Source organism: Ruegeria sp., assembly GCF_965199275.1.
GTDB lineage: Bacteria > Pseudomonadota > Alphaproteobacteria > Rhodobacterales > Rhodobacteraceae > Ruegeria.
This window is the reverse complement of sequence record NZ_CBDAQX010000013.1, coordinates 54321-168888: the sequence shown is the minus strand read 5'-3', so window position 1 is coordinate 168888 and position 114568 is coordinate 54321. Positions and strand designations below refer to the sequence as shown.

At 59.6% G+C, this 114568-nt stretch carries 99 protein-coding genes and 8 pseudogenes (1 of these 107 running past the window's edge); 59 read left to right on the top strand and 48 right to left on the bottom strand.

Annotation, left to right across the window (positions count from 1 at the left end; translation table 11 throughout):
- Positions 1 to 291, bottom strand: partial view of a LysR family transcriptional regulator gene (locus tag ACOERD_RS08935; RefSeq protein ID WP_419738778.1) — the 5' end (the start) only. It extends 678 nt beyond the left edge of the window; the window shows 291 of its 969 coding nt (coding positions 1–291); the start codon lies at positions 289 to 291; its stop codon lies beyond the left edge, outside the window.
- Between the two features lie 35 nt (positions 292 to 326).
- On the opposite strand from ACOERD_RS08935, the gene ACOERD_RS08930 reads away from it, so the two are divergent.
- The 7 genes from ACOERD_RS08930 to ACOERD_RS08900 all read left to right on the top strand — a co-directional run bounded on the left by ACOERD_RS08930 (position 327) and on the right by ACOERD_RS08900 (position 9151).
- The gene (locus ACOERD_RS08930; RefSeq protein ID WP_419738777.1) at positions 327 to 1775 is read left to right on the top strand and encodes an aldehyde dehydrogenase family protein; all 1449 of its coding nucleotides are present in this window, start codon (positions 327 to 329) and stop codon (positions 1773 to 1775) included.
- Positions 1775 to 2749 (top strand): membrane dipeptidase, encoded by a 975-nt coding sequence (locus tag ACOERD_RS08925; protein WP_419738776.1) that lies wholly within the window; start codon positions 1775 to 1777, stop codon positions 2747 to 2749. Before ACOERD_RS08930 ends, ACOERD_RS08925 begins: the two co-directional genes overlap by 1 nt.
- A gap of 75 nt (positions 2750 to 2824) precedes the next feature.
- Positions 2825 to 4372 (top strand): BCCT family transporter, encoded by a 1548-nt coding sequence (locus ACOERD_RS08920; protein WP_419738775.1) that lies wholly within the window; start codon positions 2825 to 2827, stop codon positions 4370 to 4372.
- 325 nt (positions 4373 to 4697) lie between these two features.
- On the top strand, positions 4698 to 5729 hold the full coding sequence (locus ACOERD_RS08915) for an IS110 family transposase (RefSeq protein WP_419737613.1): 1032 nt from the start codon (positions 4698 to 4700) through the stop codon (positions 5727 to 5729).
- Positions 5730 to 5754: 25 nt separating this feature from the next.
- A complete protein-coding gene (locus ACOERD_RS08910) occupies positions 5755 to 7446 on the top strand; it encodes a hypothetical protein (RefSeq protein ID WP_419738774.1) in 1692 nt (563 codons plus the stop codon).
- Positions 7443 to 8093 (top strand): DUF3726 domain-containing protein, encoded by a 651-nt coding sequence (locus tag ACOERD_RS08905; protein ID WP_419738773.1) that lies wholly within the window; start codon positions 7443 to 7445, stop codon positions 8091 to 8093. Before ACOERD_RS08910 ends, ACOERD_RS08905 begins: the two co-directional genes overlap by 4 nt.
- Positions 8094 to 8143: 50 nt before the next feature.
- Positions 8144 to 9151, top strand: coding sequence for an Ldh family oxidoreductase (locus tag ACOERD_RS08900; RefSeq protein WP_419738772.1), 1008 nt, complete (start codon positions 8144 to 8146; stop codon positions 9149 to 9151).
- 151 nt (positions 9152 to 9302) lie between these two features.
- On the opposite strand, the gene ACOERD_RS08895 is transcribed toward ACOERD_RS08900, so the two are convergent.
- Positions 9303 to 11045 (bottom strand): IS1634 family transposase, encoded by a 1743-nt coding sequence (locus ACOERD_RS08895; RefSeq protein ID WP_419737624.1) that lies wholly within the window; start codon positions 11043 to 11045, stop codon positions 9303 to 9305.
- On the opposite strand from ACOERD_RS08895, the gene ACOERD_RS08890 reads away from it, so the two are divergent.
- The gene (locus ACOERD_RS08890) at positions 11038 to 11211 is read left to right on the top strand and encodes a hypothetical protein (RefSeq protein ID WP_419738771.1); all 174 of its coding nucleotides are present in this window, start codon (positions 11038 to 11040) and stop codon (positions 11209 to 11211) included. The genes ACOERD_RS08895 and ACOERD_RS08890 overlap by 8 nt on opposite strands.
- Positions 11201 to 11392 (top strand): hypothetical protein, encoded by a 192-nt coding sequence (locus ACOERD_RS08885; protein WP_419738902.1) that lies wholly within the window; start codon positions 11201 to 11203, stop codon positions 11390 to 11392. Before ACOERD_RS08890 ends, ACOERD_RS08885 begins: the two co-directional genes overlap by 11 nt.
- 152 nt (positions 11393 to 11544) lie before the next feature.
- Here ACOERD_RS08885 and ACOERD_RS08880 read toward each other — a convergent pair whose 3' ends face one another.
- The 8 genes from ACOERD_RS08880 to ACOERD_RS08845 form a co-directional block, all read right to left on the bottom strand.
- Positions 11545 to 13587, bottom strand: coding sequence for an FAD-dependent oxidoreductase (locus tag ACOERD_RS08880; protein WP_419738770.1), 2043 nt, complete (start codon positions 13585 to 13587; stop codon positions 11545 to 11547).
- Between the two features lie 88 nt (positions 13588 to 13675).
- Positions 13676 to 14515 (bottom strand): NAD-dependent epimerase/dehydratase family protein, encoded by an 840-nt coding sequence (locus ACOERD_RS08875; RefSeq protein ID WP_419738769.1) that lies wholly within the window; start codon positions 14513 to 14515, stop codon positions 13676 to 13678.
- Complete coding sequence (locus ACOERD_RS08870; protein WP_419738768.1) at positions 14512 to 15726, bottom strand: pyridoxal phosphate-dependent aminotransferase; 1215 nt, start codon at positions 15724 to 15726, stop codon at positions 14512 to 14514. Before ACOERD_RS08870 ends, ACOERD_RS08875 begins: the two co-directional genes overlap by 4 nt.
- Positions 15723 to 16496 carry an HpcH/HpaI aldolase family protein gene (locus tag ACOERD_RS08865; RefSeq protein ID WP_419738767.1) on the bottom strand — a complete coding sequence of 258 codons (774 nt, stop codon included), beginning with the start codon at positions 16494 to 16496 and terminating at the stop codon, positions 15723 to 15725. The genes ACOERD_RS08870 and ACOERD_RS08865 overlap by 4 nt, the downstream gene beginning before the upstream one ends.
- Positions 16496 to 17707 (bottom strand): NAD(P)/FAD-dependent oxidoreductase, encoded by a 1212-nt coding sequence (locus tag ACOERD_RS08860; protein ID WP_419738766.1) that lies wholly within the window; start codon positions 17705 to 17707, stop codon positions 16496 to 16498. The genes ACOERD_RS08865 and ACOERD_RS08860 overlap by 1 nt, the downstream gene beginning before the upstream one ends.
- Positions 17704 to 19413: a hydantoinase B/oxoprolinase family protein gene (locus tag ACOERD_RS08855; protein WP_419738765.1), complete on the bottom strand. Its 1710-nt coding sequence runs from the start codon at positions 19411 to 19413 to the stop codon at positions 17704 to 17706. Before ACOERD_RS08855 ends, ACOERD_RS08860 begins: the two co-directional genes overlap by 4 nt.
- The gene (locus ACOERD_RS08850) at positions 19413 to 21497 is read right to left on the bottom strand and encodes a hydantoinase/oxoprolinase family protein (protein ID WP_419738764.1); all 2085 of its coding nucleotides are present in this window, start codon (positions 21495 to 21497) and stop codon (positions 19413 to 19415) included. Before ACOERD_RS08850 ends, ACOERD_RS08855 begins: the two co-directional genes overlap by 1 nt.
- A 99-nt stretch (positions 21498 to 21596) precedes the next feature.
- Positions 21597 to 22499: a LysR family transcriptional regulator gene (locus tag ACOERD_RS08845; RefSeq protein WP_419738763.1), complete on the bottom strand. Its 903-nt coding sequence runs from the start codon at positions 22497 to 22499 to the stop codon at positions 21597 to 21599.
- A 165-nt stretch (positions 22500 to 22664) separates the two neighbouring features.
- On the opposite strand from ACOERD_RS08845, the gene ACOERD_RS08840 reads away from it, so the two are divergent.
- The 12 genes and pseudogenes from ACOERD_RS08840 (at position 22665) to glnT (ending at position 35346) form a co-directional block, all read left to right on the top strand.
- On the top strand, positions 22665 to 23423 hold the full coding sequence (locus tag ACOERD_RS08840) for an NAD(P)-binding domain-containing protein (protein ID WP_419738762.1): 759 nt from the start codon (positions 22665 to 22667) through the stop codon (positions 23421 to 23423).
- Positions 23424 to 23605: 182 nt separating this feature from the next.
- A pseudogene (locus ACOERD_RS08835) lies at positions 23606 to 24640 on the top strand (hydroxymethylglutaryl-CoA reductase).
- On the top strand, positions 24637 to 25707 hold the full coding sequence (gene fni / locus ACOERD_RS08830; protein ID WP_419738761.1) for a type 2 isopentenyl-diphosphate Delta-isomerase: 1071 nt from the start codon (positions 24637 to 24639) through the stop codon (positions 25705 to 25707). Before ACOERD_RS08835 ends, fni begins: the two are co-directional and overlap by 4 nt.
- The gene (locus ACOERD_RS08825; RefSeq protein WP_419738760.1) at positions 25701 to 26867 is read left to right on the top strand and encodes a hydroxymethylglutaryl-CoA synthase; all 1167 of its coding nucleotides are present in this window, start codon (positions 25701 to 25703) and stop codon (positions 26865 to 26867) included. The genes fni and ACOERD_RS08825 overlap by 7 nt, the downstream gene beginning before the upstream one ends.
- Positions 26851 to 27981 (top strand): mevalonate kinase, encoded by a 1131-nt coding sequence (locus tag ACOERD_RS08820; protein ID WP_419738759.1) that lies wholly within the window; start codon positions 26851 to 26853, stop codon positions 27979 to 27981. Before ACOERD_RS08825 ends, ACOERD_RS08820 begins: the two co-directional genes overlap by 17 nt.
- The gene (locus ACOERD_RS08815; protein ID WP_419738758.1) at positions 27978 to 28880 is read left to right on the top strand and encodes a mevalonate kinase; all 903 of its coding nucleotides are present in this window, start codon (positions 27978 to 27980) and stop codon (positions 28878 to 28880) included. The genes ACOERD_RS08820 and ACOERD_RS08815 overlap by 4 nt, the downstream gene beginning before the upstream one ends.
- A complete protein-coding gene (gene mvaD, locus ACOERD_RS08810) occupies positions 28873 to 29877 on the top strand; it encodes a diphosphomevalonate decarboxylase (protein WP_419738757.1) in 1005 nt (334 codons plus the stop codon). Before ACOERD_RS08815 ends, mvaD begins: the two co-directional genes overlap by 8 nt.
- A gap of 238 nt (positions 29878 to 30115) precedes the next feature.
- Positions 30116 to 30772 carry a helix-turn-helix domain-containing protein gene (locus ACOERD_RS08805; RefSeq protein ID WP_419738756.1) on the top strand — a complete coding sequence of 219 codons (657 nt, stop codon included), beginning with the start codon at positions 30116 to 30118 and terminating at the stop codon, positions 30770 to 30772.
- A gap of 206 nt (positions 30773 to 30978) precedes the next feature.
- Positions 30979 to 31902 carry a class II glutamine amidotransferase gene (locus ACOERD_RS08800; RefSeq protein ID WP_419738755.1) on the top strand — a complete coding sequence of 308 codons (924 nt, stop codon included), beginning with the start codon at positions 30979 to 30981 and terminating at the stop codon, positions 31900 to 31902.
- 1 nt (position 31903) lies between these two features.
- On the top strand, positions 31904 to 32587 hold the full coding sequence (locus tag ACOERD_RS08795) for a protein GlxC (RefSeq protein WP_419738754.1): 684 nt from the start codon (positions 31904 to 31906) through the stop codon (positions 32585 to 32587).
- A 20-nt stretch (positions 32588 to 32607) separates the two neighbouring features.
- The gene (locus tag ACOERD_RS08790; protein WP_170639835.1) at positions 32608 to 33936 is read left to right on the top strand and encodes an FMN-binding glutamate synthase family protein; all 1329 of its coding nucleotides are present in this window, start codon (positions 32608 to 32610) and stop codon (positions 33934 to 33936) included.
- A gap of 81 nt (positions 33937 to 34017) precedes the next feature.
- Positions 34018 to 35346: a type III glutamate--ammonia ligase gene (gene glnT / locus ACOERD_RS08785; protein WP_419738753.1), complete on the top strand. Its 1329-nt coding sequence runs from the start codon at positions 34018 to 34020 to the stop codon at positions 35344 to 35346.
- 138 nt (positions 35347 to 35484) lie between these two features.
- Here glnT and ACOERD_RS08780 read toward each other — a convergent pair whose 3' ends face one another.
- The gene (locus ACOERD_RS08780) at positions 35485 to 35832 is read right to left on the bottom strand and encodes a (2Fe-2S)-binding protein (protein ID WP_419738752.1); all 348 of its coding nucleotides are present in this window, start codon (positions 35830 to 35832) and stop codon (positions 35485 to 35487) included.
- Between ACOERD_RS08780 and ACOERD_RS08775 the strand changes: the two genes are divergently transcribed.
- The gene (locus tag ACOERD_RS08775; protein WP_419737624.1) at positions 35825 to 37567 is read left to right on the top strand and encodes an IS1634 family transposase; all 1743 of its coding nucleotides are present in this window, start codon (positions 35825 to 35827) and stop codon (positions 37565 to 37567) included. The two genes, ACOERD_RS08780 and ACOERD_RS08775, sit on opposite strands and share 8 nt — an antisense overlap.
- A gap of 6 nt (positions 37568 to 37573) precedes the next feature.
- On the opposite strand, the gene ACOERD_RS08770 is transcribed toward ACOERD_RS08775, so the two are convergent.
- The 18 genes and pseudogenes from ACOERD_RS08770 to ACOERD_RS08685 form a co-directional block, all read right to left on the bottom strand.
- Positions 37574 to 40147, bottom strand: a complete 2574-nt coding sequence (locus tag ACOERD_RS08770) for a molybdopterin oxidoreductase family protein (RefSeq protein WP_419738751.1) — start codon at positions 40145 to 40147, stop codon at positions 37574 to 37576.
- The gene (gene nirD / locus ACOERD_RS08765) at positions 40147 to 40479 is read right to left on the bottom strand and encodes a nitrite reductase small subunit NirD (RefSeq protein WP_170549239.1); all 333 of its coding nucleotides are present in this window, start codon (positions 40477 to 40479) and stop codon (positions 40147 to 40149) included. The genes ACOERD_RS08770 and nirD overlap by 1 nt, the downstream gene beginning before the upstream one ends.
- A complete protein-coding gene (gene nirB / locus ACOERD_RS08760) occupies positions 40476 to 42911 on the bottom strand; it encodes a nitrite reductase large subunit NirB (protein WP_419738750.1) in 2436 nt (811 codons plus the stop codon). The genes nirD and nirB overlap by 4 nt, the downstream gene beginning before the upstream one ends.
- A 4-nt stretch (positions 42912 to 42915) precedes the next feature.
- The gene (locus ACOERD_RS08755) at positions 42916 to 44595 is read right to left on the bottom strand and encodes an ABC transporter ATP-binding protein (protein ID WP_419738749.1); all 1680 of its coding nucleotides are present in this window, start codon (positions 44593 to 44595) and stop codon (positions 42916 to 42918) included.
- A gap of 5 nt (positions 44596 to 44600) precedes the next feature.
- Positions 44601 to 45593: pseudogene (locus tag ACOERD_RS08750) on the bottom strand (ABC transporter permease); the annotation flags it as partial.
- Positions 45594 to 45707: 114 nt separating this feature from the next.
- Positions 45708 to 47450, bottom strand: coding sequence for an IS1634 family transposase (locus ACOERD_RS08745; RefSeq protein ID WP_419737624.1), 1743 nt, complete (start codon positions 47448 to 47450; stop codon positions 45708 to 45710).
- 138 nt (positions 47451 to 47588) lie between these two features.
- Positions 47589 to 47816: pseudogene (locus ACOERD_RS08740) on the bottom strand (ABC transporter permease); the annotation flags it as partial.
- 72 nt (positions 47817 to 47888) lie between these two features.
- Positions 47889 to 48156 (bottom strand): annotated as a pseudogene (locus ACOERD_RS08735) (nitrate ABC transporter substrate-binding protein); the annotation flags it as partial.
- Between the two features lie 58 nt (positions 48157 to 48214).
- Positions 48215 to 48436: pseudogene (locus tag ACOERD_RS08730) on the bottom strand (ABC transporter permease); the annotation flags it as partial.
- Positions 48437 to 48508: 72 nt separating this feature from the next.
- Positions 48509 to 49873 (bottom strand): CmpA/NrtA family ABC transporter substrate-binding protein, encoded by a 1365-nt coding sequence (locus tag ACOERD_RS08725; RefSeq protein ID WP_419738748.1) that lies wholly within the window; start codon positions 49871 to 49873, stop codon positions 48509 to 48511.
- A gap of 270 nt (positions 49874 to 50143) precedes the next feature.
- Positions 50144 to 51313, bottom strand: coding sequence for an ABC transporter substrate-binding protein (locus tag ACOERD_RS08720; protein ID WP_419738747.1), 1170 nt, complete (start codon positions 51311 to 51313; stop codon positions 50144 to 50146).
- Positions 51310 to 51894, bottom strand: a complete 585-nt coding sequence (locus tag ACOERD_RS08715) for an ANTAR domain-containing protein (RefSeq protein ID WP_170467312.1) — start codon at positions 51892 to 51894, stop codon at positions 51310 to 51312. The genes ACOERD_RS08720 and ACOERD_RS08715 overlap by 4 nt, the downstream gene beginning before the upstream one ends.
- A 148-nt stretch (positions 51895 to 52042) precedes the next feature.
- Positions 52043 to 52975: a hypothetical protein gene (locus ACOERD_RS08710; RefSeq protein WP_419738746.1), complete on the bottom strand. Its 933-nt coding sequence runs from the start codon at positions 52973 to 52975 to the stop codon at positions 52043 to 52045.
- 6 nt (positions 52976 to 52981) lie between these two features.
- Complete coding sequence (locus ACOERD_RS08705; RefSeq protein ID WP_419738745.1) at positions 52982 to 54295, bottom strand: TRAP transporter large permease; 1314 nt, start codon at positions 54293 to 54295, stop codon at positions 52982 to 52984.
- A gap of 4 nt (positions 54296 to 54299) precedes the next feature.
- Positions 54300 to 54824: a TRAP transporter small permease gene (locus ACOERD_RS08700; RefSeq protein ID WP_419738744.1), complete on the bottom strand. Its 525-nt coding sequence runs from the start codon at positions 54822 to 54824 to the stop codon at positions 54300 to 54302.
- Positions 54825 to 54903: 79 nt separating this feature from the next.
- On the bottom strand, positions 54904 to 55884 hold the full coding sequence (locus ACOERD_RS08695) for a TRAP transporter substrate-binding protein (protein ID WP_170378565.1): 981 nt from the start codon (positions 55882 to 55884) through the stop codon (positions 54904 to 54906).
- Between the two features lie 50 nt (positions 55885 to 55934).
- Positions 55935 to 57185 carry an NAD(P)/FAD-dependent oxidoreductase gene (locus ACOERD_RS08690; RefSeq protein WP_419738743.1) on the bottom strand — a complete coding sequence of 417 codons (1251 nt, stop codon included), beginning with the start codon at positions 57183 to 57185 and terminating at the stop codon, positions 55935 to 55937.
- Positions 57182 to 58315: an enolase C-terminal domain-like protein gene (locus ACOERD_RS08685; RefSeq protein WP_419738742.1), complete on the bottom strand. Its 1134-nt coding sequence runs from the start codon at positions 58313 to 58315 to the stop codon at positions 57182 to 57184. Before ACOERD_RS08685 ends, ACOERD_RS08690 begins: the two co-directional genes overlap by 4 nt.
- A gap of 91 nt (positions 58316 to 58406) precedes the next feature.
- Between ACOERD_RS08685 and ACOERD_RS08680 the strand changes: the two genes are divergently transcribed.
- Positions 58407 to 59333 (top strand): LysR family transcriptional regulator, encoded by a 927-nt coding sequence (locus tag ACOERD_RS08680; protein ID WP_419738741.1) that lies wholly within the window; start codon positions 58407 to 58409, stop codon positions 59331 to 59333.
- 74 nt (positions 59334 to 59407) lie between these two features.
- On the top strand, positions 59408 to 60118 hold the full coding sequence (locus ACOERD_RS08675; RefSeq protein WP_419738740.1) for an aspartate/glutamate racemase family protein: 711 nt from the start codon (positions 59408 to 59410) through the stop codon (positions 60116 to 60118).
- 80 nt (positions 60119 to 60198) lie between these two features.
- Here ACOERD_RS08675 and ACOERD_RS08670 read toward each other — a convergent pair whose 3' ends face one another.
- On the bottom strand, positions 60199 to 60423 hold the full coding sequence (locus ACOERD_RS08670; RefSeq protein WP_419738739.1) for a hypothetical protein: 225 nt from the start codon (positions 60421 to 60423) through the stop codon (positions 60199 to 60201).
- Here ACOERD_RS08670 and ACOERD_RS08665 point away from each other — a divergent pair.
- The 5 genes from ACOERD_RS08665 (at position 60416) to ACOERD_RS08645 (ending at position 67468) form a co-directional block, all read left to right on the top strand.
- A complete protein-coding gene (locus tag ACOERD_RS08665; protein WP_419737624.1) occupies positions 60416 to 62158 on the top strand; it encodes an IS1634 family transposase in 1743 nt (580 codons plus the stop codon). The genes ACOERD_RS08670 and ACOERD_RS08665 overlap by 8 nt on opposite strands.
- A gap of 547 nt (positions 62159 to 62705) precedes the next feature.
- Positions 62706 to 64445, top strand: a complete 1740-nt coding sequence (locus ACOERD_RS08660) for an ABC transporter substrate-binding protein (RefSeq protein ID WP_170378557.1) — start codon at positions 62706 to 62708, stop codon at positions 64443 to 64445.
- An 86-nt stretch (positions 64446 to 64531) separates the two neighbouring features.
- Positions 64532 to 65581 carry an ABC transporter ATP-binding protein gene (locus tag ACOERD_RS08655; RefSeq protein WP_419738738.1) on the top strand — a complete coding sequence of 350 codons (1050 nt, stop codon included), beginning with the start codon at positions 64532 to 64534 and terminating at the stop codon, positions 65579 to 65581.
- A 1-nt stretch (position 65582) separates the two neighbouring features.
- Positions 65583 to 66656, top strand: coding sequence for an ABC transporter ATP-binding protein (locus ACOERD_RS08650; protein ID WP_419738737.1), 1074 nt, complete (start codon positions 65583 to 65585; stop codon positions 66654 to 66656).
- Positions 66656 to 67468, top strand: coding sequence for a carbohydrate ABC transporter permease (locus ACOERD_RS08645; protein ID WP_419738736.1), 813 nt, complete (start codon positions 66656 to 66658; stop codon positions 67466 to 67468). Before ACOERD_RS08650 ends, ACOERD_RS08645 begins: the two co-directional genes overlap by 1 nt.
- On the opposite strand, the gene ACOERD_RS08640 is transcribed toward ACOERD_RS08645, so the two are convergent.
- Entirely contained in the window at positions 67450 to 67608 is a 159-nt protein-coding gene (locus tag ACOERD_RS08640) for a hypothetical protein (protein WP_419738735.1), read from the bottom strand. The genes ACOERD_RS08645 and ACOERD_RS08640 overlap by 19 nt on opposite strands.
- Between ACOERD_RS08640 and ACOERD_RS08635 the strand changes: the two genes are divergently transcribed.
- Positions 67601 to 68353 (top strand): hypothetical protein, encoded by a 753-nt coding sequence (locus ACOERD_RS08635; protein ID WP_419738734.1) that lies wholly within the window; start codon positions 67601 to 67603, stop codon positions 68351 to 68353. The two genes, ACOERD_RS08640 and ACOERD_RS08635, sit on opposite strands and share 8 nt — an antisense overlap.
- Here ACOERD_RS08635 and ACOERD_RS08630 read toward each other — a convergent pair.
- The gene (locus tag ACOERD_RS08630) at positions 68310 to 68474 is read right to left on the bottom strand and encodes a hypothetical protein (RefSeq protein WP_419738733.1); all 165 of its coding nucleotides are present in this window, start codon (positions 68472 to 68474) and stop codon (positions 68310 to 68312) included. The two genes, ACOERD_RS08635 and ACOERD_RS08630, sit on opposite strands and share 44 nt — an antisense overlap.
- Here ACOERD_RS08630 and ACOERD_RS08625 point away from each other — a divergent pair.
- The 7 genes and pseudogenes from ACOERD_RS08625 (at position 68467) to ACOERD_RS08595 (ending at position 75084) form a co-directional block, all read left to right on the top strand.
- Entirely contained in the window at positions 68467 to 70209 is a 1743-nt protein-coding gene (locus tag ACOERD_RS08625) for an IS1634 family transposase (RefSeq protein WP_419737624.1), read from the top strand. The two genes, ACOERD_RS08630 and ACOERD_RS08625, sit on opposite strands and share 8 nt — an antisense overlap.
- Before the next feature lie 97 nt (positions 70210 to 70306).
- Positions 70307 to 71863, top strand: a complete 1557-nt coding sequence (locus ACOERD_RS08620; protein ID WP_419738732.1) for an IS1634 family transposase — start codon at positions 70307 to 70309, stop codon at positions 71861 to 71863.
- A 112-nt stretch (positions 71864 to 71975) separates the two neighbouring features.
- Positions 71976 to 72419, top strand: a pseudogene (locus ACOERD_RS08615) (carbohydrate ABC transporter permease); the annotation flags it as partial.
- A complete protein-coding gene (locus ACOERD_RS08610; protein ID WP_170378551.1) occupies positions 72416 to 73213 on the top strand; it encodes a carbohydrate ABC transporter permease in 798 nt (265 codons plus the stop codon). The pseudogene ACOERD_RS08615 and the gene ACOERD_RS08610, both read left to right, overlap by 4 nt.
- An 8-nt stretch (positions 73214 to 73221) precedes the next feature.
- A complete protein-coding gene (locus ACOERD_RS08605; RefSeq protein ID WP_170378549.1) occupies positions 73222 to 73623 on the top strand; it encodes a DUF2160 domain-containing protein in 402 nt (133 codons plus the stop codon).
- A 65-nt stretch (positions 73624 to 73688) separates the two neighbouring features.
- Complete coding sequence (locus tag ACOERD_RS08600) at positions 73689 to 74084, top strand: BlaI/MecI/CopY family transcriptional regulator (protein WP_170378547.1); 396 nt, start codon at positions 73689 to 73691, stop codon at positions 74082 to 74084.
- Positions 74071 to 75084 carry a M56 family metallopeptidase gene (locus ACOERD_RS08595; protein ID WP_419738731.1) on the top strand — a complete coding sequence of 338 codons (1014 nt, stop codon included), beginning with the start codon at positions 74071 to 74073 and terminating at the stop codon, positions 75082 to 75084. Before ACOERD_RS08600 ends, ACOERD_RS08595 begins: the two co-directional genes overlap by 14 nt.
- 79 nt (positions 75085 to 75163) lie before the next feature.
- Here the strand turns inward: ACOERD_RS08595 and ACOERD_RS08590 are convergent, their stop codons facing one another.
- A complete protein-coding gene (locus ACOERD_RS08590) occupies positions 75164 to 76345 on the bottom strand; it encodes an ISNCY family transposase (RefSeq protein WP_419737631.1) in 1182 nt (393 codons plus the stop codon).
- 41 nt (positions 76346 to 76386) lie between these two features.
- Between ACOERD_RS08590 and ACOERD_RS08585 the strand changes: the two genes are divergently transcribed.
- Complete coding sequence (locus tag ACOERD_RS08585; RefSeq protein WP_419738730.1) at positions 76387 to 76584, top strand: hypothetical protein; 198 nt, start codon at positions 76387 to 76389, stop codon at positions 76582 to 76584.
- Between the two features lie 15 nt (positions 76585 to 76599).
- On the opposite strand, the gene urtE is transcribed toward ACOERD_RS08585, so the two are convergent.
- From urtE to urtA, 5 genes and pseudogenes are all read right to left on the bottom strand, one after another.
- Complete coding sequence (gene urtE / locus ACOERD_RS08580; protein ID WP_419738729.1) at positions 76600 to 77295, bottom strand: urea ABC transporter ATP-binding subunit UrtE; 696 nt, start codon at positions 77293 to 77295, stop codon at positions 76600 to 76602.
- 3 nt (positions 77296 to 77298) lie between these two features.
- The gene (gene urtD / locus ACOERD_RS08575; RefSeq protein WP_419738728.1) at positions 77299 to 78039 is read right to left on the bottom strand and encodes an urea ABC transporter ATP-binding protein UrtD; all 741 of its coding nucleotides are present in this window, start codon (positions 78037 to 78039) and stop codon (positions 77299 to 77301) included.
- A pseudogene (gene urtC / locus ACOERD_RS08570) lies at positions 78036 to 79264 on the bottom strand (urea ABC transporter permease subunit UrtC). The gene urtD and the pseudogene urtC overlap by 4 nt, the downstream one beginning before the upstream one ends.
- A 3-nt stretch (positions 79265 to 79267) precedes the next feature.
- A complete protein-coding gene (gene urtB / locus ACOERD_RS08565; protein WP_419738727.1) occupies positions 79268 to 81220 on the bottom strand; it encodes an urea ABC transporter permease subunit UrtB in 1953 nt (650 codons plus the stop codon).
- A gap of 61 nt (positions 81221 to 81281) precedes the next feature.
- The gene (urtA, locus tag ACOERD_RS08560; RefSeq protein ID WP_170549293.1) at positions 81282 to 82562 is read right to left on the bottom strand and encodes an urea ABC transporter substrate-binding protein; all 1281 of its coding nucleotides are present in this window, start codon (positions 82560 to 82562) and stop codon (positions 81282 to 81284) included.
- A gap of 560 nt (positions 82563 to 83122) precedes the next feature.
- On the opposite strand from urtA, the gene ACOERD_RS08555 reads away from it, so the two are divergent.
- From ACOERD_RS08555 to ureC, 5 genes are read left to right on the top strand one after another with little or no spacing between them, the layout of a single operon-like run.
- Positions 83123 to 83779, top strand: a complete 657-nt coding sequence (locus tag ACOERD_RS08555; RefSeq protein WP_419738726.1) for an urease accessory protein UreD — start codon at positions 83123 to 83125, stop codon at positions 83777 to 83779.
- 1 nt (position 83780) lies between these two features.
- Positions 83781 to 84083, top strand: a complete 303-nt coding sequence (locus ACOERD_RS08550; RefSeq protein ID WP_170378531.1) for an urease subunit gamma — start codon at positions 83781 to 83783, stop codon at positions 84081 to 84083.
- Between the two features lie 15 nt (positions 84084 to 84098).
- Positions 84099 to 84260 (top strand): hypothetical protein, encoded by a 162-nt coding sequence (locus ACOERD_RS08545; RefSeq protein WP_419738725.1) that lies wholly within the window; start codon positions 84099 to 84101, stop codon positions 84258 to 84260.
- The gene (locus tag ACOERD_RS08540; RefSeq protein ID WP_170643278.1) at positions 84257 to 84562 is read left to right on the top strand and encodes an urease subunit beta; all 306 of its coding nucleotides are present in this window, start codon (positions 84257 to 84259) and stop codon (positions 84560 to 84562) included. The genes ACOERD_RS08545 and ACOERD_RS08540 overlap by 4 nt, the downstream gene beginning before the upstream one ends.
- The gene (ureC, locus tag ACOERD_RS08535; RefSeq protein WP_419738724.1) at positions 84562 to 86322 is read left to right on the top strand and encodes an urease subunit alpha; all 1761 of its coding nucleotides are present in this window, start codon (positions 84562 to 84564) and stop codon (positions 86320 to 86322) included. Before ACOERD_RS08540 ends, ureC begins: the two co-directional genes overlap by 1 nt.
- A 139-nt stretch (positions 86323 to 86461) precedes the next feature.
- On the opposite strand, the gene ACOERD_RS08530 is transcribed toward ureC, so the two are convergent.
- Positions 86462 to 88204, bottom strand: a complete 1743-nt coding sequence (locus tag ACOERD_RS08530; RefSeq protein WP_419737624.1) for an IS1634 family transposase — start codon at positions 88202 to 88204, stop codon at positions 86462 to 86464.
- Between ACOERD_RS08530 and ACOERD_RS08525 the strand changes: the two genes are divergently transcribed.
- Positions 88197 to 88370 carry a hypothetical protein gene (locus ACOERD_RS08525; protein WP_419738723.1) on the top strand — a complete coding sequence of 58 codons (174 nt, stop codon included), beginning with the start codon at positions 88197 to 88199 and terminating at the stop codon, positions 88368 to 88370. The genes ACOERD_RS08530 and ACOERD_RS08525 overlap by 8 nt on opposite strands.
- A gap of 107 nt (positions 88371 to 88477) precedes the next feature.
- Here the strand turns inward: ACOERD_RS08525 and ACOERD_RS08520 are convergent, their stop codons facing one another.
- Positions 88478 to 90220: an IS1634 family transposase gene (locus tag ACOERD_RS08520; protein ID WP_419737624.1), complete on the bottom strand. Its 1743-nt coding sequence runs from the start codon at positions 90218 to 90220 to the stop codon at positions 88478 to 88480.
- Between ACOERD_RS08520 and ACOERD_RS08515 the strand changes: the two genes are divergently transcribed.
- From ACOERD_RS08515 to ureG, 5 genes and pseudogenes are all read left to right on the top strand, one after another.
- Positions 90213 to 90401 carry a hypothetical protein gene (locus ACOERD_RS08515; RefSeq protein ID WP_419738722.1) on the top strand — a complete coding sequence of 63 codons (189 nt, stop codon included), beginning with the start codon at positions 90213 to 90215 and terminating at the stop codon, positions 90399 to 90401. The two genes, ACOERD_RS08520 and ACOERD_RS08515, sit on opposite strands and share 8 nt — an antisense overlap.
- Positions 90358 to 90918 (top strand): annotated as a pseudogene (locus ACOERD_RS08510) (amidohydrolase family protein); the annotation flags it as partial. The gene ACOERD_RS08515 and the pseudogene ACOERD_RS08510, both read left to right, overlap by 44 nt.
- An 18-nt stretch (positions 90919 to 90936) precedes the next feature.
- Positions 90937 to 91389 (top strand): urease accessory protein UreE, encoded by a 453-nt coding sequence (gene ureE / locus ACOERD_RS08505; protein ID WP_419738721.1) that lies wholly within the window; start codon positions 90937 to 90939, stop codon positions 91387 to 91389.
- The gene (locus tag ACOERD_RS08500) at positions 91361 to 92026 is read left to right on the top strand and encodes an urease accessory protein UreF (protein WP_419738901.1); all 666 of its coding nucleotides are present in this window, start codon (positions 91361 to 91363) and stop codon (positions 92024 to 92026) included. The genes ureE and ACOERD_RS08500 overlap by 29 nt, the downstream gene beginning before the upstream one ends.
- Positions 92023 to 92643, top strand: coding sequence for an urease accessory protein UreG (gene ureG / locus ACOERD_RS08495; RefSeq protein ID WP_170675879.1), 621 nt, complete (start codon positions 92023 to 92025; stop codon positions 92641 to 92643). Before ACOERD_RS08500 ends, ureG begins: the two co-directional genes overlap by 4 nt.
- 83 nt (positions 92644 to 92726) lie before the next feature.
- On the opposite strand, the gene ACOERD_RS08490 is transcribed toward ureG, so the two are convergent.
- The gene (locus tag ACOERD_RS08490; protein WP_419738720.1) at positions 92727 to 93761 is read right to left on the bottom strand and encodes an NADP-dependent oxidoreductase; all 1035 of its coding nucleotides are present in this window, start codon (positions 93759 to 93761) and stop codon (positions 92727 to 92729) included.
- A gap of 472 nt (positions 93762 to 94233) precedes the next feature.
- Between ACOERD_RS08490 and ACOERD_RS08485 the strand changes: the two genes are divergently transcribed.
- The gene (locus tag ACOERD_RS08485) at positions 94234 to 95283 is read left to right on the top strand and encodes a TauD/TfdA family dioxygenase (RefSeq protein ID WP_419738900.1); all 1050 of its coding nucleotides are present in this window, start codon (positions 94234 to 94236) and stop codon (positions 95281 to 95283) included.
- Positions 95284 to 95328: 45 nt separating this feature from the next.
- On the opposite strand, the gene ACOERD_RS08480 is transcribed toward ACOERD_RS08485, so the two are convergent.
- Positions 95329 to 96246 (bottom strand): GlxA family transcriptional regulator, encoded by a 918-nt coding sequence (locus ACOERD_RS08480; protein WP_419738719.1) that lies wholly within the window; start codon positions 96244 to 96246, stop codon positions 95329 to 95331.
- Positions 96247 to 96345: 99 nt separating this feature from the next.
- Between ACOERD_RS08480 and ACOERD_RS08475 the strand changes: the two genes are divergently transcribed.
- From ACOERD_RS08475 to ACOERD_RS08440, 8 genes are all read left to right on the top strand, one after another.
- A complete protein-coding gene (locus ACOERD_RS08475; protein ID WP_419738718.1) occupies positions 96346 to 97506 on the top strand; it encodes an acyl-CoA dehydrogenase family protein in 1161 nt (386 codons plus the stop codon).
- Between the two features lie 2 nt (positions 97507 to 97508).
- Positions 97509 to 99524 (top strand): acetate--CoA ligase family protein, encoded by a 2016-nt coding sequence (locus ACOERD_RS08470; protein ID WP_419738717.1) that lies wholly within the window; start codon positions 97509 to 97511, stop codon positions 99522 to 99524.
- A gap of 3 nt (positions 99525 to 99527) precedes the next feature.
- Positions 99528 to 100307: a carnitinyl-CoA dehydratase gene (locus ACOERD_RS08465; RefSeq protein ID WP_170378506.1), complete on the top strand. Its 780-nt coding sequence runs from the start codon at positions 99528 to 99530 to the stop codon at positions 100305 to 100307.
- Positions 100308 to 100647: 340 nt separating this feature from the next.
- Positions 100648 to 101574 (top strand): choline ABC transporter substrate-binding protein, encoded by a 927-nt coding sequence (gene choX / locus ACOERD_RS08460; protein WP_170675872.1) that lies wholly within the window; start codon positions 100648 to 100650, stop codon positions 101572 to 101574.
- An 86-nt stretch (positions 101575 to 101660) separates the two neighbouring features.
- Complete coding sequence (choW, locus tag ACOERD_RS08455) at positions 101661 to 102494, top strand: choline ABC transporter permease subunit (RefSeq protein ID WP_419738716.1); 834 nt, start codon at positions 101661 to 101663, stop codon at positions 102492 to 102494.
- A 233-nt stretch (positions 102495 to 102727) separates the two neighbouring features.
- Positions 102728 to 103759 carry an IS110 family transposase gene (locus ACOERD_RS08450; protein ID WP_419737763.1) on the top strand — a complete coding sequence of 344 codons (1032 nt, stop codon included), beginning with the start codon at positions 102728 to 102730 and terminating at the stop codon, positions 103757 to 103759.
- Between the two features lie 24 nt (positions 103760 to 103783).
- The gene (choV, locus tag ACOERD_RS08445) at positions 103784 to 104809 is read left to right on the top strand and encodes a choline ABC transporter ATP-binding protein (protein WP_170639741.1); all 1026 of its coding nucleotides are present in this window, start codon (positions 103784 to 103786) and stop codon (positions 104807 to 104809) included.
- 127 nt (positions 104810 to 104936) lie between these two features.
- Positions 104937 to 106292: an MmgE/PrpD family protein gene (locus tag ACOERD_RS08440; RefSeq protein WP_419738715.1), complete on the top strand. Its 1356-nt coding sequence runs from the start codon at positions 104937 to 104939 to the stop codon at positions 106290 to 106292.
- A 117-nt stretch (positions 106293 to 106409) separates the two neighbouring features.
- Here the strand turns inward: ACOERD_RS08440 and ACOERD_RS08435 are convergent, their stop codons facing one another.
- Entirely contained in the window at positions 106410 to 108152 is a 1743-nt protein-coding gene (locus tag ACOERD_RS08435) for an IS1634 family transposase (protein WP_419737624.1), read from the bottom strand.
- On the opposite strand from ACOERD_RS08435, the gene ACOERD_RS08430 reads away from it, so the two are divergent.
- The gene (locus ACOERD_RS08430; RefSeq protein WP_419738714.1) at positions 108145 to 108396 is read left to right on the top strand and encodes a hypothetical protein; all 252 of its coding nucleotides are present in this window, start codon (positions 108145 to 108147) and stop codon (positions 108394 to 108396) included. The two genes, ACOERD_RS08435 and ACOERD_RS08430, sit on opposite strands and share 8 nt — an antisense overlap.
- A gap of 4 nt (positions 108397 to 108400) precedes the next feature.
- On the opposite strand, the gene ACOERD_RS08425 is transcribed toward ACOERD_RS08430, so the two are convergent.
- From ACOERD_RS08425 to ACOERD_RS08405, 5 genes are all read right to left on the bottom strand, one after another.
- Entirely contained in the window at positions 108401 to 109138 is a 738-nt protein-coding gene (locus ACOERD_RS08425; protein WP_419738713.1) for an Asp/Glu racemase, read from the bottom strand.
- Entirely contained in the window at positions 109135 to 110202 is a 1068-nt protein-coding gene (locus ACOERD_RS08420) for a pyridoxal phosphate-dependent aminotransferase (RefSeq protein ID WP_419738712.1), read from the bottom strand. The genes ACOERD_RS08425 and ACOERD_RS08420 overlap by 4 nt, the downstream gene beginning before the upstream one ends.
- Positions 110199 to 111839 carry a hydantoinase B/oxoprolinase family protein gene (locus tag ACOERD_RS08415; protein WP_419738711.1) on the bottom strand — a complete coding sequence of 547 codons (1641 nt, stop codon included), beginning with the start codon at positions 111837 to 111839 and terminating at the stop codon, positions 110199 to 110201. The genes ACOERD_RS08420 and ACOERD_RS08415 overlap by 4 nt, the downstream gene beginning before the upstream one ends.
- Entirely contained in the window at positions 111836 to 113932 is a 2097-nt protein-coding gene (locus ACOERD_RS08410) for a hydantoinase/oxoprolinase family protein (protein WP_419738710.1), read from the bottom strand. The genes ACOERD_RS08415 and ACOERD_RS08410 overlap by 4 nt, the downstream gene beginning before the upstream one ends.
- 221 nt (positions 113933 to 114153) lie before the next feature.
- Positions 114154 to 114558: a hypothetical protein gene (locus tag ACOERD_RS08405; RefSeq protein ID WP_170467387.1), complete on the bottom strand. Its 405-nt coding sequence runs from the start codon at positions 114556 to 114558 to the stop codon at positions 114154 to 114156.
- Positions 114559 to 114568 lie beyond the last annotated feature (10 nt).

Here is a 114568-nt window from a genome sequence, read left to right as displayed (position 1 = left end):
TAGTTCCAGCTGCGATTGCTCGAACACGAACTCACCCAACGCTGTCAGCTTGTTCTTGCGGTCCGTCTCAAACAGCGGTTCGCCCAGATGTGTCTCAAACTGCTTGAGCATCATCGACACCGCGGAAGGGGTGCGTTTCAGGACAACGGCCGCGTCCGTCAGGTTGCCGGTGCGGGCGACCGCGACAAAGCCGCGAAGCATTTCGATCTTGAGTGTCATGTTGGAGGCTTCAATCTTGCTGAAGTAAACTTCAATAATTTTAGTTTGATTGATTGTCGAAAAAGAGTCCATACCCGCTCAGCAAATTCTATATGGGGCAAACGGCTATGGCTGACATTCAAAAGAACCTGATCGCTGGTGAGTGGGTCACCGGCGAAGGTGAGATCGAAAACCGCAACCCGTCGGACCTGAGCGACCTGGTTGGCATGTTTGCACAGGCCAGCGCCGATCAACTTGAGGCGACGCTTGATCAGGCGCGTGCCGCTCAGCGTGAGTGGGCCGCCTATGGGCTGGAGCGCAAGCAGGCTGTTCTTAACGCTATCGGCAACGAGCTGATGGCCCGCGCCGAGGAAATGGGCACGCTGCTGAGCCGCGAAGAAGGCAAGCCCCTCGCCGAAGGCAAAGGCGAAGTGTTCCGTGCCGGTCAGTTCTTCACCTACTACGCCGCTGAATGCCTGCGTCAGATCGGTGAGAACGCGGATTCCGTACGCCCCAATATTGAGGTCGATGTCCGCCGTGAGGCCGTTGGCGTTGTGGCCATCATCAGTCCGTGGAACTTCCCCACTGCGACCGCATCGTGGAAGATTGCTCCGGCGCTGTGCTATGGCAACGCGGTTGTCTGGAAACCCGCCAACATCACCCCGGCCTCGGCTGTGGCGCTGACCGAGATCATCAACCGTCAGGACATCCCCAAAGGTCTGTTTAGCCTGGTCATGGGTTCGGGCCGGTCCATCGGTCAACGTCTGGTGGAAAGCCCCAAGGTCAACGCGATTTCCTTCACCGGGTCGGTTCCGGTGGGTAAGGGTATCGCAGCTGCCGCCATCCAGAACCTGACCAAGGTTCAGATGGAAATGGGATCGAAGAACGCTCTGGCCGTCATGGACGATGCCGATCTGGATCTGGCGGTCACGCTGGCTCTGGGCGGAGCGTTCGGTGGCACCGGTCAGAAATGCACGGCCTCCTCCCGGCTCGTGGTCCACTCTGCCATTCATGACGCCTTTGTCGAAAAGCTCGTTGCGGGTGCGCAGGCGATGAAAGTGGGCCACGCGCTGGAAGCGGGCGTTCAGATGGGTCCCGTCGTCAGTCAGCAGCAGCTGAGCGAAAACCTGGCCTATGTCGATCTGGGCAAATCCGAGGGCGCAGAACTGGCCTGTGGCGGTGCGCGTCTCGAGATGCCGCATGACGGGTACTACATGTCGCCCGGCGTGTTCCTGAACACCACCAACGACATGGCGATAAACCGCGAGGAAATGTTCGCGCCGCTGACCAGCGTCATCAAGGTTGGCAGCTATGACGAAGCGCTGAGCGTGGTCAACGACACCAACTTTGGCCTGACTTCGGGCATCGTGACCAAGTCGCTGGCCCGCGCCACCCATTTCCGCCGCAATGCACGCACCGGCGTTGTCACCGTGAACCTGCCCACTGCAGGCACCGACTATCACGTGCCCTTCGGTGGTCGTGGTGACAGCTCCTACGGTCCACGTGAGCAGGGCAAGGCAGCGGCCGAATTCTACACCACGGTCAAAACCGCATATATCAGCGCAGGTCCCGTCTGATGCTGATCGATTGCCTGCAATATGTGAACTGGTCGGAAAAGGTCTTCCGCCAGTTGCGCGAGGGGGGCGTGGACGCGATCCACGTCACCATCGCCTATCATGAGAACTTTCGCGAAACGGTGCTGAATTTCGAACAGTGGAACCGCTGGTTCGAACAATACCCGGACCTGATCATGAAAGGGCAGTGGGCCAGCGACATCGACGCGGCGCGGGAAACCGGCCGGACAGCAGTGTTCTTCGGGTTCCAAAACCCAAGCCCGATGGAAGATGATATCGGCCTGATCGAGATCCTGCACACGCTGGGTGCGCGGTTCATGCAGCTGACCTATAACAACCAGTCGCTGCTGGCGACCGGCTGCTATGAGGCCGAGGATTCCGGCATCACCCGCATGGGCAAACAGGTCATCAAAGAGATGAACCGCGTGGGTCTTGTTGTCGACATGAGCCACTCGGCCGACCGCTCGACCATCGAAGCGGCCGAGATCTCGGAACGTCCCATCGCCATCACCCATGCGAACCCCTATGACTGGTCGCCCGCCCTGCGCAACAAGCGCGACGCGGTGATCCGTGCAGTGACGGAAAACGGCGGTATGCTGGGTTTCTCGGTTTACCCGCACCACCTGAAAGACAAGTCCGAGTGCACGCTGGAAAGCTTTTGCGAGATGATCGCGCGCACGGCCGAAAAATACGGTGCGCAGCATTTGGGGATCGGCACCGACCTGTGTCAGGACCAGCCCGACAGCATCGTGGAATGGATGCGCGTAGGTCGTTGGACAAAGGAAATCGACTATGGCGAAGGCTCTGCCTCGGCCCCCGGTTTCCCACCCATGCCGGGTTGGTTCAATGACAACCGTGACTTCGGCAACATCCGGGCAGGGCTGCGTGCCACCGGCATGAACGACGCTGAGGTCGACGGCATCATGGGAGGCAACTGGTACCGTTTCTTTGACGAGAACTTCAAACCGCTCGCCTGATACAGGTCAGCCAAACAACGAAGCTTTGGCCGCATTCCAGATAGAAACGGCCTGATTAATATTAACGGAGGAGAGATGTCTGAGGCATCTTTGAACACTGCCCCCACGCAGGAAAGCCGGGTCAACAAACCGCTGTTCCTGATCTCAGGCGGTTTTATCGCGCTGTTCTGCATCGCGGCGCTGGTCAATCTGGACGCGCTTTCGGGCGCTGTGGATTGGGGTTTCAATGTCGCGGCCACCTATTTTGGCCTGTACTGGCAGGCGCTGCTGCTCGCTACCTTCCTGATCGGCCTGCTGCTGTGCGTACTGCCCGGTGGGCGCGCCATCATGGGCGGCCTGGCCGCGCCCGAGTTCACCACCTTCCAGTGGGGCTCGATGGTCATGTGCACGCTGCTGGCCGGTGGCGGCGTGTTCTGGGCGGCGGGTGAGCCGATTGCCCACTTCCTGTACCCCGCGCCGCTTTATGGTGTCGAAGGTGTAACGGCCGAGGCCGTGAACCCGGCCATCGCCCAGAGCTTCATGCACTGGGGTTTCCTCGCATGGGCCATTCTGGGGTCGCTGACCACGGTCATGCTGATGCACTACCACTATGAAAAGGGCCTGCCGCTGGCACCGCGCACGCTGCTCTACCCGGTGTTCGGCGACAAGGCGATCAACGGGCCGATTGGCCTGATCGCGGATGCGTCCTCGATCATCGCTGTGGTGGCGGGCACGGTTGGTCCGATCGGCTTCCTGGGTCTGCAGGTGAGCTATGGTCTGGCCGATCTGTTCGGGTTTTCGGATACGTTTGCCCTGCAGGCGACCGTGATTGCCGGTCTTGCTGCGATCTACACGATCTCGGCCATGACAGGTCTGTCGCGTGGCATTCAGGTTCTGTCCAAGGTCAACGTGATCCTGGCGGCCTTCCTTCTGCTGTTCGTTCTGGTTGCAGGCCCGACCGGGTTCATCTTTGGCTCGTTCTTCTCGGGCTTTGGCACTTACGTTGGCAACTTCTTCCAGATGGCGTTGTACCGTGGTGAGGCCGGTCTGTTCGGCGAACCCGGCTGGTTGGGCTGGTGGACCGTGTTCTTCTGGGGCTGGTTCATGGGCTACGGCCCGCTGATGGCTATGTTCATCGCACGGGTGTCGCGTGGTCGTTCGATCCGCTCGATCATCATCATGCTGTCGGTCATCGCGCCGATCGTGACCAACTTCTGGTTCACCATCATCGGTGGCACCGGCATCTCGATGGAGCTTGAGAACCCCGGCACAATCGCCACCGCGTTCGAAGGCTTCAACCTGCCTGCCGCCCTGCTGGCAATTACCAACAACCTGCCGATGGGCTTCGTGATCTCGATCCTGTTCCTGATCCTGACCACGATTTTTGTGGCTACCACTGGCGACTCGATGAGCTACGTCATCTCTGCGACCATGAGCAACGAGAACAACCCACCCGCAGCACTGCGCGTGTTCTGGGGCATCGCGATGGGCCTTATGGCCATCATCCTGATCTCGGTCGGATCGGGCGGTGTGTCCAAACTGCAGAGCTTTATTGTGGTGACCGCTGTTCCGGTGTCTCTGATCTTGCTACCGTCGCTTTGGGATGCGCTGCGCATCACGCTGGTGAAGGGCAAAGAGAGCTAAACGATCCAAGCCGGGCCGGACCATCCGGCCCGCCAAAACGCCTGAAGGTTTCAAGAGAAGACCAGATATTAGCACCTGAGGAGGGGGTATGAATGATTTGTGATCGGCCAAACGCCCTGAATCTGTTAGAGGATTCGGGGAGGCGGATAGGTCTCAGGCTGAATTGTGTCTTAGGGCATTGTGACCCTGTTGAGGAGCTTAGCTTTCGCCTGTTTCCGAACAGCCCCCATAGGGCCCGGTTTTGGCCGGTGATCCTGCATAGGAGCTTGGTTTGGCCGTTCACGCCCCATTGGGGGCTCCGCCTCCTTGAGCAGGGAGTATAGCCATGGCTTACATAGGTGTCGATCTTCATACGAATTCCTTCACGATCTGTCGGCGTGAGACGGACGGATCGGAAACATTCCAAACCTTTCATCTGTCCGCGCAGGCGCTTGAGCGGTTCTGTCAGAGCCTTGATGCGGATGACGAACTGGCGGTCGAGGCCACCGGCAACACGGCCTGGTTCTGCGGTGAGGTGGAACCCTGTGTCGGCCGGATCGTTGTGGTCAACCCGCGCCAGTTTAAAGTGATCCGCACATCGGTGAAAAAGACCGACAAGAACGATGCGCGCGCTTTGGCCTTCTTCCTGTCGAAGGACATGCTGCCGGAAACCCGGCTCAAGTCCACTCAGGAAAGCGAACTGGCCTCGCTGACCCGGACGCGTGACATGCTGGTCAAACAGCGCACCATGCTGCTGAACGGCATCCACGCGATGTTTGTCCGTCACGGCATGAAGCTGAAGAAGGAAGGGTTGTCCAGCAAGAAGCGCCTGCGCGACCTGGATCTCAGCCGCTTCACACCGCTTGAGCAGGTCGAACTGGCGGCATTGCGGGACCAGGCGCTCGGCCTGACCGAGACCCTGAACCGTATCGACAAGGCCATCGAGGAGGCCGCCTCGGCCATGAAAGGCTTTGAGGGGCTCACCAGCATCAAGGGGATCGGTGCGCGATCTGCCGCGGTCCTGCTGGCGGGGATCGGCAGGGTTGAAGACTTCTCCGACGCGGACAAGCTGGCCGCCTATGTCGGCATCGTGCCCAAGGTGAGTAACTCGAACGAAACCGAACATCACGGGCGGATCACGAAGCGCGGCAACAAGCTCATGCGCACCACGCTGGTGCAATGTACGCTCATCGCGATCCGCTATTCGGGATATCTCAACAGTTATTATCGGCGCATCAAGGAACGCCGTGGCGCGGGCAAGGCGATCATAGCCACGGCCCGCAAGCTGCTCAAGATCATCTATGACACGCTCAAGAACGGCTGGGTCTTCGACGATTTTGCCGAATTTAAAATCAAACAAAATCAATGCCCTGCTTGACAATCATCATAGGAGGCACAACCGAATGACTGACGTTCCCCGTCGTGATCCGAACATGGTGATGCGCCTTGCCCGTCTTGGCTCCATGCATCAGTCGCGCCTTTCGTTCATGCGTATCCTGACGCGACGACTGGCTCGGGAAAACTGGCGGTTTGAAAAAACGGCGTTCGAAATTGACGGCACAGGAGTTGGCCATGCAGTCTATACCGCCCACGGGCCCGAGCGGTCCTATTCCCTGATCGCCTATGCCCATGATCTGCCGCCCGAGAAACGCTCGGACCGGGTGATCGCCGAGGCCTGGGATGCCACCTTTACTCTGTTTGACGGTGTGCCCTCCGACGCCGATATCGAGCGTCTTTCGCACAATATTCCCGTTCAGGAAGCCGGGCGCGTGACCGGGTCTGAACTGTCGGTGTCCCGCGCCAACCGCTCGGTGCGTTTGTGGGAGCATGTGGTGAGCGAATTGGCCGAGGGTCGCCAGCCCTCGACCGACAAGATTGACGCGGTGGGTTACCTTATGCGAACCACTGCGGTTTACGGGTCCGGCAAGCTGGGCGCTGCGGATCGCGAAATGATCGCCGACCGTCCTGAATTCCGTGCGCCGTTCCAGGTTGAGATGCTGTCGGTCTACCTGACCCGCTGGTTCGTGACTGATCTGGTGCAATACATGGCCGATACCCGCGCTGCGGCCAACGGCGCGCAGGCCGCGAAGCTGGATGCTGGGATCGCGCGTTCGATGGGGATAGGAAACTCAACCGGCCTGGGGATGGCGCCGTTTTTGCTGAACCATCCGGTGCTGTTCAACAACTGGATGGCCGCACGCGAAGGCGCAATTCAGGTCGTGCGTGGTGTTGAAAAGGCCAGCGATGCGGAAATCGCGGTGTTCCGTGATGTGCTGCTGCGCAATATGCAGATCGTCGAGACTTGGCAGTCCGAACATCCGATCCAGATCGAGAAACTCGCCGCTCTGCGGGACGATATTGCCAAGCTGCAGGACTATCTCTCAAGTGCGGATCTTGGCGCGGATCACCCATGGGACGCGCTTTATTCCTGGGCCGAGCAGTCGCTGACCCTTGAGGGTCAAGAATGGATCGCCTCGCTGATGCTGGAACCCTATGGGGCATTGGTTGATGCCTTTGCAGAAGGCATGGCGGCAGACAACACCGCCACGTTCCGCATCGCCGGAGCGATGAAGATTGGCGATCTGCGGGCGCTGCTCAAGGATATCTACGGCTGGGCTATTGAGACCGATTGGGCCACCCCCGCCAGCAAGGCGCGCGCCTGGTATGTCTCGGAAGAAAAGCTGGAGCCGCGTCTGGGTGAACGGTTCGAGGAACCGATTGAGGAATACGAGCAACCCTTGGCCCCCGGCCGGGATGCAGCGCAGTTGTTTCAGGCGCTGGCCCATTGGTCGGATGATGCTCAGGTCGCCGATTTCCTGTTGCGCCATCCCGAACACCGCCACGTGCTGCGCCGCGTTCAGATCGTAGGGCGCGCGCCCTATGCCGAGATCCGAGATAACACGATCTCGGACCGGGTGCTGCCTATCGACATGCTGCGCTGCAAGCTGTCCTTCTTCGGGGCGACCAAGTTCGATCCCCGCTCGGATCGCTGGGTGCGCATCTGCATGTATGGCAACGCGCCCTTGCCGCATGAGCTGACATCTGAAAACGCCGATTTCTGGGTCTTTCCGGAACTTGAAGGGGCCGCTGCATGAGCCACTCTTTGAACGAAATCGAGGCCATGAGCAAACGCGCCGCGCGCGGCGCGGGCCTGTCCTGGGGTCTGGCCGAAGAGGCTGCCAAGGGAACGCGCTGGCTGGCTGCGTTTGGGTTTTCGGGCGCCGAATTGCTGGCGGACCTGTTGGAGATGAACGATCGTATCCCGTCGATCGACGTCTCGCCCGTCTCGCTGAGCGCTGAGATCTGGCATGCGCCCACGCGCCGGATGAGCCCGCTGATCGCCGGGGCCTCGCTCAGCGACTGCGCAGTGCGTTTGATGGATCGCGGCTCGATCACCATGGAGAATGTCAGCCTACCCTTGCTGGCCGTGCCCTTCATGGGCGGTGCTGCGCTGCGGTTGGGTGTACCGGTTGCGGCCGAATGGCAGGGTGCGCGTCTGGCAACTGACGGGCGGCAGATCTGTGTGCAAGCCACGCCCGAGGCGCTTGAGACCCGCCACGCAGACAAGATGGTCTTCAGCGCGCCGGCCGAGATGACAGGCCGCCGCGAGCCGGTCCTGCGCGCCGAGGTGTCCGACGCAGATTGGAACAGGCTCAGCGCTTTTGCTCACCGCACATTCGCACCCGCGACCGAAGAAAGCCGCCTGCGCGGTGCTGGCGCGGGCCTCAGCGACAACGATTGAAACTTCGCCCCTTGCGACAAGGGGCACATACTTACGAACGGAAAAGAAGAATGACCGCCACCGAAACCCTGTCTCTGGCCGAGATCGAAGATCTGGCCTTCCGCGCCCTTGTCAAAGTCGGAACATCCGAGGAAAACGCCCGTCCTCTGGCCGTCGCGACCGCAATGACCGAAGCGGATGGCGTGGCCTCGCACGGGTTGGCCTATATCCCGATCTATGCCCAGCATGTGGAATGCGGCAAGGTTGACGGGGCCGCCAAGCCCGTAGTTGCCCAGCCACGTCCGGCAGTTGTCACCGTGGATGCGGCCACAGGGTTTGCCCACAGCGCGATTGATCTGGGGTTCGAAAAGCTGATCCCGCTGGCGTGCGAGCAGGGTGTTGCGGTTCTGGCCATTAACAACTCGTATAACTGCGGCGTTCTGGGTGTGCATACCCAGCGTCTGGCGCAGGCAGGCCTGATGGGGATCGGGTTCACCAACGCGCCGGCCTCGATCGCGCCGTCGGGTGGGGCAAAGCCGGTTGTCGGCACCAACCCGTTCTCGATCTCGGCCCCCGATGCGGATGGAAACGCGGCGCTTCTGATCGACCAGTCCGCCAGCACCATCGCCAAAAGCGAAGTCATGAAACATGCCCGCGAAGGTAAGCCTGTGCCTGAAGGCTGGGTTTTGGACGCGGACGGCCAGCCCACCACGGATCCCGAGGCGGGTCTCAAGGGATCCATGGTGCCGTCCGGCGGCTACAAAGGCGTAGGTATTGCCTTGACGGTCGAGCTTATGGCCGCTGCGATGACTGGCGCAACGCTGGGTTCTGTCGCCAGCCCGTTCTCGGGCACCGCGGGTGGCCCGCCGAAAACCGGTCAGTTCTTCATCGCGATTGATCCGCAGGCGACATCGGGCGGTGCTTTCCAAGAGAAGCTGGGTGAGCTGATTGCCTCGTTCCGCGACCAAGATGGCGCGCGCCTGCCGGGCGACGGCCGCCGCACCTGCCGCGAGCGGGCAGCAACCGAAGGTGTTGCCGTAAACGCGGCACTGCTGGAAAAAGTGCGCGCACTTCTCTGATGTTAAATCGCCGCTGAACAAGACTTGAGAGGGCAATCCCCTGACTTCCGACATTTTTTCGTATAAGTCATTGATATTATTATGCCTTGGTTGCCAAAAGGCACTACACGGACTTTTTTCGCCAGCGATTGTTTCGGAGTGTTGAGGGAGCTCAGGCTTTGGTCTGGCCAGTTTTTCGGGTGCGCCCGGGGGGTATCTTGAAAGGGGCTTCGTTCCAGGTCAGGCCGACGCAGGTGAGGATGCGTCTGGCATCGACCGTGGCATGGCTTGGCATGCCGTAGCGGTCAGGGGTGCCTTTGTGGCGCAGGATCGAGAGCTGCAATGCGTTCAACTCGTTGCGGATACGAGCCGGGCTCATCGGGTGTCCGAGCAGGTCCAGATGCTTGCGCAGGTGCTGCAGGCAGCAGAAGGCCATGTAGCAGATGGCGATATGGGCCCGGACCCGACGCGGCGACCAGTGATAGATGGGCCGGATTTTCAGATCGTGCTTGTTGGTGCGGAAGCAGGCTTCGATCTCCCACAACTGGTGATAGCGGGCAATGACGTCCTGTGCCTCCAGTTCGTCCGCACCATGAACAACAATGGCATGCAGCCCGTCCCATTGTGCCGCTGCCTTGATCTTTGCATCATCCAGCGTGACGTCCCCGCTGTCGGGGAAGGCCAGGAAGCGGCCATATCCCCGGCTGCTGAAGCTGCCGGGTTTGCGAGAGCGCTTGAGCTTCTTGTGCAGCTTTTCGATTGCCTTGTCGCGCTTGTGGGCATCATTGCGTGCCCGGGTGGGTGACCAGGTCACAATGACCCGCGCTCCCTCCTGGTCGATCACCTTGTACCAGCCCTTCTCGGTTGCCTCTTCAGAACCGTGTCCAGCCCAAGGCTGGCGTCCCTCCGGGCTCAAAATGTTCGCCTTCACGGCGGCCGGGGCGGACTTCATGCGATAGCCGAGGATGTAGGGCAGACCCTTGTTCTGCAACATCTGCTGGTTGTCCTTGCTGAGCATGGCGGCATCGGCCACGAACGTGACCCTGGCCACGTCGAAGCGTCCCTCCAACGCCTTCAGCGCAGCTTCCAGCGTATGACCTTCCCAGGTGTTTCCCGGGAAGAGTTCATAGCCCACAGGCAGCCCATCGGAGGTGACGATCAGCGCCAGCATGACCTGAGCGCGGTGATGCTTGCCATCCTTGCTGAAGCCCTTGGCCAGAAGATGATCCTGCTCGACCCCGTCCGCATCCTCGGCCGGGTCCTCGCGCTCGGTGTCAAAGGCCAGGGTCGTGCAATCGTAGAACAGCACGGTCACTGGCCCGCCCAGCAACTTCTCTGCCGCCGCGTGAGAGGTTTTGCAAATCCCGTCTATCACCGGCGTATTGATGTAATCCATGCTCCGATAGACCACGTCCAGATTGAGCGTGATGCCTGCCTGGTTCTCCAACGCCTCCACGGTCGCGCGCTTGCTCTCGGGCTGTGCGATCCGCGCCATAACCAGCTCTTTCACAATGCGATTGGCACTTTTACGCGCCGCCCCCAGAAGGGCCCCCCAACCCAGTTGGTCATACATCGTCCCCATGACATCCCGCAGACCCAGAGAGACCCGCGCCTCCTCACGGCACTCGGCAAGATCAACGCCAAGCTTGTCCGGCCGCGGAGCGCGGCGCACCAGCGCCTGCAGATCGGCATATTCCGTGGGCGTGAACAGTTCCATTTGCGGCGAGCGATCAATGCGTAATTGCTCCATCAAGCGGCCCGCCAGACGCTTGATATCCTCAATCTCGCTGTCGTTATGGGCCACACCCACATGGCGCAGGATCTTCTGGCGTACCTTGGAGCCGGTGCGGACGGATTCAACGATCTGGATCCGTGTGCGGTTGAGCTTTGCGTCATGTTTGGTGCGGATGAACATGGGCGAAGAGGTTAGCCATCTGAAGGCCCATGTCAATACTTTTTATAATAATGGGGCACTACAACGCGCCTCTGAGCAACCACACCTGAAAACAAACCAAAAACCCAGTCAGATCAACAAAAAGGTCGGAAGTCAGGAAAACCGGTCAGTTCTTCATCGCGATTGATCCGCAGGCGACATCGGGCGGTGCTTTCCAAGAGAAGCTGGGTGAGCTGATTGCCTCGTTCCGCGACCAAGATGGCGCGCGCCTGCCGGGCGACGGCCGCCGCACCTGCCGCGAGCGGGCAGCAACCGAAGGTGTTGCCGTAAACGCGGCACTGCTGGAAAAAGTGCGCGCACTTCTCTGATGTTAAATCGCCGCTGAACAAGACTTGAGAGGGCAATCCCAAGGGGACTGGACACCTATACCGCCCGCCGCAAAACGGAGATCCGCCCGAGCGCGATGTCAACAGCGCGCCCAAAGGTCAAAATTCGCGCTGTTTGGCTCAAATGCCCCGCGTCAGAGGTCTTTTAACAGGCGCAGGGCATCGTAGATCGCTGCGTGCGTGTTGCGCGCGGCGACGGCGTCTCCGATACGGAACAACTGGAAACGGCCATCTGGGTTCGCAACAAGGTTTTGCGGTAGACCGTTGCTCAACGCGTCATGATCGACCTGTCCCAGATTTGACGAGAGGGGCTTGAGGTCGAAATACAGGTCAGCATTTGGCAATGTGCCATAGTTGAGAATAATCTGGTCATAGGGCCGGTCCTGCAATTTCGTGCTGTAATCTGATCCTATCTCGGCGATCAGGCGGTTTTCGTCCCGCCGCACGCCTTTAAGGCGGCGCGCCACGGTCAGGGTCACGTCCTTGTCTTGCAGGTTGGTCAGATACGGCGTGAGGTTCAGCCCCATCACATCGGGGGCAAAGCTGCGGTCGGGGGTCATGATTTCGACCTGCGCGGTGTCAGCGGCAATTTCGGCGGCCTGCAGCCCAGCGTGATCGCCAGCCTCGTCAAAGATCAACACATCGCCCGAGGCTTTCACATCCCCCGACAGAATGTCCCACGATGTGATGACATGGGGCAGATCCTCCATCTGCTCATACAGTCGCATCTGAGGTAGCCCGCCGGTCGCCACGACGACCAGATCCGGGTTCAGGGCGGTGACGTCTTCGGCCTCGGCCCAGGTGTTGAAATGAAAACTCACGTCCTGTGCGGCACATTGGGCCATGCGCCAGTCGATGATCCCGATCATCTCGCGCCGCCTTTGGGATTGCGCGGTCAGGCGTATCTGTCCACCGGGGTCCGAGGCGGCCTCGAACACCGTCACGTCATGACCGCGGGCGGCAGCAATCCGCGCGGCCTCCAGCCCGCCGGGGCCAGTGCCGATGACCACAACCTTGCGCGGGGTCTCGGCCACCGGGATCAGATGCGGCATCGTCAGCTCGCGCCCGGTTGCGGCATTGTGGATGCACAGCGCCTCGCCACCTTCGTAAATACGATCGAGGCAGTAGGTGGCACCGACGCAGGGCCGGATATCATCCTCGCGCCCTTCAATGATCTTTTGCACCAGATGCGGGTCGGCCATATGGGCGCGCGTCATGCCCACCATGTCCAGACGTCCTTCGGCCACGGCGTGGCGGGCGGTGGCAACATCCGGAATGCGGGCGGCGTGGAAGGTGGGCAGGCCGATCTCGGCCCGCATCCGGCCCGCGAAATCCAGGTGCGGCGCAGAGGGCGACCCTTGCAGCGGGATCACTTTTGACAGTGCGGCATCACTGTCAATCCGACCGCGCGTCACGTTGAGGAAATCGACCAGCCCTTCATCCCTGAGAAGACGCGCGATGCGGAAACCTTCTTCCTCACTCACGCCGCCAGGGGTGGTTTCGTCCATCGAGAACCGAACGCCCAGAAGGAACTCATCACCCACCTTTTCGCGCATGCGGGCCAGAACCTCTCGCGCGAAACGCGTGCGGCTTTCCAGCGTTTGCGGACCAAATGGCCCCTCAAGTTCGTTCGTCAGCGGTGACCAGAACTGGTCGGGCAGGTGGCCGTAGCACTCGATTTCCAGCCCGTCCATGCCGCCCGCTTTCATGCGCTCAGCCGCATCGGCATAGTCCTGAATGACCCGCGCGATGTCCCAATCCTCCATGAGTTTGGGATTGTAGCGATGTGCGGTTTCGTGATGATGCGTCGGCGCAACCGAGGGCAGCCAGTCGCCCTTGCTCCACCCGGTACGGCGGCCCAGATGGGTCAGTTGGATCATCACTGCGCAGCCGTGATCGTGCAGCTCATCCGCGAGGTTTTTGATCCAAGGCACCACCTCGTCACGATAAGCCAAAACGTTGTTGAACGCCGGAGGGCTGTCTTTGGAAACACAGGCCGACCCGGCCGTCATCGCCAGCGCAACACCGGCCTTGGCACGTTCCGCATGATAGGCGCGGTAGCGGTCCTTGGGCATACCGTCTTCGGGATAGGCGGGTTCATGACTTGTGGTCATGATCCGGTTGCGCAGGGTGAGGTGCTTCAACTGGTATGGCTGCAGAAGTGGATCGTTGCTCATTGCGATGCTCCCACGGCAACTGGTGTATTCAGAGAAAAAGGACCGGTTCGATTAGGACAGAAAGAGACTTGGAAGACGGCACTAATGGTTACTCCTTCGCCGTATCGTCTGCGTTCAGGTTCAGATGCGCCATACCACTGCTGCCCAGATCAACGGCTGCAAATGGGCCACCGTGGTGGATGTTGGCGGGATCAAGGGGGTCAAGCGGGCCGTCCTTGGTAAAGATCTCATCGGCGAATTGCTCGGCATTGTCCTTGGGCCGGAAACCCAGATGCCGCGCCTTGGAGTTGTCGACGGGCGCGCGGTCATTGTCGGAGACGCCATAGACGATGCTGAATCCGGTGACCGGGGTTTTGATCGCCTGTTCCACCATATGGACAAGGTCATCATAGCTGAGCCACGTCCCAACCGCGCGACTGTTCGTGACCTGCGCGCAGGACAGGATGCGTAGGCAGACGGCCTCGAGCCCGCGCTTGTCCCAGTAAAGCGAGGCGAGGTCTTCGGCGAAGCATTTGGCAAGCCCATAGAACGTGTCTGGTCTGTGTGGCGCGTCGATGCCGATGAAATCGGTCTTTTTGTGCATGCCAACCGCATGGATCGACGAGGCATAGACCACCCGCCGCAGATTGTTGCGATGGGCGGCCTCCCACACGGTATAGGCGCCGTAGAAGTTCGGACCCCACAGCACATCCATCGGGGCCTCATCCGCGATGGCGCCGAAATGAACCACCATATCCGCGCCTTCCAGCAGCTCTGTCATGGCTTCAAGATCGGCAAGATCGGCCTTCACATAGCTTTCGTTCGGCGCGAGGTTGGGCACGCTGTCTGCGATGTCCGAAGAGACCAACTCGTCGCACAGTTTCGACAGCGGCCCGCGCAAGTATGATCCAAGCCGCCCCGCTGCGCCGGTGAGGACAAGTTTCTTCATGGGCGAACTCCTTTCAGATTGGCAACGGCATCAGAGATGCGGTTCAAGGCCGTGTTCAGAACGTCTTCGGACGCGGCGGTCGAAATGCGGAAAAAGGGCGACAGCTCATAGGCGCTGCCGGGAACAGCCGCCACACCGGCCGCGCTGAGCAGATAGGCGGTTACATCTGCGTCTGAGGTCAGGGTTGCACCGTCGGGCGTCGTGGCCCCGATCAGGCCAGCGCAGCCAATCAGACCGTAGAACGCCCCGCCCGGCGGGTCGAGCGTCAGGCCGGGAATGTCGCGGATGCGTTCGACCACAAGGTCGCGGCGGGCCTCGAACGCGGTACAGAAGCGGCGCACCTCATCCTGCGGGCCGTTCAACGCCGCCGCCGCTGCGGCCTGCGCGATCGAACAAGCGCCCGAGGAAATCTGGCTCTGTACCTTGGTCATCGCGGCGATCAGCTCTTTCGGGCCTGCGCCATAGCCGATGCGCCACCCGGTCATCGCATAGGCCTTGGAGACCCCGTTCACCGTCAGCGTCCGATCTTTCAGCGTCGGGCACAGGGCTGCGAAAGACCGGAAGACGCGATTGTCGAACAGGATGTGTTCGTAGATCTCATCAGACAGGATCAGGATGCGGTCCTGTTGTTCCAGAACCGCGCCGAGGGCCGCAATCTCAGCGTCCGAATAGACCGCGCCCGAGGGGTTCGACGGTTGGTTCAGCAGCAGCCAGCGTGTCTTGGATGTGATCGCGGCAGCCAGCCTGTCGGGGGTCAGGCGGAAACCCTCTTCAGCCGGGCATTCGATGGTGACGGGCGTACCGCCAAGGATCAGCACGATGTCCTTGTACTGCCCAAAGTAAGGCGCGCAGAGGAGAACTTCGTCGCCCGGCTCCAGCGTGGCCATGAAGGCGTTGAACAGCACCTGCTTGGCACCGTTCGACACGATGACTTCATCCGGTGCATAGGTCAGATCGTTCTCGCGCTGCAGCTTGTCGACAACGGCCTGCCGCATGGTGAGGGTGCCGTTGGTGGGCGGGTATTTGGTCTCACCCGCCAGAGCGGCCTGATGTGCGGCGTCCTTGATGTGGTCGGGCGTGTCGAAATCGGGCTCTCCGAGGCCCAGATCAATGACATCCTCACCCCGCGCGCGGGCCTCTTTGGCGGCCTGGCTGACCCAAGCCGAGGCCGAGGGTTTCACGGATGCAAGGCGCGAGGCGGCAAAGCTCATTTCAGGAGATCTTTCGTCTGGGCCAGAGCCGTATCCGCTGCACGCGCCAGAAGGCCGGTATCAATGGTATTGGCAACGAAGGTGAACCCTTCGTTTAAAAGCTCGGCCGCAAAGGCTGGGTCGGTGACCAGGGTGCCGACGGGCACCCCGCGAACGATCAGTTTCTGCGCGGCCTTTCTGATCTCGGACCAGACCTCGGGATGCATGGGGTCGCCGACATGACCAAGATCGGCTGCAATATCCGCCGGGCCGAAGAAGATGCCGCTGACACCATCGACAGTGCCGATAGCCTCGGCCTGTTCCAACGCAGCGCGGGATTCCACTTGTAGCAGAACTGTCAGCTCGTCTTCGCAGCGCGTTACATAGTCCTTGATCCGCCCAAAACCCGTTGCGCGGCTTGCGCCCGCCATCCCGCGAACCCCGCGCTGCGGGTAGCGCGTGGCCGCGACCGTGCGTTCGGCTTCTTCCACCGATTGGATCATCGGAAACAGAAGCCCCGGCGCGCCGAGATCAAGCAGGCGTTTGACCACAACCGCATCATTCCATTCGACACGGACAAGGGCTGTGGTCTGATATGCCGCAAAGACCTGCAGCTGAGACGACACGCTGTGATAGTCGTTCGCGCTGTGCTCCATGTCGATCAGCGCCCAGTCATAACCTGCGGTGGCTATGACTTCGGCTGCAGTGTTACTGCACAGGCTGACCCACACACCAACTTGTTTGTCGCCATTTGCGATCGCATGGGTGAAGCGGTTGGGTATTAGCTCCATCAGATCACCGCCTTTTCGATGATGGGGTGTCCGGCCGGGATACGCTCAAAGTTGAAGGGCGTCATGTCGAGCGCTCGGTATTCGCCATAGGTCAGCCACTCGGCCGTACCGCGCCCCATTGCCGGAGATTGCTGCAGACCGTGGCCCGAAAAGCCGTTCAGGAAGATGAAGTTCGACAGCTCGGTATGCGGGCCCATGATTGCGTTGTGATCGAAGGTGTTCATCGCATAGTGCCCGGCCCATTCGCTTTGCAGCTTGATCGCTTCGAATTGTGGGATACGGGTGGCGAGGACGGGCCAGATGTGGTTTTCCCAGAAGGCGTGGTCCATGTTGAAATCATCGAAATCCACCGCCGGGTCGATGTCGGTATGCCCGCCGCATTGATACGTTCCGCCTCCGACCTCGCGCACGTGAACGCCCGAGGGATCAATGGTCAACGGCAGGTCGCGGTCCAACGGCTGTTCGGCCTTGAAAATCCAGGAATAGCGTTTGCGCGGTTCAACCGGCACGTCAATCCCAGCCATCTGCGCTGTTCTGGCGGCCCGAGGGCCGGACGCATTGACCACCTGTCCGCACGCAATGACTTCACCCGAGGCGAGCGTGACGCTTTCGACCGTGGTACCTGCGGCGTTTCGGGTGATCTCGACGACTTCGTTCTGGATCCATTCGACGCCACGCTCGCGGCTTTGCCGCCGCCACCAGTGATCGAGGGCCGCGCCGTCGAAATAGCCTTCGTCAACCAGATTGATCGAGCCCAGAACGATGTCGTCGACATTGTAGAACGGGTAGGCTGCATTGATCTCATCCGCGGTCATCAGCTGCGTTGCCGCACCTGCCGCCAACTGCACCTTCTGGTTCTCGCGCAGCACGTTGGCAAAGCCTTCGTTGTCCGCCAGATACATGTAGCCAAAGGAATGGATCGAAAGCTCGGGCACCCGGTCGTCTCCATCCATATAGCCGCGCAGGTTCTTGACGAAATCGGCGGCAAATTGACTGATCCGCACGTTCAGCTCGGCCGAGAATTGCTGCCGGATACAGGAGTTCGTATGCCCAGTTGAACATGAGGCGAAGGTCATGTCGCGTTCGATCACCAGAACCGAGCCATTGAAATCGGCATTGTCCGACAGGAACCAAGCAGTCGAGGCGCCCATGATCGCGCCGCCTATGATCACCACGTTATAACTTTGCCGGGCCGGGCTTTGGTTGCTCATTCGTATTCTCCTTTTGCAACGGCACGGTGGATCTCGGAGATCTCGGATGCCGTCAAGCCATAGTCGCGCGATGCTGTTTCGTCTGAAATATAGCCGAGCGCCAGATCACGCTTCACCATCTGTTTTGACCGTTCCGACGGGTCACCGTAGCCAGCACCGCCGGGGAACGCCATCACGACTTTGCGCCCGTGTGGTACAAACTGTTTACCTTTGACCCGCATGTCGGACCCGTCGTCCTGGGCAATGGTGGTGGGCGCGCCATTTCCCCCGCCACGGCGACCGCGCGCGGGGTATTGGCCGCGGTCGAACATGGCCTGAATGTCGAACTCGTACCCCTCTTGCGCGCCGACCTCCATATACTGACCCAGCCCGCCGCGCGTTTTCCCTGCGCCTCCGCTATCGGGGCGTAGTTCTTTGCGCCAGATGATGACGGGGCCTGCGTGTTCGGTGGCCTCGATCGGCATGGTCATGACGCCCGATGGGAAGGCGGTGGCGTTCATCCCGTCGTGTTCCGGCCGCGCGCCAGAACCGCCCGAGTTGAAGGTCAGCACTTCGGACCGGCGGGCGCCTTTAGGTGCCGGAGCATCGGTGCGGGGGCGCAGGCTAACCTGAAAGTTGCACAAACATCCCGCGCCTTCGGCGGGGACAAGGCCGGGAACGATCTTGTCGAACGCGTCATAGACCGCATCGGGCACGAAATGGCCCACGATATGGCGCAGCGCGACCGGAGCCGGGTGCAGTGCATTCACGATGGTGTTCTCAGGTGCGGTGACCTCAAACGGGGCCAATGATGCCGCGTTATTAGGGATCTCGGGCGCAATCGCGACCTTGAGCGCGTAGCAGGCATAGGCTTTGGTATAGACCAGCGGGCAATTGATCCCCTTCTTGTCCACCCCCGAAGTGCCGGAGAAATCGGTCACGATCCTGTCGCCTTCAACGCTGATTCTGACCTTCAACGTGATCGGAGTATCAATCCCGTCCATCGTCATTTCACCCTCAGCGGTTTTCTGAGGTAGGGCAGCGATACGCTCCAGCGTCGCTCGGCGGGAGTTGTCGAGGATGAACGCGGCGATCCCATCGAGGGTTTCGAGGTCGAACTCCTCCATCATGTCGATCAGGCGGCGATGGCCGATCTCGTTACAGGTGGTCAGAGCGTAAATGTCTCCGATCAGCTGATCTGGCTCGCGCACATTGCCGCGGATGAGGCGTACCAGCGTTTCATCCACAATGCCGCGATCGACGAACTTCATGATAGAGATATACAGCCCCTCCTCATAAACGCTTTGCGCATCCGCCCCGAAGCCACGCCCGCCGATGTCCACGATATGCGCGGTGCAGGCAAAGAACCCGACCAGCGCGCCCTTGTGAAAAGACGGGGTGACCATGGTGATGTCATGCAGGTGGCCTGTGCCCTCCCACGGGTCATTGGTGATGTAGACGTCGCCTTCATGCATGTTCTGCCGGCCAATTCGGCGAATGAAATGCGCGACCGCATCTGCCATCGCGTTCACGTGACCCGGCGTACCGGTCACAGCCTGCGCCAGCATGTTCCCGTACGTGTCATAGACCCCCGCCGACAGGTCCCCGGCCTCGCGGACCGAGGTTGAGAACGCCGTCCGAACCAACGCCTGCGCCTGTTCTTCAACAACCGAGATCAGACGGTTCCACATGACCTGATAGGTGACTTTGGACTGCTCGTTGCTCATCACGCCGCTCCTTTTGTCACTACGTCTATGCAGCCATCGGGCTGGCAGATGGCGTCCCGGCTGGCGGGGACAACGATGGTTGTTTCATCCTCGGTTACGATTGCAGGTCCCTGCGCGCGCTGCCCGCTCTGCATGCTAGCGCGGTCGACAGTATCAGCGTCCAGATAGCGAACGGATGCAGCGTCAAAGACCTGTCGCGTGCCTTCGGATATGGCCGGGCCTATTGTGTCGGTGACGGCAATCGGCGTGACCTCTTCGGGCGGGGTGCTGGCGTTGACGGACCAGACGGTGATCTCGATATCCATGCCCGCGACCGGGCGGCCAAAAAGCTTCGTATAGCCTTCCTCGAACCGCGCCTGATAGGCGGCGGCGTTGGGGTTCATCGCCTGTTCTTCGGTCAGTTCGATCGGGATTTCCCAGCCCTGACCGGAATAGCGCATATAGGCTTTGAAATCGGTCCGGATCGGACTGGTTGCATCGCAGGTTCGCACAAAGCCCGTTGTTTCGTCCTTAAGATCGGACAATAGCTGCCTGATCCGTCCCGCATCAAAATCGCTGAGTTTCATATAGACTGAGCGGTTGGCCTCAAAACTGAAAGGCGCGCGCAGGAAGCCGATGGCCGAGCCAACCCCAGCCCCTGGCGGGACCAGCAGGCGTTCGACCCCGAGCTTTTCACATAGACGCCCGGCGTGCAGAGGGGCCGCGCCTCCAAAGGCGATCATGGTGTATTCGCTCAGGTCCTCGCCATTCTCGACGGCGTGAACGCGAGCGGCATTGGCCATGTTTTCGTCCACCACCTCGGCCACGCCAAAGGCGGCCTCAATCGGGTCCATGTCCAGCGTACTGCCAATGTGGTTGGCCAGCGCAGATTTGGAGTTGTCAGGGTGCAAAACGATCGAGCCACCGGCGAAGTTGTTCGGGTCCAGCTTACCGAGAACCAGATCAGCGTCCGTCACACCGGGGCGCGTGCCACCGCGCCCGTAGCAGGCCGGGCCTGGCTCGGATCCGGCGCTTTCCGGACCCACGCGGATCTGGCGCATCCCGTCCACATGAGCCAGGCTGCCGCCGCCCGCGCCGATCTCTACCATGTCGATCACCGGGATCGAAATCGGCATGCCCGAGCCTTTCTTGAACCGATAGGTCCGCGCGACCTCAAACACGCGGCTGGTTTTGGGCGTCTGGTTCTTGATCAGGCAGATCTTGGCAGTGGTGCCGCCCATGTCAAAGCTCAGCACTTTGTCCAAACCGTAGCGCGCCGCGATATGGGCCGCGAAAACCGCGCCCCCAGCGGGGCCGCTTTCGACCAGCCGCACCGGGAACTCCGCGGCATTCTGGATTGAGATAATGCCGCCACCCGAATGCATCAGGAAGATCCGGCATTTGACGCCTTGGGCACGCAATTGATCCTCGAGCCGACCCAGGTATGAGGCCATCAGTGGCTTGATATAGGCGTTGGCGACGACCGTGTTGAACCGCTCATATTCGCGCATCTGAGGCGAAACCTCGGACGAGATCGAAACCGAAACGTCAGGCAGTTTCTCGGCCAGAACCTCGCGCACCAAATGCTCATGCGTTGGGTTGAGGTAGGAGTGGATCAAACCTACCGCCACCGATTCAAACCCGGCTTGCGCAATCCGATCCACAACGGCTTCGACATCGGCGCGGGTCAGATCAACCAGAACTTCGCCACGGGCATCGACGCGGCCGGGAACGGTAAAGCGCATGTGGCGTGGCAGCAGCGGGTCAGGCAGTTTGAGGTTCAGATCATACTGCTCGAACCGGCTTTCGGTGCGCATTTCGATCACGTCGCGGAACCTTTCCGTCGTAATCAGCGCCGATTTCGCCCCACGGCGTTCGATCAGCGCGTTGGTCGCCAGCGTGGTGCCGTGGATGATCTGGTCAATCTGGCCCGGAGTGACCCCGGCCTTGGCACAGACCTGCTGCATCCCGTCGATGATCGCGTCTTCCGGCGCGGCATAGGTTGTCAGCACTTTTGTTGAAAATGTCTGTCCATCCTTTTCCAGAACGACATCGGTAAAGGTGCCGCCGATATCAACGCCCAGTCGGATAGAGTGTGAAGCCATGCCCGTGCCCGCTTGAAAGAGTACCTGTCAAACGCGACTAAAACCCAGCTCGGGACGAAAAATCAAATTGCTTTAATTTCTACTCCTGATCAGTTTTCTTTATCCTGCTTGCGGCCTGAGCTGTGCTGCGATTTCCGCCGCATGTTCCACAAAACGGGCGGCCCGTGTTGGATCGTAGCGGGCGAAAAACCGCAGCGGCTCGGCCGTCCAATCTGATTGAAGTTCCAACAGGGCGCCAGCGTCGATCTCGCGCTGGACCAGAGGGCGCGGCAGCAACGCGATCCCGAGACCCTCTGAGACCATCGGAACGCAGGCTGACAAAGCGTTCGAATGCACGATTTTCTGCGCGTCTAGCCCGCGTTCCTGCGCCATGGCGTGCAGGCTGTGCCCTGCAATTGTGTGGCGAGCATGGGTCAGAACGGAGAATGCGAAAAACCGGTCGACGCTGCGCCCGTCGGGTAAGCCTGAGGCGAGTGTCGTGTTGGCCACCCACACATAGTCTTCACCGGTCAGTTCCCTTGTCCCGTCCAGTTCCGTTTTGAATGGCCCGTTCTGCACCGCAAGATCTAGCTGCCCCTCCAGCAGCTTTTCATCAATCGTTCTGGACAGGTCTACCACAAGCTCAACGCTCAGATTGGGATAGTGTTGCTTGAGGCTCCGCAGAAAGTCCTGCAGCCATGTGCAGGCGACCAGTTCGGTGACGCCAAGACGCAACCGCTCCTGAATCAGATCCTGTCGGTCGGCTTCCTCCAACAGGGCTTCGGTCGCGCGGAGAACCGTTCTGGTTTTCTCCAATAGCGCCTCTCCTTTCGCTGTCAGACGCACAGAGCCTGCATCGCGATACAGCAGCTTTGTGCCCAACGCCTTTTCCAGCATGGCGATGCGTGACGAGATATTGGGCTGCGTCGTCGCAAGCGCGTTTGCCGCGGCGCGGAAGGTTCCCATGTCGACCACGAAGGTAAAGGCTTCGAGCTGTTTGAGCGTGACTTGGTTCTTTATCATTCCAACTTTTGAGCATCAGAGAAACTGATCGTCAATCGTTCAGGGCAAGAGCCCGTCCGTTCCGTCCGTATGATGTCTGGTCGGTGGAGAATTGGTTTGCGTGCGGTGGCGAATAGAGCGATCAACGGGGCGACTCGACCACTTGCCGGAAAACAGGAGGCAAACATGAGGCTTGGCTATCTTGGGTTTGGAACCTTTGCGCGGGCCTGCGCCGAAGGTTTGGTCAGCGATGGGCATGACATTGTTGTCAGCGAAAGAAGCCGGGCCAACTCATCCGAGCTGTCGGCTCGCTTCGACACTGTGACCGTGGCTAACAATCAGGGTGTATTGGATGCCAGTGACGTGGTCTTTGTCGGATCGACCGCCGAACAGGCCGAGGCTATGCTATCCGCGCTGCAGTTTCGCGAAGGCCAACGAGTGATCTCGTTCATGGTTGGCATCTCGCCGGAACAGGTTCAGGCCCTCGTTGCACCGGCCACGTTCGAGACGTTGATGATCCCGTTCCCGTCTATTGCCTCGGGCGGGTCTCCGGTTCTGGTATTTCCCGCGTCGCCAACGATTGAGGCGCTCTATGGTGGTTCGAACACCGTTATCACCATGAAGTCGGAGAGTGATTTCAACGAGTTTCTGGCCGCTCAAGCCCTGCTTTCGGTTGTAGCGAAATCGCTGGCCGTTGGGATTGACTGGCTGGGCCATAAGACTGGTAGCGCCCATGAGGCCGAGAAATTCCTGCGTCTGTTGATCGGAGGGTCGATCATGGCCGCGCCGATGGAGACCGAGAACGCGATGGCCGATCTTGTCGAATCCCTAAACACGCCGGGCGGGCTGAACCAGCAATTGCGAGAGTACATGGCCGATCGCAACACCTATGACGATCTGGTCCAAGGGATCGAGGTCTTGTCGGCCCGCCTATCCGAGGGCTGATTACCCGTACTGTACGCGCGCGCGACGACATCATGTCGCTGATGCGGGATGCGTTTATCCGTTGGGATCGCCGCGACGACCGCTATGTTAAACTTTCGCGGTTTGACATTGGCCCTTTGGTCTGGTGATACCCCTCATCGGATCAGACGCTTTTGTCGACCGAAGCTGAAAAGGGTAATCAGGTGCGCGCCAAATCTACGTTCGTGACCCCGCTTCCAACCCAATGGGTTGGGCCGATTCTGTTCAGGGGGGATCTGGTGTCCGGTGAGGTCAGCGTCCCTCTGGCAACGTTCGAGACGCCCTTATGGCCCTCCACCGCGCGCGGTGCGGGTGTTTCGCGGCATGCAGGCGGCATTCAGGTCACCCTGGTTGATGAGCGGATGACTCGCTCCATCGCTGTGCGGGCGCAGGATGCGGCCTCGGCGCATCAAGCCTAGCAACGGATCGAGGCGCAGACGGACAAGGTGGCTGAGATCATATCCTCGACCAGCCGCTTTGCCCGCCTGATCAAGCTGAATCGCCAGATCGCTGGGAACTTGCTGTTTATTCGGATCGAGTGTTCCACCGGGGATGCCTCGGGTCACAATATGGTGACCAAGGCGGCTGAGGCGGTGTTGAACTGGGTCTTGGACGACCAGCCGCATTTGGCCTACGCGTCGATCTCGGGCAATCTGTGTACCGACAAAAAGGCATCCGCTGCGAATGGGCTTTTGGGGCGGGGCAAATACGTCATTGCCGAAGTGGAAATCCCGGGCCGACTGCTGCGGCGCATGTTGCGCACAACGCCAGAGCAGATGGTTGCGCTCAATCTCGAAAAGAACCTGATTGGTGGCAATCTTGCGGGATCTCTGCGCAGCGCCAATGCGCATTTCGCAAACATTCTGCTGGCCTTCTATCTGGCCACCGGTCAGGACGCCGCGAATATCATTGAGGGCAGCCAAGGTATCGTTCATTGCGAGGCGCGCGGTGAAGATCTGTATTTCTCATGCACCTTGCCGAACCTGATTGTCGGTTCGGTCGGGGCAGGCAAAGGCAATGAGCAGGTCGAAGAAAGCCTGCGCCTGATGGGGTGCAAGGAGGAACGCGAGGCGGGTGAAAACGCCCGTCGGCTGGCTGGCATCTGTGCCGGTGCTGTGCTGTGCGGTGAGCTGTCTTTGATGGCCGCGCAAACCAATCCCGGAGAGCTGGTGCGCACCCATATGGAACTGGAACGATGACCAAGCCCAAACCCGCCGACCGCAGCGTGGCCGGGCGCAAGCTGGACCATCTGCGCGCCGTTCTGGAGGACCCCGACGTCGAACGCGGGCGCAGCGGGTTTGACGCGATCTCTCTGACCCATCGCGCCTTGCCTGAGCTGGATCTGGATGCAATCGACACCAGCACCCGGTTTCTGGAAAAGCCGCTCAGCTTTCCGCTGCTGATTTCGTCGATGACGGGTGGAACCGGTGATGAGATCGCAAGGATCAATCGCAACCTTGCAGAGGCGGCCGAGGCGACCAGGGTGGCGATGTCGGTCGGCTCACAACGCGTGTTATTCGCCGATCCTGCTTCGAAGGGTAGTTTTCAACTGCGCGATGCCGCGCCGAGCATACCTCTGATCGGCAATATCGGCGCGGTGCAGTTGAATGCGGGGCTAGATGCAAACCACTGTCTTCAGGCCGTTCAGGCGCTTGAAGCCGACGGGCTGTATCTGCACCTCAATCCGTTGCAAGAGGCCGTGCAGGTCGAAGGGGATCGCGACTTTTCCAACCTGTCTGGCAAGATCTCTGATCTGGTGTCGAAAATGTCGGTGCCTGTGCTGATCAAAGAGGTTGGTGCCGGGCTGTCCGGCCCTGATGTCGAGCTGGCCTATGACGCCGGTATACGCCATTTCGACGTGGCCGGTCGCGGGGGTACTTCCTGGAGCAGGATCGAATATCACCGCCGCGCAGACGAGCAGGACGATCTGGGGCTGGTTTTTCAGGATTGGGGCCTGACGACGGTCGAGAGTCTGCTTGAAACTCGGGACGTCTTGGTCAAAAAGACCGACCCAACAACACTCATCGCCAGCGGCGGTTTACGAGACGGTGTGGACATGGCCAAATCTATCATTCTGGGCGCAGATCTGTGCGGAATGGCCGCTCCGTTTTTGGCCGCAGCGCAGGAGTCGCGCACGCAGGTCATCCGTCAAATCGAAAAGTTACGTCGCGAATTTCAGACGGCGATGTTTCTTTTGGGCTGCGCCGACGTATCTCAGCTGAAGGCAAATGTCTCACTGATCCGATCAAGGTCAAAGTTTTGGTAATCTCTACTGGTATCAGCGCGATGAGCTTTTTTACGCCTCATCGCTATATTTCGCTGGACACTCTGGCCCAGCATCACGGCATCGACCCGGCCAAGTTCTCGCGTGGGATCGGGCAGGAAAAGATCGCCATGCCCGGGCATGACGAAGATGTTGTGACCTTGGCCGCAGAGGCCGCGAAGCCGATCATTGATCAACACGGAGCAGACGGGATCGACACCATCTTGTTTGCGACGGAAACAGGGATCGACCAATCCAAATCTGCAGGCATCTATGTGCAGAGGCTTCTGGGGCTGCCTTCGAACCTGCGCAATGTGGAGCTGAAGCAGGCCTGTTATTCTGCCACCGCCGCCCTGCAAATGGCCTGTGCCCATGTGGCACGCAAGCCGGATCGCAAGGTGCTTGTGATCGCCTCGGATATCGCGCGCTATGATCTGGACAGCTCGGGTGAAGCGACGCAAGGGGCGTCAGCCGTTGCGATGCTGGTCACGGCTGATCCGACACTGTTGGAAATCGGAACAGTCTCGGGCCTGTTTACCGAAGACATCATGGATTTTTGGCGCCCCAACCACCGGCGCACACCCTTGGTTGACGGTAAGTACTCGGCGCTGCGCTATCTGGGGGCGCTGGTGGAGTCCTGGCGCGACTATCAGGCGAATGGCGGCTTGCCCTACGATGGGTTTGCGCAGTTCTGCTATCACCTGCCATTCTCGCGTATGGGCGAGAAGGCGCATCTGCGTCTGGCGAAAGAGGCAAAAGCCGAGGCCGATATGCAGGCCGCTTTGCCGGGGATGATCTACAATCGTCAGGTCGGGAACAGCTATACTGCCTCGATGTACCTCGCGATCCTGTCAACCCTGGAGAACAGTGATAGCGATCTGGCGGGCAAATTCTTAGGGCTGTTTTCCTATGGATCCGGCGCAACGGGCGAGTTCTTTGACGCCAAAGTCGTCGAAGGCTACCAAGACCATCTGTTTGCGCCCCGCCACCGGAAAATTCTGGAGGACAGGACCGCCGTCTCATATGATGAATATGTTGCCCTCTGGCAAGCGAGGAATGGCGAGGACGGGACAGATACGCCCATGCCCGATGAGGCAAAAGGGCGCTACAGACTGGCAAGTATTGACGACAACAAGCGCATCTACGTTGACCGGACCGCATGATAAAGTCTGGGCCCACGCGCCCGGAAAGTTGATCCTGTCTGGAGAGCATTCGGTTCTGTATGGCATGCCTGCACTGGCAATTGCCGTGGCCCGCTATACCGAGGTGTCGTTTCAGCCGCTGGGTTTGGGTGAAGGCCTGAAGACCGCGTTCGAGAACCTGTCGTCGGGCGAATACTACCCTCTGAAATTGTTGTCTCAGTTCAAATCGTCACTGGATCAGCGCTTTGATCAATTCACGCGCGGCGAGTTGGATGTCCACAAGATCCTCACGCGTCCCGATGATCTGGCGGTCTATACGCTTGCCTCACTGTTGCATGACAACCTCGCAACCTCCAGATCTGCGATTCCCGGCATTGGAGCGATGAACAGCAAACTGGCCCCGGGACAGCTGGCCAGTCGGTCAGAGCTGCCGATTGGCGCGGGTATGGGGTCGTCCGCCGCTATCGTCGCGGCAACAACGGTGTTGTTTGAAAACCTGCTGGAGCGGCCCAAAACGCTTGAAGAAAGGTATGAGCGCGTCCGGTTTTGCGAGCGCCTCAAGCATGGGCGCGCGGGGCCGATAGATGCCGCCGCAGTTGTCCGAGGCGGCCTTGTGCGTGCAGGCGAAACGGGTATCGCGGCACCGGAGTTACCGTCGGATCATGGTTTGCTGACGGGTAAGGGGTGGTATTGGGTCCTGCACGGCCGGCCCGAAAGCACCACAGGCGAATGCGTCAGTGCGGTCAAGGCCGAACACGCGCGGAACGACGCCCTTTGGCAACGTTTCGGCGACTGTACGACCGCGTTTTTGACTGCGATCGCCTCGGGGCATGACCCGGACGATGCGATTTCCGAAAACCAGCGATTGCTGGAGATGATCGGTGTCGCGCCGGACCTGTGCCAAACTTTTATCAGACAGATCGAAGTCATTGGCGGCGCGGCCAAAATCTGCGGCGCGGGGTCTGTACGAGGTGATTTTGGCGGGGTGGTTCTGGTCCATTTGGAAGACCATGACAAAATGGCCCTTTTCATGTCGGGCTATCCTCAGATGCAATGGTCCGCGTTGCGTCTGGCCTCGACGGGAGCAGAAATGGGCAAGGCCCCTGACCACAGCTCAAACGGGGCCAGTTCATGATACGGGCCAGCGCACCGGGATCGGTCATGATTACCGGAGAACATGCAGTCGTTTACGGCTCCAGAGCCATCGTGGCCGCCATTGAACAAAGACTAACGGTGACGTTGCGACCACGCACCGATCAATTGGTGCGTCTATCCTCCGAGATTGCCGAAACGCAAACGGTAGATTTGGATCAGCTACAGGCAGTGGGGCCGTACAAGTTTGTCCTCGCCGCAATCGCCATGCACAGGGATGCGATTGACGTCGGAATGGATATCTCGATCTCGTCGGAGATTGACCCGACGCTTGGTCTGGGGTCATCTGCCGCCGTGACCATTGCCGCTCCGGGGGCTGTTCTGACTATCACAGGTCAGCCGTTGAACGGTATTCACTCCAAGGCCTACCAGATCATTCAGGACATTCAGGGCCGTGGTAGCGGAGCCGATCTGGCGGCCAGCTTGCAGGGCGGTATGCTGGCCTATCGCACCCCGCCAAATCCAGAGATGGTGGCACTGCCTCACCCTCCGACGATCGGCCTGCGATACTGCGGTTACAAGACGCCCACCTCGGTCGTGTTGCAAAAGGTTGCGGAACGGATGATCGGAAGAGAAGCCGAGTTCAAATCACTTTATGCGGATATGGGCGACTTGGCCGATCATGCCATCAGTGCCGCGAAGGACCGCGATTGGGTGGCCTTCGCGAACACTCTGACAAGCTATCAAGCCCGGATGGAGGATTTGGGCGTGAGCGACGAAACCTTGAACCGGATCATCACGTCGGCCCGACAGGCCGAGGGTGTCATGGCGGCCAAGATCTCGGGCTCCGGCTTGGGCGATTGCGTTCTGGCCCTGGGAGCGCCGCCTGAAGGGTTCACTCCGGTGAGACTGGCCAGCGAAGGACTGATCATACATGACTGACGCCGTTCAGACCCTCATTGACCAAGCGATGCGAGACGCGGACGAGATTCAAAGCTTCAGCGCCTATGCCCCAAGCAATATCGCGTTGTCGAAATATTGGGGCAAACGGGACAGAGCGTTAAACCTGCCGCTCAACAGTTCCTTGTCGATCTCGTTGGCGGAATGGGGGTCTCATACAACTGTCGAGCCATCCCAGAGCGGGTCGGATCAGGTCTTGCTGGACGGTCAGCCTCTGCCGCCGACCTCAGAGTTCGCGCGCAAGGCGCTTGCGTTTGCGGATTTGTTTCGCGGTGGGCGCGATGTGCCGCTGATGATCTCGACCAGAAACACAATTCCGACGGCGGCCGGTTTGGCATCGTCCGCGTCGGGCTTTGCGGCGCTGACCCGCGCGCTATGCGGCAGTTTCGGCTTGGACCTGCAAGCACAGGACATGAGCCTGATCGCCCGATTGGGCAGCGGCAGCGCAACCCGATCCCTCTGGCATGGGTTTGTGCGCTGGGACAAGGGCGTGTGCGATGACGGTGGCGACAGCCACGGCGTGCCGCTTGAGCTGGTATGGCCGGAGTTTCGCATTGCCATTGTCGAGGTGGACACAGGCCCGAAGCTGCACTCGTCCCGTGATGGAATGAACCGTACGGTCGATACCAGCCCTCTGTTTTCCAGCTGGCCCGAGATGGCTGAGCGGGACTGCAACACCATCGAGCAAGCGGTCATTGAGAGAGACTTTCAATCTCTGGGCCAAACGGCCGAGGCAAATGCGTTGGCCATGCACGCGACCATGCAAGCCGCACGCCCCGCGCTGACCTACCTTACTGATCAAAGCTGGGTGATCCTGCAGCGACTGTGGCAGGCCCGCACAGAAGGACTTGCAGCCTATGCCACGATGGATGCGGGGGCGAATATCAAGCTGGTTTTCCTGAAAAAAGCCGAGGCAGATGTCCTGCAGGCATTTCCTGACGCCCGCGTGATCTCCCCGTTCGATTGGCCAAACGCATAATAAGCCGCAGCGTATCACTGAGCGGCCGCCTCTACCGCACTGTCACGCTCTGGAAGGATAGCCCGAAACGGCCGCGCGCGATCCAATGCGCGCTCATTAGGCGTTTGAGGTTGGCAATGCCCTCAACTCTTCCTGCCCTTTGGCGGGCAATAGACTTTCGCCAAAGGCTTCGCTATCCAACTTGCAGGCTCATTGCCTCGCCGAACAGGCTCAAACACTTGTAGCAAGGGCAGTGGATATGACGGCCAACCCAAACGACAGAGCCTCTATGATGAAACTCACGCAGGATCCTCATTCGATCCGGTCTGGTGACAGGGAAAAGGTTCTGGAAGTGGCCATCGGTCGCGAGGTTCGGGCCTTTCGCAAGCAACAGAACACAACGGTCGCCGAGCTGGCGCAGGTTACCGGCCTGTCGATCGGGATGTTGTCCAAGATCGAAAACGGCAACACTTCGCCTTCGCTGACCACGCTGCAACTGCTGGCCGATGCGCTGTCGGTTCCGCTGACCAGCTTTTTTCGCCGTTTTGAAGAGCGTCGCGACGCTGTCCACACCAAGGCCGGTGAAGGCGTCGAGCTAGAGCGCGAAGGCACACGGGCGCATCACCAATACAACCTTCTCGGCCATTTAGGCGCCAATGGTTCGGGCGTGATTGTCGAACCTTATCTGATCACTCTTACCGCGGAATCGGATGTTTTCCCAACCTTCCAGCATGGCGGGATTGAAACGATCTATATGCTGGAGGGTGAGGTGGACTATCGCCATGGCGATGAGGTTTACCCATTGAAACCCGGCGATACTCTGTTCTTCGACGCGGATGCGCCGCATGGACCTGAGCGACTGGTCAGCTTGCCGGCGCGGTATCTGTCGGTCATTTCCTACCCTCAGACAAGCTGATCCGCCTTTTAGAAGAATGATATCGATCAACTAGCCTAGCCTAAAGGCGTGTTGTCCGAGCTTTCTCGGGACGGCGTATTTCTGTGCGCTCAGATATTAAGAAAAATTTGCCTTTAAGGAAAAAATATTTCCTAAAATTATTGAGGGTCGGATGTTTTGTTGCTAGCGTACATGCGCAACGAAACACGCAAGGAGAGCTGTCTGCCATGTGCGGAATTGTCGGACTATTCCTTAAGGACCAGTCACTGTCGCCCAAGCTGGGTGAGATGCTGACGGATATGCTGATCACCATGACCGATCGTGGCCCTGACAGCGCTGGTATCGCGATTTATGGCGATCCAACTCAGGGCACTACGAAAGTCACCGTCCAGTCTGCAAACCCCGAACAGGACTTTGCCAGTCTGGCGGATGAGCTGGGTCAACGGCTGAACACGTCCGTGACCCAGACGATCAACGACACCCATGCAGTACTGGATATCCCAGGCGATCAGTTCGAGGCCGCGCGTGCTGCGCTGGCCGAAATCCGCCCCTCGGTCCGGATCATGAGCCGCGGAGAAAGCCTTGAGATTTACAAGGAGGTCGGTCTGCCCAAAGATGTTGCCGCTCGTTTTGAGCTGAGCGGCATGACCGGAACGCATGGGATCGGCCACACGCGAATGGCCACTGAATCAGCGGTGACCACGATGGGTGCGCACCCGTTTAACACCGGGGATGATCAGTGTCTGGTGCATAACGGATCGCTGTCCAACCACAACTCGCTGCGGCGCAAGCTGCGCCGAGAAGGGGTGCATATCCAGACCGAGAACGACACTGAGGTGGGCGCGGCTTACCTGACGTGGAAGATGATGAACGGCGCGTCCCTGGGTGAGGCGCTGGAAAGCAGCCTTGAGGATCTGGATGGGTTCTTCACCTTTGTAGTCGGCACCAAGGACGGGTTCGGTGTGGTCCGTGACCCGATTGCCTGCAAACCGGCGGTCATGGCGGAAACCGATCAATATGTGGCCTTCGGAAGTGAATACCGAGCCTTGGTGAACCTGCCCGGCATCGAAGACGCCCGCGTCTGGGAGCCGGAGCCGGCGACGGTCTACTTCTGGTCCCACACAGACTCTCCCAACAAGAAGGCCGCGTAAGATGCAGACCTATGATCTTGAGGCCGACGGCCTGCGCGGGCTGAACGCCGCTCTGCAGGACCAGAGCAAAGAGACCAACCAGACCAGCTGGCAAGTGGTGAACCCCAAAGGCAGCCACGCCATCGCGGTCGGCTTGGACGCTCCGATCGAGGTGACGGTAAAAGGCTCGACCGGCTACTATTGCGCGGGCATGAACCAGCAGGCCACTGTGCGGGTCGAGGGCTCGGTTGGGTCAGGCGTGGCCGAGAACATGATGTCGGGTCAGGTGATCGTCGATGGCGATGCCAGCCAATATGCCGGGGCCACAGGCCATGGCGGGCTGCTGGTGATCAAGGGCAATGCCAGCTCGCGCTGCGGGATCTCGATGAAGGGGATCGACATCGTGGTGCATGGCAATATCGGCCATATGTCGGCCTTCATGGCGCAGGCGGGTAATCTGGTGGTCTGCGGCGACGCGGGCGACGCGTTGGGGGATTCCCTCTACGAGGCGCGGCTGTTTGTGCGCGGCTCAGTCAAGAGCCTCGGCGCGGATTGTATCGAGAAAGAGATGCGCCCCGAGCATCTTGAGATCCTGAAGGACCTGCTGGACCGTGCAGGCAGCGACGCCAAACCGGAAGAGTTCAAACGCTATGGCTCGGCCCGGCAACTGTACAATTTCGACGTCGACAACTCGGCCGCTTACTAAGGATGAAGGGTATGAAAGATATGGACGATCAGACCCCCCGCACCGTGCCGATCCAGTCGGCGACCTTTTCCAACCCGATCAACGCCGAGATCCGCCGCGCGGCGGCCACCGGTATCTATGACATCCGGGGTGGAGGCGCCAAACGCAAGGTGCCGCATTTCGATGACCTGTTGTTTCTGGGGGCCAGCGTGAGCCGCTATCCGCTGGAGGGCTACCGCGAACGCTGTGATACCTCGGTGACGTTGGGCACGCGCTTTGCCAAGAACCCGATCCAGCTGGATATTCCGATTACCATCGCTGGCATGAGCTTCGGCGCGTTGTCCGGCCCCGCGAAAGAGGCCCTTGGACGCGGCGCTTCGGCGGCTGGGACTTCGACCACAACCGGCGATGGCGGTATGACGCCCGAGGAACGCGGCCATTCCAGCAAGCTGGTCTATCAGTACCTGCCCTCGCGCTATGGCATGAACCCCAACGACCTGCGCAAGGCCGACGCGATCGAGATCGTGGTCGGGCAGGGCGCCAAACCCGGCGGCGGCGGCATGCTGCTGGGCCAGAAGATCAGCGACCGCGTTGCAGAAATGCGGACCTTGCCCAAGGGGATCGACCAGCGCTCGGCCTGCCGACATCCGGACTGGACCGGGCCGGATGATCTTGAGATCAAGATCCTCGAACTGCGTGAGATCACCAACTGGCAGGTGCCAATCTACGTCAAGGTCGGCGCGACTCGGCCCTATTACGACACGGCTTTGGCGGTGAAGGCCGGGGCCGATGTGGTTGTCATGGACGGGATGCAGGGCGGCACGGCGGCCACGCAGGATGTGTTCATCGAACATGTGGGTATTCCGACGCTGGCCTGTATCCGACCCGCCGTGCAGGCGCTGCAGGATCTGGGGGTGCATCGCGAGGTGCAGCTTGTGATCTCGGGCGGCATCCGCACAGGGGCAGACGTGGCCAAGGCGATGGCGCTTGGCGCGGATGCGGTGGCGATTGGCACGGCGGCCCTGGTTGCCCTTGGCGACAACGACCCGAAATGGGAAGCTGAGTATCAGAAGCTGGGCACCACAACCGGGGCCTATGACGACTGGCATGAAGGGAAGGACCCCGCGGGCATCACCACTCAGGACCCCGAGCTTGCCGCGCGTCTTGACCCGGTCGATGCCGGGCGACGGCTGCGCAACTACCTGAAGGTCATGACGCTTGAGGCGCAGACCATCGCGCGGGCCTGCGGCCACAATCACTTGCACAATCTGGAACCCGAGGACTTGTGTGCCCTGACTATGGAGGCGGCTGCGATGGCAAAAGTGCCCCTGGCAGGCACCGACTGGTATCCGGGCAAGGCCGGGTTCTGATCTGACACTCGAAAGGCGCGGTCCTACGGGGCTGCGCCTTTCTTCTATTGGGATTGATAAACAGGGAAAGGAAGGCCGACCATGACGACAGATCTGGCAGCTTTCGCCAAAGAAAAAGGCGTCAAATATTTCATGATTTCGTTCACCGACCTGTTCGGTGGACAGCGGGCCAAACTGGTTCCCGCACAAGCCATTGCCGATATGCAGGAAGAGGGCGCCGGTTTTGCCGGTTTCGCCACGTGGCTGGATATGACCCCCGCGCATCCTGACATGCTGGCGGTGCCAGACCCGTCCTCGGTGATCCAACTGCCATGGAAGCCCGAAGTCGCTTGGGTTGCCGGCAATTGTGTGATGGAGGGGCAGGACGTGGCCCAGGCCCCACGCAACGTGCTACGCCGCCTGATCGACGAAGCCGCCAAGATGGGCCTGCATGTAAAAACCGGCATAGAAGCCGAGTTCTTCCTGCTGACCCCCGATGGCGAGCAGATCAGCGATCCGTTCGATACCGCCGAAAAGCCCTGTTATGATCAGCAGGCCGTGATGCGCCGCTATGACGTGGTGCGCGAGATCTGCGACTACATGCTGGAACTGGGCTGGGGCCCGTATCAGAACGACCACGAGGACGCCAATGGCCAGTTCGAAATGAACTGGGAATTCGATGATGTTCTGAGAACCGCCGACAAGCATTCCTTCTTCAAGTTCATGACCAAATCCGTGGCCGAGAAGCATGGGCTGCGCGCCACTTTTATGCCCAAGCCGGTCGAAGGGCTGACGGGCAATGGCTGCCATGCCCATATCTCGGTTTGGGACGCGCCGGGCGCGGATGCGAAGACCAACGTGTTTGCGGGCGACGGCGACGGCCCTACCGGAGAGGTTGGGCTAGGCGAGCAGGGCAAATACTTTCTCGGCGGCATCATGAAACACGCCAGCGCGTTGGCGGCGATCACCAACCCGACGGTGAACAGCTACAAGCGTATCAACGCGCCGCGTACCATGTCAGGGGCCACGTGGGCGCCCAACACAGTGACATGGACAGGCAACAACCGCACTCATATGGTGCGCGTCCCCGGCCCGGGCCGGTTCGAACTGCGCCTGCCCGATGGGGCGGCGAACCCGTATCTGCTGCAGGCGGTGATCATCGCCGCCGGTCTGTCGGGCATCCGCAGCAAGGCTGATCCGGGACCGCGCTATGACATCGACATGTATGCCGAAGGCCACACGGTCACCGACGCGCCCAAACTGCCGCTGAACATGCTCGATGGCTTGCGCGAATTCGACAAGGATGCTGGACTGAAAGAGATGATGGGGCAGGAGTTCTCCAGCGCTTTCCTGAAGATGAAGCATCAGGAGTGGAACTCGTTTGTGTCACACTTCTCGAATTGGGAAAAACAACATACGCTGGACATCTGAGAGCAAAAAAGAGGCCGCAGCAAAAGCAGCGGCCTCGGTCTTTTTGGCCACGCCTTTAGCGCGCAGGACCACGTGCCAGATATGCTTATCGGTGTGGAGAAAATGGCGGCCTTGCAGGACCCAGAATAGGTCCTGCGCCTAAGGTTCGACGTCCTGCAAAACCGGAACCGAATGCTTGGCAAGCAATCCTGACAGTTCCGGGCGGCATGATCCACAGTTGGTACCCGCCTGCAAAAGCCTGCCGATTTCATCGACATCACCGATGTTCTGGGTGCCGATGGCCCGGACGATCGTATTGAGTCCGACCCCGAAACAGGAGCAGACAATCGGCCCGCCATCCTCCTGACTTCCGACCTTTTTGTTGATCTGACTGGGTTTTTGGTTTGTTTTCAGGTGTGGTTGCTCAGAGGCGCGTTGTAGTGCCCCATTATTATAAAAAGTATTGACATGGGCCTTCAGATGGCTAACCTCTTCGCCCATGTTCATCCGCACCAAACATGACGCAAAGCTCAACCGCACACGGATCCAGATCGTTGAATCCGTCCGCACCGGCTCCAAGGTACGCCAGAAGATCCTGCGCCATGTGGGTGTGGCCCATAACGACAGCGAGATTGAGGATATCAAGCGTCTGGCGGGCCGCTTGATGGAGCAATTACGCATTGATCGCTCGCCGCAAATGGAACTGTTCACGCCCACGGAATATGCCGATCTGCAGGCGCTGGTGCGCCGCGCTCCGCGGCCGGACAAGCTTGGCGTTGATCTTGCCGAGTGCCGTGAGGAGGCGCGGGTCTCTCTGGGTCTGCGGGATGTCATGGGGACGATGTATGACCAACTGGGTTGGGGGGCCCTTCTGGGGGCGGCGCGTAAAAGTGCCAATCGCATTGTGAAAGAGCTGGTTATGGCGCGGATCGCACAGCCCGAGAGCAAGCGCGCGACCGTGGAGGCGTTGGAGAACCAGGCAGGCATCACGCTCAATCTGGACGTGGTCTATCGGAGCATGGATTACATCAATACGCCGGTGATAGACGGGATTTGCAAAACCTCTCACGCGGCGGCAGAGAAGTTGCTGGGCGGGCCAGTGACCGTGCTGTTCTACGATTGCACGACCCTGGCCTTTGACACCGAGCGCGAGGACCCGGCCGAGGATGCGGACGGGGTCGAGCAGGATCATCTTCTGGCCAAGGGCTTCAGCAAGGATGGCAAGCATCACCGCGCTCAGGTCATGCTGGCGCTGATCGTCACCTCCGATGGGCTGCCTGTGGGCTATGAACTCTTCCCGGGAAACACCTGGGAAGGTCATACGCTGGAAGCTGCGCTGAAGGCGTTGGAGGGACGCTTCGACGTGGCCAGGGTCACGTTCGTGGCCGATGCCGCCATGCTCAGCAAGGACAACCAGCAGATGTTGCAGAACAAGGGTCTGCCCTACATCCTCGGCTATCGCATGAAGTCCGCCCCGGCCGCCGTGAAGGCGAACATTTTGAGCCCGGAGGGACGCCAGCCTTGGGCTGGACACGGTTCTGAAGAGGCAACCGAGAAGGGCTGGTACAAGGTGATCGACCAGGAGGGAGCGCGGGTCATTGTGACCTGGTCACCCACCCGGGCACGCAATGATGCCCACAAGCGCGACAAGGCAATCGAAAAGCTGCACAAGAAGCTCAAGCGCTCTCGCAAACCCGGCAGCTTCAGCAGCCGGGGATATGGCCGCTTCCTGGCCTTCCCCGACAGCGGGGACGTCACGCTGGATGATGCAAAGATCAAGGCAGCGGCACAATGGGACGGGCTGCATGCCATTGTTGTTCATGGTGCGGACGAACTGGAGGCACAGGACGTCATTGCCCGCTATCACCAGTTGTGGGAGATCGAAGCCTGCTTCCGCACCAACAAGCACGATCTGAAAATCCGGCCCATCTATCACTGGTCGCCGCGTCGGGTCCGGGCCCATATCGCCATCTGCTACATGGCCTTCTGCTGCCTGCAGCACCTGCGCAAGCATCTGGACCTGCTCGGACACCCGATGAGCCCGGCTCGTATCCGCAACGAGTTGAACGCATTGCAGCTCTCGATCCTGCGCCACAAAGGCACCCCTGACCGCTACGGCATGCCAAGCCATGCCACGGTCGATGCCAGACGCATCCTCACCTGCGTCGGCCTGACCTGGAACGAAGCCCCTTTCAAGATACCCCCCGGGCGCACCCGAAAAACTGGCCAGACCAAAGCCTGAGCTCCCTCAACACTCCGAAACAATCGCTGGCGAAAAAAGTCCGTGTAGTGCCTTTTGGCAACCAAGGCATAATAATATCAATGACTTATACGAAAAAATGTCGGAAGTCAGGAAACAGGAGCAGACAATCGGCCCGCCATCCTCGACGCCGTTTGGGGATCGTCCGGACAGGAGCTGATGAGGCTCGGCATCGGGCAGGGTTGCAAGATACTCCCTCATCAAGCTCACAGGTTCCCGAGAGACAAAGAGAACGGCAAGAACGCGCGGACCGTCTGACAGGGCGATCCTGGACGACCCGCGCTTGGGGTCTTCGACCGATGTGGACAGGGCGTCAGGCAGTTGGAACCAGTCTCGGGCCGCTTTCTCCCAGTCGGTGGGCATCTCATAGCCTGCCAGCTCTGTTCTGTAGCCCTTTTCGGTTTTCGCCGTTGCCCGATACTCTGCCGACGGTGACGGAGGTGTCGCGGAGACTGCAAAACCATACCAACCCGCCTTCATGGGGTGCAGGGACACTGCGGCGGCTTTGCTTTCGGGTTGGCCTGATACCGGGTCAGTAACGCCAGGTATCAATACATCGACACGGGCCGAGGGGGCTGTTTCGCTTGTCCAGTGGATCGGCGCGAAGACCTGTCCGGGTGCGACGGCATCGGTTGTCTTTAACCGGAAGATACATGCCCCGACCGCGCTTTTGACCTCGACCAAGATGTCGGGGTCTAGCCCGAGACGAGCCGCATCATCCGGGTGAACCTCGATGAAAGGCTCAGACAGGTGCGACGACAGGCGTGGTGACAGACCAGTGCGGGTCATGGTGTGCCATTGGTCCCGCGTGCGCCCGGTGTTCAGAAGGAAGGGATAGCGGTCCGAGGTCTTCGCTTCGGGCGGTCTGTGGCTGACCGGGACCAGGCGGGCTTTGCCGTCAGGGTGGAAGAACTGTCCGTCGCCAAAAAAACTCCCTCCGGTGCCGTCTGGCGTCACTGGCCAGCGGGTTGGCTGAAGTTCAGCATAGTCCTCGTCCGACAGGTCAGAATATCCGGAGATGTCGAAATCGCGCCCAAAGGGTTTGGCCACCAATGACAGGGCAGCGTATTCGCGGAAAATCTGCGCTGGCGAGGTATAATCGAATGCCTCTTGCCACCCCATACGGCGGCCCACTTCGGCGAGCATATCCCAATCGGCCCGCGCATTGCCCGGAGGAGTCAGGACGGCACGCTGGCGGCTGATCGTGCGGTCCGAGTTGGTAACGGTGCCGCTTTTCTCGGCCCATCCAGCTGCGGGCAACACCACATCTGCGACGCGGGCTGTGTCTGTATGTTCGGTCAGATCGCTGACAACCGTGAAGGGACAGGCTTTGATGGCGGCCTGCACCTGGTCGGCCTCGGGCATGGTGACGGCGGGGTTGGTATGGATCACCCAGAGGGCCTTGATCTGCCCGTTTTCGATCTCTCGAAACAGGTCGACGGCCTTCAACCCCGGTTTTTTCGGCATGTTTGGTGCAGCCCAGAACTTCTGAACCGCCGCGCGGTGGCTTTCGTTTTCGATGTCCAGATGACAGGCGAGCATATTGGCTAGCCCACCGACCTCTCTCCCGCCCATGGCGTTCGGCTGGCCGGTGACGGAAAACGGCCCCATACCCGGTCGCCCGATCCGGCCCGCGGCCAGATGGCAATTCAGGATCGCGTTGACCTTGTCCGTCCCGCTGGAGGATTGATTAACACCCTGGCTGAAGATCGTAACCACGCGTTCCGTCCCGATCCACATGTCACAGAAGGTGTCGAGGTCTTTCCGGTCCAAACCAGTCGCCGCCGGGTTGTCATTTTGCGCGGTGGCCAGTGTGTCCGTGAACCCTGTCGTGTGGCTCAGAAAATCCGCGTCAACCTGTCCGGTTTCATAAATTCTACCAAGTAGATGGTTGAATAGGGCCACATCGCTGCCCGGTGCCAGAGGCAGGTGCAGATCCGCCTGATCGCAACTCGCCGTTCTGCGCGGGTCGATCACAACGATCCGAGTCCCCCGTGCCTGACGTGCCGCCATGAGCCGCTGATAAAGAACTGGGTGACACCACGCGAGGTTTGACCCGACCAGAACAACCAGATCGGCTTGATCCAGATCCTCATAGGTTCCGGGCACGGTATCTGTGCCAAAAGCGCGTTTGTGCCCGGCCACGGTGGATGCCATGCAGAGCCGCGAATTGGTGTCGATATTCGCCGACCCGATGAACCCCTTCATCAGCTTGTTGGCGACATAGTAGTCCTCGGTCAGCAATTGCCCCGAGACGTAGAAGGCAACACTGTCCGGCCCGTGCGCCTTGATCGCCGATGAGAACCGATCCGCAACCAGTTCAAGGGCGTCATCCCAGCTGACATCCTCACCAAACACGCGCGGGTTTCGCAGGCGGTGATCCAAGCCGACGGTCTCGCCCAAAGCCAAGCCCTTGGAGCAGAGCCGACCATGATTGGCCGGGTGGTCCGGGTCACCGCGTACGGCCAGCCCTCCGGCCCCGTCGGGGCGCAGCAGGACGCCACAGCCGACCCCGCAATAAGCGCAGGTCGAGCGGACCTCGGGCAGGCCAGTGCCGTCCATCAGGCGGCGCTCCGGTGAGAGACTGTGCTGGCATCCAACAAGATACGCCCGCCTTCGAGACGCACCGGATAGGTGGCGATCTGCCCCTCGTCAGCGCCCTGTGCCTGGCCGTTGTTCAGGTCGAAAACCCAGTTGTGCAGGGGGCAGGTGACCGATTGCCCATGCACGATGCCCTCGGACAGCGGCCCGCCTTTGTGGGGGCAGGTGTTGGTGGCGGCGAATACCTCGGCCTCGGCGGTGCGGAAGACCGCGATACAGCCGATATGCGTTTTCACCAAACGCGCGCCGCGCAGGGGGACGTCTTCGATATGTCCGATGTCGATCCAGCTCATTCCGCGGCCTCCAGTGTGAAATCTGCGATCGGCGCATAGGTCTGCGCCTTTTCCTTGACGTGTTCCGCCCACGGGTCCTTGCGGTAGATGCTTTGGGAAAGCTCGAACCGTTCGACCAGAGCGGCGCGGTTCTCCCGGTCCTCCACGACCTGAGCCTTGACCCAGTCCATACCCACCTTTCCTAGCCATTTATACAAGCGGTCCAGATACTTACCGCCTTCGCGATAGGCCTGTGTGACGGCCATCACGACCTCGATCGCTTCGTCTTCGGTTGGGACCTGACAGAGCAATTCAGTCTCTTTGACGTCCATACCGGCGGCTCCGCCGATGCTGATCTGGTAGCCTGAGTCGACGCAGACCACACCGATATCCTTGCAGGTCGCCTCGGCGCAGTTGCGCGGGCACCCCGACACCGCCAGTTTCAACTTGTGCGGTGTCCACGACCCCCAAAGGATTTTCTCAAGCTTGATGCCGAGACCCGTGCTGTCTTGCGTACCGAACCGGCAATGGTCGGTTCCGACGCAGGTTTTGACCGTCCGCAACCCCTTGGAATAAGCGTGGCCAGAGACCAGACCAGCCTGGTTCAGATCCGACCAGATGGCGGGTAGATCTTCACCTTTCACGCCCAACAAGTCGATGCGTTGGCCGCGGGTGACTTTCACCGTGGGTACGTCGTATTTGTCCGCTGCATCCGCGATGGCACGCAATTCTTCGGGGGTGGTGATGCCTCCCCACATACGCGGCACAACGCTGAAAGTGCCATCCCTTTGGATATTGGCATGCTTGCGTTCGTTCACGAACCGGCTTTGTGGGTCGTCTTGGTATTCCATCGGCCAGTCGGCCAACAGGTAGTAGTTGATTGCAGGGCGGCAGACATGGCAGCCATTCGGCGTTGTCCAGCTTAGCTCTTGCCAAACGGCGGCCTGGCTTTTCAACTCCTGCCCCTTGATCAGACGACGTACATCTTCATGGGTCAGATCGGTGCAGCCGCAGATCGGTTGCGCCGTTGGCATTTGGAACTCATCGCCGAGAGTGACTTGCAACACCTGTTCGACCAGCCCCGTGCATGTCCCACACGAGGCGCTGGCCTTGGTGCTTGCACGCACGGCCCCCAGATCGCTGGCACCCACGTTGATCGCCTCGACAATGTTACCTTTGCATACGCCGTTGCAGCCGCAAATCTCCGCCTCAGGCGGCAATGCTGCAACGGCTGAAAGAGGGTCCGCGGTATCGCCCCCCTGATAGGCGGGCCCAAAGATCAGCGTCTCGCGCATGTCTTCGATACTGGTGCCGTCCTTGATCAGCCCGAAGAACCAGCTGCCATCGGCGGTGTCGCCATACATGACCGCGCCGACCAGGCGGTCCTCTTCGATGACCAGCCGCTTGTAGACACCGCGCGAGGGGTCGCGGAACACGATATCCTCACGCCCTGGCGCGTCTGCGAAGTCGCCCGCGCTGAACAGATCGCAGCCGGTGACTTTCAACTTGGTCGAGAGGGTTTTCTGAACAAACGCAGCTTCTTCGCCCAATAGCGCCTGCGCGGCGACTTTCGCCTGATCATAGAGCGGCGCGACAAGGCCAAAGACCGCCCCGTCATGTTCGACGCATTCGCCCACCGCGCAGACATCCGGGTCCGAGGTCAGCATCTGGTCGTCCACATGGATACCGCGCCCGGTGGCCAGACCAGCCTCTTGCGCCAGCGCGGTATTGGGGCGGATCCCCACGGCCATGACCAGCAGGTCACATGGTAATTCGGTCCCGTCGTCCAGAAGCAGCGCGCGGACTTTGCCATCTTGCCCGAGGATTTCTTTCGAGTTCGCCTGCAGGCAAATCTTGATGCCTTTGTCTTCCAGCGATTTCTTCAGCAGATAGCCTGCGGCTTCGTCCAACTGGCGTTCCATCAGATGGCCCATGATGTGAACGACGGTCACGTCGACCCCATGCGCGGCCATACCCGCGGCGGCCTCAAGCCCCAGCAGACCTCCGCCGATGATGACAACCTTGTTGCCCAAGCCCATGCCCATCATCCGCTGGGTGTCTTCGAGGTCGCGATAGGCGATCACGCCGTCCAGATCATGACCGAGTAGCGGGATGATGAACGGATTTGACCCTGTCGCAATCACCAGCTTGTCGTAGGGCACATGTCCGTTGACCCCCTCGACCACCTTCATCTCACGGTCGATCTTGGCAACCTGCTCGCCAAAGCGGCAGGAGATGCCGCGCTCGGTATACCAGGTGTCGTCATGGGTGACGATCTCTTCATAGGTTTTCTCGCCCGACAGGACCGGGCTGAGCATGATGCGGTTGTAGTTCCCGCGCGGTTCGGCATTGAACAGGGTGATGTCGAACGCATCCGGCGCGGCGTCGGTAAGATGTTCCAGCACCCGGCCCGAGGCCATCCCTGTGCCAATAACAACAAGTCTTTGCTTCATGATTTCACTCCGCTGCAATCGCCTTGGGGGCGGGTGTTTTTGGCTTGGCGCCGTGTTCATATTCTTCGAGGAAATCGAGGACCTCTTGCCGGTAGGCGTAGTAATCCGGGTGCTCCAACAGGGCCTTGCGCGTGCGCGGGCGCGGCAGATCGACCTTGGTGATCTTGCCGATCGTCGCTTGCGGGCCGTTGGTCATCATCACCACTCGGTCGGCCAGAAGGATCGCCTCATCCACGTCATGGGTGACGCAGATTGCGGTGACCTTGGTGCGGGACCAGACCTCCATCAGCACTTCCTGCAATTCCCAGCGTGTGAGGCTGTCGAGCATCCCAAACGGTTCATCCAGCAGCAGCAGCTTGGGGGACAGAGCAAAGGCTCGGGCGATGCCGACGCGTTGCTTCATACCGTTCGAGAGATCCGAGGCAGATTTGTCCATCGCGTCAGCCAGTCCGACGCGTTCCAGATAGTACTCCACCACATCCTGCCGCTCGGAGATGCTGGCCTTGGGATAGACCTTGTCGACGCCGATCGCGACATTTTCCTTAGCGCTGAGCCAAGGGAACAGGTTGGGCGATTGGAACACCACCGCGCGTTCCGGGTCGGCCCCTTCGACGTGGCGGCCATCCAGTTTGATCGCGCCTTTCGAGATGTCGTTCAGACCCGCAGCCATAGTCAAAACCGTGGACTTGCCGCAGCCGGAATGGCCGATCAGCGAGATGAACTCACCCTTGTCGATCTTCAGGTCGAAATCCTCAACGACGGTTAGAGGGCCTTTGGGCGTCGGATACACCTTGTGCAATTGCGAGAAGTCGAGGAAGCGGTTCTCGATCATCCCCTTTTGCGCCTCGGCCACCGCCGTCGGTACGCCATGGATCGGCGTGACATCCGGTAGGATACGAGAGCCTTCGACCTTGGCCTCTATCCCCACATCCATCAGGTACTTGGTGACGTCGGCGCGGAGGCGTTTGAAGGTCTCATCGTTGTTCATCGCCCCGCGTTCGCGTGGGCGTGGGATCGATACGCGGAATTCCTGCCCCAGCGTGCCATCTGGGTTCAGGGCAATGATACGGTCGGCTAGAATGATCGCCTCATCCACGTCGTTGGTGATCAGCACACAGGTCTTCTTGTCGGCCTCCCAGATGTGTTCGATCTCATCCGCCAGATTGGCGCGGGTGAGCGCGTCAAGCGCCGACAAAGGCTCATCCAGCAGTAGAACTTCGGGGTTCATCGACAAAGCGCGCGCCACGTTGACTCGCTGGCGCATCCCGCCCGACAGTTCCGCCGGGCGACGCGTCGCGGCGTGGCTAAGGCCCACCATCTTAACATAATGCGCGACCTTCTCGGCTTTTTCGGCCTTGCTGAGGCCGGGAAAGACCGTATCCACTGCCAGACCCACATTGCCGCTGACCGTCAGCCAGGGCATCAGCGAGTAGTTCTGGAAGATCACGCCACGCTCAGGGCCCGGACCCTTGATCGGAGTACCTTTGAACGTAACCTCTCCGCCGGTTGGAGAGTCCAGCCCGGCCATCAGATTGATCAGGGTCGTCTTGCCGGTGCCCGAGAAGCCGAGGATCACCAGAAACTCACCCTCTTGCACGTCAAGGTCGATACCTTTCAACACATCGGTGCGTGCGGTGCCTTCACCGAAGGATTTCGAGGCGTTCTTGAAGCTCAGAATGCTCATCTCGATCACCGGTTATTCGTGAATGTAAACAGGGATTGCAGCGCGTACATCACACGGTCCAGCAGGAAGCCGATGATACCGATGGTGAAGACTGCCACCATGATTTTGGCAAGCGAGCTGGACGAGCCGTTCTGGAACTCATCCCAGACGAACTTACCCAAACCGGGGTTCTGCGCCAGCATTTCCGCGGCGATCAGAACCATCCAGCCGACGCCCAGCGACAGACGTAGACCAGTGAAGATCAGCGGCAGGGCAGAGGGCAAAACCAGTTTGGTGATCTTGGTATAGGTATTCATTTTCAACACCTTGGAGACATTCACCAGGTCCTTGTCGATGGAGGCAACACCCAGCGACGTATTGATCAGCGTGGGCCACAGCGAACAGAGTGTCACGGTGATGGCCGAGATCAGGAAAGACTTGGCGAACCAGCCGTCATTGGTGACGTAAACGGCCGAGACGATCATGGTGACGATCGGCAGCCAAGCCAGCGGAGACACCGGTTTGAATATCTGGATCAGCGGGTTCAGCGCGGCATTGGCTGTCGGGGACAAACCAGCGGCAATGCCAAGCGGCACGGCGACCACTGTGGCGATCAGAAAGCCGAAAAACACCGTTTTGATCGAGGTCCAGATTTGCTGGTAATACGAAGGCGCCCCGGTAAAGGCGACTTCCTTCACCTTTTCGGGCTGACCGGCATCAATGAACTTCTGATTGCGCTTTTCGACCATCGCTTCGAATTTGGCGCGCTTGGCGGCCTTGGCCTGCGCATCTTCGTTCAGGCTGACCATCTCACTCCAGACTTGCGCAGGTCCGGGGACCGCACCAAGAGAGGTTTGCACCTTGGGGGCCAGCGTGGCCCAGAGCAGCAGAAAGGCACAGATCGACAGCAGGGGAACGATCAACAACCGCCAAATCTCGGTCATCTGTGCGCGTGGATTGTCGCCGGCGGCGGCCTTCAGGACTGGCGTGGCCCAGCTAAGGCCCAACACCTGAAACCATTCCTGACTTCCGACATTTTTTCGTATAAGTCATTGATATTATTATGCCTTGGTTGCCAAAAGGCACTACACGGACTTTTTTCGCCAGCGATTGTTTCGGAGTGTTGAGGGAGCTCAGGCTTTGGTCTGGCCAGTTTTTCGGGTGCGCCCGGGGGGTATCTTGAAAGGGGCTTCGTTCCAGGTCAGGCCGACGCAGGTGAGGATGCGTCTGGCATCGACCGTGGCATGGCTTGGCATGCCGTAGCGGTCAGGGGTGCCTTTGTGGCGCAGGATCGAGAGCTGCAATGCGTTCAACTCGTTGCGGATACGAGCCGGGCTCATCGGGTGTCCGAGCAGGTCCAGATGCTTGCGCAGGTGCTGCAGGCAGCAGAAGGCCATGTAGCAGATGGCGATATGGGCCCGGACCCGACGCGGCGACCAGTGATAGATGGGCCGGATTTTCAGATCGTGCTTGTTGGTGCGGAAGCAGGCTTCGATCTCCCACAACTGGTGATAGCGGGCAATGACGTCCTGTGCCTCCAGTTCGTCCGCACCATGAACAACAATGGCATGCAGCCCGTCCCATTGTGCCGCTGCCTTGATCTTTGCATCATCCAGCGTGACGTCCCCGCTGTCGGGGAAGGCCAGGAAGCGGCCATATCCCCGGCTGCTGAAGCTGCCGGGTTTGCGAGAGCGCTTGAGCTTCTTGTGCAGCTTTTCGATTGCCTTGTCGCGCTTGTGGGCATCATTGCGTGCCCGGGTGGGTGACCAGGTCACAATGACCCGCGCTCCCTCCTGGTCGATCACCTTGTACCAGCCCTTCTCGGTTGCCTCTTCAGAACCGTGTCCAGCCCAAGGCTGGCGTCCCTCCGGGCTCAAAATGTTCGCCTTCACGGCGGCCGGGGCGGACTTCATGCGATAGCCGAGGATGTAGGGCAGACCCTTGTTCTGCAACATCTGCTGGTTGTCCTTGCTGAGCATGGCGGCATCGGCCACGAACGTGACCCTGGCCACGTCGAAGCGTCCCTCCAACGCCTTCAGCGCAGCTTCCAGCGTATGACCTTCCCAGGTGTTTCCCGGGAAGAGTTCATAGCCCACAGGCAGCCCATCGGAGGTGACGATCAGCGCCAGCATGACCTGAGCGCGGTGATGCTTGCCATCCTTGCTGAAGCCCTTGGCCAGAAGATGATCCTGCTCGACCCCGTCCGCATCCTCGGCCGGGTCCTCGCGCTCGGTGTCAAAGGCCAGGGTCGTGCAATCGTAGAACAGCACGGTCACTGGCCCGCCCAGCAACTTCTCTGCCGCCGCGTGAGAGGTTTTGCAAATCCCGTCTATCACCGGCGTATTGATGTAATCCATGCTCCGATAGACCACGTCCAGATTGAGCGTGATGCCTGCCTGGTTCTCCAACGCCTCCACGGTCGCGCGCTTGCTCTCGGGCTGTGCGATCCGCGCCATAACCAGCTCTTTCACAATGCGATTGGCACTTTTACGCGCCGCCCCCAGAAGGGCCCCCCAACCCAGTTGGTCATACATCGTCCCCATGACATCCCGCAGACCCAGAGAGACCCGCGCCTCCTCACGGCACTCGGCAAGATCAACGCCAAGCTTGTCCGGCCGCGGAGCGCGGCGCACCAGCGCCTGCAGATCGGCATATTCCGTGGGCGTGAACAGTTCCATTTGCGGCGAGCGATCAATGCGTAATTGCTCCATCAAGCGGCCCGCCAGACGCTTGATATCCTCAATCTCGCTGTCGTTATGGGCCACACCCACATGGCGCAGGATCTTCTGGCGTACCTTGGAGCCGGTGCGGACGGATTCAACGATCTGGATCCGTGTGCGGTTGAGCTTTGCGTCATGTTTGGTGCGGATGAACATGGGCGAAGAGGTTAGCCATCTGAAGGCCCATGTCAATACTTTTTATAATAATGGGGCACTACAACGCGCCTCTGAGCAACCACACCTGAAAACAAACCAAAAACCCAGTCAGATCAACAAAAAGGTCGGAAGTCAGGAGAGCAGCAGAAAGGCACAGATCGACAGCAGGGGAACGATCAACAACCGCCAAATCTCGGTCATCTGTGCGCGTGGATTGTCGCCGGCGGCGGCCTTCAGGACTGGCGTGGCCCAGCTAAGGCCCAACACCTGAAACCATTTGTCGGCTGCATTGATGCGGGTGAAAAGGCGGGCGCGGCGTGCCTCTCGGGCGGCGTCTGCGTTGAATTCGGGATCGACCGTTGTCATCTGATGTGTCCTTGCGATGGCGGGGCACTTTGGGGCCGCGCCCGACGAGGGCCGGGCGCGGCGTTTGGGGATTTAGCCTTGTACGTCGGAGCCGACGATCTTCTGCTCGCCCTTCAGACCGATGGACAGGCTTTCGAGATAGGCGTTGGGAGTGCGGCCGTCATAAGCGATGCCGTCGATGATATCTTCGGCCGGCCTCCACGGTCGGGGCTTTGTAGCCGTCGCTGTCCCAGGGGAAATCAGCCTCGTTCGCCAGCCCTTCGTCAACCAACAGGCGCGCGGCCTCAAGGTAGATCTCGGGCTTGTAGACCGACTTGGCGACTTCGTCATACCAGCTGTCTTTTTATAATAATGGGCTTGGCAACTCGTCAGCAACAAAAAGGTCGGAAGTCAGACAGCAGAAAGGCACAGATCGACAGCAGGGGAACGATCAACAACCGCCAAATCTCGGTCATCTGTGCGCGTGGATTGTCGCCGGCGGCGGCCTTCAGGACTGGCGTGGCCCAGCTAAGGCCCAACACCTGAAACCATTTGTCGGCTGCATTGATGCGGGTGAAAAGGCGGGCGCGGCGTGCCTCTCGGGCGGCGTCTGCGTTGAATTCGGGATCGACCGTTGTCATCTGATGTGTCCTTGCGATGGCGGGGCACTTTGGGGCCGCGCCCGACGAGGGCCGGGCGCGGCGTTTGGGGATTTAGCCTTGTACGTCGGAGCCGACGATCTTCTGCTCGCCCTTCAGACCGATGGACAGGCTTTCGAGATAGGCGTTGGGAGTGCGGCCGTCATAAGCGATGCCGTCGATGATATCTTCGGCCGGGGTCGGGGCTTTGTAGCCGTCGCTGTCCCAGGGGAAATCAGCCTCGTTCGCCAGCCCTTCGTCAACCAACAGGCGCGCGGCCTCAAGGTAGATCTCGGGCTTGTAGACCGACTTGGCGACTTCGTCATACCAGCTGTCGGGCTTGGCCTCGGCAATCTGACCCCAACGGCGCATTTGAGTCAGGTACCAGACGGCGTCCGAGTAGAATGGGTAGGTAGCATTATAGCGGAAGAACACGTTGAAATCCGGAACCTCGCGCTTGTCGCCTTTTTCATATTCGAACGTGCCGGTCATCGAGTTGGCGATGACGTCATAATCCGCGCCCACATATTCCGGGCGGCTCAGGATCTCGACCGCCTCGGGGCGGTTGGCGTTGTCGTTTTCATCCAGCCACTGCGCCGCACGAATCAGCGCCTTGGTCACGGCCAGAGTGGTGTTCGGGTACTCTTCGGCGAACTCAGCCGTGATGCCGAAGACCTTTTCAGGGTTGTTCTTCCAAAGTTCATAGTCGGTGATGACCGGAACACCGATGCCCTTGAACACGGCCTGCTGGTTCCACGGCTCGCCCACGCAATAGCCGTAGATCGTACCGGCCTCCAACGTGGCCGGCATTTGCGGCGGAGGCGTCACAGATAGAAAGACGTCCGCACCGATCTGACCGGTCACGTTCTCGGGGCTGTAATACCCCGGATGCAGACCGCCAGCGGCCAGCCAGTAACGCAGCTCGTAGTTATGGGTCGAAACCGGGAAAACCATGCCCATGTTGAATGGCTTGCCTTCGGATTTGTACTTCTCAACGACCGGAGCCAATGCCTCGGCGCTGATCGGGTGCTGCGGGCGGCCGTCATCCATCTTTGGGATATTGGGCTTCATTTCTTCCCAAATCTCGTTCGAGACGGTGATGCCGTTGCCGTTCAGGTCCATTGAGAAGGGCGTGATGATATGGGCTTCGGTTCCGTATCCGATGGTCGCCGCCAAAGGCTGGCCCGCCAGCATATGCGCGCCGTCCAGCTGCCCGCCAATCACGCCGTCCAGCAGCACTTTCCAGTTGGCTTGGGCTTCCAGCGTCACGAACAGACCTTCGTCCAGGAAATAGCCCTGTTCGTAGGCGACGGCCAACGGCGCCATGTCTGTCAGCTTGATAAAGCCAAAGGTCAGCTCGTCTTTTTCCAGTTCCAGCTCGGCCAATGCCGGAGAGACAAGCGCGGTAGACGCAATAAGGCCCAGAAGTAGCTTTTTCATCTCGATCCCTTTCGGTTCAGCCCAATCGCTTTGGGCAAACAAAAAAGCCGCCGACACACACCGCCGGGAGGATTGGCGGGTGGTCGAGCGGCTTTGCTCTTGGTAGATGCCCTGTTCTGAGGGCGAATTCTTACGGTGGGCGTCGTTGCCTGCCGTTGACTTGATTAAGCCTTGTCGGGTTCGGGTCGTCATCCCTTTTTGGCATTTCGGAGGTTCTTTTTCTGCAATGCAGCACTGTCGAATGCTGCGCTGCAAAAAAATTAGGCAGTCTTAAGCGGTCGGCTCGAAAATGCGACGGTCGAAAAAGACATTCGGGGGCAGAATCAGGCTGCCATGGGTTGAAGCCACAGCGGTCGAGCTAGGCAATGCGCCCTCCAGCTTTTCTGAGGCGCCCGGTGATTCCACGCCAAGCCCCTGCAGTTCACGGCGATAAAGATCGCTGCGAAAGACCTTGGCGGCCTGACGCTCGGCGGTTGTGACATCCAGCCCGTTTCGCAGCGCCAATTGATGCGCCATCCATTTCGCCTGACTGCGCCATGGGAAGGTGGCGGCCCCATCAAAGAACTCTACGAACCCCTCAACATGGCGCTGTTCGCCGCGGGCGGAAATTGTGAACTCTCCCATCAGGGCGCGGTCGATCAGTTCGGGCGAGACGTTGAGGTAGGATTTGCGCGACAGCATCTCGGACGCGGTTGTGCGGCTGTTTTCACTTGATAGCCAACGCCCGGCGCGCCAGACGGCCCGCATCAGGCTACCGAGCAGATGCGGCTCGGTTTCGGCCCAGTCGTTGCGCACGGCCAGAACCTTTTCCGGCGCGCAGGTCCAGATTGCCTGACCCGATAGAAGCAGAGAGCCGACATTGTCGTCGACCGCGAAGGATCCCCAGGGCTCACCCACGCAGAAGGCGTCGATCTCTCCTCCGGCGAGGGCCTGCGCCATCAATGGCGGCGGTACGGTGCGGATTTCGACCTTTTTTGAGGCCAGCGGGGTTCCCGCCACCCAGTAGCGCAGCAGTTCGACATGCATCGAGAAAGGGAAGGGGACGCCAAAGACGAGAACGTCTCCGGCGGCTTTTGCCAATGCTGCGCCGGCTTTGGCGGCATCGGCGAAATCAAAACCATATCCCTGATGTGCTAGCCGCCCGGCCAATTGCGTGCCAATTCCAATCACGGTTCCATTCATCGACAGCACCGACACGGCCGAAAGCGGCGTTGCGATGCCGCCCAGTCCCAAGGCCATGGCAACCGGCACCGGAGACAGCAGATGCGCGGCATCGACATGTCCAAAGGCCAGCATGTCGCGCAGGGACGACCAGGATGGGGCAGGGCGCAGATCCAGCGAAACGCCCTCGGCATGGTCGAACCCCATTTCGCGCGCGACAATTAATGGGGCGGCATCGACCAGCGGCATGTAGGCCACGGGAAGGGTGACGGTCCTCATGACAGCAACCCCGAGGCCGTAACTAACGCCTCGGCGACCTCGGCCACCCTGCGGTTCTGGTTCATCGCGGTTTTGCGCAACAGAGCATAGGCCTCATCCTCGGGCACGCCTTTTGCCTTCATCAGCAATCCCTTGGCGCGGTCGATCACCTTGCGTTCTTCCAATGCGCGGCGGGTTTCAGCCAGTTCCGTCCGCATCTGGCGCAGCACCTGAAACCGGGCGATGGCCGTGTCGATCACCGGCTTGATACGCTCGGCCTGCAGGCCATCGACCACATAGGCTGAGACACCTGCCTCAACCGCAGCTTTTGCCAACCCACCGGCTGCTCCAGACACAAACATGGCGACGGGACGCTCCAGTGGGCCGGACGCGACCGTCAATTCCTCGAGCATGTCGCGCGACGGGTTGTCGATATCAATCAGGACGATATCGGGGCTGTGGGTAGCAATCTTGCGCGCCAATCCCGAGGCGTTTCCGATCACGAACACATCGACATCGCCGGACTCCTTCAGCGCATCCACGATGGCAAAGGCCCGGTCTTGGTTCTGTTCTACGACAACGACTGTCAGGTTCTGGCTCATACGGAGTCAGTTGGGCGCGCTGCATGGGGTTGGCAACAGATCGATTGCTGCGCTTGCAAAGGGATCACAAGTGTAGATCAATTTTTGGGCGAACAACGTCGGAGTGCGTATTCTTCAGGCAATCACAGGGCGCAGCTATTGGGATTGCCTAGGGGTCAGTCGCGCTCGTTCGATAAAGTCGCCGCATCAGAGTCGGGGTCAGGTACATCGGAATCTGGTAGGCCCCGATAAAGACCATGATTGGCGCAATGACCTCGGGCGGCAAAGCGACAAAGAACAGGGCAATATTGCGATTGCCTGAGATCAAAGAAATAGCCGTCGCTTGTGCTGGTGGGCCGCGCCTGCGCAATAGGATGAACATCACGGCCTGAGCGCCAAAGTTGATTACGCAGGCAAATGCGACCCAGAACAGCGCCGTGCCGGGGGCCTCCAACGCCGTCGCGCTGAGTGATGGCATCAGGCCGATGACAAAGACCGCCAGGGTGATCGCGCCCAACCCTTCAAGACTGCTGAGCGTGGACGCGGACGGGTTTCTGAGGACAGTCAGACGCAAGACGATCGCGGCGGAGGCCGCAACGGCGATGGTCAGGAACAAGCGGGCCGAGGCACCGGTGACGGCGCGAATATCCTCCAGCTCTGGCATGAGCCAGAAGACGGGCAGCGCCGTCAGGGGCAAAAGCGCGGTTCCCACCACCACAAGCCGCACTGCGTGTTCTGCCGGGTGTCCCATCATCAGGCACATGTTCGGGCTGCCGGAAATCGAGGGCGCTGCGGCGACGATGAGCAGCGACAGGAAGATCGGCGAACTCATCCATCCAGCAGTGTGTCCAATGGCCAGAAGCGTCAGCGGCAGGGCAAGTTGCAGTGCCGCAATCGTGCGGATCACGCTACGCAGATCGGATAGCGAGCCGATGAGCGTTTTTGGCTCCATTCGCAGGACCGTCACGAAAAGCAGCAACATGACGAGCGGCGGCAGCAACGGGCGCATCGGTTCGGCGAGGCTGGGCAAGAGCAGACCGGCAACAAGCCCCGCGACCAGTACAATGGGGCCGTTGCGAGCCGCCAGATGTAGCGGGTTCAAGCGGCGCTACCCGCCGGGGCTCTGACGCAGGTTCTCGGGCAGCCAAGTGGCCAGCTCAGGGAACCAGATCAGAACAAAAACCATCAGCACCATGATCAGGAACATCGGAATGGCGGCGCGGGCGATATAGCTCATCTCGTGGTTGGTCATGCCCTGCATCACGAACAGGTTGAACCCGATGGGCGGCGTGATCTGGGCCATCTCTACGACAACGACGATGAAGATACCGAACCAGATCAGATCAATCCCCGCATCGCGGATCATCGGCTCGACCACGGCCATGGTCAGTACGACCGACGAGATGCCGTCCAGAAAACACCCCAGTATGATGTAGAAGACCAGCAGCACCATAAGCAGCTCGAACCGCGTCAGCTCCCACCCTGCGATCAGGTCTGCGAGACCTCGGGGCAGGCCAGTGAAGCCCATCGACAGCGAAAGAAAGGCCGCGCCAGCAAGGATCAGGGCAATCATCGCGCTGGTCCGCGTTGCGCCCATAAGACTTTCGGTGAAGGTCTTCCAGTTGAGCGAGCCTTGACCGGCGGCGAGCAATAGCCCTCCGATCACGCCAAAGGCGGCGGCTTCAGTCGCAGTGGCATAGCCCAGATACATCGAGCCAATCACCACCGTGATCAGCAGGATCACCGGCAACAGGAAGCGAGAGTTGTGGATTTTCTCGCGGAAGCTCAGCTTGGCTTCGACGTTGGGCTGCCAGTCGTTGCCCAGTTTCGAATAGATCGCGACATAGCCCATGAACATCGCGGCCAAAACGAGGCCGGGCAGGATGCCGGCAAAGAACAGCTTGGTGATTGATTCATTGATGGTGACGCCATAGACGATCAGCGTCAGCGAGGGCGGGATCATCAGGCCCAATGTAGCCGCGCCGGTCAGGGTGCCGATGATCATTCGCTCGGGGTAATTTCGCTTACGCAGTTCCGGGATCGACATTTTGCCCACGGTGGTCAGTGTGGCAGCAGATGAGCCAGATACCGCAGCGAAGACCGTGCAGCCGACGATATTGGTATGCACCAACCCGCCGGGCAGAGGGGCCATCCAAGGCGAAAGCCCTTTGAACATATCCTCGGATAATCGCGTTCGATACAGGATTTCCCCCATCCAGATGAACATCGGCAGGGCGGTCAGGGTCCAGGACGAGGACGCGGACCAAATCGTTGTAATCATGACGTCGCCGACAGGGCGGGTCGTGAACAGCTCCATCCCGACCCAGGCGACGCCCATCAGGGCAAGGCCGACCCAAACTCCGGTGCCCAGCAGGGTGAACAGGACGAAGATGAACAGGATGATGATCGACAGGTTTTCCATACGCTTATTCCCCCTGACTTTGGTCGGCCAGATCGGGGGTGATGCGGTGATCCCCCTTGAACAGCACGTGGAGCAGATGGTCGGTCAGCGCGATGGCGAGGATCACGGCGCCGATCAGCATGGCGGATTGAGGAATCCACAGGGCGGTTCTGTCCTGCCCCTGACTGACATCGTTGAACTTCCAGCTCCAATAGACAAAGCGGTAGGCGTACCAGCAGAAATACCACATCACCGCTGTGCCGATGGCGAAACACCAGATTTCCAGAACACGCCTGAACCCGTCTGGAACAGCATTCAACAGAATGGACACACGGATATGACTGCCTCGGTTCAGCGCGTTGGCAAAGGCCAGAAAGGACGCGGCGGCCATGGCGTACCCGGCATAGTCGGGCGCGCCGGGAAAGACCTCTCCGGTCCAGCGGGCCAGCATTTGCACTACGATCAGCAGCAAAATGGCGATCAGGCTCAGTGCGGCCAGAACTCCGGCGGCCTGATAAATGAAATCCAGAACGGACCGAAGCCCACGCATAACCGCCATACTGTCCCCGCTTGGTTTGTCTTTTTTGAGATGTTGCGAGCGGCAGAAGGATCTGCCGCCCGATTTGGCGTTATTGCTGCGCGGCGTTGAACGCATCGACGATGGCTTTGCCCTCGTCGCCTGCAGCCTCAAGCCATTCGTTGGTCATGGTGACGCCGATTTCTTTCAGCTCGCCCACCATCTGGTCAGAGGCCGGGCCAACGGTCATGCCACCATCGCGCAGACCCTGCAGTGTGAAGCCGGTATATTCCTTGGCACGCCAGTTGCCGGCATATTCGGCCAGTTCCGCACAGGCTTTGATGACGTTCTTGTTGGCGTCAGACACACCCGACCAGACGTCCGAATTGACCATCACGTAGTTGCGCGGCAGCCAGGCGTCGACTTCGTAGAAGTAGTTCAGGCTTTCCCATACCTTGCGGTCATAGCCAGTCGACCCGGAGGACACCATCGAGTCCGCCACGCCCGTTGCAAAGGCCTGGCTGATCTCGGCGGCCTCAATCGTCACCGGCAGCATGCCCGTCAGCTCGGCCAGACGTGAGGTGGCGTTGTTGTAGGAGCGGAACTTGATGCCTTTCATATCGGCGACCGAGTTCACCTCATTCTTGAAATACAGCCCCTGCGGCGGCCAAGGTACGGCGTAAAGCAGCGTCAGGTTTTGCTCGGCCAGCAGGCTCTCGATCGAAGGCTTGGCGGCTTCCCACAGCTTGGCGCTGTCGTCGAAGGACGTGGCAAGGAAGGGGATCGAGTCGAAGCCGAACAGCGCGTTTTCGTTCTGGTGGCCGGACAATAGGCGCTCGCCAATCGGGGCCTGCCCGGTCTGGATCGCGCGCTTGATATCGGCGCCTTTGAACAGAGAGCCCGAGGGGTGGGTCACGATCTCGATCTCGCCGCCGGTTCCGGTTGTTACACATTTGGCGAATTCAGCACCCGTGGCCGAATGGAAATTCGAGGCCGAATAGGCCATCGGCATGTCCCATTTCTCGGCCATGGCGGGGGCGGCCGCGGCGGCGGTCAATGCGGTTGCCGCGAGAAGGCTAGTGAGTTTCTTCATGATAGTCTCCCTATTGTTATGCGTTGGACTGGCTTCTTGAGCCGAATTATTCATGTTGCGAACCGTGCTGGCGCATAGACGCTGGTATCTGTGTTTGGCGTGCGTCCTGCAATCATCTGAGCCAGCAAACGGCCGGTTTTTGGGCCGCCGGTCAGGCCGATATGGTGGTGGCCAAAGCCCATGTAGGCTCCGGAAATACCGGGAACCTCACCGATGATCGGGATCGAGTCCGCAGGGGCCGGTCGGTGCCCCATCCATTCAATTTCCTCCTTCCATGTCACGCCGGGCAAGGCTGCGCGGGCGTTCTTGCGCAGCAATTCAAAAGGCGCGCGTGAGGGCGGAGCGTCCAGCCCGCCAAATTCGACAATACCCGCCAACCGTATGCGCCCATCCATCGGTGTGGCAACAAATTTACCAGAGGCCACCATGACCGGGCTACGGGGCATGGCCGATGGCGCGACCAGTTCAAGATGGTAGCCACGCTCGCTTTCCAGCGGGACCGAGACGCCCAGCCGTTTGGCCAGAGGCCCGGACCAGACGCCCGCGCTGACGATGGCCGTGTCGCAGGAGATGGTCTCGCCGCCCGCGCGCACGCCGGTGACTTTGCCTGCTTCACGGATGACATCCTCAACCTCGGCGCGCAGAATGCGCCCGCCATTGGCCTCGACATGGGCGGCAAGGTCTTTCACATAGCGGCCCGGATCTCTGATATGGCCGTGATCCGCCAGCCGGGTCGCAAATGAGATGTCGCGACTGAAGACAGGGTCATAGTCATGCAAGGCCTGCCCTTCGAGCTCATCCCAGTGAAACCCATGCTTGCGCCGGATGCCCCACCCAAAGGCGTCCCCTTCGAAATGAGCCCGGTCGCGGTAAAGGAACAGATAGTCCGACGGGACCAGCCATTTCTCCGCCCCGGTCCCTTCGGCGAGGGCCTTGTGGTCGTTCAAACTGTCGCCAATGATCGGAGTCAGGGCGGCGGCGATCCGGTCTACCTCGTGGGCTTTTGCATGGCTCAGGTAACGGGTCAGCCAAGGCATAAGCTTAGGGAGGTAACCCCATTTCATGAACAGCGGCTCAGATGGGCTGAACAGCATGCGGGGGGCTTTGCCTAGCAGGCCCGGCACGGTCACCGGAACGATTGAGCAGGAGGCAAGTACCCCGCCATTGCCATGAGACGTCCCCTCGGCAGGTCCTGCTTTGTCAATCAGGATGACGTTATGTCCATCCCGCTGCAGCCAGACCGCGGCCGAGACGCCGACAATCCCGGCGCCTATGATGGCAATGGTTTTCTTGTCGCTCATGCTGCCCCCGATTTCGCAACCGCATAGTGGTTGAGCTTGGCTACGTCCGGCCTCCCGCCCAGTCCGGGGGCGTCTGGCACGATGACTTGACCGTCCCGGACATGGAAAGGGGCTTCGAGGATATCTTCGGTCAGGAAATAGCTGGCCTGATAGAACTCACAGCCCAAAGTGATCTCGGGCGTTGCCGCGATCATGTGGGTTCCGGCGAGATGGGCCAAGCCTGCTTCGAACATGTCGCCGCCATAGGCGCTCAGCCCATGGATGGCGGCGATGCGGGCGACTGTCTGGCCCCGCGTCAGACCACCGGATTTCATAATCTTGACCGAGACGCCGTCGCAAATCCCCTCGCGCGCGGCGCGCTCCATGTCCTCGGGGCCAAAGACGCTTTCATCGGCCAGCAGAGGGACGTCGATCATCTGCTTCAGCTGCGCCATCATGCCAAAGTGATGCGCCCGCACGGGTTGTTCGATGAAGTCAGGTTGAAACTGTGCCACGTCGCGCACCTGCGCCGTGGCGTCCTCGATGCTCAGCCCCTGATTGTAGTCCACGCGGACGGCCATTTCGGGGTGGTTCTGGGCCAGATATTCAAGCCGCATGATGTCGAACGCATGATCCTTGAACCCGGTCTTGAGTTTCACAATCCGAACGCCGTCATCGCGCAAGCGCTCCAACAGGTCGGTATCCTGCGCAAAGTCAGGATTGGCGATTGAGCAGCTCAGCGGGATCGCATCACGGCACTTGCCGCCCAACAAGGCCCAAACCGGAAGTGAGGAGATGCGCCCAGTCAGGTCCAGCAGTGCGGCCTCCAACGCGGCCTTGGCCTCGGTGCAATGGGCGACGGCATGAGCGGCCTGGGCCATGATCGCGGCTCGGTCGGACAGGCGCGTGCCTAAAACCAGCGGGCGCAGATAGCGCTCCAGCGCGGCAAACGTGGCCTCGGGCGTGCCGGTAAAAACCGACCAGGGTGAGGCCTCACCAAACCCTTGCGTGCCGTCCTCAGTGGTCAATCTGAGGATGACGACCTCGCACGCGCCCTCGACCGAGCCGATGCCGTGATCCCGACGCGATGTCACCGGCAGCGCAAGATGCCATAGATCATAGCCCGTAATTTTCTGTTGTAGATCAGACATCCCACCTCCGGTCAGGACGCAGCCTGCCTTGACCGGAATATCATTTCAAATACTATATCTTGCTTATACTATCAGAAAAAATGATGATCAGATGTCCCTCAGATTTCGTCAGTTGCAGGCTTTTCACGCGATCATGGAGACAGGGACGGTCACCGGCGCCGCGTCAGTGCTTGGCATTTCACAGCCGGGCATCAGCAACCTTCTGTCTCAGCTAGAGCGCGAGGCGCGTTTGCCCTTGTTCGAACGCACCAAGGGACGCTTGCTGCCCACGCCCGAGGCCGAGCTTCTCTATCGTGAGGTCGACACCGTGGTGCGCGGGTTGGATCACGTGGCGCAGGCCGTAACGGATTTGCAGAACAAACACCCCGGTCAGTTGCAAGTCGCCGCCCCGCATATGCTGTCCTTCGGCTTCATGCCGCGCGAGATTGCGCGATTCTCGCAATCCCGTCCCAATCTGTCTGTCAGCTTTCAATCGCAATATTCGTCGAAAATTCAGGAATGGGTGACGTCGGGCCTTTTCGAGATCGGCATCGTCGAGATGCCCATTCTGCACGACACCCTGAACGCCAAGGTTTTTCGGTTTGAAACGCTGGCGACGTTTCCCGAAAACAGCCCTCTGGCCGCGCATGAGGTCCTGACGCCGGAACTGCTTGAAAAGGAGCCCTTCATAGTGATGGGGCCGGAGCATCAAACCCACCGCCGGACGCGCGAGGTATTCCAGAAGGCCGGGTGCGATTGGCGGACCAAGATCCACACGCATTTGTCGGAAAACCTGCTCAGCTTCGTCAAGGAGGGCATGGGTGTAGCCCTAATCGACCCGTTTACCGTGTCGTTCGATGGCGAGGACGGCTATCAAACCCGGCAGTTTCAGCCGCCCGTGATGCTGGATCTTGCGGTCATCACCGCCAAAGGCCGCCCGCTCTCCGCCATCGGGCAGGCGTTTCTGGCGCAGTTGATGACCTCGATTGAGACCTTTGCCGAGGGCGCTGTACCAGACGAACGACAGACGAGCGGATAACGCTGTTGGCAAGTTACATGAGGATGTGAAACTGTCGGGCGGAATCGACGCTCAGAACGCAGGAGGAGGGGCAGATGATCGCAAAGGGGGGGAAATCCATCTACGGGGCGTCGGTGGGTATCTTGATGCTCGATGCGCGGTTTCCGCGCATTTCGGGCGACATGGGTAACGCGACGACCTGGCCGTTTCCGGTGCTGTATCGCATCGTGCGCGATGCCTCGCCTGACCTTGTTGTGCGGCGCGGCGCCGAGGGCATGTTGAGCGCGTTTGTTGATGCGGCCCGTGACCTTGTTCGCGATGGCGCGGACGGCATTACCACGAATTGTGGTTTTCTGTCCTTGTTCCAGCAAGAATTGTCTGAGGCCGTTCCGGTGCCGGTCGTGACCTCGTCGTTGATGCAGGTGGAGATGGTCAATCGCATTTTGCCAGCGGGAAAGCGTGCTGGGGTCCTGACCATCTCGGCCTCGACCCTGACCGAGGATCATTTGCGGAAAGCGCAGGTGCCCGAAGGAACGCCGATTGGGACGACGGAAGGGGGGCAGGAATTCACGCGCGCGATTCTGGGAAACGAGGAGGCTCTGGATGTCGAAAAGGCGCGCGCTGACAATGTCGAGGCGGCTCTGCGGCTGCAAAAAAACCACCCTGAGCTGGGCGCAATCGTTCTGGAATGCACCAATATGTGCCCCTATGCAGCCGATATCCAAAGCGCGACGGGATTGCCTGTTTTCTCGATTGTCAGCTTTGTGACGTGGTTCCAATCCGGTCTTTTGCCGCCAAGGTTCTGAAATCAGGATACTTCGATATGTTGGGAAAACTCAACGATAACAGAGGTTAAGGAGAAATATTTCTGCCCTCGCGTCAATTACTAAAAATTTAGTTTGACAGATGCGCGGTAAATCGCTGATGGTGGTTGCCATCCGGTTCGCGCCGGAATCCATAGTTTTTCCTGACTTCCGACCTTTTTGTTGATCTGACTGGGTTTTTGGTTTGTTTTCAGGTGTGGTTGCTCAGAGGCGCGTTGTAGTGCCCCATTATTATAAAAAGTATTGACATGGGCCTTCAGATGGCTAACCTCTTCGCCCATGTTCATCCGCACCAAACATGACGCAAAGCTCAACCGCACACGGATCCAGATCGTTGAATCCGTCCGCACCGGCTCCAAGGTACGCCAGAAGATCCTGCGCCATGTGGGTGTGGCCCATAACGACAGCGAGATTGAGGATATCAAGCGTCTGGCGGGCCGCTTGATGGAGCAATTACGCATTGATCGCTCGCCGCAAATGGAACTGTTCACGCCCACGGAATATGCCGATCTGCAGGCGCTGGTGCGCCGCGCTCCGCGGCCGGACAAGCTTGGCGTTGATCTTGCCGAGTGCCGTGAGGAGGCGCGGGTCTCTCTGGGTCTGCGGGATGTCATGGGGACGATGTATGACCAACTGGGTTGGGGGGCCCTTCTGGGGGCGGCGCGTAAAAGTGCCAATCGCATTGTGAAAGAGCTGGTTATGGCGCGGATCGCACAGCCCGAGAGCAAGCGCGCGACCGTGGAGGCGTTGGAGAACCAGGCAGGCATCACGCTCAATCTGGACGTGGTCTATCGGAGCATGGATTACATCAATACGCCGGTGATAGACGGGATTTGCAAAACCTCTCACGCGGCGGCAGAGAAGTTGCTGGGCGGGCCAGTGACCGTGCTGTTCTACGATTGCACGACCCTGGCCTTTGACACCGAGCGCGAGGACCCGGCCGAGGATGCGGACGGGGTCGAGCAGGATCATCTTCTGGCCAAGGGCTTCAGCAAGGATGGCAAGCATCACCGCGCTCAGGTCATGCTGGCGCTGATCGTCACCTCCGATGGGCTGCCTGTGGGCTATGAACTCTTCCCGGGAAACACCTGGGAAGGTCATACGCTGGAAGCTGCGCTGAAGGCGTTGGAGGGACGCTTCGACGTGGCCAGGGTCACGTTCGTGGCCGATGCCGCCATGCTCAGCAAGGACAACCAGCAGATGTTGCAGAACAAGGGTCTGCCCTACATCCTCGGCTATCGCATGAAGTCCGCCCCGGCCGCCGTGAAGGCGAACATTTTGAGCCCGGAGGGACGCCAGCCTTGGGCTGGACACGGTTCTGAAGAGGCAACCGAGAAGGGCTGGTACAAGGTGATCGACCAGGAGGGAGCGCGGGTCATTGTGACCTGGTCACCCACCCGGGCACGCAATGATGCCCACAAGCGCGACAAGGCAATCGAAAAGCTGCACAAGAAGCTCAAGCGCTCTCGCAAACCCGGCAGCTTCAGCAGCCGGGGATATGGCCGCTTCCTGGCCTTCCCCGACAGCGGGGACGTCACGCTGGATGATGCAAAGATCAAGGCAGCGGCACAATGGGACGGGCTGCATGCCATTGTTGTTCATGGTGCGGACGAACTGGAGGCACAGGACGTCATTGCCCGCTATCACCAGTTGTGGGAGATCGAAGCCTGCTTCCGCACCAACAAGCACGATCTGAAAATCCGGCCCATCTATCACTGGTCGCCGCGTCGGGTCCGGGCCCATATCGCCATCTGCTACATGGCCTTCTGCTGCCTGCAGCACCTGCGCAAGCATCTGGACCTGCTCGGACACCCGATGAGCCCGGCTCGTATCCGCAACGAGTTGAACGCATTGCAGCTCTCGATCCTGCGCCACAAAGGCACCCCTGACCGCTACGGCATGCCAAGCCATGCCACGGTCGATGCCAGACGCATCCTCACCTGCGTCGGCCTGACCTGGAACGAAGCCCCTTTCAAGATACCCCCCGGGCGCACCCGAAAAACTGGCCAGACCAAAGCCTGAGCTCCCTCAACACTCCGAAACAATCGCTGGCGAAAAAAGTCCGTGTAGTGCCTTTTGGCAACCAAGGCATAATAATATCAATGACTTATACGAAAAAATGTCGGAAGTCAGGGGACGACGGAAGGGGGGCAGGAATTCACGCGCGCGATTCTGGGAAACGAGGAGGCTCTGGATGTCGAAAAGGCGCGCGCTGACAATGTCGAGGCGGCTCTGCGGCTGCAAAAAAACCACCCTGAGCTGGGCGCAATCGTTCTGGAATGCACCAATATGTGCCCCTATGCAGCCGATATCCAAAGCGCGACGGGATTGCCTGTTTTCTCGATTGTCAGCTTTGTGACGTGGTTCCAATCCGGTCTTTTGCCGCCAAGGTTCTGAAATCAGGATACTTCGATATGTTGGGAAAACTCAACGATAACAGAGGTTAAGGAGAAATATTTCTGCCCTCGCGTCAATTACTAAAAATTTAGTTTGACAGATGCGCGGTAAATCGCTGATGGTGGTTGCCATCCGGTTCGCGCCGGAATCCATAGTTTTTGGGAGGAAACAGATGCGGAGACATCTACTTTCCGCAGTGGCGGCGGCTGCCGTCATTGCGGGGCACGGTCCCGTTTGGGCCGACGAAGCCGCAGCACAACGTTGGATCGACGACGAATTCCAGCCATCGACTCTGTCGAAAGACGAACAGATGGGCGAGATGAAGTGGTTCATCGAAGCTGCACAGCCTTATGCCGGCATGGAAATCAACGTTCTGTCAGAAGGCATTCCAACGCACTCGTATGAGTCCGAAGTGCTGACCAAGGCGTTCGAAGAGATCACCGGGATCAAGGTCAACCACCAGATCCTCGGCGAGGGCGAAGTGGTTCAGGCGGTTCAAACCCAGCTGCAGACGGGCCGGAACCTCTATGACGGTTACGTCAATGACAGCGACCTGATCGGCACTCACTCGCGCCTGCAACTGGCCTATCCGCTGACCGATATGATGGCGGGCGACTGGGCGGCGACAACTTCGCCGACGCTGGATCTGGATGACTTCATGGGCATTCAGTTCACCACCGGTCCGGATGGCAAGTTGTATCAGCTGCCCGACCAGCAGTTCGCGAACCTCTACTGGTTCCGCAAAGACTGGTTTGATGACGAAGCCAACAAGGCTGCGTTCAAGGAAAAGTACGGCTATGACCTTGGCGTTCCGGTCAACTGGTCCGCTTACGAAGACATTGCCGAGTTTTTCACCAACGACGTGAAAGAGATCGACGGCGTGACAATCTACGGTCACATGGACTACGGCAAACGCGCGCCTGACCTGGGTTGGCGTATGACCGACGCGTGGCTGTCGATGGCCGGTGCCGGTGACGTAGGTGAGCCGAACGGTATCCCCGTTGACGAATGGGGCATCCGCATGGAAGCGGGCACCTGTAACCCTGTCGGGGCCTCCGTCTCGCGCGGTGGTGCGGCCAACGGTCCGGCTGCGGTCTATGCGATCCGCAAGTGGGATGAGTGGCTGCGGGCATACGCTCCTCCAGGTGCGGCGTCTTATGACTTCTACCAGTCGCTGCCAGCGCTTAGCCAAGGCAACGTGGCCCAGCAGATCTTCTGGTACACCGCCTTTACCGCTGACATGGTGAAGCCGAAGTCCGAAGGCAACAACACCGTGGATGATGAGGGTACGCCGCTGTGGCGGATGGCGCCCAGCCCGCATGGCCCCTATTGGGAAGAAGGCCAGAAGGTCGGCTACCAAGACGTGGGTTCCTGGACGTTCCTTAAATCGACCCCCGAGGATCGTGCTCAGGCGGCTTGGCTCTATGCTCAGTTTGTGACGTCGAAGACGGTTGATGTGAAGAAATCCCATGTGGGTCTGACCTTCATTCGCGACAGCTCGGTCAACCACGAGTCGTTCACCGAACGCGCACCCAAGCTGGGTGGTCTGGTCGAGTTCTACCGCTCGCCTGACCGTGTGGCATGGTCGCCAACTGGCATCAACGTGCCGGACTATCCGAAGCTGGCCCAGATCTGGTGGCAGCAGATCGGTGACGTGAACTCGGGCGCCTTCACCCCGCAAGAGGCGATGGATCGTCTGGCTGAGGAAATGGACATCACTATGGCCCGTATGCAGGCCGCGGATGAAAGCGCCGGTGTCTACGGCGGCTGTGGTCCACGTCTGAACGAGCCGCAGGATCCTGCCTTCTGGCTGGAGAAAGAGGGTTCGCCCAAGGCCAAGCTTGAGAACGAAAAGCCGCAAGGCCAGACCGTCAACTATGACGAACTGGTTCAGCGCTGGCAGTCTCAGTAAGCGATTGAAACCGGGGGTGCCGATTGCGGCATCCCCATCCCAAGACCAAGACAGCGCATCGCGCTGCGGGATCGGAATTCACGGACATGATCGAACTTAAAGACGCGACCAAACGGGTCGGGAACGTCATCCATATCAAACCCACATCCCTGACACTGCACACCGGCCATTTCAATGTGCTGCTGGGCGCGACGGGATCGGGCAAGACCTCTCTGATCAAGATGATGGCCGGGTTGGACCCAATTGCCTCGGGCAAGGTCTTAATGGATGGGCAGGATGTGACAAAGCTGAACACGCAGAAGCGGCAGATCAGCCTGGTCCACCAGTTCTTCGTGAACTACCCGCATATGACCGTTTTCGACAACATCGCATCGCCTCTGCGCGTAGCTGGTATGGCGAAATCCGAAATCGAAGGCCGCGTGGAAGAGGCTGCCGATCTGCTTCAACTGCGCCCGATGCTGCATCGCCGCCCTCACGAGCTGTCTGGTGGTCAGCAACAACGCACCGCCTTGGCCCGCGCGATTGCGAAAGAAAGCCGCGCCGTCTTCCTGGATGAGCCGCTGGCCAACCTCGACTACAAGCTTCGTGAAGAACTGCGTGAGCAATTGCCTGATCTGTTTGCCGGGCGCGGAGCGGTAGTGGTCTACGCAACCTCGGAGCCCGAAGAGGCGCTGTTGCTAGGCGGTCATACCGCGCTGATGGAAGACGGGTATGTGACGCAGTTCGGCCCAACGGCTGATATTTACCGAAATCCCGAAAATCTGGCTGCAGCACGCGTATTCTCCGACCCCCCGATCAACGTCGCCCGCATCACGGTTTCCGGCGCACAAGCGCAGCTTGCCGGAGGCGGTGGCTGGGCGGTACAGAACATGGCCGATGGCGAATACATGGTGGCTGTGCGCCCTCATCGCGTCACACCGATCCGGACATCTGAGGCTGACGTTGAACTGACAGGCCGCGTGATCGTGACCGAACTGTCGGGATCGGACTCCAGCGCGCATTTCCGGCATGGCGCGGACGACTGGGTGTCTTTGGCCGCAGGGGTTCACCCCTATCAGGTCGGTGAGGATCACAGTTTCTACATGAACCCGGCGCATTGCCGGTATTTCGGCCAAGACGGCCAAAGGGTGGCCTGACATGGCACAGATCAAGCTTTCCAATCTGCGACACAGCTACATGCCCGCGCCGAAAGGCCCCGAGGACTATGCGCTGAAAGAAGTCGATGTCACGTGGCGCGACGGCGGTGCCTATGCGCTGCTGGGGCCGTCGGGCTGCGGCAAGTCCACTCTGCTGAATATCATCTCGGGGCTGCTGACGCCGTCTGAGGGGCAGATTCTGTTCGACGGTCAGGATGTTACAGCCTTGCCACCCGATCAGCGCAACATTGCGCAGGTCTTCCAGTTTCCTGTGATCTACTACACGATGACCGTGGGCGAAAACCTGGCCTTTCCGCTGAAGAACCGCGGCGTCGACCCCGCCAAGATCAAGCGGCGCGTCGATGAGATCGCCGAGATGCTGGACGTCACGGACATGCTGAACACCCGTGCCAGCGGCCTCAGCCCGGACAACAAGCAGAAGATCTCGATGGGGCGCGGGCTGGTGCGCGATGATGTGAACGCGGTGATGTTTGACGAGCCGCTGACCGTGATCGACCCGCATCTGAAATGGAAGCTGCGCTCGAAGCTGAAAGAGCTGCACCAGAAAGTGCAGGCAACAATGATCTACGTGACCCACGACCAGACCGAGGCGCTGACCTTCGCGGATGAGGTGGTCGTGATGCAAGACGGCGAGGTCGTTCAGATCGGTACCCCTGTTGAGCTGTTCGAGCGCCCGCAGCACACCTTCGTTGGTCACTTCATCGGCTCCCCCGGCATGAATGTTCTGCCCTGCGACGCCAAAGGCGACCGGGCTGTGTTTGAGGGCCATGAAGTGATGCTGGAAGGTCCCACCCATGGCGACGGAGGCCGGACCGATCTGGGTATTCGCCCGGAATATGTGGGCTTCGGCGATACAGGTATTCCGGCGCACGTTACCAAAGTGTCCGATATCGGCCGCCACTATGTGGTCAGCGCGATGGTCGGCAATACGGCCCTCAAGGCCGTGACCGAACATAGTGTGCCTGAACCGGGCTCACAGGTCTTCCTGCAATTCAAACCAGAACAATCCCGCGTTTACCGCGACGGCTGGATCGCAACCGAGGAGCGCAGCTGATGAGAACAGAAAACCAAAAAGCCTGGTTCTTTGTCCTGCCGGTGCTGGCGCTGGTCGCGTTCAACGCGCTGGTGCCGATGATGACGGTGGTCAACTACTCGGTGCAGGAAACCTTCGGCAACAACCAGTTCTTCTGGGAAGGGCTGGGCTGGTTCGAGCAAATCCTGCGCTCGGATCGCTTTCAGGCTGCCCTGGGACGGCAGTTCCTGTTTACCTTCCTGATCCTTCTTATCGAAGTGCCTTTGGGCATCATCGTCGCCCTGTCGATGCCGCGCAAAGGGTTCTGGGTGCCGGTCTGTCTGGTCCTGATGGCCCTGCCGATGCTGATCCCGTGGAACGTGGTCGGCTCGATGTGGAACATCTTCACTCTGCCCAAGATCGGCCTGCTTGGCTACTTTCTGAATGACGTTCTGGGCATCAACTATGACATGACGCAACAGCCTCTGTCGGCTTGGATCACGGTCGTCGTCATGGATGTTTGGCACTGGACGTCGCTGGTAGTGCTGCTGTGCTACGCGGGCCTCGTGTCGATCCCGGACGCCTATTATCAGGCGGCGAAGATCGACGGCGCCAGCCCGTGGTCGGTGTTCCGCTATATCCAACTGCCCAAGATGAAAACCGTTCTGACCATCGCCGTTCTGCTGCGCTTCATGGACAGTTTCAACATCTATACCGAGCCCTTCGTTCTGACCGGCGGTGGCCCCGGCAACTCAACAACCTTGCTATCGATCGACCTTGTGAAGATCGCGCTGGGACAGTTCGACCTTGGCCCTGCAGCTGCGATGAGCCTGATCTACTTCGCCATCACCTGACTTCCGACCTTTTTGTTGATCTGACTGGGTTTTTGGTTTGTTTTCAGGTGTGGTTGCTCAGAGGCGCGTTGTAGTGCCCCATTATTATAAAAAGTATTGACATGGGCCTTCAGATGGCTAACCTCTTCGCCCATGTTCATCCGCACCAAACATGACGCAAAGCTCAACCGCACACGGATCCAGATCGTTGAATCCGTCCGCACCGGCTCCAAGGTACGCCAGAAGATCCTGCGCCATGTGGGTGTGGCCCATAACGACAGCGAGATTGAGGATATCAAGCGTCTGGCGGGCCGCTTGATGGAGCAATTACGCATTGATCGCTCGCCGCAAATGGAACTGTTCACGCCCACGGAATATGCCGATCTGCAGGCGCTGGTGCGCCGCGCTCCGCGGCCGGACAAGCTTGGCGTTGATCTTGCCGAGTGCCGTGAGGAGGCGCGGGTCTCTCTGGGTCTGCGGGATGTCATGGGGACGATGTATGACCAACTGGGTTGGGGGGCCCTTCTGGGGGCGGCGCGTAAAAGTGCCAATCGCATTGTGAAAGAGCTGGTTATGGCGCGGATCGCACAGCCCGAGAGCAAGCGCGCGACCGTGGAGGCGTTGGAGAACCAGGCAGGCATCACGCTCAATCTGGACGTGGTCTATCGGAGCATGGATTACATCAATACGCCGGTGATAGACGGGATTTGCAAAACCTCTCACGCGGCGGCAGAGAAGTTGCTGGGCGGGCCAGTGACCGTGCTGTTCTACGATTGCACGACCCTGGCCTTTGACACCGAGCGCGAGGACCCGGCCGAGGATGCGGACGGGGTCGAGCAGGATCATCTTCTGGCCAAGGGCTTCAGCAAGGATGGCAAGCATCCTGACTTCCGACCTTTTTGTTGATCTGACTGGGTTTTTGGTTTGTTTTCAGGTGTGGTTGCTCAGAGGCGCGTTGTAGTGCCCCATTATTATAAAAAGTATTGACATGGGCCTTCAGATGGCTAACCTCTTCGCCCATGTTCATCCGCACCAAACATGACGCAAAGCTCAACCGCACACGGATCCAGATCGTTGAATCCGTCCGCACCGGCTCCAAGGTACGCCAGAAGATCCTGCGCCATGTGGGTGTGGCCCATAACGACAGCGAGATTGAGGATATCAAGCGTCTGGCGGGCCGCTTGATGGAGCAATTACGCATTGATCGCTCGCCGCAAATGGAACTGTTCACGCCCACGGAATATGCCGATCTGCAGGCGCTGGTGCGCCGCGCTCCGCGGCCGGACAAGCTTGGCGTTGATCTTGCCGAGTGCCGTGAGGAGGCGCGGGTCTCTCTGGGTCTGCGGGATGTCATGGGGACGATGTATGACCAACTGGGTTGGGGGGCCCTTCTGGGGGCGGCGCGTAAAAGTGCCAATCGCATTGTGAAAGAGCTGGTTATGGCGCGGATCGCACAGCCCGAGAGCAAGCGCGCGACCGTGGAGGCGTTGGAGAACCAGGCAGGCATCACGCTCAATCTGGACGTGGTCTATCGGAGCATGGATTACATCAATACGCCGGTGATAGACGGGATTTGCAAAACCTCTCACGCGGCGGCAGAGAAGTTGCTGGGCGGGCCAGTGACCGTGCTGTTCTACGATTGCACGACCCTGGCCTTTGACACCGAGCGCGAGGACCCGGCCGAGGATGCGGACGGGGTCGAGCAGGATCATCTTCTGGCCAAGGGCTTCAGCAAGGATGGCAAGCATCACCGCGCTCAGGTCATGCTGGCGCTGATCGTCACCTCCGATGGGCTGCCTGTGGGCTATGAACTCTTCCCGGGAAACACCTGGGAAGGTCATACGCTGGAAGCTGCGCTGAAGGCGTTGGAGGGACGCTTCGACGTGGCCAGGGTCACGTTCGTGGCCGATGCCGCCATGCTCAGCAAGGACAACCAGCAGATGTTGCAGAACAAGGGTCTGCCCTACATCCTCGGCTATCGCATGAAGTCCGCCCCGGCCGCCGTGAAGGCGAACATTTTGAGCCCGGAGGGACGCCAGCCTTGGGCTGGACACGGTTCTGAAGAGGCAACCGAGAAGGGCTGGTACAAGGTGATCGACCAGGAGGGAGCGCGGGTCATTGTGACCTGGTCACCCACCCGGGCACGCAATGATGCCCACAAGCGCGACAAGGCAATCGAAAAGCTGCACAAGAAGCTCAAGCGCTCTCGCAAACCCGGCAGCTTCAGCAGCCGGGGATATGGCCGCTTCCTGGCCTTCCCCGACAGCGGGGACGTCACGCTGGATGATGCAAAGATCAAGGCAGCGGCACAATGGGACGGGCTGCATGCCATTGTTGTTCATGGTGCGGACGAACTGGAGGCACAGGACGTCATTGCCCGCTATCACCAGTTGTGGGAGATCGAAGCCTGCTTCCGCACCAACAAGCACGATCTGAAAATCCGGCCCATCTATCACTGGTCGCCGCGTCGGGTCCGGGCCCATATCGCCATCTGCTACATGGCCTTCTGCTGCCTGCAGCACCTGCGCAAGCATCTGGACCTGCTCGGACACCCGATGAGCCCGGCTCGTATCCGCAACGAGTTGAACGCATTGCAGCTCTCGATCCTGCGCCACAAAGGCACCCCTGACCGCTACGGCATGCCAAGCCATGCCACGGTCGATGCCAGACGCATCCTCACCTGCGTCGGCCTGACCTGGAACGAAGCCCCTTTCAAGATACCCCCCGGGCGCACCCGAAAAACTGGCCAGACCAAAGCCTGAGCTCCCTCAACACTCCGAAACAATCGCTGGCGAAAAAAGTCCGTGTAGTGCCTTTTGGCAACCAAGGCATAATAATATCAATGACTTATACGAAAAAATGTCGGAAGTCAGGGAACTGTTCACGCCCACGGAATATGCCGATCTGCAGGCGCTGGTGCGCCGCGCTCCGCGGCCGGACAAGCTTGGCGTTGATCTTGCCGAGTGCCGTGAGGAGGCGCGGGTCTCTCTGGGTCTGCGGGATGTCATGGGGACGATGTATGACCAACTGGGTTGGGGGGCCCTTCTGGGGGCGGCGCGTAAAAGTGCCAATCGCATTGTGAAAGAGCTGGTTATGGCGCGGATCGCACAGCCCGAGAGCAAGCGCGCGACCGTGGAGGCGTTGGAGAACCAGGCAGGCATCACGCTCAATCTGGACGTGGTCTATCGGAGCATGGATTACATCAATACGCCGGTGATAGACGGGATTTGCAAAACCTCTCACGCGGCGGCAGAGAAGTTGCTGGGCGGGCCAGTGACCGTGCTGTTCTACGATTGCACGACCCTGGCCTTTGACACCGAGCGCGAGGACCCGGCCGAGGATGCGGACGGGGTCGAGCAGGATCATCTTCTGGCCAAGGGCTTCAGCAAGGATGGCAAGCATCACCGCGCTCAGGTCATGCTGGCGCTGATCGTCACCTCCGATGGGCTGCCTGTGGGCTATGAACTCTTCCCGGGAAACACCTGGGAAGGTCATACGCTGGAAGCTGCGCTGAAGGCGTTGGAGGGACGCTTCGACGTGGCCAGGGTCACGTTCGTGGCCGATGCCGCCATGCTCAGCAAGGACAACCAGCAGATGTTGCAGAACAAGGGTCTGCCCTACATCCTCGGCTATCGCATGAAGTCCGCCCCGGCCGCCGTGAAGGCGAACATTTTGAGCCCGGAGGGACGCCAGCCTTGGGCTGGACACGGTTCTGAAGAGGCAACCGAGAAGGGCTGGTACAAGGTGATCGACCAGGAGGGAGCGCGGGTCATTGTGACCTGGTCACCCACCCGGGCACGCAATGATGCCCACAAGCGCGACAAGGCAATCGAAAAGCTGCACAAGAAGCTCAAGCGCTCTCGCAAACCCGGCAGCTTCAGCAGCCGGGGATATGGCCGCTTCCTGGCCTTCCCCGACAGCGGGGACGTCACGCTGGATGATGCAAAGATCAAGGCAGCGGCACAATGGGACGGGCTGCATGCCATTGTTGTTCATGGTGCGGACGAACTGGAGGCACAGGACGTCATTGCCCGCTATCACCAGTTGTGGGAGATCGAAGCCTGCTTCCGCACCAACAAGCACGATCTGAAAATCCGGCCCATCTATCACTGGTCGCCGCGTCGGGTCCGGGCCCATATCGCCATCTGCTACATGGCCTTCTGCTGCCTGCAGCACCTGCGCAAGCATCTGGACCTGCTCGGACACCCGATGAGCCCGGCTCGTATCCGCAACGAGTTGAACGCATTGCAGCTCTCGATCCTGCGCCACAAAGGCACCCCTGACCGCTACGGCATGCCAAGCCATGCCACGGTCGATGCCAGACGCATCCTCACCTGCGTCGGCCTGACCTGGAACGAAGCCCCTTTCAAGATACCCCCCGGGCGCACCCGAAAAACTGGCCAGACCAAAGCCTGAGCTCCCTCAACACTCCGAAACAATCGCTGGCGAAAAAAGTCCGTGTAGTGCCTTTTGGCAACCAAGGCATAATAATATCAATGACTTATACGAAAAAATGTCGGAAGTCAGGAACTATGACATGACGCAACAGCCTCTGTCGGCTTGGATCACGGTCGTCGTCATGGATGTTTGGCACTGGACGTCGCTGGTAGTGCTGCTGTGCTACGCGGGCCTCGTGTCGATCCCGGACGCCTATTATCAGGCGGCGAAGATCGACGGCGCCAGCCCGTGGTCGGTGTTCCGCTATATCCAACTGCCCAAGATGAAAACCGTTCTGACCATCGCCGTTCTGCTGCGCTTCATGGACAGTTTCAACATCTATACCGAGCCCTTCGTTCTGACCGGCGGTGGCCCCGGCAACTCAACAACCTTGCTATCGATCGACCTTGTGAAGATCGCGCTGGGACAGTTCGACCTTGGCCCTGCAGCTGCGATGAGCCTGATCTACTTCGCCATCACTCTGCTGGTCAGCTGGGTCTTCTACACTCTGATGACAAAGGATGACGCGCAATGAAGAAGCGGTCTCTTATCCCGATCCTCTATATCGCGTTCCTGATGCTGCCGATCTATTGGCTGGTAGCGATGTCCTTCAAGACCACGAACGAGATCCTGTCGGGCTTTTCCCTGTTCCCTCAGACCTTCACGCTGGAGAACTACACCACCATCCTCACCGATCCGACGTGGTACTGGGGCTATATCAACTCGATCATCTATGTGACGATCAACACGGTGCTGTCGGTCTGTGTGGCCTTGCCTGCGGCCTATGCATTCTCACGCTATCGGTTTCTGGGCGACAAGCAGCTGTTCTTCTGGTTGCTGACCAACCGGATGGCCCCGGCTGCGGTGTTTGCTCTGCCGTTCTTCCAGCTCTATTCCTCGATCGGGCTGTTTGACACTCACCTCGCCGTGGCTTTGGCGCATACGCTGTTCAATGTGCCTTTGGCGGTGTGGATTCTGGAAGGGTTCATGCGGGGTATCCCGAAAGAGCTGGACGAGACTGCCTATGTCGACGGCTATTCCTTCCCGCGTTTCTTCGTGACGATCTTCCTGCCTAACATCAAAGCGGGTGTGGGTGTTGCAGCCTTCTTCTGCTTCATGTTCTCGTGGGTCGAGATGCTGTTGGCCAAAACGCTCACCGCGGTTGAGGCCAAACCCATCGCCGCCGTGATGACCCGTACCGCCTCGAGCGCGGGGTATGAGTTGGGTCTGCTGGCAGCCGCCGGAACCCTGACCATCATTCCCGGCGCCATTGTCATCTGGTTTGTCCGCAACTACATCGCGCGTGGTTTCGCGATGGGACGTGTATGAGGTTCGATATGCGCAAACTTCTTATCATCCTTCCCTTCCTGCCCTCTGCGGCATTTGCCCAGCAGGCGGGTTGGGGCAGCGTCGGCCAGCAAGAGGAAAAAGGCTTTTCATGGACCGATCCGCTGTGGCCTGATTTCTGGATGGCTTGGACGCCAGCCACGCTGGCTTTGTTCGTCGGCATCTTCTCGGCCATTGCACTTATCGGCGTGCTGGAAGGGTTCAAATTCCGCGATGGCATTGAACGCAAAGGCGTGCTGGGTCTGACCACAACGCTGGGCGACCGCCTGTTCATCACGCTGCTTGGCTCGGCCTATATCTTTCTGGCCTGGCTCGGTTTCGTGGGTCAACCGGTCTGGACACCGCTGTTTCTGTCCATCGGTTGGGGTTTCTTCGTTTTCTGGAAAGTTTAGGCTTTGACAAAACACGAAAGGATGCTTGTCTGACAGGCACACCAATCATGACGACACCAAGAGCAATGCGAAAGAAAAAGACGACAAATCTGCTGACCGAGGTTGAACTGGAGTTCATGAACGAACTTTGGGCCCTAGGGGAAGGCTCGGTGCGTGATGTATTGGACCGCCTGCCACCGGAACGGAATCTGGCCTATACTTCAGGTGCAACGATCCTGCGTATTCTCGACGAAAAAGGTTTTGTCGAAAGTCGCAAGGACGGGAAAACCCTGATCTACAGCCCGCTTCTGGACAAGGATCGGTACCAGGCCCGCTCGCTTCAGAATCTCTCGCGGACGTTGTTTGACAACACACCAGCCTCGCTGGTGGCGCGCTTGGTGGATGATGCGGGTCTGAGCGAGGCGGATCTTGAGGATATTCGGGCATTGGTAGAAAGGAGACTGCAAAATGACAGCGGTTAAGCCGGTTCTCGATGCCTATCTCGAACTGAATTTTGTTCTGATCCTATCGGTCGCGTTGTGGTTCGCAGCTCGATTTGTTCTGTCTCGAACCTCGATGCGACTGTCCTTTTCCGATCAGTTTCGCCTGCTCAGGGCGCTGGTGCTTTGCCTCATGCTCAGCCCGGTGCTTGCCTTTGGGGTGGCGCATCTATTCGAACTTCTTTGGCCCGGTCAGCCGATGGCCATCGGCGACGTGGCCGTTGCGGCCTATCTGAGAGGTGAGATCGCGCTGCCTGCAACCCAGTTTGAGACGCTGCTGAACACGCGCCAGCGCTGGGTCGAGGCCGCTTTGGATGGTAGCTCCGTCTGGGCGATCGCCGCACTTGCGGCTTTGGCATTGGTTTCCGCCATGCTGGTCATCCGCGTGATCTGGGCGGCGCTGCAAATTCGTCAGACGGTCCTGGACAGTTTCCTGTGGAAACGTTCGGCCAAGGTGGATGTCCGTCTGTCGGATCACATCAAAGTTCCCTTTGCCGTGCGGGGCCTGCGCCGTCGTCACGTGATCTTGCCCAGCAACCTGCTGAACGATCGCCACGAATTGCGGTTCGCAATCGCGCATGAATTCCAGCATGTCCGCAGCGGAGACGTCGAATGGGAGCTGGTGCTGGAGTTTCTGCGCCCGCTGTTCTTCTGGAATCCGGCCTATCACATCCTGCGCTATCAGTTTGAGCGGCTGCGCGAGCTTGGCTGCGATCAGGCCATTGTTGCCAGACGCAGGCTGGACACGGTGGACTATGCCAAATGCCTACTGGACTATTGCGCCCGTACTGTCTCGCGCGAGCGTCCTCAGGTCCTGAATGTTGCGCTGGTCAATGGGAACAAGGCTAAGCGGGTGTTGCGACAGCGTGTGATCGCTTTGGCAGACGGACCCAAAGGGGGGCATCCGCTGCATGCGATGGTCTGTCGAGAACATTCTGAATTGTCCGGTGTAGGTAACATGCCAATTGTCCGCTTCAGTTGATTGCGCGGTGGCCCAATTCGGAGGGAGCCGTAGGCGACCGTAGATTTGGGCCACCGCGTTCGCGCCACGTCGAAGCGGGTCACGCGACTTTGTGTTTGCTATCCTCCTGTGTGATGGGTGATCCGTCAGGCTGGTAGCGGCCAATGCATCTCGGGCCGTGGAAGATGACCAGTTGACCATCGGGGTATTCGTGGACCCTGACCTTCGCCTTGACGAAATGATGACGGTGCCTGTCTGCCGCGATCTGCATGACCAGGCCCTTGTAGCGCACCGTATTGTCGTTGCCGACGACGCGGTCTTCCTGCACACACAGGGTGTCGCGCACATTGCCTGTAAACGGCACGAAGGCCGAGGTCGTATCCTCCGGCTCCTTTGCAAACAGGGCATTGTGTTCGGGAAGATAGACCTCTTTCAGGAACTGATTGGCCTCTTCAATGGTTGTGATCCCATGGGACCGCAGTTCCTGCGGCAATCGGTTCTGGAACGTGCCAAACATGCGTTCAGACCGTCCACGGGCCTGCGGTGAATAGGCCGGGATCAGCTCAATGCCGAGTTGCTGCAAGGCGCGCCCGACCTGGGTCAGATTGTCCTTGTCCACTTTGCCGCCCGCTTCGGGCGTATGCCAGTAATGAGAGCCCCGATCGGCATAGAGCGAGCAAAACAGACCTTGCGCCTCGATCACCTCTGTCAGCCCCTGAAAACTGCTCATCGTCCCTTCTTCCTCGACAAAGAATGCCGAATAAACCCGGTTGGTGGCATCGTCCATGGTGACGATCAGATCCCACCACTGACCCGGAACCCATTCATGGCTGGAGCCGTCCTGATGCAACATCATGCCAACCATCGGACGGCGGGGCCGCTTGCGCCGATGGGCACCTCGTCGGGGTGCTGCCTGAACCCGGCCGTGGCGCTGCAGTGTAAGCCGCACCCAGTTGTAGCTCTGTGTGAAACCATGGTGGGCCACCAGCTTCTCGTGGAAATGCTTCGGCGTGTAATCCCAGTACTTGGTATCAAACAGTTCAAGCATCTCCATGACCTTATCCGTGGCAACACGATTGTTGGCCAGTTTGCCAAGCCGACGGTCGTACAGACCTTCTGCACCATCCGCCTCAAATCGATCCTCCCAACGCCTGACGGTGCGCACGGATACACCCAGTATCTCAGCCGCCTGTTCTTGCGTCAGCTTGTTCGCGCTTCGCCGCGAATACACATCTTCAAACTTCATCAGTCGAACTTCCTGTAACACTTCTGCTCGGTTCATAACGCCTCCTCTCAGAGACAGAATAGAACCGGACAGATCGCATGTTACATACACCGGACATATCGCGTGTTAGCGACACGCTGCATGCGATGGTCCTGACTTTCAGCCTGATCTTTGCGATTGTGTTGGCCTGGGGCTCGGCCAGTTTGCGCGAGACCGACGGGTGGAGCCAAGACCGGCTTATGCTTTCGACCGTGGTCAACCTTGAGCGGCTGGAACGTCGCAACAGCGGTAACTGACACGCGACGTCTCGGTCAGACCGAGACGCCTTGAAGGACTTGATCTCGTGACACATCCTGCTTGCGGCCTTCCAGCAGGATTTCGCCCCGACGCAGCACGACAAATCGGTCGGCGAGGTCGTAGGCAAAGTCGAAGTATTGCTCGACCAGCAGAATCGCCATCTGACCCTGATCTCGCAGGTGGCGGATCACTTCGCCGATCTGCTGGATGATGTTGGGCTGAATGCCCTCGGTAGGTTCGTCCAGCAGCAAGAGCCGGGGCTTTGTGATCAGTGCCCGGGCAATCGCCAACTGTTGCTGCTGGCCACCGGACAAGTCTCCTCCGCGCCGATGCTGCATCTGGGCCAGAACCGGGAACAGATCAAAGATCTCATCCGGCACGAAGTGTTCAGCCGCGGGGAGGCAGGCGAACCCGGTTTCGAGATTCTCACGCACCGTCAGAAGCGGAAAAATCTCGCGTCCTTGAGGGACATAGGCGACACTTTTCCAGGCCATCTGATGCGCAGGCAGCGGGTCAAGATCTTCGCCATCCAGTGTCAGCGATCCGCCAGAGCGGGGATGGGTGCCCGAGATCGCCTTGATCAGGCTAGTCTTGCCGACACCATTGGTGCCCATTACACATGTCACCTCACCCCTCTCGGCTTCCATTGAGATACCGTTGAGGATTTGTGAATGGCCGTAGTGCAGGGTCAAATCGTTCAGTTTCAGCATCGGTCAGCGCCCCAGATAGACGTCGATGACGTCCTGATTTGATGTCACGTGGTCCAGAGACCCCTCGGCCAGAACCGAGCCTTCGTGTAGGACGGTGACCTTGCAGTTCAGGCGGCGGACAAACTCCATATCATGTTCGACGACCACAACGGCGCGGGTCTTGGCGGCTTGAACCAGCAGATCAGTTGTGTGTTCGCGCTCCTGCGGGGTCATGCCGGCGGCAGGCTCATCAACCAGCAGAAGGCGTGGTTCCTGTGCCAGCAACATCCCGATCTCGAGCCATTGTTTTTGCCCGTGGCTGAGTTCACCGGATTTACGGTCAAGTTCGTCCTTCAGGCCGATCTCATCCGCCAGTTCCTTGACCTTTTCCAGGTCGCTGTTCGTGGGGCGATAGAATAGGACGCCCAGCCAACCGCGTTTGTTCTTGAGGGCCATCAGCAGGTTTTCTCTAACGCTCTGGTCCTCAAACACGGTAGGTTTCTGGAATTTCCGGCCGACACCGGCCTGCGCGATTTTCGCCTCGCTCATCCGCAGCAATGAGACGGATTTCTCGCCCCAGATCACGCGGCCTTCGTCTGGCCGCGTCTTGCCTGTGACGATATCCATGAAGGTCGTCTTTCCAGCCCCGTTCGGTCCGATCACGGCGCGCAGTTCGGCCTCACCGATCTGGAAGGAGAGATTGTTGATGGCGCGGAACCCATCGAAGGTGACCGAAACGCCGCTGACCTCTAGCAGAGTGCTCATTCCGTTGCCTCCTTTTCGCGCAGGGCGCTGTCGTCGGGCCCAAGCGGCGCACCATGGCGCTTCGGCGCACGGCGGTTGGTCCAGAGGTCGAACATCCCTCCGATACCCTTTGGTGCGAACAGCGTGACCAGCACGAAGGAGACGCCCAGCAGCACTTGCCACCAGTCGACCCATTTGATCGTGTAGAACCCAAGTGGGATGTCTGGCGCCTGCCCGCCGGTAAACCATGTGCTGAGCAGGCTGACGAAAGCCGCCCCGATCACCGCACCATACAGGCGACCACGCCCACCAATGGCGACCCAAACGGCCAGATAGATCGAAGCGATGGGGGCCATCTCTTCGGGGTTGATGATCCCAGCTTGTGGATAGTAGAGCGCGCCCGCGATGGCGGCGATACAAGCGGTCAGGGTGAAGACGGCCAGCTTGTAGACCTCGACAGAATAGCCAAGGAACCGCACTCGCGCCTCATTGTCGCGAATGCCACGGATGACCGAGCCGAATTTGCCCGACACGATCCACGCCGCGAGCATATAGCCCAAGCCAAGCGCGAGCGCCGAGGCCCAAAGGAACCAGATCGACACCACGTCCTGCGAGGCGGTGACACCTGGCAGATTCTGCAAGCCCGACAGGCCATTGTTGCCGCGCAAGCCGCTGTCGTTCTGGAACAGGTACAGCGCCAACGCCAAGGTCATGGCTTGGGTCAGGATCGACAGGTATACCCCCGTCACCCGGCTGCGGAAGGCCAGCCAGCCGAAGACCAGCGCCAGCAGACCGGGCACCAATACGACCAGTATCAGTTGCAGGGTCAGGCTATGGGAGAAGGCCCAGATCAGTGGAAAATCCGATGACCCGACCACGCCGAAAATCTGCGTTCCGATGGCGTCCACGACCTCGGACGGGGTAGGGGGGATTTCAGCTTGTGACAGGGACTCGACCACGATCAGGCGGGTGCGTTCGTACATCAACCACATGCCGATCATGTAGCCTCCTAGCCCGAAGAAGGCGAAATGGCCAGCGAGAGGATGCCGGTAAAGCCCCAAACCAGATCCATCGCAACGGCAATTAGGCAAAGGCACAGGGTCTTGCCCAGCGTCTTGACGAAACTGGTTGAGATCACGCCGATCCCGAACCCTTCCGACAGGACTTTCACGCCCAAGGTGAACAGTGACAGGATGGCTAGAAAGACCAGCACGGAGGGGTTCTTGGCGACAAAGCTGCGTTCCATGGCTCAATCCCCGGCCGCGCGGCCTTTGAGGGCGATGATGCCCCTTGGCCGGAACTGGATGAAAATGATGATGAAGATGATCATGTAGGTTTGGGCCGCGAGGGTGTTCGAGGGGTTCATCCACTCGATGCCCTTTTGGAGGAAGCCGATCATGCCGGCACCCGCCAGCGCGCCCCAGATATTGCCGACGCCGCCAACAACCACGGTCATGAAGCTTTGCACGATATAGTCGCTGCCCAGATCGGACGTGACCTTGGCAAACAGACCAATCGCAACCCCGGCGATTCCAGCGATGCCGGAACCAAGCCCAAAGGTCAGCATATTCACCCGCCCCGGATTGATCCCCATCGACCCCGCCATGCGCGGGTTCTGCGTCACCGCGCGCATCTCAAGCCCCAGTCGAGTGCGCTTCATGATGTAGAGAAACAGTCCCAGAAAGATCATCGCCAGAACAAAGATCGCGATGCGGATGTAGCTGATCGAGACCACATCGTTTAGCACCCACGCCCCGTCCAACCAGCCGGGCGCGGTTAGCGGTCGGGCCTGCGTACCGAAGATGTTCTTGGCCAGCTGTTGCAAAGCGATAGAGATGCCGAACGTCGCCAGCAGAGTCTCCAGCGGGCGGGCGTAGAGCCAGCGGATCACCAGCCGCTCCATCGCGACGCCCATGGCGAAGGTGACGGCAAAGGCCATCGGGATGGCGACGATGATTGAGAGCGTATGGTCGGGGATGAACTGCTGCACCACGTAGCCGGTGTATGCGCCCATCATGATGAACTCGCCATGGGCCATGTTGATTACGCCCATCACGCCAAAGGTGATGGCCAGACCGATGGCAGCCAGGAAATAGATCGACGCCAGCGAGATCGCGTCCAGCGTCAGGTCGAGGGTCTGGTTCAAGCCGACCTTCAGCTCGATCTGTTCCAGCGCTTTTTCGGCGGCGGCTGTGACTTCGGGTGAAGGTTCGGTATAGGTCTCAAAGAAGACATGCGTTTCCAACGCAGAATCGATGTCGGCCTCGGTGATCAAAGCGCGCACGAGGCCGGCTTCGGCTAAAATAGCGTAAGCCTGAGCACGCGTGGTGTCAGAGTTCAGCTGCGCGACAGGAATGCCCCCCACGCGGCCTCCGTCGATATTGGCGGCCAGTGCGGCGCGTATGTCGTCGGGCGACGTGCGCGGTGCTGCGAGGTCATTGGCGACCAAGAGATCATATGCCTCATCCCGCGACAGAGCTTCTGATCCGGGATCTAGAATGGCGGCGATATTCGCATCAGAGGGCAGATCTGTGCCCGTATGTCGATTCGTCACGACCAAAGGGTTCAGAGCCGCGCGGACGTCCACCCCCAGATCGTTGGACATGTCTTCAATCGCAGCCACACGTGCTGCGGTATCTTCGTCGTAGCCGATGGTCAGCAGCCGCTCGAGGCGTTGCTTCTGCGCTTTCAGATCGGCATCGGGCTCGTCCTCAATTGAGGCGCGCAGCGGCTCCAGCAGAGCGCCTTCGGGATCGCGTTGAATAGAAGTCAAAGCTGCCAGACGTTTCGCGCGATCCGGGTCGGTCAGTTGGAACTGCACCAAAGCCGTCCCGATCATCGCGCGGATGCCGCTATTGGGTTTCAACTGCTTCAGGTCGGATTTTTGATACGTGCCAACGACTTCTCCGGTGTCGAAATCGGTCAGCTCATACGACCGCCCCTCGGCCTTTTTGCCTGAAAAGAACAGGCCATCCGACTTGCGCATCCACACGTCTTTTGCGGCCCACGTCTCAAGCATCACCTGCGCTTGTGGTAGACCGCTGCTGGCAATCGCATCAATCGCCGGTTTGATCGTCTTGCGTGAGCTTTTGGCGATGATCTCCTGATGCTCTTGCAGGATCGATTGCAAACCGCTCTCTTGCGCATTGGCCGTCAGGCAGGCGCACAGGATTGCGAGACCCGCAAGGAATAGTCGTAACATGTGGTGAAACCCGAGGTGTCTTTAGGGCAAGGCGGGCGATGACACCCGCCTTGCGAGAATTTTAGTAGTTCGACAGGGTCTGAACACAGGTCTTGGTCTCGGTGTTGTACATACCGCAACCCAGCTCTTTCCAATCCGAGATCAGAACCGCCGATTCCGGCAGGAAATCGGTCCATGCATCACCCGGCACAACGTCGGTTTCGCTGATGATATCGAACTGGCCATCTTCCTGAATTTCACCGATCAGAACCGGCTTGGCCAGGTGGTGGTTCGGCAGCATCACTGCAGTGCCACCAGTCAGGTTCGGGAATTCCTGCCCGTACATGGCGGCGCGCACGGCATCCACTTCAGTCGATCCGGCCTCGGTCGCGGCGTTCACCCACATGTTGAAGCCGATGTAATGCGCCTCCATCGGGTCATTGGTCACGCGGTCTTCACCCATGGTGGCTTTCCACGTCTCAACGAACTCTGCGTTCACGTCGGTATCTGCCGACTGGAAGTAGTTCCACGCGGCCAGGTGACCGACCAGGTTGGTGGTATCCAGACCCGAGAGTTCTTCCTCACCGACGGAGAAGGCTACGACCGGGATGTCATCCGCCGAAACGCCCGCAGCCGCCAGCTCTTTGTAGAAACCAATGTTTGCGTCTCCATTGATGGTCGAGATCACGCCGACCTTCTTACCATCTGCACCCAGCGCGACTACGTCCGCCACGATCTTGGACCAGTCAGAATGACCAAAGGGGGTATAGTTGACGAAGATATCTTCGTCCGCGATGCCTTTACCCTTCAGGTAGCTTTCAAGAATATTGTTGGTGGTCCTGGGGTAGACATAGTCTGTGCCGAGCAGAGCGAATTTCTCGACCCCCAGTTCCTCCAGAAAATAGTCGGTCGCAGGGATTGCCTGCTGGTTCGGCGCTGCGCCGGTGTAGAAGACGTTCTTCGAGGATTCTTCGCCCTCATACTGAACCGGATAGAACAGCAGGCCGTTCAGTTCTTCGATCACGGGCAGAACCGATTTCCGGCTGACCGAGGTCCAGTTGCCAAAGATCACATCCACCTCATGTACGGTCAGCAGCTCGCGCGCTTTTTCAGCAAATAGCGGCCAGTCCGAGGCCGGGTCGACTACGACCGCTTCAAGCTGCTTGCCCAGCAGGCCGCCCTTGGCGTTTTGCTGGTCGATCAGCATCAGCATCGTGTCTTTCAGCGTCGTTTCCGAGATTGCCATCGTGCCGGACAGCGAATGCAGCACGCCAACCTTGATCGTGTCTTCAGCCGACAGTGCGGCGGTGGCCATGGCAGCAAATACCAGTGATCCGGCGAGCGTGGATTTGAGCGATTTCATGTAATCCTCCTGGGCGGGGCCGGGAGAGAGGGCTTGCACAACGGCGCGTTTCTCTTCTACCTGATCCCCGCAACTGTTGTTGCGTTATCGTGTGGCGGTTGTGTCCGAGGTCCAATTCGCGCAGCCGTCACACACCCTTCGAGATGTTTCCCCCGACGAGCACCCATACGGTTTCTGCATCGCGGCAATCTTGGCAACCTGTCGGTCAGGTAAATGCAAAAAACAGCCGTATCTGATTAATTTTTAATCCATTGCCCGACTGTGTGCCAAAAATTTGGTCACCTGCATCGGTTTTGTGTTCGATTGCGACACCCAAGAATGGTTTTCCGCCATCCGAGGCCCGAAACACGGGGCATGAACTGACGCCTCGGGGGTGCCCAATTACGCAACTTGCCCATATAACGCCCATCACGGACAAAACCCCTCCGCGTGCCAAGGGGGCCGTGTCGATCAGCACCAAACCGTTGGGCAGGCGGTCGGTTCTGGACGTATTCCGCCAATCTGGTTCTTTTAAGTGCTTGTTTCCACGCGCGGAATCGCGCGCGTTGGATGCGGTTCTGTTGAACACTGCTGGCGGCGTCACCGGTGGGGATGCGTTTCGTTTCACCGGAACAGCGGGCGAAGGTACCACTCTGACGATGACGACACAGGCGTGTGAGCGCGCTTACAAGGCGCAGCCCGGCCCCTATGGTCAGGTCGTCAATCACCTGACCGTCGCGCCCGGTGCTCGCATGAACTGGATGCCGCAAGAGACAATCCTGTTCAACGGCAGTGCTCTGGATCGTCGACTATTGGTCGAAATGGAGCCGGACGCGACTCTGCTAATGGTCGAGCCTTTAGTCTTTGGGCGCGCGGCGATGGGCGAAACCCTGACGGATATCCGTTTGCGGGACCGGATCGAAATTCGGCGCGGTGGAGCCCCTCTGTTGTTGGATACAATGCGATTTGACGGCGACCTGCACGCCCATCTTGCGAAACCTCATATCGCAGACGGGGCGGGTGCAATGGCGTTGGTCGTCTTTGCCTGCAACTTGGCCGAAGGGCAGTTGGACACGGTGCGCCAGATGCTGCCCGACACGGCGAGTGCCACGCTGATCCATAGCGATCTGCTGGTGATCCGGATGCTGGCCGAAAACAGCTTTGCCCTGCGCCGTGCGCTGATGCCGGTTCTGCGGCAGCTCAACAACAACACTCTTCCCCGATGCTGGATGATCTGAGATGAACCTGACCCCTCGTGAAAAAGACAAACTGATGGTCGCCATGGCCGCCGAAGTTGCCCGCAAGCGCCTTGCCCGAGGCGTCAGGCTGAACCACCCCGAGGCTATCGCTCTGATCACCGACGCTGTGGTCGAAGGTGCGCGCGACGGTCGCTCGGTGGCTGACATGATGCAGGCCGGAGCCGAAGTGATCACCCGGGATCAATGCATGGAGGGCGTGCCCGAGATGATCCATGAGGTTCAAGTCGAAGCCACCTTTCCCGACGGCACCAAGCTTGTGACCGTCCACAACCCCATTCGCTAACAAAGGAACCAAGACATGAATCGTATGCTTTTCCCCGCCCTGATCGTTGCCGGCCCTGCCGCCGCCCACACCGATACGCATATCCATGCGCACGGCACGGACTACGCGACCCTTGGCGTTGGTCTGGCAGTTGTCGCACTGGCCGCAATCGCGCTGATGGTGAAGTTGAACAAATGATCCCCGGAGAGCTGTTCCCGGCCGAGGGTGAGATCACCCTGAACGCAAGTGCCAAGGCGATCACTCTGATGGTCGCCAATACCGGCGACCGCCCGGTTCAGGTCGGCTCGCACTATCATTTCGCCGAAACCAACCCGGCGCTCGACTTCGATCGTGCAGCGGCACATGGGCTGCGTTTGGACATCGCCCCCGGCACCGCTGTTCGGTTCGAGCCCGGTCAGGCGCGAGAGGTTTCGCTGATCCCGATCGGCGGAGCGCGCAAGGTCTATGGGTTCAATCAAAAGGTCATGGGGTCGCTCTGATGCCAGCAACAATAAAACGTTCTGACTATGCCGCGATGTTCGGCCCCACTACTGGCGACAAGCTGCGGCTGGCGGATACCGATCTGGTCATCGAGGTCGAACGCGACCTGACCGCTGAACGTGCGGGCGCTGCCGCCACCGGAGGGACGGGCGATAATGCGCTGCTCTACGGCGAAGAGGTCAAGTTCGGCGGCGGCAAGGTGATCCGCGATGGGATGGGGCAGTCTCAGGCCACTCGGGCCGAGGGGGCCGTGGATACAGTTATCACCAATGCGCTGATCGTTGACCACTCGGGTATCTACAAGGCGGATGTGGGTCTGAAAGACGGGCGTATCGCCAAGATCGGCAAGGCCGGGAACCCCGATACCCAACCTGGCGTAGATATCATCATCGGTCCCGGCACCGAGGCCATTGCGGGCGAGGGGCGCATCCTGACCGCAGGTGGCTTCGACAGCCATATCCACTTTATCTGCCCGCAACAGATCGAGGATGCGCTGCATTCCGGCCTGACCACTATGTTGGGCGGCGGGACGGGCCCGGCGCATGGCACTCTGGCCACCACCTGCACACCGGGTCCTTGGCATATTGGACGGATGTTGCAGGCCGCCGACGCGTTTCCAATGAACCTGGCTTTTGCTGGCAAGGGAAATGCCTCTCTGCCTGCTGCGCTGGAGGAGCAGGTCAACGCAGGTGCCTGCGCTCTGAAACTGCATGAGGATTGGGGCACGACCCCCGCCGCCATCGATTGCTGCCTCTCGGTGGCCGACGCGATGGATGTGCAAGTCATGATCCATACCGACACGCTGAACGAATCCGGTTTTGTCGAGAACACCGTGGGCGCAATGAAAGGCCGCACGATCCACGCCTTTCACACCGAAGGCGCAGGCGGTGGCCACGCCCCCGATATCATCAAGATCTGCGGCGAAAACCACGTTTTGCCGTCTTCGACCAACCCCACGCGCCCCTTCACTGTGAACACGGTCGAAGAGCATCTGGATATGCTGATGGTGTGCCACCACCTCGACAAATCCATCCCCGAGGACGTGGCCTTTGCCGAAAGCCGCATCCGGCGTGAGACGATCGCGGCCGAGGACATCCTCCACGACATGGGCGCGTTCAGCATCATCGCTTCGGACAGTCAGGCGATGGGTCGGGTCGGAGAGGTTCTGATCCGTACATGGCAGACCGCCGACAAGATGAAAAAACAACGCGGCCGCCTGCCCGAGGAAACCGGCGACAATGATAACCTGCGCGTTCGTCGTTACATCGCGAAATACACTATCAACCCGGCGATTGCGCATGGCCTGAGTCATCAGATCGGCAGCATCGAGGAAGGTAAACGCGCCGATCTGGTCCTGTGGAACCCGGCTTTCTTCGGGGTGAAGCCCGAGATGGTTTTGTTGGGTGGCACCATCGCCTGCGCGCAGATGGGTGACCCGAATGCCTCGATCCCAACGCCGCAGCCGGTCTATAGCCGCCCCATGTTCGGAGCTTTCGGCCGGTCGCTTGAAAACTCGGCGATCACATTTGTCTCGGAGGCCGCGCAAGCGAGTGGGATTGGTGATAAACTGGGACTGGCGAAACAAACCGTCGCCGTGCGCAACACGCGCGATATCGGCAAGCAGGATTTGCTGCTGAATGATGCAACGCCCCAGATCGAGGTTGACCCGGAAACCTATGAGGTCCGAGCCGATGGGGAGCTGCTCACCTGTCAACCTGCCGAGGTGTTGCCGATGGCGCAGCGCTATTTCATGTTCTGATTCAAAAAGGAGGCCACGATGACCACTCCTGACTTCCGACATTTTTTCGTATAAGTCATTGATATTATTATGCCTTGGTTGCCAAAAGGCACTACACGGACTTTTTTCGCCAGCGATTGTTTCGGAGTGTTGAGGGAGCTCAGGCTTTGGTCTGGCCAGTTTTTCGGGTGCGCCCGGGGGGTATCTTGAAAGGGGCTTCGTTCCAGGTCAGGCCGACGCAGGTGAGGATGCGTCTGGCATCGACCGTGGCATGGCTTGGCATGCCGTAGCGGTCAGGGGTGCCTTTGTGGCGCAGGATCGAGAGCTGCAATGCGTTCAACTCGTTGCGGATACGAGCCGGGCTCATCGGGTGTCCGAGCAGGTCCAGATGCTTGCGCAGGTGCTGCAGGCAGCAGAAGGCCATGTAGCAGATGGCGATATGGGCCCGGACCCGACGCGGCGACCAGTGATAGATGGGCCGGATTTTCAGATCGTGCTTGTTGGTGCGGAAGCAGGCTTCGATCTCCCACAACTGGTGATAGCGGGCAATGACGTCCTGTGCCTCCAGTTCGTCCGCACCATGAACAACAATGGCATGCAGCCCGTCCCATTGTGCCGCTGCCTTGATCTTTGCATCATCCAGCGTGACGTCCCCGCTGTCGGGGAAGGCCAGGAAGCGGCCATATCCCCGGCTGCTGAAGCTGCCGGGTTTGCGAGAGCGCTTGAGCTTCTTGTGCAGCTTTTCGATTGCCTTGTCGCGCTTGTGGGCATCATTGCGTGCCCGGGTGGGTGACCAGGTCACAATGACCCGCGCTCCCTCCTGGTCGATCACCTTGTACCAGCCCTTCTCGGTTGCCTCTTCAGAACCGTGTCCAGCCCAAGGCTGGCGTCCCTCCGGGCTCAAAATGTTCGCCTTCACGGCGGCCGGGGCGGACTTCATGCGATAGCCGAGGATGTAGGGCAGACCCTTGTTCTGCAACATCTGCTGGTTGTCCTTGCTGAGCATGGCGGCATCGGCCACGAACGTGACCCTGGCCACGTCGAAGCGTCCCTCCAACGCCTTCAGCGCAGCTTCCAGCGTATGACCTTCCCAGGTGTTTCCCGGGAAGAGTTCATAGCCCACAGGCAGCCCATCGGAGGTGACGATCAGCGCCAGCATGACCTGAGCGCGGTGATGCTTGCCATCCTTGCTGAAGCCCTTGGCCAGAAGATGATCCTGCTCGACCCCGTCCGCATCCTCGGCCGGGTCCTCGCGCTCGGTGTCAAAGGCCAGGGTCGTGCAATCGTAGAACAGCACGGTCACTGGCCCGCCCAGCAACTTCTCTGCCGCCGCGTGAGAGGTTTTGCAAATCCCGTCTATCACCGGCGTATTGATGTAATCCATGCTCCGATAGACCACGTCCAGATTGAGCGTGATGCCTGCCTGGTTCTCCAACGCCTCCACGGTCGCGCGCTTGCTCTCGGGCTGTGCGATCCGCGCCATAACCAGCTCTTTCACAATGCGATTGGCACTTTTACGCGCCGCCCCCAGAAGGGCCCCCCAACCCAGTTGGTCATACATCGTCCCCATGACATCCCGCAGACCCAGAGAGACCCGCGCCTCCTCACGGCACTCGGCAAGATCAACGCCAAGCTTGTCCGGCCGCGGAGCGCGGCGCACCAGCGCCTGCAGATCGGCATATTCCGTGGGCGTGAACAGTTCCATTTGCGGCGAGCGATCAATGCGTAATTGCTCCATCAAGCGGCCCGCCAGACGCTTGATATCCTCAATCTCGCTGTCGTTATGGGCCACACCCACATGGCGCAGGATCTTCTGGCGTACCTTGGAGCCGGTGCGGACGGATTCAACGATCTGGATCCGTGTGCGGTTGAGCTTTGCGTCATGTTTGGTGCGGATGAACATGGGCGAAGAGGTTAGCCATCTGAAGGCCCATGTCAATACTTTTTATAATAATGGGGCACTACAACGCGCCTCTGAGCAACCACACCTGAAAACAAACCAAAAACCCAGTCAGATCAACAAAAAGGTCGGAAGTCAGGAAAAAGGAGGCCACGATGACCACTCCTGACTTCCGACATTTTTTCGTATAAGTCATTGATATTATTATGCCTTGGTTGCCAAAAGGCACTACACGGACTTTTTTCGCCAGCGATTGTTTCGGAGTGTTGAGGGAGCTCAGGCTTTGGTCTGGCCAGTTTTTCGGGTGCGCCCGGGGGGTATCTTGAAAGGGGCTTCGTTCCAGGTCAGGCCGACGCAGGTGAGGATGCGTCTGGCATCGACCGTGGCATGGCTTGGCATGCCGTAGCGGTCAGGGGTGCCTTTGTGGCGCAGGATCGAGAGCTGCAATGCGTTCAACTCGTTGCGGATACGAGCCGGGCTCATCGGGTGTCCGAGCAGGTCCAGATGCTTGCGCAGGTGCTGCAGGCAGCAGAAGGCCATGTAGCAGATGGCGATATGGGCCCGGACCCGACGCGGCGACCAGTGATAGATGGGCCGGATTTTCAGATCGTGCTTGTTGGTGCGGAAGCAGGCTTCGATCTCCCACAACTGGTGATAGCGGGCAATGACGTCCTGTGCCTCCAGTTCGTCCGCACCATGAACAACAATGGCATGCAGCCCGTCCCATTGTGCCGCTGCCTTGATCTTTGCATCATCCAGCGTGACGTCCCCGCTGTCGGGGAAGGCCAGGAAGCGGCCATATCCCCGGCTGCTGAAGCTGCCGGGTTTGCGAGAGCGCTTGAGCTTCTTGTGCAGCTTTTCGATTGCCTTGTCGCGCTTGTGGGCATCATTGCGTGCCCGGGTGGGTGACCAGGTCACAATGACCCGCGCTCCCTCCTGGTCGATCACCTTGTACCAGCCCTTCTCGGTTGCCTCTTCAGAACCGTGTCCAGCCCAAGGCTGGCGTCCCTCCGGGCTCAAAATGTTCGCCTTCACGGCGGCCGGGGCGGACTTCATGCGATAGCCGAGGATGTAGGGCAGACCCTTGTTCTGCAACATCTGCTGGTTGTCCTTGCTGAGCATGGCGGCATCGGCCACGAACGTGACCCTGGCCACGTCGAAGCGTCCCTCCAACGCCTTCAGCGCAGCTTCCAGCGTATGACCTTCCCAGGTGTTTCCCGGGAAGAGTTCATAGCCCACAGGCAGCCCATCGGAGGTGACGATCAGCGCCAGCATGACCTGAGCGCGGTGATGCTTGCCATCCTTGCTGAAGCCCTTGGCCAGAAGATGATCCTGCTCGACCCCGTCCGCATCCTCGGCCGGGTCCTCGCGCTCGGTGTCAAAGGCCAGGGTCGTGCAATCGTAGAACAGCACGGTCACTGGCCCGCCCAGCAACTTCTCTGCCGCCGCGTGAGAGGTTTTGCAAATCCCGTCTATCACCGGCGTATTGATGTAATCCATGCTCCGATAGACCACGTCCAGATTGAGCGTGATGCCTGCCTGGTTCTCCAACGCCTCCACGGTCGCGCGCTTGCTCTCGGGCTGTGCGATCCGCGCCATAACCAGCTCTTTCACAATGCGATTGGCACTTTTACGCGCCGCCCCCAGAAGGGCCCCCCAACCCAGTTGGTCATACATCGTCCCCATGACATCCCGCAGACCCAGAGAGACCCGCGCCTCCTCACGGCACTCGGCAAGATCAACGCCAAGCTTGTCCGGCCGCGGAGCGCGGCGCACCAGCGCCTGCAGATCGGCATATTCCGTGGGCGTGAACAGTTCCATTTGCGGCGAGCGATCAATGCGTAATTGCTCCATCAAGCGGCCCGCCAGACGCTTGATATCCTCAATCTCGCTGTCGTTATGGGCCACACCCACATGGCGCAGGATCTTCTGGCGTACCTTGGAGCCGGTGCGGACGGATTCAACGATCTGGATCCGTGTGCGGTTGAGCTTTGCGTCATGTTTGGTGCGGATGAACATGGGCGAAGAGGTTAGCCATCTGAAGGCCCATGTCAATACTTTTTATAATAATGGGGCACTACAACGCGCCTCTGAGCAACCACACCTGAAAACAAACCAAAAACCCAGTCAGATCAACAAAAAGGTCGGAAGTCAGGAAAAAACAACGCGGCCGCCTGCCCGAGGAAACCGGCGACAATGATAACCTGCGCGTTCGTCGTTACATCGCGAAATACACTATCAACCCGGCGATTGCGCATGGCCTGAGTCATCAGATCGGCAGCATCGAGGAAGGTAAACGCGCCGATCTGGTCCTGTGGAACCCGGCTTTCTTCGGGGTGAAGCCCGAGATGGTTTTGTTGGGTGGCACCATCGCCTGCGCGCAGATGGGTGACCCGAATGCCTCGATCCCAACTCCGCAGCCGGTCTATAGCCGCCCCATGTTCGGAGCTTTCGGCCGGTCGCTTGAAAACTCGGCGATCACATTTGTCTCGGAGGCCGCGCAAGCGAGTGGGATTGGTGATAAACTGGGACTGGCGAAACAAACCGTCGCCGTGCGCAACACGCGCGATATCGGCAAGCAGGATTTGCTGCTGAATGATGCAACGCCCCAGATCGAGGTTGACCCGGAAACCTATGAGGTCCGAGCCGATGGGGAGCTGCTCACCTGTCAACCTGCCGAGGTGTTGCCGATGGCGCAGCGCTATTTCATGTTCTGATTCAAAAAGGAGGCCACGATGACCACTGCGATCAAAACCGCCCGTATCTATCACGATCACCACCACGATCCGGCGCATGCTCAGGTCTCGCTGGACTATGACGGGCGTTTCATGCGCCGTAAAATGCTGGCCACCGATGATGGTGAGACCTTTTTGGTTGATCTGGCGCACACGAAATCCCTCGACCATGGTGGGGTTCTGGTGCTGGAAGATGGGCGCGAGATTGAAATCATCGCCGCACCGGAAGAGTTGCTGGAAATCAGCGGGGACAATCTGCTGCACCTTGCGTGGCATATCGGCAATCGCCACACCCCCTGTCAGATCGAAGCCGACCGGCTCCTGATACAACGCGATCATGTCATTCGCGATATGCTTTTGAAACTGGGCGCAGAAATCCAAGAGGTCGTTGAACCCTTCACCCCCGAAGGCGGCGCTTATGGTCATGGCAGGACACATGGCCACGCCCACTAATTCCGATATCCTGACCTTGGTGCAGTGGTTGTCTCCGGCCTATCCGGTTGGCGGCTTCGCATATTCTCATGGGTTGGAGGCCGCGATTGAACTCGGTTCGGTTGCTGGCGCTCAGGATGCGGGCGCCTGGGTGTCGGACGTATTGGAGCATGGCTCTGGCTGGAACGACGCGCTTTTTCTGGGGGCGGCTTACGCCGCCGAAACCCCGGTCGATTTGACTGACATCGACGCCACAGCCCGCGCGTTCAGCGCCTCATCTGAGCGGTTGATGGAAACCAGTTTGCTCGGACAGGCGTTTGGAGCCGTGACCGGGGATGTTTGGGGCTTTGACTTGCAGCATCTGACCTACCCGGTGGCGGTAGGGCGTGCGGCACGATTGCAGAATTTGCCGTTGCCATTGGTTACTGAGATGTTCCTGCAGGCGTTCCTGAGCAATCTGGTCGCCTGTGCAACGCGCCTTGTTCCCTTGGGGCAAACCGATGCGCAGCGGCTGATACGGGATCTGACTCCGCTCTGTGCAGCGATTGCTGCAAAGGCGCAGGACGCGGGTCTGGAGGACCTCAGTTCGACGACCTTCCTCCCGGATATCGCGGCAATGAAGCATGAAACACAGTATTCAAGGATTTTCCGAACATGAGCAGTACGAACGGCCCCCTTCGTGTCGGCATCGGAGGCCCCGTCGGCGCGGGCAAAACCACCCTGACCGCCGCGCTGTCTGAGGCGCTACGCGATATCTGTTCGGTGGGCGTGATCACAAACGACATCTACACCCAAGAGGACGCCGAGGCGCTGATGCGGATGCAGATCCTGCCTCAGGACAGGATCATCGGCGTTGAAACCGGCGGTTGCCCGCATACCGCGATCCGAGAGGACGCCTCGATCAACCTTGCGGCTGTGGCCGAGATGCAGTCGCGCCACCCGGAGATTGACGTCGTGCTGATCGAAAGCGGCGGCGATAACCTGTCGGCGACGTTCAGCCCTGAACTGGCAGATGTAACGCTCTACGTGATTGATGTGGCTGCGGGCGAAGAAATCCCGCGCAAGGGTGGGCCTGCGATCACGAAATCGGATCTGTTGATCATCAACAAAACCGATCTCGCCCCGCATGTGGGCGCGTCACTTGAGGTGATGCAGGAAGACGCCACGCGCATGCGCAAAGGCCGACCGTTCTTGTTCGCCTCCTTGCGTCAACGGCAGGGCGTGCCCGAAATCGTCAGCGCACTGGCTGCGATTGGTGGGCTTGAAACGGCCTGAAGGAGAGCAGTAGCCGCAGATCGGTGCGGCGACCGTCGCTTCATATTTGGAGTGTTGTGTTGTCTAGAGGCTGACCGGGGCGATCAGGCCCCGACATTCACAACCATCTTGCCGAAATTCTCACCACGCAGAAGCTGGTTTAGCGCTTCGGGTGCGGCCTCTAGCCCCTCGACCATGTGCTCGCGATATTTAACCGATCCGTCCTGAATCCAACCGGTCATATCCCGGACAAACTCCTTGTAGAGCGAGGCCGGGAAGCTGTCGAAGATGATGAACCCCTGAGCCTTCACCTTCATCCGTAGCAGCGTGCCCATGATCGCAGGCCCCATATCCGGGCCATCCGGCAAGCCGGGCAGGTTGTACCACGAGACGACGCCGCAGATCGGGATGCGCGCAAAAGTGTTCAGCAGGGGCAGGACGCCGTAAAGCACCTTGCCGCCAACATTTTCGAAGTAGACATCAATCCCATCCGGGCAGGCGGCCCGCAATTGATCAGCGAAATCGGCAGCTTTGTGGTCGATACAGGCGTCGAAGCCCAGATTTTCCACCACATGCGCGCATTTTTCGGCTCCGCCCGCAACGCCAACGACCCGGCAACCTTTGATCTTGGCGATCTGCCCGACGGTTGCGCCGACCGGGCCGGAAGCGGCGGCAACGACCACGGTTTCACCGGGCTTGGGTTCGCCGATCTGTAGCAACCCGGCATAAGCGGTGTAGCCGGGCATACCCAGAATACCCAACGCCCAGGACGGGTTTTGTGGCGCTTTCCCCATGTTTATGACCTCGGTCCCGTCCGAGATCGCATAATCCTGCCAACCGCTGCCAGACGGCACGTAGTCACCCGCCTCGAATCCATCGAGGTTCGAGGTCACAACCTGTCCCACAACCTGTCCGGTCATGACCCCGCCAATCGCCACAGGCTCGGCATAGGATTTTGCGTCATTCATCCGTCCGCGCATATACGGGTCGAGCGACAAATAGCAGGTGCGGATCAGCATCTCTCCTGCGCCCAGAGTTGGAATATCCGTCGTCTCAAGCCGCAGCGTATTGTCGTCGGGTTCCCCCTTCGGGCGTTCGTTCAGAACGATGCGGCGGTTTGTGTCTGCGGTCTGGGGCATGGTCTTCTCTCTCTACTGAGGCTGGTTTGTCGCGCCGGCACGTCACAAGGATCGGGGCGTCGGATTTTGTGATACCGTTCTGTATTTCGGGCGGCGCGTCAATCTTTTCACACCTTTGTGCCGCAGGGTTTGCTCAGCAAAACAGCAGGGTTGAAGTTTGCCGTAGGCTCTAAGTTTGCCGGCACGTTTTCCGTTTGACTGCGCCGCAAATTAATTTAAGCCTTCGCAAAGAGATAGCCCCCAATCCAGACGTTCGCATGCCATCCAGCTTAGAAATACCAGCGACGTTGGGCCGCCGACCCGGGCATCCCTATAGGAAGGCCTATGATTGGTGGCCGCCCCCATCCCAGCGCTGAGATTGAACCCGAATTTCAATTCTACGCGAAAGACTAACATGACAACTCAAACTCTCTCGAAACCGGTTCAGGTTGAACTGGCCGAAACACATGTGCGTATCACCTGGCCCGACCATATGACCGGGGATTTCCCGTTCATCTGGCTGCGCGAAAACGACCCTGCAGGGTTCCATCCGCAGACGCAGGAGCGCCTCACAGACCTCACCGCCATTGCGCTGGATATCAAACCCGTGCAGGCATTCCAGTCCGACAACAGCCTGCTTGTTGTCTGGGCCGAGGATCAGGCACCCACCGGTTTTGATCTGGACTGGCTGCGCGATCACCGCCCCGGCCAACCTGCTTTTGACCCGGCTGATACCGGTTTTGTCACATGGCGGGCCGAGCTTTCGCCCGCCGGTATCCCGCGTGCGAATGCCGATGGGGTTATGACTCAAGACAGTGCTTTGAAGGACTGGCTGATCGCAGCGCGTCAATACGGGCTGAGCATTGTGGACCATCTGGCCGATACCACCGAAGCTGGCATGGACGTCGCGCGCCGGATCGGGTTTCTGCGCGAGACCAATTTTGGTCTGACCTTCGAGGTCAAATCCAAACCCAACCCGAATAACCTAGCCTACACGCCGGTTGCGCTGCCGCTGCACACCGACCTGACCAATCAGGAACTGCCTCCGGGGTTCCAGTTCCTGCACTGTCTCGCCAACGAGGCTGAGGGCGGTGAGTCGCTGTTCTGCGATGGCTATGCGGTGGCAGAGGACCTGAAACTGGAAGATCCCGATGCCTTTGACGCCCTGTGCGACATCTCGATACCGTTCCGTTTTCATGATGGAGAAACGGATATTCGCTCGCGCAAACGGGTCATCACCTGCGATGAAAACGGCGACGTGATTGAGATCTGCTTCAACGCGCATCTGGCGGATTTCCTTGATATCGAGCCCGTTCTGATGCCGCGCTACTACCGCGCCTATCAGAAGTTCATGGCGATGACGCGCGAACCCAAATACCTGCTTCAGCTCAAGCTGAAGGGGGGCGAAATGGTGGTCTTTGACAACCGTCGTGTACTGCATGGGCGGTCGTCCTTCGATCCCAATACAGGCCACCGTCACCTGCACGGCTGCTATGTGGACCGTGGTGAATTCGAAAGCCGCTTGCGTGTTCTGTCGCGTTAAGTGCCTGACAAAAGAGCAGCGCCGTCTTGGGGCGGCGCTGTCCCTCTACACCCTGTTGCGGAAGGCCGAGGGGGTCTGCCCGAACTCGGCCTTGAAAGCACGGGTCATCGCGCTGGCGTTCTCGTAGCCCGACCGGCTGGCGATCTCGGCGATGGATTGCTCGGTCTCTTCAGTCAGCCTGCGCGCAAGGTTCAGACGCAACCGACGATAGAGCGATTGCGGTGTAGTTTTCAGGTCCGCCTGAACGCGCATTTCCAGCCGTTTCTGAGTGCAGCCCGCTTTGCGCGCGACCTGCGTGATCGACAGCGGTGTTTCAAGGTTTGCTTGCATGATGGCCAGGGCGCGATTCACCAGAGTGTCTTCGGTTTGCATCGGTAAGGCATAGTGGTCGCTCCGGCCACGGCTCATAAACAGATGGGCGACCTCCATCGACAACAGCGGGCCGTGATCCGTGCGGATAAGCGCCAGTGCAAGATCAAACGCCGCCATCGCCCCGGAACAGGTCAGACGAGCGCCATCAATGACATAACGCTCTTGTACGACGTCCACAGCGGGAAAACCTTCTTCAAATCGGGAAAGCTCATCCCAGTGAATGGTCGCGCGCTGCCCATCCAACAACCCGGCCTGCGCCATCAACCAGCTGCCGGTATCCAGCCCGGCCACCTGTTCGTGCCTTTTTGCAGCAGCCAACAGGGCGCGTAGGGTACGGGGCGTGCCCAATTGCAAGAACCCGTAGGAGGGCATCACGACCAGAACATCCCCTTTGTGGTCGGTCAAGGCGACATCCGGCGTCACCGCAAGCCCGCTGGAGCTGTGGACGGGTTCTCCGTCAACGGAACAGAACCGCCACTCATACAAAGACTGCCGGGACAGAGTGTTGGCCGCTCGCAGAGGCTCGACCATGTTGGCGAGGCAGTGGTTCGAGAATCCATCGAACAGCAGAATGTTAAATCTGTGACTCAAAATTTTACCAACTTTGCATGATAGATGGCGAAAACTGCATGCCGTGACCATGAGGAATCTCGTTTCCTGCGTCAATCACCTATCCAAGGATATCGCGCCATGCAGTTTGGTCTCACCGAAGAACAGGACATGATCGTCTCGACAGTCCGCAGCTTTGTCGAAAACGAAATCTACCCGCATGAAGCCGAGGTCGAACGCACCGGTCAGGTGCCCCATGAGCTGGGCCAAGAGATCAAACAGAAATGCATCGACCTAGGCTTTTATGCCTGCAACTTCCCCGAAGAGGTTGGCGGCGCAGGCCTTTCACATCTCGATTTTACGCTGGTAGAGCGCGAGCTTGGTCGTGGCTCGATGGCTCTGACCCATTTCTTTGGTCGACCACAAAACATTCTGATGGCCTGCAATGACGAACAACGTGAACGTTATTTGCTGCCTGCTGTGCGTGGCGAAAGGATGGATGCGCTTGCGATGACCGAACCGGATGCGGGGTCGGACGTGCGCGGGATGAAATGTCAGGCTGTAAAGGATGGTGGCGATTGGGTCATCAACGGCTCCAAACACTTCATTTCGGGCGCGGAACACGCGGATTTCTTCATCGTCTTCATTGCGACCGGCGTGGATGAAACACCAAAAGGGCCCAAAAAGCGGATCACAACCTTCCTGGTGGATCGCGGAACGCCCGGGTTTGAGGTGCGCGAGGGGTATAACTCGGTCAGCCACAAGGGCTACAAGAACTACATCCTCTATTTCGACAATTGCCGCCTGCCCGATGCGCAGGTTCTGGGCGAGGTCGATGGCGGCTTTGCGGTGATGAACGAATGGCTCTATGCCACCCGTCTGACGGTTGCGGCGTTCTCGGTTGGTCGTGCGCGCCGCTGCTTTGACTACGCGCTGAACTACGCCGCCGAACGCAAGCAGTTCGGCCAGCCCATCGGCAAGTTTCAGGGTGTCGGCTTTCAGATCGCCGACATGATCACCGAGATTGATGCCGCCGATTGGCTGACCCTGTCGGCGGCCTGGCGTCTGGACGAAAACCTGCCCTCAAACCGCGAGATCGCCTCGGCCAAGCTCTATGCTTCGGAAATGCTGGCGCGGGTCACCGACGCGACGTTGCAAATCTATGGCGGCATGGGGCTTATGGACGATTTCCCGATCGAACGCTTCTGGCGCGATGCGCGGGTTGAGCGGATCTGGGATGGCACAAGCGAAATCCAGCGTCACATCATCAGCCGTGATCTTCTGCGTCCGTTGGGCGCCTGACGATGACCAAAGACCTCACCCGGCTTTTGCGCCCGAAATCCATCGCTGTGATCGGCGGTGGTGCTTGGTGCCAGCAGGTCATTCTACAATCTGAACGTATGGGCTATGCGGGTCAGATCTGGCCTGTTCATCCCAAGGCGACCGAGATCGCCGGCCATAGGGCCTATGCCAGTCTCGAAGATCTGACTGCACCGCCAGATGCCGTTTTCATCGGCATCAACCGGCATGCCACGATTGAGGCGGTTCGCACCCTTTCCGCCACTGGCGCAGGCGGTGCAGTGTGTTTTGCGTCAGGTTTTTCCGAGGCCGTTGCCGAGGATGACACAGGCGGCGATCTGCAAGCACAATTGGTGGCGGCTGCAGGCGACATGCCCATTTTGGGACCCAATTGCTATGGTTTCATCAACGCTTTGGACGGGGCCTTGCTGTGGCCCGACCAACACGGGGCCAAGCCGGTCGAGTCGGGCGTTGCGATCCTGACGCAAAGTTCGAATATTTCGATTAACCTGACCATGCAGAAACGCGCGCTGCCCATCGCCTATATGGTGACCTGTGGGAACATGGCGCAAACCAGTCAGGCGCAGATCGCTTCGGCCTTGCTGGACGATCCGCGTGTGACTGCCGTTGGCCTGCATATCGAAGGCTTCAAGGACATCCGCGAATGGGAGGCGCTAGCGCAGAAGGCCCACTCCAAAGGTATCCCTCTGGCGGCGCTCAAGGTCGGCGCGTCCGAGCAGGCTCAGGCCGCAACCGTGTCGCATACCGCCTCTCTGGCGGGAAGCGACGCAGGTGCGCAGGCTCTGTTGGAGCGTCTCGGCATTCCACGCCTATCCGCCTTGCCTGATTTTCTGGAAACACTGAAGCTGCTGCATTGCTATGGCCCGCTTCCGGGCAGCAACATAGCCTCGATCAGCTGTTCCGGTGGTGAGGCGAGCCTGATTGCGGACATGGCCGTTGGAACTGGGTTGTCTTTCCCACGCCTAAGCGACGGTCAGAAAGCCCACCTGCGCGAAGCACTCGGACCGATGGTGGCGCTGAATAACCCGCTGGACTACCACACTTATATCTGGCGCGATGAAGCGGCGATGGCGAAGGCCTGGGCTGGGATGACGGGCGACGACATAGACCTGACGTTCTCGATCCTCGACTATCCAACCACGGATGCGAGCGACTGGGCCTATGCCTCGCGTGCAGCGATGAAAGTGCGCGCGGAGATCGGCGCGCGATTTGCCGTTGCCGCGACATTGCCCGAGTTGCTGCCCGAAGATGTGGCGCAAGAGCTTATGGACGGCGGAGTGGTGCCCTTCATGGGGCTGCGCGAAGCTCTTGCAGCAACCGAAGCGGCAGGTCAGGTTACCGCTCCCTCGGGTACACCGGTCACATTGCCCGGAACGGCTGAGGCCAAAAGGACACTCACCGAAGGCGAGTCCAAACGCGTTCTGGCCGAGTGCGGACTGCGTATCCCGCAGAACCGCACAGTCACAGGAGCTGATCAGGCGCGCGCTGCCGCTCAGGACATGGATGCGCCCTTTGCGGTCAAAGGCGTGGGGCTAGCTCATAAGTCAGAACACGCGGCCGTGCGATTGGGTGTTCTTGCCGAAGACGTGGCCGACGTCGCCGCGGATATCGGCACCCCTGAAATTCTGATCGAAGAGATGATCACCGGAACAGTAGCTGAGCTACTTGTGGGTGTGGTGCGCGACCCAGCGCACGGGTTCGTCCTGACCCTGGGCGCGGGCGGCGTGCTGACCGAGGTGCTTCGCGATACCGCCTCCTTGCTGGTGCCCAGTTCCGCTGATGACATCCGCAGCGCTTTGGGCAAATTGAAGATTGCACCGCTTCTGGGAGGCTATCGCGGTCAACCGGCGGCTGATATGGATGCCATCGTGGCCGCTGTTGAGGCCGTTCAGGCCTATGTCATGCAAAACGCCGACACGCTTGGCGAGGTCGAAATCAACCCGCTCCTCTGCACGCCCGACAAGGCGGTGGCCGTGGATGCCCTCATCAGAAAGGCCTGAGATATGGACCCGATCAAAACCCGCCGTGATGGCGCGATTCTTGAGGTCACATTGGACCGGCCCAAAGCCAATGCCATTGATCTGGCGACCAGCCGCATCATGGGTGACGTCTTTGCCGAGTTCCGCGACGACCCGGACCTGCGCGTCGCGATCCTGACAGGTGCGGGAGAGAAGTTCTTTTGCCCCGGATGGGACCTGAAAGCCGCAGCCGATGGCGATGCGGTCGATGGGGACTATGGTGTTGGCGGTTTTGGCGGTCTGCAGGAATTGCGCGACATGAACAAACCCGTCATTGCAGCCGTGAACGGCATTGCCTGCGGCGGAGGTCTGGAGCTTGCGCTGTCCGCCGACATGATCTTGGCTGCGGACCATGCGAGTTTTGCGCTGCCGGAAATCCGCTCGGGTACCGTGGCGGATGCGGCCAGTGTCAAACTGCCTAAACGCATCCCGTATCACATCGCGATGGAGTTGCTGCTGACGGGCCGCTGGTTCGACGCGGAGGAAGCCAACCGCTGGGGTTTGGTGAATGAGATTGTGACCGCGGATCAGCTGATGGATCGTGCGTGGGAACTCGCCCGCCTGTTGGCCTCGGGCCCACCGCTGGTCTATGCCGCGATCAAAGAGGTCGTGCGCGATGCCGAAGACAGCAAATTCCAAGACGCCATGAACCGTATTACCAAACGGCAGCTGCGTACCGTCGATACTCTCTATGCCAGTGAGGACCAGCTGGAAGGCGCGCGCGCGTTTGCGGAAAAGCGTGATCCTGTGTGGAAAGGCAAGTAAGCAAATTTGGGGTCTGAACCCTCTCGGCGGCTCCTTCTTTCGATGGGGCCGTAACACTTTATCAGCTGTGCCCAAGGGTTCCTTGGGCGGCCTGCTAACGGATTGCATTCGCGTGTCATATTAAACTAGGACATGCCAGCCCAACGGGGCAACAGCACTTCAAACCTGCGCCACAACCCGAACGCAGCCAAACCGAAATCCATGCCACGCAATCCGTGAATTGTTCAGCGCGCGACAGAAACTGTTGCCTGAATCTGGCTGCATGTGAACAATTAGACTTGACTATGTGTCATTTATTTTTCCTAACTAACCAGTCAATCAAAAAAACAGGGAGGCTCCAGTGAAAGCCCTAACAACCATTTCAACCCTTGCCATTCTGGCATCTGCCGGGGCGGCATTGGCCAATTGCGACGAGGTCGTATTCTCGGATGTCGGCTGGACCGATATCACGGCGACCACTGCCGCAACGACAACGATTCTTGACGCTCTGGGGTATGATACCGAGATCAAGATCCTTTCCGTTCCAGTGACTTACACCTCGATGGCCGAAGGCGATATCGACGTGTTCCTGGGCAACTGGATGCCGACCATGGAAGGCGATATCGCACCGTATCGTGAGGCGGGAACGGTTGAAACCGTGCGCGCGAACCTTGAGGGTGCAAAGTACACGCTGGCCGTCAACGCTGCTGCTGCCGAGCTGGGCATCAAGGATTTCGCTGATATTTCAACACACTCCGATGCTCTGGATGGTAAGATCTTCGGAATCGAGCCGGGCAATGACGGCAACCGTCTGATTCAATCCATGATCGATGGCGATTCGTTTGGCCTCTCTGGTTTCGAAGTCGCTGAAAGCTCCGAGCAAGGCATGCTGGCGCAGGTGGACCGCGCCTCGCGCAAGGGCGATCCTATCGTGTTCCTGGGTTGGGAACCCCATCCAATGAACGCCAATTTCGAGATGTCCTACCTGACCGGTGGCGATGAGTTCTTTGGCCCCAACTTCGGCGGCGCGACCGTGTTCACCAACACCCGCAAAGGCTATGCAGAAGAATGCCCGAATGTTGGCGCGCTGCTGAACAACCTGGAATTCTCGCTGGCGATGGAAAACGAGATCATGGCCGCGATTCTGGATGGTGGCGAAGACCCGGCAGATGCAGCCAGCGCATGGCTGAAAGCCAACCCGGATGCCTATACACCATGGCTGGACGGTGTCACGACCCGTGACGGTGGTGACGCAGTCGCCGCAGTAAGCGCAGCACTGGGTCAATAACCTTAAACGCCCTTCGCCGCGTGTCTGTGGCGGAGGGCTTTTTTGTGGCCTGATTTCAGGCCCGGAATACTCTGAAAGGCAGACAGATGGATTGGCTGACCGACAACAAGATACCCGTCGGCAAGACGGCCCGAGCGGTTTTTGAATGGCTCCAAGAAATAGGGGAGCCATTTTTCGATTGGTTGTCCTGGGTTCTTGAGGCGCTGATTGATGGCATATTGTGGGTGCTGCAAACCCCGCATCCTTTGATCGTTGTGGGCGTCTTCGTAGGCATCACGTGGCTGTTGCAGCGGAAGTGGAAAGTTTGCCTGTTTGTGGCGCTGGGGTTCCTGTTCATTCTCAATCAGGGATATTGGGAAGAAACGACGGAAAGCCTGACTCTGGTTCTATCCTCCTGTCTGGTCTGTATGGCGATTGGCGTGCCTATTGGCATCGCAGCGGCGCACAGGCCCAAGCTTTACGTGGCAATGCGGCCGGTGCTGGACCTGATGCAAACCCTGCCGACCTTCGTCTATCTGATCCCCGCGATCGTATTCTTTGGTATCGGCATGGTGCCGGGCCTGATCGCAACCGTGATCTTCGTGTTGCCCGCTCCGATCCGCCTGACCCATCTGGGTGTGTCCTCGACTCCGACCCCGCTACTTGAAGCGGCCGAGGCCTTTGGCGCGACCAAATCCCAGACCCTGTGGAAGGTCGAACTGCCTTACGCGCTGCCGCAGATAATGACAGGGCTGAACCAGACCATCATGCTGTCGCTGTCGATGGTTGTGATCGCCGCTCTGGTTGGCGCAGACGGCTTGGGTGTGCCGGTCGTGCGGGCGCTCAATCAGGTGAACACGGCCCTTGGTTTCGAATCCGGCTTTGTCATCGTTGTTGTTGCGATCATCCTCGATCGCGTCCTTAGAGTGGAGGGGGTATGAATGATTTGTGATCGGCCAAACGCCCTGAATCTGTTAGAGGATTCGGGGAGGCGGATAGGTCTCAGGCTGGATGTTTTCGTAGGGCATTGTGACCCTGTAGTGGAGCTTAGCCTTCGCCTGTTTCCGAACAGCCCCCATAGGGCCCGGTTTTGGCCGGTGATCCTGCATAGGAGCTTGGTTTGGCCGTTCACGCCCCATTGGGGGCTCCGCCTCCTTGAGCAGGGAGTATAGCCATGGCTTACATAGGTGTCGATCTTCATACGAATTCCTTCACGATCTGTCGGCGTGAGACGGACGGATCGGAAACATTCCAAACCTTTCAACTGTCCGCGCAGGCGCTTGAGCAGTTCTGTCAGAGCCTTGATGCGGATGACGAACTGGCGGTCGAGGCCACCGGCAACACGGCCTGGTTCTGCGGTGAGGTGGAACCCTGTGTCGGCCGGATCGTTGTGGTCAACCCGCGCCAGTTTAAAGTGATCCGCACATCGGTGAAGAAAACCGATCGCAACGATGCCCGCGCCCTGGCGTTTTTCCTGTCGAAGGACATGCTGCCGGAAACCCGGCTCAAGTCCACTCAGGAAAGCGAACTGGCCTCGCTGACCCGGACGCGTGACATGCTGGTCAAACAGCGCACCATGCTGCTGAACGGCATCCACGCGATGTTTGTCCGCCACGGCATGAAGCTGAAGAAGGAAGGGTTGTCCAGCAAGAAGCGCCTGCGCGACCTGGATCTCAGCCGCTTCACACCGCTTGAGCAGGTCGAACTGGCGGCATTGCGGGACCAGGCGCTCGGCCTGACCGAAACCCTGAGCCGTCTCGACAAGGCCATCGAGGAGGCCGCCTCGGCCATGAAAGGCTTTGAGGGGCTCACCAGCATCAAGGGGATCGGTGCGCGATCTGCCGCGGTCCTGCTGGCGGGGATCGGCAGGGTTGAAGACTTCTCCGACGCGGACAAGCTGGCCGCCTATGTCGGCATCGTGCCCAAGGTGAGCAACTCAAACGAAACCGAACATCACGGGCGGATCACGAAGCGCGGCAACAAGCTCATGCGCACCACGCTGGTGCAATGTACGCTCATCGCGATCCGCTATTCGGGATATCTCAACAGCCATTATCGGCGCATCAAGGAACGCCGTGGCGCGGGCAAGGCGATCATAGCCACTGCCCGCAAGCTGCTCAAGATCATCTATGACACGCTCAAGAACGGCTGGGTCTTCGACGATTTTGTCGAATTTAAAATCAAACAAAATCAATGTCATGCTTGACAATCATCATAGGAGCATTGATCCATGACCGCAGTTGAATTTGACAATGTTTCAATCGCGTTCGGCAACGACCCCAAAAGCGCGTTGCCTTTCATGGACGAAGGCAAAGACCGCGCAACGGTGAAAGAAGCCTGTGGGCAGGTGCTGGGCGTCCACAATTGCTCGCTGACTGTGCATGAGGGCGAAACGCTGGTGCTGATGGGGCTGTCTGGTTCGGGCAAATCCACGTTGCTGCGGGCGGTGAACGGGTTGAACCCGGTGATCCGCGGCGCGGTTCGGGTCTCGGACGGATCGGAGATGGTGGATGTCACCAACGCCGACGCCCGTACCCTGCGCCGGATGCGGCAGAACCATATTGCGATGGTGTTCCAGCAATTCGGCCTGCTGCCGTGGCGCACGGTGCGCGAAAACGTCTGGCTGGGGCTGGAGCTGTCTGGCATGTCCCGCACTGAGAGGTTGCAGCGCACCGATGAGCAGCTTGCTCTGGTCGGTCTGTCCGACTGGGCGGATCGTAAGGTCGGAGAGCTTTCGGGCGGTATGCAACAACGCGTCGGTCTGGCCCGCGCCTTTTCCACTCAAGCACCGATCTTGCTGATGGACGAGCCGTTCTCGGCCCTCGATCCGCTGATCCGGACCAAGCTGCAGGATGAGCTGCTCCGCCTGCAGGAAAAGCTCAAACGCACGATCATCTTCGTGTCCCATGACCTTGATGAGGCCTTCAAGATCGGCAACCGTATCGCCATCATGGAGGGCGGTCGCATCGTACAATGCGGCACCCCGTCCGAGATCTACTCGAAGCCCGAGGACGAATACGTTGCCGACTTTGTCGCGCATATGAACCCTCTGGGCGTTTTGCGCGCGCGGGACGTGATGGAGCCTGCAACTGGTACGCCGGACCGCTCTATCGACGCGGATACGGATATTCGCGACGTTATCCAGGGCTTCGACCAGAACAACGCACCGGTCGGCGTGACCGAGAACGGGGCGATCATCGGTCAGGTCACAAAAGACCGCGTGTTGAACAAGCTGGTTGATCCGATGGGGCAGTAGCCCTCTGACCTTAAACATGGGGCGGTCCGGCACTAGAACGCCGGACCGTTCGTTCTCAATTGTTTTCGTGCCATCCCATTCGAAACCTCCTAACCTGCTTCGAGAGGTGTTGAGCTAGGAGCAGGCCGTGACAGATACCTTCCAAAGAGTTGCTGATTTCACCGTTGGTATAACACCCGAGGATATCCCCGATGCAACACTGAGCGCTGCCGCGTTGATGCTGCTGGACACGCTGGGCATTACGATTGCGTCGGGTCCTATGGCTGCTGGCAGTATCGCCCGAGAAACCGCTTTTGCGCTCTATAGGGCAGGTGATCCGGCGCTCAGCGCGCGGATGTTGTTTGATGGCCGCCAGGTCAGTGCTGCCGGGTCTGCCTATGCCGCTGCGACGCAGACTGACAATCTGGATGGGCATGACGGTTACAACCCGACCAAAGGGCATATTGGTGTCGCTGTCGTGCCGGCGCTTTGCGCGCTGGCGGAAACGGTACCGGATTTCTCGGGCCCCGAAGCTCTGACCGCTGTCACCATCGGATATGAGGTCGCCGGACGCGCCGGGATTTCTCTGCATGATACGGTCAGCGACTATCACACGTCAGGGGCATGGAACGCTTTGGGCGTCGTCGCCGTCGCGGCTCGGATGCGTGGGTTGGGAGTGGACCAATTGCGGCAGGCCATGGGCATTGCCGAATATCACGGCCCCCGCAGCCAGATGATGCGCGAGATCGCGAACCCCACCATGCTGCATGACGGATCAGGCTGGGGGGCTTTGGTCGGTGTGTCTTCGGCCGTTTTGGCCAAGAAAGGCTTTACCGGCGCGCCCGCAATCACAATTGAAGCCGAAGAGGTCATGAGCCACTGGCAGGACCTTGGCCAGTTTTGGCAGATGCAGCATCAATATGTGAAACCTTACCCGATCTGCCGTTGGGCACACGCTGCGATCGACGCTGTCCGTCAGCTCATGCGCGACCATGACCTGAGCCATGAAGACATCGCCTCGGTGCAGGTCAATACCTTCCGCGAGAGCGCCTGCTTGTTTCAGGGCATGCCCGACGACACCTCAAAGGCGCAGTATTCGCTGCCATTCGCGGTGGCGGTGATGATGGCCTATGGGCGGATCGGAGTTGAGCATATCTCGGGTGCGGGTCTGTCTGATCCGTTGGTGGCGTCTTTGTTGGAACGTATCTCTGTTGCCGAAGACGAGCGCCATTCGGCTCGGTTCCCCGAGTGCCGTATCGCCGATGTCACGATCCGCTTGCACGACGGGCGAGTGCTGGAAACTGGCGATGTCCATGCGCGCGGCGGCCCCGAGGCTCCTATGGATCAGGCCGAAGTGGTCGCGAAATTCATGGAGTTTGCAACGCCTTCGCTCGGCGAAACAAGAGCCTCCACCATACGCGACGCCATACTGGGGCTGAGAGATCCGGCATCGGCTTTCTCGGATCTTGGCGCGTTGATCTATGACGCTCCGTGCGGGTCCTAGCCCCTCCTGACTTCCGACATTTTTTCGTATAAGTCATTGATATTATTATGCCTTGGTTGCCAAAAGGCACTACACGGACTTTTTTCGCCAGCGATTGTTTCGGAGTGTTGAGGGAGCTCAGGCTTTGGTCTGGCCAGTTTTTCGGGTGCGCCCGGGGGGTATCTTGAAAGGGGCTTCGTTCCAGGTCAGGCCGACGCAGGTGAGGATGCGTCTGGCATCGACCGTGGCATGGCTTGGCATGCCGTAGCGGTCAGGGGTGCCTTTGTGGCGCAGGATCGAGAGCTGCAATGCGTTCAACTCGTTGCGGATACGAGCCGGGCTCATCGGGTGTCCGAGCAGGTCCAGATGCTTGCGCAGGTGCTGCAGGCAGCAGAAGGCCATGTAGCAGATGGCGATATGGGCCCGGACCCGACGCGGCGACCAGTGATAGATGGGCCGGATTTTCAGATCGTGCTTGTTGGTGCGGAAGCAGGCTTCGATCTCCCACAACTGGTGATAGCGGGCAATGACGTCCTGTGCCTCCAGTTCGTCCGCACCATGAACAACAATGGCATGCAGCCCGTCCCATTGTGCCGCTGCCTTGATCTTTGCATCATCCAGCGTGACGTCCCCGCTGTCGGGGAAGGCCAGGAAGCGGCCATATCCCCGGCTGCTGAAGCTGCCGGGTTTGCGAGAGCGCTTGAGCTTCTTGTGCAGCTTTTCGATTGCCTTGTCGCGCTTGTGGGCATCATTGCGTGCCCGGGTGGGTGACCAGGTCACAATGACCCGCGCTCCCTCCTGGTCGATCACCTTGTACCAGCCCTTCTCGGTTGCCTCTTCAGAACCGTGTCCAGCCCAAGGCTGGCGTCCCTCCGGGCTCAAAATGTTCGCCTTCACGGCGGCCGGGGCGGACTTCATGCGATAGCCGAGGATGTAGGGCAGACCCTTGTTCTGCAACATCTGCTGGTTGTCCTTGCTGAGCATGGCGGCATCGGCCACGAACGTGACCCTGGCCACGTCGAAGCGTCCCTCCAACGCCTTCAGCGCAGCTTCCAGCGTATGACCTTCCCAGGTGTTTCCCGGGAAGAGTTCATAGCCCACAGGCAGCCCATCGGAGGTGACGATCAGCGCCAGCATGACCTGAGCGCGGTGATGCTTGCCATCCTTGCTGAAGCCCTTGGCCAGAAGATGATCCTGCTCGACCCCGTCCGCATCCTCGGCCGGGTCCTCGCGCTCGGTGTCAAAGGCCAGGGTCGTGCAATCGTAGAACAGCACGGTCACTGGCCCGCCCAGCAACTTCTCTGCCGCCGCGTGAGAGGTTTTGCAAATCCCGTCTATCACCGGCGTATTGATGTAATCCATGCTCCGATAGACCACGTCCAGATTGAGCGTGATGCCTGCCTGGTTCTCCAACGCCTCCACGGTCGCGCGCTTGCTCTCGGGCTGTGCGATCCGCGCCATAACCAGCTCTTTCACAATGCGATTGGCACTTTTACGCGCCGCCCCCAGAAGGGCCCCCCAACCCAGTTGGTCATACATCGTCCCCATGACATCCCGCAGACCCAGAGAGACCCGCGCCTCCTCACGGCACTCGGCAAGATCAACGCCAAGCTTGTCCGGCCGCGGAGCGCGGCGCACCAGCGCCTGCAGATCGGCATATTCCGTGGGCGTGAACAGTTCCATTTGCGGCGAGCGATCAATGCGTAATTGCTCCATCAAGCGGCCCGCCAGACGCTTGATATCCTCAATCTCGCTGTCGTTATGGGCCACACCCACATGGCGCAGGATCTTCTGGCGTACCTTGGAGCCGGTGCGGACGGATTCAACGATCTGGATCCGTGTGCGGTTGAGCTTTGCGTCATGTTTGGTGCGGATGAACATGGGCGAAGAGGTTAGCCATCTGAAGGCCCATGTCAATACTTTTTATAATAATGGGGCACTACAACGCGCCTCTGAGCAACCACACCTGAAAACAAACCAAAAACCCAGTCAGATCAACAAAAAGGTCGGAAGTCAGGAAACAAGAGCCTCCACCATACGCGACGCCATACTGGGGCTGAGAGATCCGGCATCGGCTTTCTCGGATCTTGGCGCGTTGATCTATGACGCTCCGTGCGGGTCCTAGCCCCTCAAATACAGTCGAACAATCGCCCCGGTAACCCCTGATGCCGTGGTAGCCCGAGTTCGCGCAGCAAGCAGAACATCATCGCCTGGTTGGACGTTACAACGGGTTTGTCTAGCGTGGATTCAATCAGTTCGATGGCCTCGACGGACCGCATATCGGTGCAACTCAGAACAATCGCCTCGGCCTGCGGGTGGTCGGCCTGGCAGGCGAGGTCGAAGACTTCGTCCGGGGTCAATTCTCCCTGACCGTAGTTGCCCAGTTCCCGGCCCACATCGGCGAATTTGACCGTTTCGACCCCATTTTGGGCCATGAACGCGATGGCCTGCGTATTGATCTCGCCCAGATAGGGCGACGAAAAGCCGACTTTGCGAGCCCCCAACGCCTGAATGCCTGCGATCAGAGCACTGGCCGCTGTGACTGATTTGGCATTGGCACCGGATTTGATCTGTTCGGCCAACTCGGCGTCGAAGGATGGGCCATGGGTCAGCGTGGCTGAGGTGCAGCCGTAAAGAACGATGTCGGGCCGCACACCGGAGATCATCCGCAAATCATGGCTGATATCCGAAGCGCCCAAACCGGCCATCTGATCTGAGCCGGGGATTTCGTCCACGTCATACCCGCCCATGCGCTGGAAATGCAGTGTGGTGTTGGGCGGGCGCATCAACGCCAGATCCGGCTCCAGATTTGTGTTGGTGAAAGGCACCAGAACGCCGATCTTGGCTGCAGTTCGGGTCTCGGTCATGACAGCACTCCTTCCAACACGTCGCGGGCGCGTTTCATGACGCCCGGCGCGCAAATCGTGGCGCGCAAGCAATCGCCAAGGCCATAGCCGCCCATCCCGCGCATCAGCAAGTTTTCTGCGCGCAAAGCGGCATCGGCCCGCTGCGCTTGATCAACTGAGGCAAAACGCAGCAAGACGAAGTTTGTGTGGCTTTGCGGGACGGTTAACCCCAGAGCGCGGCCGTTTTCGGTGAACGCGTCGCGGATGTTGGCAGTTTTTGCCACAACCTCTCGCATATGCGTCTGATCACGCATTGCAGCGGCAGCTGCAGCCTGCGAGGGGATCGAGACATTGTTTGGGTTTAACAGCTTGCGCAATTCTGCTCCGATCTCGGGTGGAGCATAGGCCCACCCGACCCGCGCGCCTGCCAGCCCATAGGCTTTGGAAAACGTCCGGGTGATGACCGTATCGCCGCGCTGAATCATAGCGAATACCTCCGCCGGATCATGTTCGGCATCCGAGAATTCGGCGTAGGCTTGATCGACGACCAGCAGAACTTTCTTGGGAAGGCTGGTCCGCAGGCGCACGATCTCAGCGTTTGGGATCACCGTTCCAGTCGGGTTGCCCGGATTGCAGACGAAGACTATGCGGGTTTTTGGGGTGACTGCGCTCAGAATGTCATCCACCGAAACAGTCAAGTCGACCTCACGCGCCTTGACATAGTCCGCCTGCACCTGCACGGCTGCCGAGGCGACAAAGGCGTAGCCGTAGTCTGTACCCAGCACGCGGTCCCCTTGCCCGGCATAGGCGCGGATTAGGCAACCGATCAGCTCCATCGATCCCGCGCCGCAAAAGATGTTGCTCGGGTCCAGCCCATGCACTTCGGCTATCGCTAAACGCAGGTCCGGCCATTCCGGATCAGGATAGAGCGGCATGTCGGCCATCGCGGCCTGTCCGGCGGCAATGGCGTTAGGGCTGGCAGGAAAAGCGCTTTCGTTTTGGGCCAGTGAAATCGTCTTAGGACCGCCAAGATCGGCCAGCGCATAGGCGGCTATAGCGCCAACATGAGGGATAGGCCGGATCATGCGGCACCTCCGTAGGATTTAGCACCCTCGGCGCTGATCAAACCGCGTTTGAGGTCCAGCGCAAGTGCGTCAGGGGCGCGATCCACGGGGTCGCCGAAGCCGCCCCCTCCGGGGGTTTCAAAGATCAGGTAGTTGCCGTCTTCAACCCGAAGCTCGCCCTTGCCGGGGATGTCAGCGTCGCTGTCGCGGAACCGAATACGCCCGGGTGCTCCGGGTTGGCCGCCCATCCGTCCAAGCGCAGGGAATTTCAGACGCTCGACCGAGAGGAAGACGATGAAGGGTGCGCCGTTGGCAGAGGTCATCTCGATCCGTTGCCCCAACCCGCCGCGGTACTTGCCCGCACCGCCCGAGTCGGGTCTCAATTCGCGCCTCCAGATTGTGACGGGGGCGACGCTTTCGGTGATCTCCACCTGGCTGCCGAACACGCCGGAAGGGTAGGCCGTTGCCGACAACCCGTCCGCATGAGGCCGCGCGCCCGTGCCGCCGTTATGCACGGGCTCAACCGCGAACTCGCGGCCTCCGTCACGGGCGACCTCGGGCGCGTGGCGCATGGGCAGGTCGAACATGCAGGATGCGCCCTCGGCCGGGACCTGATCGGGCAGGGCCTGATGTAGGCAGCCCAGTACCAAATCAGGGGTCACCTGACCCAGCGTATGACGCATCGCCACGGGCACGGGCCGCTGCGCATTCAGGATACATCCCTTGGGGCCGTCGACAGTGAATGGCTCCAGAGAGCCTGCATTGTTGGGAATGTCCGACCCGACAATGCAGCGCAGGGCAAAAACGGTATAGGCAGTGGCATAATTCAGCGGCACGTTGATGCCCTTGCGCGAACAGCCGGAGGTGCCAGTGAAATCCACATGCATCCCATCGGCGCTGACGGTCAGGGTGGCGTGCAGTTCCAACTCATTCTCGTAGCCGTCCATCTTCAGGACGTTCTTGTAGACGCCAGCAGGCACCTCGGCGATGGCGGCCAGAGTGCCCCGGCGTGAGGTCTCGATGATGTAGGCCCCCAGCGCGTCCAGATCGGCGATACCGAATTCCTCCATCATCGACACCAGCCGGTTCACTCCGGCCTCGCAGCAGGCGATCAGGGCGTAGATGTCGCCCTCATTGGCCACGGGTTCACGACTGTTGGCGCGGATGATGTCCAGCAGCAGGGCGTTCGGCGTGCCTTCCTCTACCAGTTTGCAGGGCGGTATCAGCAGGCCCTCGTCGTATATGTCCGACCCTTCGGGCCCCATGCCCACCCCACCCAGGTCAACCAGATGCGAGGTGCAGGAAGTGAAGCCGACGACCTTGCCATCCTTGAACGCGGGCATCATCAAAAGGAAGTCGTTCAAGTGACCCGAGGCGAGCCAGGGATCGTTGGTCATATAGATGTCGCCAGGTTTCATCGTCTGAACCGGGAAGGCGGTGCGCAAGTGCTGAACGGCTTCGGCCATGGTGTTGATATGGCCCGGCGTGCCGGTCACGGCCTGCGCCAGCATCCGGCCGTTCGCGTCGAAAATCCCAGCAGAGATGTCGCCGCATTCGCGTACAATCGGGCTGAAGGCAGCGCGGATCAAGGTTTGGCCCTGTTCTTCGACAACAGCCAGCAGCCGGTTCCACATCACTTGTAGTCGGGCAGAGGTCATTGCGTGCCTCCTTTCTGGTCGCGGATCAGGACGAGGTTTCCAATGGCGTCCACATGGGCCGAGAAATCGGCTGAGACGAGCGTTGTCGTCTGTGGTTCATGGATCAGCGCGGGGCCGTAGATGCGGTCGCCGGGGTTGAGATTGGCTCGGGCCACAAAACCAGCATGTTTCGTCTGCCCGTCTACATCACAAATGATTGGTCGGGTTTCTGAAGGCGTCATCGTGGTCACCGCCGGGGTGGCAAGCAGTTCGGGAACGACAGCGTCCGGGGTCGCAATCTGCACGGCCCAGTTCAGTATCTCGATCTGCATGCCCGGAACAGGGCGCGAGAATTGCTTGCGGTACTCCGTTTCAAACGCTTCGGTCAGCGGGGCGAGGTCTTCGGGGGTAAGTATGCGGTCGGGCAGCGAAATCTCAATCTCATGCCCCTGACCGCTGTAGCGCATGAAGGCTGAGCGTCGGATTTCGGTCGGTGCATCTCCGGCACCTTGGGCAACAACGGCGCTGGCCTCAGAGATCATATCGTCAAAAAGGCCGTTGATCGCCGTGAAATCCAATGTACCCAGGAGAGAATAGTGCGAGCGCACGATCTCAAACGACACGGGTGCGAACAGAAAGCCCACGGCTGAGCCAACACCGGGATTTGGAGGCACCACGATGCGGCTGACACCCGCAGATCGGGCCACACGGCCGGCATGGAGAGGGCCGTTGCCGCCAAAAGCGATCATGGTGCGAGGCCCGAGGTTCTTGCCCGACTCCACCGCGTGCATCCGCCCGGCGCTGGCCATGCTTTCATCCACGATGCGGCTGACCCCATCAGCGGCGCCTGTCGCGTTGGTTTCAAGCGCTGTGCCGATTACGCTTTGCAACGCGCCGTTTGACGCCTCAGGGTCAATCTTGATGAACCCTTCGGCAAACGTGTCGGGCACGATGTAGCCCAGAGTGATGTCACTGTCGGTCACAGTTGGCTCGGTTCCGCCGCGCCCAAAAGCCACCGGGCCAGGCTCCGAGCCTGCCGATTTTGGCCCAACGGTCAGACGGCCCAACCGGTCCACCCCGGCGATGGAACCTCCGCCGGCGCCGATTTCGATCATCTCGATCACGGGGATACGCACCGGCATGCCCGAGCCCTTGATGAACCGCGCCGCCCGCGCGATTTCAAACTGGCGCGATGTTTGGGGTCGGGCGTTGTCGATCAGGCAGAGCTTGGCAGTCGTGCCACCCATGTCGAAGGACAAAACCTGATCCAACCCGGCCCGAGCGGCGATGTGCGCGGCGAGAATAGCCCCTCCGGCAGGGCCACTTTCGACTAGCCGGATCGGGAAACGCATGGCCGTCTGCACAGTACACATCCCGCCACCTGCGGTCATCATCAGGATCGGGCAGGTGACCCCTTCGGCTTCGAATTTTTCGACGAAGCGGGTCAGATAGGTCTCCATCAACGGTTGGATATAGGCGTTGGCAACCGTAGTGCAGAGCCGGTCAAACTCGCGCGCCTCGGGGCTGACATCGGATGAGATCGACACGGTCAGATCGGGGCGTCGTTCGGCAAGAGCATCGCGCAGCCGACGCTCATGAGTGGGGTTCGCGTAGGAATGCATGAGGCAGATCGCAACCGCATCCGCCCCGCTGGCGTCGATTTCAGCCACAAGCGCGTCAATAGCGCCTTCTTCCAGTTCGATCAGAACCTCACCGGTCGCGGACGTTCGCTCGCGAACGGTCAGAGAGCGTTCACGCGGGACAAGAAGATCGGGCTTTTCTAGGTTGATATCGTATTGCGCATAGCGCCGTTCGTAGGCGATTTCGAGGATATCGCGGAACCCTTCAGTCGCGATGGTTGCCACGGTGGCCCCGCGCCGCTCGATCAGAGCGTTGGTGGCCAGTGTCGTGCCGTGGATGAAGCCAGTCACCTCGGCCAGGGACCGCCCCGCGCTTTGCACGACGCGCAGCGCCCCTTCCATCGCGCCCTCGGCCGGATTTTGGTGCGTGGTAAGGGTTTTGGTCGAGGCCAGTATCGTCTCATCGCCTGAAACGAGGACGGTATCGGTAAACGTGCCGCCAATATCTATGGCGAGGCGCAGAGCAGTTGTCATGGAGGAGTCCGTTGTCGTCTGTAACAGTTTGGGCATGGCGCCCGTTCGGCCTGTTACCGACGCGGTGCCACCAAGTTGCAGCCGGTGGCCCGGCGATCCATACGAGTTGGGATGCACTGACAAGTCATGGGGAATTGTCGGGCGGTTTTCACGTCACTGCTAGCGCATTTGCGACATCGCGGCATTCCAACGACGTAAAAACCTGAACTTAGCTGTAGAGCTTATCCCGACAGCCGCGCCAAATCCGCACTTAGCGCGCGGGCCTCGGAAATACTGCGCTGTAGGGCCTGCAATTGCGCCTCGGCAGTGGTGCCTTGGGGCTTTGCGTTCAGCACCCTGTCGATTCTGGCGGCTGTGGCGGGGTCTCCGCCGCCAATTGCATCGCGCTGTTGCAGGATTTTCAATTTCAGCTGCGCCAGTTCCGATTCCGAGGACCTGATCTGCGCGGCCAATGCGTCGTTGCGGGCCTGAGCTGTCGCCACATCGCCCTCGGCGGCTTCGATCCGGTCATCATAGGCTCCGGTCGCAATGCCGGATACTCCGGCGAAAAACCCTCCGTCCGCCGGGTCTGTCGTGGTTTGGCAGGCGGTCAAAAGAAGGCAAGGCAGAGCAATGCGTGTGATCATGTTCGGCTCT

Bases quoted from the DNA above. Each gene is read 5' to 3' on its own strand.
- ACOERD_RS08725 (WP_419738748.1), bottom strand. From the start codon at position 49,873: ATGAAAAAGCTACTTCTGGGCCTTATTGCGTCTACCGCGCTTGTCTCT.
- ACOERD_RS08855 (WP_419738765.1), bottom strand. From the start codon at position 19,413: ATGAGCAACGAGCAGTCCAAAGTCACCTATCAGGTCATGTGGAACCGT.
- ACOERD_RS08720 (WP_419738747.1), bottom strand. From the start codon at position 51,313: ATGAGGACCGTCACCCTTCCCGTGGCCTACATGCCGCTGGTCGATGCC.
- ureE (WP_419738721.1), top strand. From the start codon at position 90,937: ATGACCACTGCGATCAAAACCGCCCGTATCTATCACGATCACCACCAC.
- ACOERD_RS08525 (WP_419738723.1), top strand. From the start codon at position 88,197: ATGAACATGGGCGAAGAGGTTAGCCATCTGAAGGCCCATGTCAATACT.
- ureG (WP_170675879.1), top strand. From the start codon at position 92,023: ATGAGCAGTACGAACGGCCCCCTTCGTGTCGGCATCGGAGGCCCCGTC.
- ACOERD_RS08905 (WP_419738773.1), top strand. From the start codon at position 7,443: ATGAGCCACTCTTTGAACGAAATCGAGGCCATGAGCAAACGCGCCGCG.
- ACOERD_RS08450 (WP_419737763.1), top strand. From the start codon at position 102,728: ATGGCTTACATAGGTGTCGATCTTCATACGAATTCCTTCACGATCTGT.
- ACOERD_RS08500 (WP_419738901.1), top strand. From the start codon at position 91,361: ATGGCAGGACACATGGCCACGCCCACTAATTCCGATATCCTGACCTTG.
- ACOERD_RS08870 (WP_419738768.1), bottom strand. From the start codon at position 15,726: ATGAGCTTTGCCGCCTCGCGCCTTGCATCCGTGAAACCCTCGGCCTCG.
- ACOERD_RS08660 (WP_170378557.1), top strand. From the start codon at position 62,706: ATGCGGAGACATCTACTTTCCGCAGTGGCGGCGGCTGCCGTCATTGCG.
- ACOERD_RS08805 (WP_419738756.1), top strand. From the start codon at position 30,116: ATGACGGCCAACCCAAACGACAGAGCCTCTATGATGAAACTCACGCAG.
- ACOERD_RS08700 (WP_419738744.1), bottom strand. From the start codon at position 54,824: ATGCGTGGGCTTCGGTCCGTTCTGGATTTCATTTATCAGGCCGCCGGA.
- ACOERD_RS08605 (WP_170378549.1), top strand. From the start codon at position 73,222: ATGCGCAAACTTCTTATCATCCTTCCCTTCCTGCCCTCTGCGGCATTT.
- ACOERD_RS08420 (WP_419738712.1), bottom strand. From the start codon at position 110,202: ATGATCCGGCCTATCCCTCATGTTGGCGCTATAGCCGCCTATGCGCTG.
- ACOERD_RS08655 (WP_419738738.1), top strand. From the start codon at position 64,532: ATGATCGAACTTAAAGACGCGACCAAACGGGTCGGGAACGTCATCCAT.
- ACOERD_RS08520 (WP_419737624.1), bottom strand. From the start codon at position 90,220: ATGTTCATCCGCACCAAACATGACGCAAAGCTCAACCGCACACGGATC.
- nirB (WP_419738750.1), bottom strand. From the start codon at position 42,911: ATGAAGCAAAGACTTGTTGTTATTGGCACAGGGATGGCCTCGGGCCGG.
- ACOERD_RS08790 (WP_170639835.1), top strand. From the start codon at position 32,608: ATGGACGATCAGACCCCCCGCACCGTGCCGATCCAGTCGGCGACCTTT.
- ACOERD_RS08465 (WP_170378506.1), top strand. From the start codon at position 99,528: ATGGACCCGATCAAAACCCGCCGTGATGGCGCGATTCTTGAGGTCACA.
- ACOERD_RS08550 (WP_170378531.1), top strand. From the start codon at position 83,781: ATGAACCTGACCCCTCGTGAAAAAGACAAACTGATGGTCGCCATGGCC.
- ACOERD_RS08670 (WP_419738739.1), bottom strand. From the start codon at position 60,423: ATGAACATGGGCGAAGAGGTTAGCCATCTGAAGGCCCATGTCAATACT.
- ACOERD_RS08890 (WP_419738771.1), top strand. From the start codon at position 11,038: ATGAACATGGGCGAAGAGGTTAGCCATCTGAAGGCCCATGTCAATACT.
- glnT (WP_419738753.1), top strand. From the start codon at position 34,018: ATGACGACAGATCTGGCAGCTTTCGCCAAAGAAAAAGGCGTCAAATAT.
- ACOERD_RS08715 (WP_170467312.1), bottom strand. From the start codon at position 51,894: ATGAGCCAGAACCTGACAGTCGTTGTCGTAGAACAGAACCAAGACCGG.
- ACOERD_RS08875 (WP_419738769.1), bottom strand. From the start codon at position 14,515: ATGAAGAAACTTGTCCTCACCGGCGCAGCGGGGCGGCTTGGATCATAC.
- ACOERD_RS08860 (WP_419738766.1), bottom strand. From the start codon at position 17,707: ATGAGCAACCAAAGCCCGGCCCGGCAAAGTTATAACGTGGTGATCATA.
- ureC (WP_419738724.1), top strand. From the start codon at position 84,562: ATGCCAGCAACAATAAAACGTTCTGACTATGCCGCGATGTTCGGCCCC.
- ACOERD_RS08920 (WP_419738775.1), top strand. From the start codon at position 2,825: ATGTCTGAGGCATCTTTGAACACTGCCCCCACGCAGGAAAGCCGGGTC.
- ACOERD_RS08585 (WP_419738730.1), top strand. From the start codon at position 76,387: ATGTTACATACACCGGACATATCGCGTGTTAGCGACACGCTGCATGCG.
- ACOERD_RS08640 (WP_419738735.1), bottom strand. From the start codon at position 67,608: ATGAACATGGGCGAAGAGGTTAGCCATCTGAAGGCCCATGTCAATACT.
- ACOERD_RS08485 (WP_419738900.1), top strand. From the start codon at position 94,234: ATGACCGGGGATTTCCCGTTCATCTGGCTGCGCGAAAACGACCCTGCA.
- ACOERD_RS08610 (WP_170378551.1), top strand. From the start codon at position 72,416: ATGAAGAAGCGGTCTCTTATCCCGATCCTCTATATCGCGTTCCTGATG.
- ACOERD_RS08815 (WP_419738758.1), top strand. From the start codon at position 27,978: ATGATACGGGCCAGCGCACCGGGATCGGTCATGATTACCGGAGAACAT.
- ACOERD_RS08900 (WP_419738772.1), top strand. From the start codon at position 8,144: ATGACCGCCACCGAAACCCTGTCTCTGGCCGAGATCGAAGATCTGGCC.
- ACOERD_RS08845 (WP_419738763.1), bottom strand. From the start codon at position 22,499: ATGATAAAGAACCAAGTCACGCTCAAACAGCTCGAAGCCTTTACCTTC.
- ACOERD_RS08630 (WP_419738733.1), bottom strand. From the start codon at position 68,474: ATGAACATGGGCGAAGAGGTTAGCCATCTGAAGGCCCATGTCAATACT.
- ACOERD_RS08435 (WP_419737624.1), bottom strand. From the start codon at position 108,152: ATGTTCATCCGCACCAAACATGACGCAAAGCTCAACCGCACACGGATC.
- ACOERD_RS08540 (WP_170643278.1), top strand. From the start codon at position 84,257: ATGATCCCCGGAGAGCTGTTCCCGGCCGAGGGTGAGATCACCCTGAAC.
- ACOERD_RS08795 (WP_419738754.1), top strand. From the start codon at position 31,904: ATGCAGACCTATGATCTTGAGGCCGACGGCCTGCGCGGGCTGAACGCC.
- ACOERD_RS08680 (WP_419738741.1), top strand. From the start codon at position 58,407: ATGTCCCTCAGATTTCGTCAGTTGCAGGCTTTTCACGCGATCATGGAG.
- ACOERD_RS08650 (WP_419738737.1), top strand. From the start codon at position 65,583: ATGGCACAGATCAAGCTTTCCAATCTGCGACACAGCTACATGCCCGCG.
- ACOERD_RS08915 (WP_419737613.1), top strand. From the start codon at position 4,698: ATGGCTTACATAGGTGTCGATCTTCATACGAATTCCTTCACGATCTGT.
- ACOERD_RS08635 (WP_419738734.1), top strand. From the start codon at position 67,601: ATGTTCATCCGCACCAAACATGACGCAAAGCTCAACCGCACACGGATC.
- ACOERD_RS08685 (WP_419738742.1), bottom strand. From the start codon at position 58,315: ATGTCTGATCTACAACAGAAAATTACGGGCTATGATCTATGGCATCTT.
- ACOERD_RS08840 (WP_419738762.1), top strand. From the start codon at position 22,665: ATGAGGCTTGGCTATCTTGGGTTTGGAACCTTTGCGCGGGCCTGCGCC.
- ACOERD_RS08930 (WP_419738777.1), top strand. From the start codon at position 327: ATGGCTGACATTCAAAAGAACCTGATCGCTGGTGAGTGGGTCACCGGC.
- ACOERD_RS08625 (WP_419737624.1), top strand. From the start codon at position 68,467: ATGTTCATCCGCACCAAACATGACGCAAAGCTCAACCGCACACGGATC.
- ACOERD_RS08780 (WP_419738752.1), bottom strand. From the start codon at position 35,832: ATGAACATGGGCGAAGAGGTTAGCCATCTGAAGGCCCATGTCAATACT.
- ACOERD_RS08910 (WP_419738774.1), top strand. From the start codon at position 5,755: ATGACTGACGTTCCCCGTCGTGATCCGAACATGGTGATGCGCCTTGCC.
- choW (WP_419738716.1), top strand. From the start codon at position 101,661: ATGGATTGGCTGACCGACAACAAGATACCCGTCGGCAAGACGGCCCGA.
- ACOERD_RS08800 (WP_419738755.1), top strand. From the start codon at position 30,979: ATGTGCGGAATTGTCGGACTATTCCTTAAGGACCAGTCACTGTCGCCC.
- ACOERD_RS08595 (WP_419738731.1), top strand. From the start codon at position 74,071: ATGACAGCGGTTAAGCCGGTTCTCGATGCCTATCTCGAACTGAATTTT.
- ACOERD_RS08755 (WP_419738749.1), bottom strand. From the start codon at position 44,595: ATGAGCATTCTGAGCTTCAAGAACGCCTCGAAATCCTTCGGTGAAGGC.
- ACOERD_RS08770 (WP_419738751.1), bottom strand. From the start codon at position 40,147: ATGGACGGCACTGGCCTGCCCGAGGTCCGCTCGACCTGCGCTTATTGC.
- urtE (WP_419738729.1), bottom strand. From the start codon at position 77,295: ATGCTGAAACTGAACGATTTGACCCTGCACTACGGCCATTCACAAATC.
- ACOERD_RS08695 (WP_170378565.1), bottom strand. From the start codon at position 55,884: ATGAAGAAACTCACTAGCCTTCTCGCGGCAACCGCATTGACCGCCGCC.
- ACOERD_RS08590 (WP_419737631.1), bottom strand. From the start codon at position 76,345: ATGAACCGAGCAGAAGTGTTACAGGAAGTTCGACTGATGAAGTTTGAA.
- ACOERD_RS08545 (WP_419738725.1), top strand. From the start codon at position 84,099: ATGAATCGTATGCTTTTCCCCGCCCTGATCGTTGCCGGCCCTGCCGCC.
- ACOERD_RS08705 (WP_419738745.1), bottom strand. From the start codon at position 54,295: ATGGAAAACCTGTCGATCATCATCCTGTTCATCTTCGTCCTGTTCACC.
- fni (WP_419738761.1), top strand. From the start codon at position 24,637: ATGACCAAGCCCAAACCCGCCGACCGCAGCGTGGCCGGGCGCAAGCTG.
- nirD (WP_170549239.1), bottom strand. From the start codon at position 40,479: ATGAGCTGGATCGACATCGGACATATCGAAGACGTCCCCCTGCGCGGC.
- ACOERD_RS08600 (WP_170378547.1), top strand. From the start codon at position 73,689: ATGCGAAAGAAAAAGACGACAAATCTGCTGACCGAGGTTGAACTGGAG.
- ACOERD_RS08665 (WP_419737624.1), top strand. From the start codon at position 60,416: ATGTTCATCCGCACCAAACATGACGCAAAGCTCAACCGCACACGGATC.
- mvaD (WP_419738757.1), top strand. From the start codon at position 28,873: ATGACTGACGCCGTTCAGACCCTCATTGACCAAGCGATGCGAGACGCG.
- ACOERD_RS08475 (WP_419738718.1), top strand. From the start codon at position 96,346: ATGCAGTTTGGTCTCACCGAAGAACAGGACATGATCGTCTCGACAGTC.
- ACOERD_RS08430 (WP_419738714.1), top strand. From the start codon at position 108,145: ATGAACATGGGCGAAGAGGTTAGCCATCTGAAGGCCCATGTCAATACT.
- ACOERD_RS08850 (WP_419738764.1), bottom strand. From the start codon at position 21,497: ATGGCTTCACACTCTATCCGACTGGGCGTTGATATCGGCGGCACCTTT.
- ACOERD_RS08865 (WP_419738767.1), bottom strand. From the start codon at position 16,496: ATGGAGCTAATACCCAACCGCTTCACCCATGCGATCGCAAATGGCGAC.
- ACOERD_RS08490 (WP_419738720.1), bottom strand. From the start codon at position 93,761: ATGCCCCAGACCGCAGACACAAACCGCCGCATCGTTCTGAACGAACGC.
- ACOERD_RS08415 (WP_419738711.1), bottom strand. From the start codon at position 111,839: ATGACCTCTGCCCGACTACAAGTGATGTGGAACCGGCTGCTGGCTGTT.
- ACOERD_RS08880 (WP_419738770.1), bottom strand. From the start codon at position 13,587: ATGAGCAACGATCCACTTCTGCAGCCATACCAGTTGAAGCACCTCACC.
- ACOERD_RS08425 (WP_419738713.1), bottom strand. From the start codon at position 109,138: ATGACCGAGACCCGAACTGCAGCCAAGATCGGCGTTCTGGTGCCTTTC.
- ACOERD_RS08620 (WP_419738732.1), top strand. From the start codon at position 70,307: ATGTCGGAAGTCAGGGAACTGTTCACGCCCACGGAATATGCCGATCTG.
- ACOERD_RS08405 (WP_170467387.1), bottom strand. From the start codon at position 114,558: ATGATCACACGCATTGCTCTGCCTTGCCTTCTTTTGACCGCCTGCCAA.
- urtB (WP_419738727.1), bottom strand. From the start codon at position 81,220: ATGTTACGACTATTCCTTGCGGGTCTCGCAATCCTGTGCGCCTGCCTG.
- ACOERD_RS08675 (WP_419738740.1), top strand. From the start codon at position 59,408: ATGATCGCAAAGGGGGGGAAATCCATCTACGGGGCGTCGGTGGGTATC.
- ACOERD_RS08530 (WP_419737624.1), bottom strand. From the start codon at position 88,204: ATGTTCATCCGCACCAAACATGACGCAAAGCTCAACCGCACACGGATC.
- ACOERD_RS08645 (WP_419738736.1), top strand. From the start codon at position 66,656: ATGAGAACAGAAAACCAAAAAGCCTGGTTCTTTGTCCTGCCGGTGCTG.
- ACOERD_RS08895 (WP_419737624.1), bottom strand. From the start codon at position 11,045: ATGTTCATCCGCACCAAACATGACGCAAAGCTCAACCGCACACGGATC.
- choV (WP_170639741.1), top strand. From the start codon at position 103,784: ATGACCGCAGTTGAATTTGACAATGTTTCAATCGCGTTCGGCAACGAC.
- ACOERD_RS08515 (WP_419738722.1), top strand. From the start codon at position 90,213: ATGAACATGGGCGAAGAGGTTAGCCATCTGAAGGCCCATGTCAATACT.
- ACOERD_RS08925 (WP_419738776.1), top strand. From the start codon at position 1,775: ATGCTGATCGATTGCCTGCAATATGTGAACTGGTCGGAAAAGGTCTTC.
- urtA (WP_170549293.1), bottom strand. From the start codon at position 82,562: ATGAAATCGCTCAAATCCACGCTCGCCGGATCACTGGTATTTGCTGCC.
- ACOERD_RS08470 (WP_419738717.1), top strand. From the start codon at position 97,509: ATGACCAAAGACCTCACCCGGCTTTTGCGCCCGAAATCCATCGCTGTG.
- ACOERD_RS08690 (WP_419738743.1), bottom strand. From the start codon at position 57,185: ATGAGCGACAAGAAAACCATTGCCATCATAGGCGCCGGGATTGTCGGC.
- urtD (WP_419738728.1), bottom strand. From the start codon at position 78,039: ATGAGCACTCTGCTAGAGGTCAGCGGCGTTTCGGTCACCTTCGATGGG.
- ACOERD_RS08410 (WP_419738710.1), bottom strand. From the start codon at position 113,932: ATGACAACTGCTCTGCGCCTCGCCATAGATATTGGCGGCACGTTTACC.
- ACOERD_RS08745 (WP_419737624.1), bottom strand. From the start codon at position 47,450: ATGTTCATCCGCACCAAACATGACGCAAAGCTCAACCGCACACGGATC.
- ACOERD_RS08775 (WP_419737624.1), top strand. From the start codon at position 35,825: ATGTTCATCCGCACCAAACATGACGCAAAGCTCAACCGCACACGGATC.